This window comes from candidate division TA06 bacterium B3_TA06 (assembly GCA_005223075.1).
GTDB lineage: Bacteria > Hydrothermota > Tepidihabitantia > B3-TA06 > B3-TA06 > B3-TA06.
On sequence record NJBO01000001.1, the window covers coordinates 229,379 to 313,553 of the forward strand.

The window sequence follows — 84,175 nt, forward strand, 5'->3', positions numbered from 1 at the left end:
AAATTGAATGAATCTCCGTTAGAAACCCTTGAGAAAGTCTATATCCTCAGTAAAGCTCTCTTCGTTAAGCCTTCCGAGAGCGGGGGGATTATTATTGACCGAACCCATCTTGAACTTCAAGAAGTCGCTGAGAATTTGGGGTTGTCCTACCGTCCCATTAAGATCCCGGGACGATATGAATCCTTAGGGTGGTTTTCGACCGATAAACTTTTCTTTCTGCTAAGAAATGTAAATGCCTACATTACATTTGAACATCTTAAGAACCCCTTGACTGCCGATGGAATAGAACAACTTTTGAGGACAATCGACCGCGCCCGTCGTGCCCGCGGCCCTTGGTTCAAAGCACTCATCTCACTATACGCCGTTACCGTCGCCGTGGGGATGGTTTTCTTATCCGTCTTAAAGAAAGGTACTTGGGATATTCAAGCAACATGGATCGCCTCGGTCCCATTGTTCCTTGCCATATGCGCTGTGGCGCTGACTTTTTACTATCTTGCGCGTATTGTCAGCGGTGAAAAGGATGCCTAGATTTTCACCCCCTCCTAACCTCCCCCATCAAGGGGGAGGTAATATAAGGTTCTACCTACTTCCCAAGGTGGAAGGTGATACAAAGACTAGAGTGATGAACGCTACTCTAAATCACCCCTCCCTTGATGGGAGGGGGTAGGGGGAGGGTGATGAAGAATAAACTTACGTCGATCGCTAGAAGATTCCGAAAAAAGATGACGGATGCCGAATTTAAATTGTGGATACATCTACGCAATAAACAACTAGGGGTAAAGTTCAGAAGACAATCCACGATAGGAAACTATATTGTCGATTTTGTTTCCTTCGAGTCCAAACTAGTAATTGAGATCGACGGAGGGCAGCACGCAGGATCAAACGACGACAAATCCAGAGAGAAGTGGTTAACTTCTCAAGGATTTAAGGTTCTGAGATTCTGGAATAATGACGTTCTGGAGAATATTGAAGGGGTCTTGGATAAGATAAGAGGTATGCTGTAATGTCCCCGCCGGTTTACACGCGCAGGCTTTCTGCAACTGAGATCAAGGCAGGCTTCATAATGATCCTCAAGGGCAGTCTGAAGCTCTTTCCTCCGCCGGGTGAGAAGTTTACACTTCACGTGAAGAGAAAGGAGTTCCAGGTGCGTATCCACAAAGTTTCATGCAAATGCCGCGGGCCTGACAAACCTCACTTCCACTGGTACCTGGACGCATCGGAGTTCATCAATCTCATTCCCTCCAAGGCAAAGACGGAGGTTACCTTGTTCAAGGTGAAGGAGGGCGTATACCAACTAGAGGTGTTGAAGTGAAAGTGGCCATCGAGCTGCTGCACGAGTGTGGAACAGACTCTCCAGTCTGTTCATTAATTGCGCGCAGACTGGAGCACCTGTGCCACATTATACTTATCTTCGGGGTCCCCGCGCGGCTACGAAGCAAAAAAACTTCACTTCTCTCCTAACGGGGCAGCGTGCCTTGCTAATCCCACAGGCTGGGGCCGTCGGGTAGGGGAAGGGTGATTGTTTTCACCCCCTCCTTTATCCTCCCCCATCAAGGGGGAGGTGATAAAAAGGAAACGCGATCCATATAAAATTACCCCTCCCTTGACGGGAGGGGGTAGGGGGAGGGTGGATAACTACTTTATCAACCCGGCGGCGCGAAGTTCTCTCCCTATAGCATCTGTAGTTTCTTTATTTTCAATGGAATGCTCAAACTCTATTCGTGAGACCCCGTCGAGATCAGTATTAATCTTCGGGGGGACCTTTTTCCCCCTTGTCTGATAAAGAATACATACCCCCCTTTTGTCGGGGTCACTTGTCTTGCAAAGAAACCACCCGAAGAACCAACCGAGCTCGAAAAAGACATTTGGTCTGGCTTGAGCGTATTTTCTACCTCCTATCAAATCGTCCGGTGTCATCAAAACGAATGCGAATATAACTTGTTTAGCCTCATCTTCAAATTTCTTAATGAGGGGTTTTACACCACCTGGTCTTTCAGCTAGAACGATAGGGTCTAATCCGAACTTGTCTTTTAGCAAGTTCTTCAATCGTTTTAGATTTGGGGTGTCGTGGCCGTGGACGATGAAGACCTTGTTGCCTCTCCGTTTACGTGGCTTTTTCTCTCCTTTGTTTTCCAGGTCTTCTGCAGAATCGGATAGCTCTTTGATGATATATTCCAACTCCGCAATATAGGATACCACAATGTCTCTTGCTTTCCTAGCAGAGAAATCATCTGAAGGAGAAGGTAATTTAAGGAAGTTATCTGCGTATTCTTTAAGGTCATTCTCGATAAGAAGTTGCGAAATATCCCTCTTAAAGTCTGTTATTTTTGTGGAAGCGCCTTGCACAATAGAGTATGACTCCATAGGAGTACGAGATTCTTCCCTCCTGAGGTTTTTCTCAAGTCGGATAAGAGCTATTAAATCACCATTTAAGGTGGCAATTATATCTTCTAAGTCAATTCCCATTAATCTTTCTCCCCGAACACCTCGCCGGTGAAGCAGAAGAGTTCGGTGCCTTCATCCTTCCAGCAGGAGCGGGGCAGGCCGGCCTTCATGCAGGTATGCTCAAGAAAGGTTTCGCGGTCCCAGCCCTGCTCGACCGGAACCTGGGGCAGGAGTACCCCCTGATAAGGACCTTGCCGAACAACCAGCCCGTGTTTGCCGACCTCCACAATCTCTGGATTATCTATCTTCTGCAATGGCGAGAGCACGGTGATTTCGATCTCGATCTTTGCAAACTCCTGCGGTTCGAGCGGCATAAAACGTGGGTCCCCGAACGCCGCGGAGCGCGCCATCTCCGCTATCGTAAGATACAATGGCTTCAGCCCGCAGATGTAGCCTATGCATCCTCGCAGCATGCCCTCCTCGTGCAGGGTAACGAACGCGCCCTGCACCCTGGCCAGACGTTCTGTAAGAGGTTCCTCCGGGTTCCAGGTTCTTCCCTCGAGCTTCTCCTTTATGGCCTTTCTGGCTATATGGAGGAGCTCGGCACGCTCCTCGGTAGTAAGTTCATCTTCCAATTCCATCGTTAGACCTCATCAGAGGGAAACTTATATCGCATCACTGTTTCACCCCCTCTTTTTCTACCAGACGGTGGCACTTCGTCCCCCATCAAGGGGGAGAATATAGAGTGGAACCGCACCGTATCCGGTCTCATACGAATGCGAAGGCCGAATAGCCGACCACGTAGCCGCCGCGCTGGCCGGTCATATCATTGGAGTTGTAGGCGGCAAGCAGGTGAGTTTTTTTAATCCCCAGCCGCTTGGCAGCGTAAAGAAGCGCGGTAAGCCCGTCTCCACCGCAGGCGGCGGCAGTTCCTGAATCAAGAGCCTGCTGCAATCCTTCTGCATCGAGGTTTTTCAGAAACTCGATAGTGCGGGCATCGCTAGTCTTACATGCCTCATAAGATTCGCCGTGGTAAAGATCGGTGGAGATGAGCACCAGCACGTCTTTTTTTGTCCCGACTATCTCAGCCAACGCATCCGCTATTATCTCCGGATGGCTTCTCTGATAATGACCCAGAAGTATAGGCACTATCCTTACATCAGGCAGCACCATGGCAAGCGGCGGGATCTGAACCTCAAGCGAGTGCTCGGTCTGGTGAGCGGGTATATCGGCCTGGAACGCTTCGTCGAACTCAAGGAATCGACCGGCCAGCTGTGAGTCTACCTCAAGATTTCCAATGGGCGATTTCCAGACCCCTTCGGGGAAGACCTGGATGTGTTGCACCATCATGTGATGCTGTGGACCGATGAGCACCACGCTCTTGAGGGCCCTTTCCTTCAACTGGTTATACGCTTCGGCTGCGGCCTGGCCCGAGTAGATCCATCCTGCATGGGGGACCTGGATCGCACGGATCGTATCCTCTATCCGTGAAGACTCGCAGCGTTTAAAGAACTCCTCCCACATCCCACGTGCCTCGTCAGGGTCAGTCGGATAGAACTGGTTGCCCCACGCAGGTCTCCGGACTGTCATCGCCACCTCCGATCAGATCCCATTCGGGATGGTTGCATGAGGATCACGGAAACTTTTGAATCTGAAATCCATACCCATTCAGTTTTTTATCTGCTCCCTGCGTTTAGCAGGGCCAACCTACTCGCCTATCAGTCGGTCGAGGTGCGCTCGTGCCTCGGTATGCTCGGGATCAAGTTCAAGAACCCGGCGGAAGTGTTTCTTGGCCTCTTCCTGTTCGTTTGAACCTTCCAGGGCCAGACCGTAAAGGTAGTGCGCGTGTGGGTCTTCGTCATCGGTGGCTATTGCTTGTTTGAGGATCTTTACGGCCTCGGAGTATTTCTGATTAAGGATGTAAAACTCCGCCTTCTCAAGCAGTTCCTTAAACTGTTCTTGCTGATCGTTGTCATTCATTATTTTCCCTTACAGCTTTTTAACCCGTTCGATGTCTTGATCCCGACCCAGAATGACCAGGGTATCGCCCTCTCGAATCTCGTCCTCTCCGCCGGGAGCGATGTTTACCTTCTCTTCAATGTCAGGGAGGCCCTTTTTGTTGACGACCGGGACCTTGCTGCGGATTGCAATAACGTTCACCCCGAAGCGTTTGCGCAGGTGTAGGTCCAGGAGTTTGCGGCCGATCATCTTCTTTGGCGCGGCTATCTCCACCACGCTGTATTCTTCAGACAGCTCGATGAACTCGAAGATGTGGGGGGAGAGAAGGTTCTCTACCAGACGTATCGCTATGTCCCGTTCCGGGAAGATAACGCGGTCGGCACCTATGCGTTTCACAAGCCTGGCATGGCGCTCATCGGTGACCTTGACCACCACCTCCCTGACACCAATCCCTTTAAGGAGCATGGTTACGAGGAGGCTGTCTGCGATAGAGTCGCCGAAGCTCACGAGCGCGGTATCCACCTCATCCAGACCTGCATCACGCAGTGACTTCTCATCGGTGGCGTCCAGTTCCACGGCGTTGGCGAGCTCCGAGCCGAGTTCTTCTATCTTGTCCGGGTCACGATCGCAGGCAAAGACCTCGTAGCCGCGTCTTGCAAGCTCTAAGGCCACCGCCGAGCCGAAAGTGCCAAGACCGATAACTGCGAATATCCTGGGCATCTAACCCACCACTATGTTGGTTTGAGCAGGACGTATACGTGATGCTCTGGCGCCTTTCATGAGCGCGGAACCTATGGTCAGGGTTCCTATCCTGCCGAAGAACATGGTCAGGATCAAGACCAACTTGCCCCATACCCCGAGATCGGCAGCAAACGAAAGGTACGGGGACAGGGCTGAGCCCGTCGAGATTCCAACCGTTCCGAACGCCGAGAACGCCTCGAACGCACAACGCATCACATCATCTCCACGCTTGAATATTACGAGCAGAAGAGTAGAAGTCAAGACCACAAATCCTCCGAGTATGACGAGTGATGTCGCGCGGTGAACCTGATCGGACTTGATGGTTCTGCGCAGCATCACCACCTCTCTGCGGCGACGAAGCACCCTGCCTATCTCTGTAAACGCGAGCGCGAATGATGTGGTTTTGATCCCTCCACCCGTGCCACCGGGCGAGGCGCCAATAAACATAAATAACATCAATACCAGGAGAGTGTAAGTACGCAACCCCCTGATACTTACAAGATTGAACCCTGCGGTTCGTGGGGTGACCGCGGTAAAGAAGGCGTTAAGTAACTTTACATGAAGCGGGTAAGAACCGAGCGCCCCGTTCCACTCGGATATGAGCACGAAAAGGGTGCCGGCTATGATAAGGGTCGCGGTGGCTGTAAGAACAAGACGGGTATGGGTGGCCAACCGCAGGGTTTCGCGCCTGATGCGTCTGGCTACGTCGCTTATAACGATGAATCCGACACCGCCCGTTATGAACAGGGCGGGTATAAGCAGCCCGACCACAGGGTCTTGCGAGAACCGGCTGAGGTTGTCAGGGAAGGTCGAGAACCCGGCGTTGCAGAACGCCGAGACCGCATGGAACACACCGTGGTAAACGGAACCTGCCCAGCTCATCCCGTGCATGAAGCGGAACCATCCAACCAGGATCAGCGCACCTATACTTTCCACCATGATGGTCACCTTGAAGATGGTGAACGCGAAGCGGCTCAGGTTGCGGTAGTTGAGGAAGTTGATGGATTCCTTCATGAGCATGCGCTGCCTGAGGGATGTCTTGCGGCCGAGAAGGAAGAAGAAAGCCGATGAGAGCGTCATGTAACCCAGGCCGCCGATCTGGAGTAAAATAAGGATCACAATCTGTCCGAACAGGGTGAAGTCGTAGGGCGTTACCTTTACGATGAGTCCGGTTACACAGGTAGCCGAGGAGGCGGTGAAGAGTGCATCGATAACCGAGCAGCCGTGCGAGGCAAAGGGAAGCGAGAGCAGCCCGGTGCCCACCGCTATCATTGCTATGTAGCCCAGCGCCAAGAGCCTTCCCGGATTCACCGCCGAGCGCTGGCTCACCGTGAACCTGGGAGGAAGATCCTTACGCAAAGAGCTTTCCTGCATCATAACAGCTCTATTCTCCACCGACGCGCTGTTTTGTCAACCGTAACACACCCCGTAACACACCACTTGTAGAATACGTGATAGGAGCAAATTGCGAAGGACGAAATAGAACACATCGCATGATTTCTTCAAAGCCGCCAGCCTTCCAACTCGGAGTCTTTCGCAGGAGCCACGAACAGGGTTTGCTCGGCACCTTCTTTATTCCACCAGGTGACGGTAACTTGAGGTTCTTTTTTGGCGTCCGAGTATCTGGCAACTATCTTTGCACCCCACAAGAAAACTTCGTTTTCTTGCGGGGACCCCGCTTTAAACCTGTTCCCCTCGGCGAAGAGTAATCCTATTGGGCTGCCAACCCCACCGACTTCTAGGAAGATGCGTCCTTCGCCACCGTGCTGCAGGAGTTCTTCGTTTTCTTCCTTATCCCGTCCCACTATCAACTTGGGGCCCTCTGGATAGCGGAAGTGCCTGCCTGTCTTGAGCAAAGCAACCGTTTCATCGGTTGCCTCGCCGGGATGATCGAGAAGGTCTTTTAGTTTACTGGAGTACTGGGGTTCGGTAAGAAGACAGCCTCCGGCAGGCGTAGCGAACTCAGTTATGCCCCATCGCTCGGCAAGCTCGAACTGGGGTTTTCGGCTCCGTCCCTGGATGTCGAGAAGTTTTTCCCGGTCTATTAAACCTTGCTTCTCCACCTCGGTTTCGGGAAGCAGTTTCGCTGACAGAGGTCGAAGAAGTCTGCCCTTCAGTCCTGCAGCACGTTCTATCACGTCAAGGGACTGCCGGTTCTGGCTCATTGGACGCTCGCCCAGAACCTCTCCCGTGGCTACTGCATCAAAGCCTTCGGCATCAGCGATCTCACAGGCTTTGCGCAGGAAAAGTATCTTGCAGTCTATGCACGGGTTAAGGGCGCGGCCAAAACCGTGGGGCGGTTTCTCAAGAAGGGGGCGAAACTCCTGTAGAGATATCCTTATACGCCGCAGATTGATGCTCCACTCCTCAAGATAGTTTTCTCCTCGCAGCCTCTCCGCACTCCCGGTAAACGGGGTTATGAAGTGAAGCGCTTCGACCTCCGCGTCTGTCTCCTTGAGTACGCGCGCCGCCAGCAGGCTGTCAAGCCCGCCGGAGAATAGACAGAGGATACGGGCGCTCATAAGAGTGCTTTAAAGAAATCCACCGTGCCGACGATCCAGTCGTAGACCAGGAAGTAGAGCCTGCCGATAAGAAGCGAGACACGAGACATCACCGTGTAGCCGAACGCGGCACCGAACGAGACCATGATGAAGGTGATGCCCACGCGCGATACCCCGCCGAGGAGACCTTTGTGAGGACGTGAGAAGTAGAAGTAGATGATGGTTGAGATCACACCCACAAAGAGCAGGAGATTGGCTACAACCTGCCAGAGATCAGGGGTCCAGAGTGGAAGGAAGGTGGCCTGAACCTGGGGCAGAAGCACACCCTGGATGCTTCCGGTTATACCCAGACCTGCGCCAAGTCCTATGGTGAACGCAATAGGCCAGCGGGATAGCCATCCTACCCGAGGACCGAACCAGCGGGTAAGCATAAGGAATCCCAGGGCGGTCGGGATGATTAGTATCCACGCCTCCCAGAACGCGGTAGCGGAACCGGTCTCAAGAAAAACCTGCCAGTTGTCGGCAAAGACGTTCACCACCATCTGCTCCATGGTGAACTTGGCGGCGTAGATCACCCAATAGGCCACCGAGGCACCCACGTAGAGGTGTTCTGCAAACTTGTAGAGTGGATTATCTCGGTAGAGAAAGGAGAGGATGGCGATAGTGAGCGTGGCAGCGATCCAGATGCCGAGGATTGTGGAGAAGTTCATCTCCTCCTCCTTCTCTCCGCAATGTCCATAGCGAACTCGGCGATGCTGCCTATGACGATGAGGATGATGACAAGTATGTGTGCCGTTGACTGTGCAGGCATCCCGCGGGTTGCCAGGCCCTTCTTTTCTATGAGGGACTCGTACTCGCTTGCGCCCTTCAGTCCGCCGAGAAACCCTGCAAGCTGACCAGACTGAAGGTAGGGGTAGAGATCAGGAGCAACAACACCGGTCACTCCTCCTATGATCTGCTGGCCGAAACGGGCGCCGGCGAAAGCGATCCAGGTCTCGACCTGGATTCCATGAGCAAAACTCGCCAGGATCGCGATATCATCGTAGTTATGAACACCGACCATCATAGGGAGAGAGTCAACATTGATGTTCTGGTAATCCTGTCGGTAGAAGTCTCGTATCTCACGTCCCATTCCTACTATTATCGGCACCATACCGGGACGGTAGCCGAGGTTGACAAAGTCAATTCCATATCGTTTAAGATACTGATCAGCGGCGTGCCCCAGGGCCTCTTGGTATTCGGTGATGTGCTTATTGTACTCGGCGGCGGCGCGTTCCAGGATCCGCACATACCCTGGATTCTGCTCGCGGACGTCGCCTTTTAATCTCTTCTGATACTCGGCTGCATGCCTGTTGAACTCCTCACCAGCATACTTCACCGCCTTCCAATACTCAAAGATATGTTTCTGGAACTTGATGGCGGCACTGTCCACCTCCTCGAGGTAATGGAAGACGAGGCTGTCCAGGGTTTCCTGGTGCTGGAGAGTATACTCTTGATCGAACTCGGCTGCGGCAGTTTTTAATACCTCCCGGTATCCGGCAGTATACTTATCGAGGTCCTCACCGGCGTGTTCCACCGCCTGTTGATACTCTGCTTCATGGTTTTGATTGTACTCCGCAGCGCCGCGTTCCACGGCCTCCTGGCCCAGGGGCAGGCCGGTAGGGATGTGACCCAGGAGGATTATCCGCAGATCCTTGCGGAAGGCGTGGTTCGTTATCGCCACGATCATGGGCTGGCACTCAGGGTAGCTGGTTGCATCGTAATCCACCGAGAACATGATAACAGAGCCAGATTTCAGGGTATCGATGGCGTTGAAGGCCTTTTGAACAGGTTCTCCGATCTCAAAGGGGATAGGTATGGTAAAAAGCATAGGCACAAGCACCACTCCGATCATAAGAAGGAAGATGATCCGGCGGTCAATATTGGTTAGCCACTTTAGGAACTTCACTTCCCCTCCTATGTCGAAGAGATGTAGGTTCGTTCAATGCCCAGTATGATGCGAATGGACATAGCGATTGTACCTAGAGTCACGCCGATAAGTATGCCTCTGCGTGCCGCGGTCTGGGGCACCGACATGAGCCATTCCTGAACCTGGGGCGCGAGCCGAATCGCATCCTGCGGGAATGCAAGAACCAAAACGCCCAGGCCTACTCCGAGGGCAGCAAGAACGGCTCCGAACACCGGCTTCCTTATAATCAGCCTGTGGATGCCGGCCGCAACGAGAAGAACCGCCAGGATCAGGGTCGCGGGAACCACACCCATGCTCAAGCGCCCGATCATCACAAGGATTGCAGCGATCAAAAGAAGGGTAGCGTCGAATGTCCGGGCGCGGAAGGCACGGTAGGCGGCAGATGCGATAAAGAAGGCAAGAAGCGCAAACATCGTTCCCTGAAGCGGAACCATTATCCACTTGTAGACCCAGAAGAAGCCGCCCACTTCATTCAGCGAGGCAAGCTCAAGTGGGGTGCCGTATTTTGCCCAGGTAACGATGCCAGCGGCAAGGGTTCCGAAAAGCCCGAAAAGGGTAACAAGGCTGTAAAACCAGTCCTTCTCCCTGCGTGCTACCTTGCGGGTGTGGTGTTTGATAAGGCTATCTATCCCCAAAAGAAGGGTGAAGCCTCCAAGGATCGAGTACCATACGAGCATTCGCTGCTCAAGGCTTCCGAAGGGCTCGCGGGGGATAAAGAAGGTAACGACCACGAACACCCCTGCAAGGAAGGTTATGATAAGGGGCAGTGTACGTTTCATGCCTTCTCTCAGGATGTGGTGAGGAAGCTTACGAGCCTCTCGAACCCGCTGTTAAAGAACTCGGTCAGGGAGCGAAGGATGCCGCTTTCACCGGAGATGGAGGTCAATACAGCACCGATGGTTCCCACAACTGAGACTACCACTATCAACCCAACGGTGATGAGCTTTGCTATGTCTTCACTTTTTAAGGAGCCAAGAAGCTGCGGGTCGCGGTCAAGGTATGCCGAGGCGGCGAAGAGTTCTTCGCCTATCAACGTGTAGTCGCAGGCAGCAATAAAGAAGGGAAGCTGGGTGGCCATGTTGGTTCCGGCTATCTGGATTGCACCTACCGAGTGCGCGGTCTCGGCAAGGATAAGCGCCTCGGCGTAGAACACACCCTGCAGGAATACAGTCCCCGGCTTCTCGCGAAGCATGATGCCGTTAACACCTGCCGCGTAACCGAACTGATCCGCGGTAAGAAAGGTGATGTCACCCTCCTGGTATAGATCGGGTCGTCCGGCTTCAGAAAAGGCCTGCTTGACCGTCTCCTGGGCAGCGGTCATCACTATGGGATCGTAGTTGGGAACCAGTATCCTCGTCTCATACTCTGCCGCGCGTCTGGCGACTCGGCGCAGGATGGATAAAGCGGCAAGGGTGGCAACATCGGTGAGGTATCCTATCCCGAAGCTGAAAAGGATAGGCTTGCCCATCTCGGTTGAGCGTCCTACCGCCTCGTCTATGGCGTCCAGACCGGCTATCCGGCGGACGAACATCTCGCGGTCGCGCTTGGCGAACTCGATATAAAGAATAAGCAGCAGTCCGTATACGACAGCAAACACCAGCACCGGTATGCGATTGGTGTTGAACCACTCCGGCTTTGCCTGAACCGGGCCCGCAATCTCGGAGGAAGCGCGACTTTCCAGCTCCCCCACAACATCCACACGGTAGTAGTAGTCTTTTTTGTTGCGGAGCAGGGTATCGGCGTCAGTGTATGCGGTGGTGGGGACGAGGAACTCGACTATCTTCTCGAAGGGGCCTTTTGCCGACTGCGCCCGGTAGACCTCGTAGCGCTTTACGCGTGCCGAGTCAGGGGAGAGTTTCCATGAAAGATCAATGCTTTGCCCGGCGTCATTGGGTGTGTCTTGAGTCCGCAGGTTCTCTACGGGCCGGAGCACCACGGGTGTCGCCGCGTTCGCGTCAGACACGGGCTGGGCAAAGAGCAGCGCAGTCAAGTACACTAAAACCACATACTCCTCCTCGGGCTGGTTAAAAGGGAAAGCTTACCCCGCCCGCCTGCATTGTCAAGCGTAGAGATTTTTACTTGGATTTGAGAGGAGGTAACTGGAATTCAGCAAACTTAACGTCTAATTCAGGTATTTTGTGTTTCAGTATTGCTGGATTTCGCCGTAAAGATAAGGAAGTTTATCCTGTTTTAGCCTGAATTTAGTCCCGTGATTATGACCGGTTCGGGCATCGAAATCTACATATATGAACCCTTGCTCTATGGCACTCAAGAATTTATCGAAATTGAACTCACTCAATATCGTTATCTCTTTATACCAGAAATGTTCCCTGCCGCTGATGCGTTTCCTTTCGGCCTTGAGATAAAAACAATTCTTGAGTTTTGTGCCTGCTTTATGGAATAAGTCGGTAAACCCCCAGTAAGGTTGAGGATTTAACTCACTTAAACCTACTCTTTCTCCAACGGATTTTAACCATTCAGCATGTTTTTCAGCGACGGCTTTTGAATCGAAGGAGATTTTTACTTTGGATTCATCAGGATCTATGATGACTGTGAAGCCACGATCCGAGCGGGATGAACCACTGATTGTTTGCCGAAAACTCATCTCGGTTGAAGGATATTTTGTCCCAGCCTTTTGATGAGGCTAGCCGTATAAGGGAAATCGTAGGGGCTGACCTTTAGGTCAGCCCGGACATTGAACGGGCCGACTTAAAAATCGGCTCCTACTTCTGAGATTCAATGAGTTTGATCGAGCGATTCAACTGCAATAACAGAACTGCATGTATGCCAAGTGGTGTAAGATAAAAATGGTTACTAACTTTTGATAATAATTGAAGTTCACACGCATAATTTGAGAATATGTATGTAGCTGTATCTTTAGCTCGTTCGCGCTTCCAGGTGCTTGATTTACCGATTGATTCAATGAAGTAGTCGCGCAATTTGTGAAACGGCACAGGATAATTACTTTTGGACAGGACAAATACGGACTCGACCATACTAAATATTGTAAAGGTAACGGAAGAAAAGAACGGATTCTCCATGATGAATTTGGCTAAAAGATCTAATTGCTCTTGGCTAAATCTATCGTTGATCGTTGAATCGCCTTCTGCGAGGAAGGTACTCCCAAAATCAGTTAAGAAATACTGTTTCTGGAATTTTGTAACAAGATTTAACCGACTCGCAACCGTAAGTCTATTCCCAATTGTCTTTTTGGATTTTTTTAAGTTAGCACTGATTTGATCAAGGGATCCTCCTTTTACTAATAGCAATAAAGTTGGTTTTAATAAGCCTAAACGGACAACCCCAGAATCTGCGGATTCAATCTTTAGGAAATAGGCCATTTCTCTGAAATTATCAAAGAATTTAGAGAGTACATCTTCTGGTTTGTAAACTATCAATTCTATTCCGTTACGATCGCACAACTTGAGGTCAGAAGGTTTTGCCCCTGTAACCATAACCGTCTTTTTTATGGGAGCCTTGATTAAGCGATTGTAGCTCTGTAATTCTATTAAATCCTCATAGTAGCCATTAATCTGGTTGATTATCTCTTTATAGAAATCAACAACTTTCAGTTCTATGAGGAGTAGCTCATTCTTATGAAGATATAGTAAATCGAGGTTGCCTGATTCTAAAGTTTTTTGTCTAGCAACCAGGCTTAAATCTGAGAAATTGACAGATAAGATCTCAGCTAGAATTGTTTTATCTGCTGTCAGTATATCTTCAATTGTTTTTTCGGAAATGGAAGTAGTCACAGTCTGTTTTTCAAAGAGTAAAGAGGGGCATCATCAGAAGTCATTTCGTCGCATTCGAAACAGACGAAGTCGCCATGCGGGAACAATAATCCGTTTGCTATTCTTGTTTCAACGTCATTAAGATCAGGTACTCTGTTTACAAACCAGCCGGAGCCAAGCCTTACACTTCTACCGCAATGATTGCAAATTTGTACAACGCTACTGTCAGAATCCTGCGCGGCAACTAATGTGGTTCCACTTCCCACAAATGGGTCTAAAACGAGTTCTCCCTTATGGCTGAATAGCTCAATGACCTTTCGGGCTAAAGAGATCGGGAAAGTCGCCGGATGCACTTTTTTATCTCGAACGTCTCTTCCTTCATAGAAGAACTGCCACACACCCAGTTGGCTCTTAAGCCACTCTTTAGCAGTCATGCAGTTAATGTGAGTGGGACCACAGTTGCAAGTCCTAGTATAACCAATATCCAGTTTCTTTGTTGGGGACTTTCTCTGCGTGGTCGTTTTGGATTCAACGATACTCATCCAATAAGTATACTATACCCATTGTAAGAGTCAACCCTCTAAAACCCGGAGAGATTGGGTTTTTAGAAGTTCTAAGGGGTTGATTTTACTCCTTAATCATGTATCATCCGGCGATTGAACGAAATCGGGTCAGGCTAATCCAGGAGGAAGAATGGCCAAGGTCAAGCGGGTGCAGCCCTACGAGGAGCCGCATCCGTTCAACGTATCATACATCAAGAACCCTACGCAGGCCGACCTGCGCTGGCTGGCGTTGGAACATACCCCGGCGTGCTACGTTACGAAATACGGCAGCATAAACAAGCTGGCCCGCAACAAGGCGCGGAAAGCAGCCTATACCTACATCATCGCCCCGGAGCCTGACGCGCACCTCTATTCGAGTAAGGTGATCGCCCCGGAGCGCGCCGAACCCATCCTGATCCGGGTGTGGGAGTATGTGGAACTGCAGGGCAAGCTTATTGAGATTCAGGGCTACTACGGGCTGGGCTAGCGGCGCTTCCCTATCCACTCCTTGACGCCCCTTCTGTTAACATCACTATCGCCCATTACAAAAACATGCTACATAAATACTCTTTTTTGTCAAGAGGTAAAGCAATTATCCGTTTTTCACCCGAAACACCCAAAATTCCCCCAATTTGTCCACCTTTTGACCAGCATTTGACCAGCTTTTGACCAGCTTTTTGGCGACGAGTGCCACTCAAACCTGACGAGTTGGGGCCGAGCTAAAGGTCGGCCCGCTTACCTTAAATATAGCGGAGAGGGCGGGATTCGAACCCGCGACCCCGGTTTCCCGGAGTACACGATTTCCAGTCGTGCTCCTTCGGCCAGCTCGGACACCTCTCCTAACCCTCAAGTATATAGAGATTAAGAGGAAGGTCAACTGTTAGGTCTGTATGATCAAGACATCGTTATCAGCTGCCAAGCCTGAGCCTGCCCGTCATCTTGGCGCACAGACCATAGCTTCTTGACAACCCCTTTTCACCGACTAAACTAGTTTAGTTCTGATCCGATCTCTTAACCAGAGGAGGAATGATGGTCAAGACTGGATGCTTTGCGGTAGTGATGGGATTGCTGGTTACAGCAACTACGGTGATGGCGGATGCAAAATCTGGGGAGAAGCAACTCAAGGAAGCCCATCAATACAAGCAGCAGGCTTTAAATATAGGAGGCTACGTTCAGGCCCGTTGGGAAGGAACCCTGGCTGGGGATGAGTTCCCAAACGCCTTCAGGATTCGCCGTGCATATCTTGGTGCCTCAGGCAATGTGGGGAAATGTTTCTCCTACAAAGTGCTTCTCACAATGCCCGGACCGTCGGTTGAGCTCTACGACGCCTATGTTGATGTAAAACCTTTCAAACCTCTTATCATTAGGGTAGGCCAATTCCAGACTCCTATCGGTATGGAGAAGCTTCGCTCCTCGTCGGTTATCCTTTTCCCTGAACGCACCTTTTCGTCAGGTTGCCATGATTTTCCATTAATGGATCGTGATCTTGGTGTTATGCTTGCAGGCAAGGTCAAGTCCATAGGTGCACAGGTGGGCATCTTCAACGGCGAAGGCCGCAACGTTAAGGTGGACATCAATGAGGCCAAGGATATCACTGCCAGGCTGACGGTTAAGCCGATAGATTATATGCACATCGGTGGCGCCTACCAGATGGGCAAGCGCTCAACGTTAGACACCCTGGGTGAACCCACAAACGATTGGAAGTTCAATCGCTGGGGCGCTGAGTTTGCCTTAAACCCTTGGGATCTTTGGTTCGCTACAGAGATCATGGGAGGCAGGGACGATACCATCTCTCTCATTACATACTACGCCGAGGCGGGTTGGATGTTTTCCGTTCCTCTCGACTGGATTCACGGTGTTCAGCCTGCGGTGCGGTACGAGGCAATCGATCCCAATACTGACACAGCTGGAGACACCCGCAGCATCATCACCGCAGGAATCAACCTTCACTTCCTTCCCAAGCATCAGGCAAAACTTGCCCTGTGCTATCGGATGATTACGGAAGAAAGAACCGAGGTTGATAACGACCAGATCATAGCCCAGCTGCAGCTAAAGTTTCCTTAGCGCTCCTTTTTACCTCCGGCAAAAAGATCGCAGTATGAAAACGTAGGGGCCGACCTTCAGGTCGGCCAGTTTATTTATGTTGAGCAAATCTGGAGGGTTACACCGTCTGCTTGACAAGACATTCACCTCAACTATAGTTTAACTTGAGAGATTGCGGCTTAAGAGTTAAAAAGTTTAGGAGGCAACGATGTCATCAGGTAGCGATCTTATGCTTTACTTGACGGCTCTTACTCAGGCTATACGGGAAACCCGAATATCTCTTTCGGAACCGTTGCATGACTCTGCACTCATAGGTATAATCTCAGAAATAAGTAAAGTGGCGCTTGAATCAAAGAATCCTCTCGGTAAGGATCAAGCAACGAGTTTGATAAATTGGCTTAACAGTCCACAGGGAAGGAATGCTAGTGCTAAGCTAGTCATTGAGAAAGTACAAAACTTTTCACTCATGTGTAGCGTTTGGGATCTTACTATCGACCAATTGATAGAAAAAAAACTGCAGAAGCCTACACCTCCAGAAAATGAAGAGTCTAAGGATGAGTTAGTGAAGTACAAACACGCTGAGAAGAAAGCTTTTATAATTATGCCTTTCGAGAGTTCGTTTTCAGATGTATGGGAAGGAGCTATCCGAAGAGCATGCAAAGAAACAAAGTATGAGCCTCTTAGAGTTGACACTATCAAGCTTTCTTCCTTCATAACCGAAGACATTAAACAGAACCTAAAAGATGCAGATGTAGTAATCGCTGATGTCTCCAATAACAACCCAAACGTTATGTTTGAATTAGGTTGGGCGCTTGCCACGAGAAAGAAAGTTATTGTGCTTTGTCAAAGTGAATTCAAGGATAAGGTGCCATTTGACATCAAGGACATTCGGCGGTTGCGCTACGAATTGAGTTGGGCGGGTATAGAAAGCTTGAAGGAGGAACTAAAAGAATATATTGGGGAAACTGAAAAGAAATCCCGGAAGCGGAAAGGAAAATCCAAAATATCTAAGGAAGAACCGCCAAAGAAATCCTAGGTCTACGCAGACCCCCAACGAACACTGGGGGTCCGTTTGCGGTGCTGTCTTAGGTTGACACTTAGCTCTGGTAACATATAATCATAAATGAGAAGACTGGCTTTGGTCGGGAACTGGAAGATGCATACCACCCCGTCGCAGGCGCGTGAACTCGCCCGCGAGCTGCGCGAGCGCCTGGAGGGTGTAAAAGAGGTAGATATAGCGGTTTGCCCTCCTGCTACGTCGCTTGCGGCAGTGGCCGACGCCCTTGCGGGTTCAAACATAGCCTGGGGTGCGCAGAACGCCCACTGGGCAGAAGCCGGGGCATTCACAGGTGAGATCTCGGTCTCGGCACTGCGGGAGCTGGGATGCACATACGTTATAGTGGGTCACTCGGAGCGAAGACACATATTCGGTGAGTCGGATGAGATGGTTGCCAAAAGGCTCGTGGGGGTAACTGCAAGCGGCCTTGTTCCGATACTTTGTGTTGGCGAGACCGAAGCGGAGCGGGAACTGGGGCAAACCGAGAAGGTTCTTACGAGGCAGCTGGAGCGCGCGTTCGAGAGGATCGAGGAACCGCCGGCCATGGTCGCTTACGAACCTGTGTGGGCGATAGGGACAGGCAAGCGTGCGGAGATTGGCGATATGGAGATGGCACATCGTTTTATAAGAGAGAGATTGGCTGCAAGGTTCGGTTCAAAGGCTCAAGGTGTTCGCATACTCTACGGAGGGAGCCTGAAGCCTGCCAATGTTGCCGAACTCGCGTCAAGTGAGGAGTTTGACGGCGGACTTGTGGGCGGAGCGTCACTTTCCGCCTCATCGTTCGCCGAGCTTATAGCTCGTGCTATTGAAAGGAGGAATCACTAGCTATGCAAGCCGTATTTGTTGTGATTTTCGTTCTACACATACTGCTCAGCCTATTGCTCGTAGTGATAGTGCTTGTTCAGCAACGCACCAAAGGCGGGATGGCTGGTGTGTTTGGGGGAGGAGGAGGCGGAGGAGGAGGAGCTGAGCAGATCTTCGGCTCCTCAGGGGTTGCACCATTCATGACCCGAATAACGACTATTCTTGGAGCGGTGTTCCTTATGACAAGCCTGTTATTGGTGCTTTTCTCCGGGACTGCAGGGGGTGTTAGCAAAGCCCCTGCGGCAAGCGGTCAGCCGCAACAGACAGCACCTATCCCTCAGCTTGCAGAGCCGGCTGAGGGGCAAAAGCAAGAAGCACCCCAGGAAGTGCCCGGACGGGTTATCCTTCCCGACACGGCTGGAGGCAACTGATGTATGCAATCGTAGAGATAGCCGGTTTCGATTACAAGGTTAAACCCGGAGATCGAATTACCGTCCCTCATCTGCCCAATCAAGCAGGGGAAGAGTTGGAGTTCTCACGGGTAAAGCTTCTTCGGGACGAGAAAGAATTGAGGTTATCCCCCAAGGCGTCGGTTAAAGCAAAGGTGCTTGGCCATCACCGCGGGAAGAAGGTGATTGTTTACAAATTCAAGCGTCGCAAGGGATACCGACGCAAGATAGGCTATCGCGATAGCCTTACAGACCTCGAAGTTAGCGCTATAATCACTAAGGGGTAACCTTCTTGGTGGGTTTTGCGTCCTTCGGGATAAGAGGTTCGTATGTATGAACAGTTCACCCAGCGCGTGCGTCGGATATTCAACAACGCACGACGCGAGGCGATCCGCTTAAGACACGATCATGTAGGGCCGGAACACATCCTTCTTGCCCTGATTCAGGAAAAAGAAAGCGCTGCGGCCCAGGTTCTTGCCAACCTATCGGTCAATCTCGATGAGGTACGTGAGAATCTCGCTGCCTCACTTGAAGAGGGCCATGTAACCATACCATTCAACGAGATCCCGTTTGACGAGGACGCTCGCGCGGTGATCAACTACTCGATCGAGGAATCGCGTGCCATGAACCACAACTACGTGGGGACAGAGCACGTTCTTTTGGGCCTTTTGCGTACCGAGACAAGTATCGCCTCGCAGGTCCTTGCGGGGATGGACATTGATCTGGATACGATAAGGGAAGAGATAGCTCGCATCCTTGGAGCACCTGTTGGGAAGGGACGCAAGCGCAAGTCAAAGATACCTTTACTCGATCACTTTGCGCGCGACCTTACCGCTCTTGCCAAAGAAGGAAAGCTTGATCCGATAATCGGGAGGGAAAAGGAGATCGAGCGTGTTATCCAGATCCTCTCCCGGCGTAAGAAGAACAACCCGGCCCTCATCGGCGAGGCCGGGGTAGGCAAAACCGCTATCGTTGAAGGCCTGGCACAGAAGATCGTGGCGGGCGAGGTCCCTGTGGCGCAGCGTAAGGCAAGGATACTTGCCATTGACATGGCTTCTATAGTTGCGGGTACCAAGTACCGCGGTCAATTCGAGGAACGGCTTAAGGGTATACTCAAGGAGATAGTTGCGAGTGAGAACATTATCCTCTTTGTAGACGAGCTTCACACCATCGTAGGCGCCGGTGCGGCAGAGGGGGCGATCGACGCCTCCAATATACTTAAGCCTGCACTGGCTCGCGGCGAACTGCAATGTATAGGAGCGACCACCCTTGAGGAGTATCGCAAACACATAGAGAAACACTCCGCACTTGAGCGCAGATTTCAGCCGGTGATGGTCGAGTCTCCCACGGTTGCAGATACCTTTGAGATACTCAAGGGTCTAAAGGAGCGTTACGAGGAACATCATCGGATTCGCTACACCGACGACGCACTGCATGCCGCGGTTTATCTCTCAGATCGCTACATCTCGGACCGCCAGCTTCCGGACAAGGCCATCGACGTTATAGATGAGGCAGGCGCAAGGGTTAAGCTCTTAAATCCTGTGCTCTCGCCTGAGATAGCCGAACTTGAAGAAAAGATTGCCGAACTTTCGCGCCGAAAGGAGCGATCGGTCACCGAGCAACGCTTTGAGGAAGCGGCACAACTGCGGGATGAGATAGAGCGCCTTAAGGAGACCATGCGCGAGAAGCAGGAGGAGCTGGAATCGAAGGGAGAGTATCCACAGGTTACCACTGAGGAGGTTGCCTACGTTGTCTCCAGCTGGACCTCCATACCACTTTCTAAGCTGGAAGAGGAGGAGTCCAAACGCCTTCTTCACATGGAGGCAGAGATTGCCAAGCGGATCGTGGGGCAGAATCACGCCATAGCAGCGGTTGCTCGGGCTATCCGGCGTTCGCGTGCCGGGGTAAAGGACCCTCGCCGCCCGATCGGCTCCTTTATCTTCCTAGGACCGACCGGGGTCGGAAAGACCGAGCTTGCCCGGACACTGGCTCGCTTCCTATTCGGAGACGAAAATGCCCTGGTCAGGGTCGATATGTCAGAATACATGGAGAAGTTCAACGTATCTCGACTGATCGGAGCACCTCCCGGCTATGTGGGATACGATGAGGGCGGTCAGCTTACGGAGCGCGTTCGCCGCAGGCCATACGCTGTGGTTCTCTTCGATGAGATTGAGAAGGCCCACCCTGACGTCTTCAACGTCCTTCTGCAGATCATGGAGGACGGACAGATCACAGACTCCCTGGGCCGCAAGGTGGACTTCAAGAACACGGTCATCATCATGACCTCGAACATAGGGACCTCGGATATCACTCATTCCGGTCAGCTCGGATTCTCACGCGAGGACGCAGAGGAGGCGGACGCGTACGAGCGGATGCGCGATCGGCTTCTTGATGAGCTCAAGCGAGTCTTCAGACCGGAGTTTCTCAACCGAATAGATGAAACCGTGGTCTTCAGGTCGCTTGATCGTGATGCAATGTTTAAGATCGTCGATATCCTTACGGTGGAAGTGGAGGAACGCCTCAAGGATAAGGAGCTTACCCTTGAGCTCGACGCTGAAAGCCGCGAGCTTCTGGTAGAACAAGGCTTTGATCCCCAGTATGGGGCAAGGCCCTTAAAGCGTGCTTTGCGCCGCTTGCTTGAGGATCCGCTCTCAGAGGAGATACTGCGCAAGAAGCTGGAGGGTGGTCGCCAGATCAAGATACACCGCTCCGGCTCCAAGCTCATCTTCGAGACCGCCGGATGAACCTTTTACTGATCCTCGGTCTTGTTGCCTTACCCATAGGTGAGGTCCGGGTTTTGCCCTCAGGGGTGGATGCAAATTTGATCATCTCGCTTGCGGAACTTAACCCTGATATGCCTTACAGTGACGAGCTTGCATCAAAGGCGGTCCGCAGGCTCTATTCTACAGGCTACTTTGATTACGTAGCCGTAGACACCACCCTCCTCGAGGAAAAGGTCCAGGTCACGATACAGGTAGAACAGCCTCCAAGACTCGAGCGGATAGATATCGTAGGCAACCGGAGGTTGAAGACCAAAGCCATCCTGAAGGAACTCGAAGCCGATTCAGGCACGGTACTCACAGCACGTCAGCTCTTTGATTGGGAACGCAAGATACGCGAACAGTACAAGAAGAAGAACTATCTCTTGGCCAAGGTCTCAACGAAGCTGATTGAAGGCGAGAGGCCGGGTTATGCGGTCGCGCGAATCGAGATAGAGGAGGGCCGGGGTGTAAAGATTTCAAGCATCTCCTTTGAGGGCAACGAGAATGTTTCCGAGCAGAAGCTCAAGCGAAAGATGAAGAACCGCTCGAGATGGTTCATCATTCGGTCAGGCCGCTTCGACGAGAAGAAGTTCAAGGAAGACATTGAGCGCATAGAGGCGTACTACCACGACAGGGGGTGGATAGACTCCGAGGTTACAGAGACCGATCTGCCTATAGACTCGCTCGGTAACCTCGATATCGTTATGCACATCGATGAGGGGCGTCGTTACTACACCGGTAACTACTCTTTTGATGGACGTGAGGTCATTGCAGAGTCAACCCTTACAAAGGCGGTGGTCCTGGAGGAGGCCAAACCCTACAGCCTTACGCGGGCCCAGGTTTCTCTTGAGAGAATCCGCCGTGCTTACTGGGAGCAAGGCTACATCTACGCGGTTGTGGACCCACTCGAAAGCCTCCGTGAGGATACAGTTGATGTTTTGTATCGTATTCGTGAGGGTGAACCGGCACGGGTCAGGCGCGTGGTGATAGGGGGCAACCGCAGTGTTCGAGAGAACGTAATCCGCCGCCAGATCATACTTCTGCCCGGCTCGATCTTCAAATACTCAAAGGTGGAGCGCAGTCAGCGTAATATCTTTAACCTGGCTCTGTTCAGCGACGTTCGGTTTTATCCAGAGCCTTTGGAAGAGGGGGAACCCGATATCGATCTTGTGTTCGTAGTCGAGGAAAAACAGTCCGGTCAGATCGGAGCGGGAGTGACCTTCAACGCCTCGGAAGGCATCACGGGTTACGTGAAGATCGCTCACCCGAATGTGTTCGGCGGGGCTGAGAACGGCCGTCTGCTTTTCGAGAAGGGCACAAAGAAAACCCAGGCTTCGATCGGCCTTACCGAGCCCTGGCTCTTTGATACGCCTATCCTGCTGGGCGGGGACCTTTACTATACTACACGACAGTACGACCTCCGTGATGCCCAGGCTACCGCATACAATAAACGCTCCCTGGGCGGCTCTGTTCAAACCTCAACCCCCCTGCCACTTGACTATACGCGAGGCGGGGTAACATTAAGGGTTGAGAGGGTGTTCATTGACTCCGTTAGAAATCACCCATTCCCCTCCGATCCGATCCTTGGATTCGATCCCGCTTCCTATCCAAAGACCACAATCTCTGCAACCTTCGGCCTTGTGCGCGACTCGCGAGACTACTTCATCAATCCCTCATCAGGTTCATACTTCAGCGAGTCAATTGAGTTCGCAGGCGGGCCCCTTGGCGGGGATATTAACTTCATCAAGGAGATACTTGACGTTCATATTCACTTCCCCATAGCCTGGGAGCGCAGGATCGTCTTAACGCAGAAGATGCGTCTGGGCTACGTAACCGGCTACACCGCTGCGGACACTGTCCCTCTCTACGAGCGATTCCGGCCTGGAGGAACATCCTACGACGGTTTTGTGCGCGGATACGATGACCTTTCGCTCGGAACAGTGTCTGGGGGAGCGCTGCTTGGCGGGCGAGCGATGACCGTCTTCAATACCGAGCTTAAGGTGAAGGTAATCCCGCAGCTTGCATTGATAGCCTTCTTCGACGCAGGTAATGCATGGGAGAGGATAGACCAGGTAAACCTTTCGGAGCTTAAGAAGGGCGTGGGCGCGGGTATAAGGTTCGAGATCCCGTTTATGGGTGTTCTGGGATTCGACGCTGGATTCGGCCTTGACTACCCCAAAGGTACTACGTTCTCCCAGGCTTTCCGCCCCCACTTCCAGATAAGCCGCACATTCTGATCATGCACTTACGCGGCTCTGCACCGCTTAATCAATCCGAGAAAGACAAGGCCAACGCCCAGCTTCAGAAGTCGCGTCGACTTCTCGTATTCCACATCCCACACATCTTTCAACGAGGTGGAGCATGAAGAAGAGGGTTCTCGTAGTTGATCACGAACCAAAACTCTGTTCCATCCTTACAAGGGTGCTTTCTGAGCAGGGTTATGATGTTCAGGTCGCTGACAATGGTCGCAGGGCATTGGAGGTAATCCACCAATTCAACCCTCACCTTGTTATCGCCGATGTTGCGCTTCCACATATGGATGGGTTTGAACTCTGCCGGCGCATCCGGGCGGACGGCCGCTTCGGGTCGCTTCGATTCATCTTCCTTACCGCCAAGGACGCTCGCGAGGACGAGATAGAAGGGCTCTCGGTGGGTGCGGATGACTACATAACCAAGCCCTTAGACGTTGACAAGCTTCTTGCCCGCCTCGACGCCCGTCTGCGTTGGCTTGATAAGGTTGAGGAGAGCAAGGGATGCAATGGGATAATCTCCGGAAGCCTGGCGGGACGGAACCTTTTAGATGTCCTTCAGATACTCGAGTTGAGCCAGAAGCAAGGTGAACTGCGAGTTAACCAGGGCGATAAAGAGACCCGGATCTTTGTCTCCGAGGGCGAGATAGTCTTCGCAGAGTGCGGCATCAAGAAGGGCAAGCTCGCGGTCTATACGGCACTAACCTGGCCGGATGGCCGATTTTGCTTCACCCCGCTTGCGGAGGTTGAAGGCAAGGAGCACCTTGAGATCACGCCCCTGCTTCTTGAGTGGGCTAAGGTTTCTGACGAGATAGCACGCCGCAAGCCCGCATCTTCCGAAGGTATCGTCGATGAGTTCCTCCACTATGTAAAGGAACGTGAGAATATGTAGGGGCACGGCATGCCGTGCCCCTACCTTTTATTGACATCTGCCTTCTTTCCTTTAGAATAGCCACATGCAGGTAGAGGTTTACGACACGCTTTCGCGCCGTAAAAAGGCATTGGAACCACGCGACAATATGGTCCGCATCTATCACTGCGGGATGACCGTTCAATCACGTCCTCACGTGGGGCATCTGCGCGGCTACATCGTGATGGACGCGCTGCGGCGTTTTCTACGCTTCAAGGGCTACGATGTGAAGCTGGTCCAGAACATAACCGACATAGACGACAAGGTTATAGAGAAATCACGCGCCGAGGGCATCGACTGGCGCATGCTTGCCGAGCGCAACACCGAAGAGCTTCTTCGAGTAACCGATGCTTTGAACATAGAAAGACCCACGGTTATGCCGCGCGCCACCCAGCATATAGAAGAGATAGTGGACCTTGTCGCCAAGATCATCGAGAAAGGTCACGCCTACGAATCCGCAGGCGATGTTTACTTCGACGTGCGTTCCTACCCCAAATACGGCAAGCTTTCTGGCAAGAACATAGACGACCTTGAGTCCGGTGCGCGGATCGAGCCCAGTGAGAACAAGCGCGACCCTCTGGATTTCGCGGTCTGGAAGGCTGCAAAGCCGGGCGAGCCTTACTGGTACTCGCCCTGGGGCAAGGGACGACCTGGCTGGCACATCGAGTGCTCGGCAATGTCGGCACACTATCTGGGGTCGGAGTTCGACCTTCATGCGGGCGGCGAGGACCTGGTATTCCCTCATCACGAGAACGAGATCGCCCAGTACGAGGCGGCCACCGGCAAGGGGTTTGCAAAGGCGTGGATGCACGTCGAGATGCTCAACCTGCGCGGTGAGAAGATGAGCAAGTCCACCGGCCATCTTGTCGTGGCAAGCGACGTCATTGAGGCCTACGACCCCAACGCGTTGCGAATGTTCACCCTGCGCGTTCACTACCGCGCGCAGACCGAGTACAGCTTAGAGGGCATGGACGAAGCCCGCTCCGCGTGGGAGCGCATCACTATCTTCCTCTCCGCCGCACAGCAGGTTTTGGGTGAACCTGCGCTTGCTACCGAGTATCCCAAACTGGATGCAGTTTTGTCCGACGACTTCAACACACCCAAGGCGATGGGCCTGGTCTTTGACCTGGTGCATCAGGGCAACGAGGCGCTCGCTTCGGGTGACAAGGACAAGCTGGCAGAGGCTACCGCAAAGCTAAACCTTGCTTTGCAGATACTTGGGTTCAAACCCAGGCGTGAGGAGGGCGTGCGGGATGTCAAGACCCTTCTTGATCTGCTGGTACGTTTCCGTAGCGAGCTTCGAGCGGCAAAAGAATTTGAGTGGGCGGATAAGCTGCGCGAGATGGTGCAGGAATCCGGCCTGGTGATCGAGGATACAAAAGAAGGCACCCGGATAAGATTCAAATGAGCAAGCCTGAACTTCCTAAATCCGCGGAACAGATGGCGCGGATGATAGATGCGTCCATGCTGAGGCCCCAAGCCACACGCTCAGACGTTGAAAGCTTCCTTGAGGAGGCGATCCTCTACAACTTCGCCGCTGTGTTTCTGCATCCGGCGTGGGTCGGTGACGCGCGCCAGATCATCAAGGGCTCACCTGTAAGGCTCGGCATAGCAATAGGTTATCCGCACGGGGCACATCTTACAGAAACCAAACTGCTTGAGATCGATCAGGGTCTTGATTTGTGTGCCGATGAGTTCGACATGGTTGCCAACATCGGGCGTTTGAAGTCGGGCGAGGGCATCGCGGTTGCCAAGGAGATAGAGCGCTGCCGCCGCTCGATTGAGGGCAAGGTGTTCAAGGTAATAATCGAGACCGGCTGGCTTAGTGACGATGAGAAGCGGCTGGCTGCGCGCATCGTGGCTGACGCGGGTGCAGACTTCGTGAAGACCTCTACAGGTATCGTAGCCCCTGGCGCCACGGTTGCCGACATAAAGCTCTTATACGAGGCGGTGGACGGCTCCATCGGTGTCAAGGCTTCAGGCGGGATAAGGGCTTTTGATCAGGCGATGGAGATGATTGCAGCCGGTGCTTCCCGCATCGGCACCTCAGCAGGCCGGGCGATAGTGGAAGAAGCGAAGCAGAGGTTTTCATCAAAGTAGCACTTAACAGATGCGGGCCGACCTTAAGGTCGGCCCCTACTTTTACCTATCATTGTCGAGACTCCAATTTATTCTTGATTCGTTCAAATAGTTTCCAGAGTTTATAGATGGGATGAAATTCATTATCAAAGGGAGGTTTCATTGGTTTGATCGCTTCCATTGTCTCATTCAAAATAGTTGTAGGGGCACGGCATGCCGTGCCCCTACATATTCTTTGGGATAGGAGTTAGAGGTGAGGGATATTGGTTTGACACGGCATAAATCTCGCCTACAATTAAAGCTCAGTTTGGAAACGGATTCTCTTAAGGAGGAATTGTATGGCACATAAGAAAGGCGGCGGCGTTGCAAAAAACAACCGCGACAGCGCAGGCAGAAGACTAGGCGTTAAGATTCACGCGTCCCAGCGTGTGAAGACCGGCCAGATCATCATCCGTCAGCGCGGCACAAAGATCATGCCCGGGCGCAACGTTGGACGCGCCAAGGACGATACACTCTTCGCGCTTGCCGACGGCGTGATTCGCTTCGAGCACGTGACCAAGCAAAAGAAGCGCGTTGTAGTCGTCCCCGCGGAATAACTAAGGAGGTGAAATGAAAATCGAATGGTTGGGTCACTCATCGTTTCTTTTAGAGACCGCGGACGGCCGCAAGCTGGTTACCGATCCTTACGATTCCGGTTCCTACGACGGGGCCGTGGGCTATGAAGAGATTGATGTCGCGGCGGATGTTGTGACGGTGAGCCACGACCACCCGGATCACGACGGTGTGGCCGGGTTGATTTACGCGCCCGGCACGGTGGTGCGCGAGTCCGACTCAACCGAGGCCGCAGGATTCAACATCCGGGGTATCGAGACCTTCCATGACGAAAGCCACGGTGCAGAGCGCGGACGAAACACCATCTTCGTGATCGAGGCCGATGGGCTGCGTGTTTGTCATCTTGGTGACTTAGGTCATCCGTTGAGTGAGGAGGAGATTGAGAGCCTCGGCCAGGTAGATATCTTGATGGTCCCTGTAGGCGGTCACTTCACTATAGATGCAACTCAGGCCACCGCGATCGTGAACCGCATCAAGCCTAAGGTAGTAATCCCAATGCACTACAAGACCAAGGTGCTGGGTTTCCCGATCGCCGGGGTGGAGGGGTTCCTTCGAGGCAAGTCGAACGTGGTGCGGATGGATTCCACCTTCACCGAAGTCACGAAGGATAACCTGCCTGCCGAGACCGAGATCCGCGTTCTGCAACACGCGAAATAATATTCACCCCAACCGAATGCTACGCCTTCAGTTGGGGACCCCGATTGGCATTTCGGAGAGGCGAGGTTAGTGACCAAGGTTACTATAGATAAATCCAGACTTTCCATAAAAGAACTCAGTCTAGACACGTGGAAGGATTTTAAGAGGTTCCATGAAGGAAAGGAAGGAACCATAGAGTGGAAGGGGTGCTACTGCACCTACTGGGAGTTCATGGGTAGCAATGAGGAGTGGAACAAGCTCACCGAGACCCGCAACCCGGCGATAATAGAATTCAAAGAATCCTTGGTTCGGGAAGGTAAAACCCACGGCTTCCTGCTCTACCTTGAAAATAAACCCATCGCCTGGATGCAGTACGGACACCGCTCTTATTTCGCCAAGTTAAATCGCTACGATAGATACCAAGAAACCGCTGGAGATGACGTTACCTCCATAACCTGTTTCGGTGTTGTCAAAGAATATCGAAAACAAGGAATCGCACGAGCCCTGCTCAGAATGGCCCTGGAGGAATTTAAGAGGAAGGGGATTAAAACTGTCGAAGGTTATCCTCGTAAGATTGCGTCAGAACAGGTTGAATCGGACGACGAGGTGTGGCAAGGGCCGTTAAGTCTATTTCTTTCATGTGGGTTCGAGATTTATATCGATCACGAGCGATACCCTGTAATTCGCAAGTTGTTGTAAGTAAATCCGGAGAATATCGTTAGTCTTTCTTCTCTGCATTGATCACTTCAACCTCTATCCCCCCTTTAAGTAAGAGCTTCGTGGCTACCCCCTCTTCACCGCAGGAAGGGGAGCGGGATTTGAAGATAGCACGTTTGGCACCGACGAGCCTTGCGATCTTTAAGGTCTCTTCGGCACCGCTTAAGAACTCCGGCGTAACGTCCCTGCCCTCTTCATTGATCACAGTCGGCTTAGCCCTCCTCCATGTCAAATCGTTCTTTGGCCGCGGTGTAGAAAGTCCACCAAGCTGCTCCGGACATACAGGAACAAGACACAAGCCTTCCTTCAGGGCATTCCTTACTTCTTCCGGGATCTCGCATCTTCGTGCGTCGTAGCGGCAACGCACCCCCACAAGGCAGGCAGAAACCAGTATCAATTTCTTTGGCCCCTGGACAAGAATCAGTCTTCTTCCTTTTCTATGTAAGGCCTGGGATTGACCGGCACACCGTTTACACGGACTTCATAGTGCAGGTGTGAACCGGTGGTGCGACCGGTGCTGCCCACATAACCGATCACATCCCCACGTTCAACCCGGTCTCCGGTTTCAACCCCATATCGTGAAAGATGGGCATACGCTGTGCTGAACTGGGTGCCGTGATCTATCACGATCATCTTCCCATAGGCTCCTACGTAGCCCTTGAACGTAACCACTCCGTCGCCAGTAGCAAATACCGGTGTACCGATCACATTGCCGATGTCAATCCCTGAATGGAAACCACCCTTTCGCGGCCCGAAATGGGAGGTGACCTCCCCAGTGGCAGGCCACCCCATGGGACGTCCCTCCAGAAGGGTGGCCTTTTTCTCCAGGAAGTCACGTAAGTCCTTGAGATTGTTGCGCTTGTTGCGCAACTCCTGGGCCAAGCTCAGCGCTTCAACGTCGATCGTAGCCTTGAGAGTATCCTGGGAGATACTTAAAAGTCCCTCAAAATAGGACTCGGGATCAATCTCTACGCCGCCTCGTCCACCTTCAGTTCCTTGCTCCACCTCGGTGGAGCGCAGCTTCTGGGCGTCTTGCTTGGAAAGTTTGTAGCCGGCAAGTATCTTGAGGTCGGTGACGAAGTTCTCCAAACGTTCCAGCTCATCGGTCACCTCGGACAGACGCCTGGCATGCGCTACCCGTTCGGTTTCTATCTCATTCAGAAGGCTGTCTTTGGAGTATCCGATGGCGTCACGTTCGGTTATAAGTGCGCGGGTGCGTGCGTGCAATTCACGATTCTCCTGCTGGATCGGGCCGGCAACGCGGCGCAGCTGAATGAGTTCGTTAGCGTAGATAACCAGCCTCACAAAGCCCGCGGATAGCAAGGCAAGCACGGTGTAGAGAATTACGTTCATAACTTTCTTGGACACATGGATACGGCGCGGCGCCTTAGTACCCTCAGGTATAATAACAAAGGTATGATCGTGCTTAATCATTCTTCTTCCTCCTCTTAGGCACTATTCTTATCCCCAGCTTTTCAAGCTGGTCTTTGGCAACCTCGGCAGGCTGGCCCTCCATCAGCCCCTGGCCCGAGGTCGTTTTTGGAAAGGCTATCGTGTCTCTGATGCTATCAAGTCCGGCAAAGATTGCCACGATCCGGTCGAAACCCATGCCGATCCCGCCGTGCGGAGGAGCACCCGCATCAAGCGCGGCAAGGAAAAACTCAAACTGAGCAGGATCAATCCCGGCGATGCGCAGTAACTTCTCCTGAAGCTGGCGGTTATGGCAGCGGATCGAGCCTGAACCGAGCTCTATCCCGTTGAGTACCACGTCAAAGAGCCTGCCGCGAACCTTTAATGGTTCTTGCTCCAGATCCCTTAAATCCTGCGCCTGCGGCGAGGTAAAGATGTGATGGGAGGGAACGATCTCGCCGGTCTCCTCGTCGCGCTCAAACAACGGGAAGTCGGTGATCCACAACGCAAACATCTTGTCCTCATTCACCAAACCCATCCTACGACCACAGACATCCCTCAAACGGCTCATCGCCTGGTTCACCAGCCTGGGGTCTGTGCCGGCAAGGGCAAGCTCAAGCTCCCCTTCTTTGAACTCATGTATATTCATGAACTTAGAGAGCGGACCGGAAAGTTTGCCATCCTGTTTCCTCGCCCATACAACGCCTGGGAAGCCGAAGGGCTTGACCTCTTCATCCAGCGAATCAATATCCTTACGTGACCAGCCAGCACCACCTTCAAGTCGCAGCGCCCGCACGATCCCGCCCTTATCCACGATCTCGGCGAATATGCGAAACTCTGAACCCTTGAAACGCTCGGTTACCGTTGAAAGTTCCAGCGGATTTCGCAAATCAGGCTTGTCCGTGCCGAAGCGTTCCATAACCTCTTTATACGTCATGCACGGGAACGGGATCTCAAGGAACTGATGCTTGATCTCCTTAACCCATAGATGGAACAGCCCCTCCACCAGTTTTTGTATGTCTTCCTCGGTTACGAACGAGGCCTCGATATCCACCTGGGTGTGCTCGGGCTGGCGGTCGGCGCGCAGGTCCTCATCCCTCAAACACCTCGCCCACTGGAAGTACCGGTCAATGCCGGAAACCATGAGTATCTGCTTGTAGAGCTGGGGCGACTGAGGCAGCGCGTAGAATTTGCCTTTGAGGTTGCGCGATGGCACCAGGAAGTCGCGCGCACCTTCAGGTGTTGATTTGGCAAGGATCGGGGTCTCAACCTCCCAGTAGCCGTGCTCTGCAAGGTAGTTGCGGCCAAGCTGTGTCAGGCGGTGACGCAGGCCCATTATCTGTGACATGGATGGCCGCCGCAGGTCCAGATACCGGTACCGCAGCCGCATCTCTTCTGCGGGCAGAAGCTCCTCGCGTTCCACGCTGAATGGCAGATCCTTGGCCCGGTTGAGAACGGTCAACTGATCGGCTCCGACCTCCACAGCACCTGATGTGAGGCGTTCGTCTGCCTGGCCGGGGGGGCGGGCGCGAACGGTTCCGCGTATCTCGACAACATCCTCGGCGTGCAGGTCTCTTGCCTCCTTGATCTTTTTAGGGTCACAGACCACCTGGATAAGGCCTGAGCGGTCGCGAAGATGGAGGAATACCATGCCGCCCAGGTCGCGCAGCCGGTGCACCCATCCGCACAGACGCACGGGTTGATCCACGTGCTCAAGCGTAAGTTCGCCGCAATAAGAACGTTCCATTACAAGATTCTAACGGAAATTCACCTTCCGTCAACCCGCCATCTACAGCTCACCGCTGACAGCTCACAGCTAACGGCTGATAGCGGTCGGCTGTCAGCCGTGAGCCATTAGCCGTAAGGAAACGATCTGGTTCCCCCTCCTTGGTGGACAGCGTGCCCCTTGGGGCGCCAATTTTACTGCGCCCCATAGGGTAGGGGGATAGGGGGAGGGGGATATTATTCACAGGCTGGAGAGCCTGTGCTACATTAATGTCATTGCGAGGAGCGAAGCCCCGAAGCAATCCCATATTATATAAAAGGACAAATCATGTAGTGTGAGTCTTCAGACTCGCTTGAAGATTGGAGGCAAACTCACACACACCGTCATCGCGACCGTCCGTCCGCCTCCTTGGGAGGCGGGGAAGGGTGGCGATCTCATATACAAGACGCGCGTTGGTTTGAGACGACCTTTAATCACCCTCAATTCGGATTGGTGGGTGATCATCACTTAGACGCGTGTCCTCGTGCAGTGCCCTATATGAGATTGCTTCGTCCGGCTTCGCTTGAGGCTCAGCCGTCCTCGCAATGACTGAAGGATGTGTACTCCCCTCTCCCTCTGGGAAAGGACAGTGCCACCGTCTGGCAGGGGTCAGGGGTGAGGGATTGTTCCCTTCGGGGTCCCCGCGGGCGCACGCAGTGCGGTCGTGGGGTTTAAATTCCCCCTCCCTTTTATTCCCTCCCGCCAGGGGAGGGATAATCTTCAGGTATGCCTCCTCTCTTAAGAGGGAGGAAGATAATAAGGATTTTTGGAGTGAAACAACCGAGTTGTTGCCGTCCTCGTAATGACTTCAGGTTACGTGCCCCATCTTCCCTTTGAGAGGGGTTAGGGGTGAGGGATTGTTCCCTTCGGGGTCCCCGCGGGCGCACGCAGTGCGGTCGCGGGGTTTAAATTCCCCCTCCCTGGTGGACAGTGTGCCCCTTGGGATACTAATTTTACTGTATCCCATAGGGTAGGGGGTCGCCGTTTGACAAAACGGCGGGTGGAGGGGAAAGCACAGTAGCAACTATTACCCCTCCCTCGACGGGAGGGGGTAGGGGGAGGGTGTAGTATTGACCACCTTGCTTCCTTGCATACAATAAACCATGCCAAAAGACGCGGGCGAAAAGCTGCCCGATCCGAAAGAATCTAAACAGTGTAAGTTTATACATCGGCACAAAAGGTGCGATATGCCAGCAGTATTCCTTGAAGATTACTGCTGGGATCATCTCTCTAAGGAAGCTAAGGGTAAGTATAAGCATAAAATTGAAAATTGGGTTAAAGGAGGGGGTTCTCTCGAATATGCAAACCTGCAACATGTTGATCTGCAAGGCGCTAAGCTTTCCGGGGCTAACTTCCAGAATGCAGACCTATTCGCAGCGAATCTTTCCCATTCGATTTTTGGTCAACTATTAGCAGTTGGCAGTATTCCATCGGGACTTAGACCAGCTAACTTCAACAATGCGAGACTCGCTAAAGCTGACTTTTTTAACACAGATTTCAAACTTGTAACGCTTAAATACGCTTCATTATATGAGACAGAATTTGATGGCATCTCAAATTTAACTTGGGATAAAATCGAGAAAGTAAAAGAAGAAGACGAGAAACTATGGGAAAGAGCCAAAGACATTTATCTCCGTCTTAAGAACTATTTCCATCAAGAAGGTAAATATGACGATGAAAGCAAAGCTTACTACCGTGAAAAACTCATGGCCAAGAAACAGGCTTTTGTTGAAAAAAGGAGATGGCGAGGTATCCTTCTTGCGCTTTCACAAGCTCTTACTGGCTTTGGAGAGCACTGGTGGAAGACAATGCTGTGGGCGTTGGGGGTGATTACTCTGTTTGCGGTGATCTACGGAATAGGACACGCCACCGGGGCATTCCTGTTTGACTTCAAGCCTACGATGATGCCCTCAATCTTCCAGTACTTCTACCTCTCGGTCGTTACCTTTGCGACCTTAGGTTTCGGGGATATAACCCCTTTGAATCCAGCGGCGCAGATTCCGGTGGTGATCGAGGTGATTATGGGCTACGTGTTCCTGGGGCTGATTATCACTATTATTGCGAGAAGGTTTGGTAGATAATCCCCCCGTCCTTCGGACACCCCCCTTATCAAGGGGGGCTAAGCCCTCACCCCAACCCTCTCCCAGAGGGAGAGGGGGACTGTCGTTGCGAGGACGGCAGACCTGCCGGACGAAGCAATCTCATAACTTTTCACCCCCTCCCTACCCTCCCCCATCAAGGGGGAGGTGGAAAGGAACGGCATCGAATCTACCCCTCCCTTGACGGGAGGGGGCAGGGGGAGGGTGACGAGAAGTACTCAAACCTGACACGAAAGACAGCCTCCGGGGTCCCATACGATTCGCCGTCAGCTGTGAGCCGTGAGCTGTCATTTGTCCACCTTTTGGGTAGCTTTTGTCCAGCTTTTGACCAACTTTGCCCGGTCTGGTGTCCATCTTTTGACCAACTTTTGGCCAGCTTTTTTTCACCCCAGACGTATGCTTCACCCGACGGGGGTACAGGCGCATCCGTCCGTGGACCCAGGGAGAATGCAGGCCAGGAAATCCTCAGGATTCTTTTAACCCCTTGATTTTTCGTAACATAGCGTCGTGGTGCGAGCCAGGCCAGAAGATTTTATTGCATCGCGGACATCTCCAGAAACGCTCCTGGGTCTGATAGGTAAAAAACGGGACCTTGCCCTTAACTTCAGTCTTATCAATAACTTGCAGCACAACGTTGCATGCGATGCATCTTGAAAACGGCTCAGAATTCGTCAGGATTTTATACAACTCTTCAAGCTGCTTCAACTGCTCTTCAAGAATCTCGCTTTCGATGAATACAAGTCGTTCATTATCAAGGCCTTGCCTGCGGGTGAGGAGCATCCTTCCTTCACTCCTTGCTTGTTCCAGTAACTCTTCTGATTTGCGTCCCTTAACGTACTCCGCGTCCCAGCCCAGAACCCTGAGCCACGTGCTGAGCTTACCCAGCATGGCGTCAACGAGAAAGCGGGGTTTGGAGTTCATCGCTATGATTGTAACTCGCATAGGGAAGAGGTCAAGGTAACCGGGCCTTCACCCTCCCCCTACCCCCTACCGTCAAGGGAGGGGATTTAATGCTCCTTTTCGCCTACGCGAAAAGATCGCAGGGTATGATTTTTGTACGCTTCGTGGGGGTACTATTTCTTGGATGGTGTGTTACGGGTGTGTGTTACGGGTTACGGGTGTTACGGGTACGGGCTTGCCAGAGCAGGGTGGCGGTCAAAAAATCCTCGATCTCGCCGTCCAGAACCGCGTCGGTGTTGTGTTCCTCGTGGCCGGTGCGGTGATCCTTGATCATCTGGTAGGGAAAAAGCACGTATGAACGAATCTGATGTCCCCAGGCGATCTCGGTCTTTTGTTCCTCCAGTTTCTCGCGCTCCCTGGCCTGTTTTTCCTCCTCATGGGCGTAAACACGTGCGCACAGGATCTTCATGGCGTTTTCCTTATTCTGGTGCTGGGAACGCTCGTTCTGGCACTGCACCACGATGCCGGTGGGTATGTGGGTGATGCGAACCGCGGTTGAAAGCTTGTTGACGTTCTGCCCGCCGTGGCCTGATGCACGGAAGGTATCGATTCTGAGGTTGTCCAGATTGATTGTAACCTCAACCTCCTCCATCTCAGGCATCACGAATACGGATGTAAATGATGTGTGGCGGCGTCTTCCGGAATCAAATGGAGAAATCCTGACCAGCCGGTGGATGCCTGATTCGCCCTTGAGCATCCCGTAGGCGTACTCGCCTGAGACCTCGATGGTTACGTCCTTGATGCCCGCAACGTCGTCGGGCTGCAGGTCCAATACGTTCGCTTTGTAGCCCTTGCGCTCGAAGTAGCGCATATACATGCGCAACAGCATCTCGGCCCAGTCGCAGCTCTCCACCCCGCCTGCACCCGGGTGGATGGTCATGATCGCGGTTTTGGCGTCGTTTGGATCGGAGAGCACCAGGGAGACCTCAAGTTCGCGCAGCTCCTTTTCGGCTCGATCCAGGGTTCCTGCCAATTCTTTTTGGGCCTGTGGGTCGTCTGCGAACATCTCCATGAGTTCGTCGGCTTCGCCTACATCGTGTTCCAGACGCTCAACCGTCTCCAGGATTCGCTCGATACGCGCAAGCTCAGACATTTGCTCGCGTGCCTTGCGTTGATTGTTCCAGAAATCGGGTGCGGATGCTTGTTCCCTCAGCCCCTCACGCTTCGCTACAAGCTGGGAAGGGTCAAAGAAACTCCTTTATCTTTGTAAACTTCTCGGCAAGCTCGGCGATGCGTTCCTTCATCGTTACTTCTTGGCGGCTCTGGTTCTTTTGGCTTTCTTGGCCTCCGCCTTCTTGGCTGCCTTCTCGGCTTCGAGCTTTGCCTTCTCGCTGGCGGTCAGGATCTTGGTGGCCTTGGTCTCGCCGAAGCGACGGCGGTAGCGCTCCACCTGGCCCGCGCTGTCGATTATCTTTGTCTTACCCGTGTAGAAAGGATGGCACTGCGAACAGATATCCACCCTCATCTTCTCCTGCGTGGAGTAGGTCTTGTAGGTAAATCCGCAAGCACAGCGGATGGTTCCCTCTACATACTTTGGGTGAATCTTTTCCTTCATTCTACCAAATCTCCTTTGCTCATCTTGACCTTTGGCTCGCTATAGCACCAATTATAGTTGATTTCCTTTACTGCGTCAACCTGTTGCCCTTTTCTCTTGGCTTCTTCCACCCTCATTACCTCCCCGGGCCAACGCCAAGATTAGCTATTCGTTCATCGCGTCCAGGAACTCTTCGTTGTGCTTGGTAAGCCTCATCTTGTCGAGTATGAACTCCATCATGTCCACCGGGCTCATCTCGGCAAGGATCTTCCTTAAGAGCCACACGCGGTTTAGCTCGTGGTCGGTTAAGAGAAGTTCCTCTTTCCGCGTCCCGGATTTCTGCAGATCAATCGCCGGGAAAACACGACGGTCTGCCAGCCTGCGGTCAAGCACCATCTCGTTGTTGCCTGTGCCCTTGAACTCCTCGAAGATCACCTCGTCCATGCGCGAGCCTGTATCGATCAGGGCGGTTGCAAGGATAGTAAGCGAGCCGCCTTCCTCGATGTTGCGAGCAGAACCGAAGAATTTTTTAGGCTTACGCAAAGCGTTTGAATCCAATCCGCCGGAAAGGGTCTTACCGGAGTGAGGAATGACCATGTTGTGGGCGCGCGCAAGGCGGGTGATGGAATCAAGAAGAATCACCACATCCCGCTTGTGCTCCACCAGCCTCTTCGCCTTCTGCAGAACGATCTCGGCCACCTGGACATGACGTTCCGGTGCCTCGTCAAAGGTGGAACTTATCACCTCGGCCTTGACCGAGCGCTCCATGTCGGTTACCTCCTCAGGGCGCTCGTCTATCAGTAGAATGATGAGTCCTATCTCCGGATGGTTGCGTGTGATGCTGTTGGCTACCTTCTGAAGTATTACCGTTTTGCCGGCACGTGGTGGTGAAACTATCACCCCGCGCTGTCCTTTACCTATAGGGGTGAAGAGGTCTATAACTCGGGTGGTGAAGTCGCTGTCGTCCGGGTTCTCCAGGTGGATGCGTTCGGTGGGATAAAGCGGCGTGAGACTATCAAATGGAACACGGCTGCGGAGCTCCTCAGGTGGATCGCCGTTGACCTTTTCTACCTTAACTACAGCGAAGAACTTTTCGTTATTCCGCGGCGGCCTGGCGCGGGCTGTAACCGTGTCGCCCGACCGCAGCCCGATGCGCTTGACCTGTGCGGGTGAGATGTAGATGTCGTCCTGACTGGGCAGATAGCTGTAGTTGGGCGAGCGCAGGAAACCGAATCCTTCGTTAAGTATCTCAAGCACGCCGGAACATTCTACCAGCCCGTTCTCCTGTTCCTTGCTTTCGGCTTTGAGAATGGCTTTGACGAGGTCGTCCCTCTCCATCTCAAGGGTCTCTATCTTGAACTTCTTCGCGATCTTTTGAAGATCGACTATCTTTTTTTTGCGCAACTCTTCGAGTTCCATGAGCCTCCCTGTCTGGGGGGTTAGTTAAGAAGTTTTCTCCTTGGACAGCATAATTATAAGTTAATTATTCACCATGTCAAGCCCTTGGGTGGACGGTCAATTATGCACCAACCAGGTCTTTATCTTCGTCCTTACAGTTGTAAAGTTTGGTTCCGCATCCCTTGCAGTTCTCATCGTACCAGGTGAACCGGGTGCCGCACGTCTGACATGACCAGCGGGTGGTCTGTTCTGCGAGCCAGGCCTCGAGACCTTTCTCTTTGATATCCTTGAGGTTCTTGAACACAACCGAGTGGTGGGGTAAGTCGTCGCTGCGGAAATCTGATATCGTCTTGCAGGGGTAGGAGTCGCACTCGAAGCAGAACTCGACCCCTTTCTCCCGCGCACACAGCCTCATTCCGCAGTCAGCACAGAATACGGCGGTGACATCGGTCTTGCAGCCCATGCAGCGCAAGTCTTCGGGCTTGCATTTCTCCATCTCGGCGGCCTTTTTGATCCACTCCTCGTCGGCGCGCTCGTTAGCTACCAGTACAGCACAGGCACCGCAGTTTAACCCGCAGTAGGTGTCGTATCTTGCTTTCATCCATCCTCCTTGTCGGTTATGGTCCATTCTGAATTTTGGAAGCTATGTTAATCTTGTCTTGGTGCTTGTCAAGTCAGGATCGCCAGAGGGCAAAAAGTAGCCTCGCTGGGCGAATCTGATGCCCGAAGGGGACACTCTGAGGTTCGCACTATATGCTTGACATATGTCGCTCTGTTTCTACAATCCATTAGTTTAAATAAAATCAGGAGGAGGCCTGTGTTCAGATCCAAGATCGGTTTCGTTTTCTCCGGCGGGGCCGCGCGTATCGCCCAGGAGTGTGCCCTTACCAAGGCCCTCATGGAGGGGTTGACACCCTCCGGGCGAAAGATTCGCCCCGACGTGGTGGCTGGGACAAGCTCAGGTGCTTTGAACGCCGTGGCGGTTAATGCTATCCTGAAGACAAAGGACGGCAAAGCGGGCAAAGGTATGAGCTGGGAGGACTACAAGAAGATTCTATTCGATCTGGATGACGGCAAGATCTTCGACATAACGCCCCGCGGGCTTGCAAGGATCGTCCCCCGCAACATCCCTGAAGGGTTTATTCTTGACACCGCCCCTCTGCGCAGGCTGCTTGAGGAAGTGCTTCAAGAAAAGATGGGGTTTCGGAGCCTTGGGGACCTCTATCTGCCTACCTACATCTCGGTGGTGGGGCGCGATACTGGCAAGACACTAAGGCTCTACAGCCGCGACCCTGACCCTCGAATAAGAAAACTTCCGCTTCTGGACGTTCTTATGGCCAGCACCGCCATTCCGGTGGCTTTTAAGCCTCGAGAGATCAAAGGACTCAAAGGAAGTTTCTTCGACGGAGGGGTAGGGCGCGACGGCATCCCGGTGGAGGCGATGGCCGCCGAGCACTGCAGAGAACTTTACATAATCTCAAGGATGCGCGGCGATGAGACCATGACCGGCGTGACCGTATTCAAGAAAAGAAGACCCAGGGTGCCAAAGATCCTTTTGAATGTCCTCCTTGCAATGGAGTACCTCATAGATGCCCTCTTCGAGAGCGAGCTTGACCGCGCCCCGCAGATAGCACGGCGCGCGTTCCTGTATCTGCCGAAGCTTTTCAAACAATATCCGCTGCTTGATTTTTCCACCCAGCGCGAACAGTACGAGGAAACCCTGGAATGGGCCAAGAAGCACGACCCGGTTGAGATAAAGAAGCCTAGAAAACGCTTCCTTGGGTTGTTCTAAATCCAGGTCTTTGATCTGCATCTCAGTCTTAGGGGATAAGCTCAGAAGCCTTTTTTATGCGTCGGTTACACTTGACAAAACCTTGATTCTGCTTAGAGTAGATTGCATAATGATCTAGATAGATATCAAAGGAGAGGCTATGGCTACAAAACGAATCGCTTTTTGCATCACAGGAGGAGGAGCGCGCATCTCTCAGCAGGCGGCGATGTGCGATTTTTTGATAACCGAAAAAGGAAAGGTTCCGGAGGTCCTTTCCGGAACCTCGGCAGGAGGGCTTCTTACCGTTGCGGTTGATTCCATACTGGCCGAACGCTGGGGTTGGGACGGACTCAAGAACATACTCTGGAACGTGAAGAACGACGAGATATACAGGAATATCCCCGTATTAAAGAAGGCTGTTCTTATCCTGTGTAAGCGTTTCGCTGCATGGTACGAGACCTCACCAGAACGCGAACTCTTCAGGAAGATGCTGAAAGAGATCAAAATCAATAAACTCAAGGAGCTTAAGAGAATCTGCTACATCTGCGGTGTGCGAAATCAAGACGGGCATGATACACGCTGGTATAATCGAGATAAGAATCATGGTGAGCTTAAGATCGAGGATGTGCTCATGGGGACCTCGGCCATACCATTCAAGTTCCCGCCCCAGGAGGTACCTTACAACTCGGGACCATACTATGTTGACGGCGGGGCCGGGCGTGACTTCTCGCCGCTTGAGGTGCTTTTTGAACATCCATTGGACGAGATATACATCATGACCCCTGGCCGAAGCAAGAACCCACCCAAGATCAACTCACAGTGGATCGTGGACAACGTCTACGCGGCGGTGGATCACATGTTGAACGATCTCTTTGACCTGCAGGTTGACTACTACCCCAGGCTTGACCCCCAGACCGACTACTACGTGATTCAACCGGTCTTCGAGTATCCCTTCGACCCCATTGACTTCGAGAAGGGTTTCGAGCAGTACAAAGCAACCTGGAGATGGCTGGAGAAGAACTTTGATAAGATCAAGCCCCAGCCCTCGGACTGGCCGCCCAAGAGACATAAAGCCAAACCTGGGATAGAGACGATCTTGAAGCTCATGGCGCGCCGCGAAAGCAAAAGGAGGTGAATGAAGCGAAGAGGTTCGTATTGCGCAAAGCCTGATAATACAGATCAACTTAGCATGTAGTGCGAACCTTCAGGTTCGCTAGCGAGACTGAAGTCTCGCACTACGTGTTAGATTTTCCCTTCGGGGTGAGAATCAGGAACGGTAGTTTGCCCGGATGGTGAAGCCAAAGACCCCCTGAAGCGGTGTGAGCAGTGGAAAGGAGTAGGTGGCCTGAGCGCGAAGCAGGAAGTGCCTTGATAGGAAGAAAAGTCCTGCCATCTCGGCGTCAAGATTGAATCTAATAGGATAGCGATCCTTCTCCTCCTCAATGTAGTAGCTGAAGCGGCGAAGTGATGGCCCCAGGCCCACAGCGCCCTGAAGGGTTCCTTCCTGGTTAAGGACAAACAGCCTATACTCGACCAGAAGCGCAAGATGCTGGTCGCGGAAAAGGGTCTGACGGCTCTCGCTGCGCCAGAACGTTTCGCCATAGACCATTATCACATCAAACCCCTCACGCCCAGCGTAGTAACCGGCTTCCGACTCAACCCGCCATCCGCTCTGGATCACCGAAAGGTTCTGAAGTCGGGCAGAGGGTTCACCTCCAAGGTAATGACTGCTTCCACCGCCAACGCCGACCGCCCAGCTGGCGGCAAAAAGTGGCTGGGTGAGGAGAAAAAGAAAAATGGCCCTGGTGTTCACACCTTAACGTCCGAAGAGCGCGTTCGTCCAGCTAGGCTTGGCCGGGGCTTGGCCTCGACCCAGCATCTCCTGCCACGCCTCATCGGTCAGTCTATCTGCCATCGGCTGCTTGAACTCGTAGTAGGTGTATGTTCCACCCTGTGCCACGTATAGTTTGCCTCCTATCTCCACCAACACGTATAACCGCGCCGGATCGCCTGAAGCTTCCTGGAGCACCTGGCTTGTGTTTACGTCGGTGTGCACGTCGGCAACAAGCGCCATGCGTTCGTCCGCCTCGCCTGTGACAACCTCACCCAACCTGCGAGGCATGTAGGAAAGGCGTCCCGCAACGTTCCACAGCCACTCGTGTTCATCCGCAGTCAAAGCTTCACCATAGGCCTGCTTGCGGGCCAGGGTATCCAGCCTATTAAGCGTCTCTGCAAAAGAAAGGTAGGTATCCCTGATTGGATTATCATGATCTTCGTTTGCAGAGAACTCGGCGATTGTCCGTGCGCAGGAGGCCATCTGAGCGTAAAGCTTGGAAGCTTGCTCAACCACCGCAAGGTGCAAGGGCGGCGGCGGGGTCTCTTCGTCGCCGGGCGGAGCCGCCATGCCAAGAGCGGTGTAGCTCTGCTTGGCATAGAGGATCGCATCGTGGCGAAGCTCGGCCCACGACGCAAGCGCGGTCGTAAGCTTCTTGCGATCCCAGGCCTCTTCATCGGCCTTCGCAGGGGCATCCGACTGTTTGTAGGCTGCAAAAAGCTCGAACCAGCGGTAGTAAACCGAGGAGCGCCGCTCTGCTGCCGAAAGCGACGCATACCAGCGGACCATCTTCTCGAACTGCTCATCGTAGCCCGTGTATTCCGTATCGCCCTCGTCTTTGAGAATCTTCAAAGCCTCTGTCCAGCGGAGCACCGCCATCACGTCAAGGCCTCTGGGGAAAACGCGCATCGGGCCCAGCTGGGTCATCCCCCAGGTGAAGGGCCTGGGGTCTCTGCTGCCCTGGTAGGTCGTCACCCTGTCTGCGACAAGCTCGGTGAAGATGTAGGAGTCCGGCACGAACCGCTGGGGCATGAACCGCACCGATAAAGGCACCTCGATGGGTTCCTGGCCGGGATAGAATGCGGCCATCTCCGAGAGTATCTTAGGCTTGATGTTCTTGTGGAGGTAAGCTGCGAATTCCCGCATTCTTATCTCGTCTTCGATTATATCGGCAACTACCTCTTTGCCGAAGAACTCCCGCGCCTCTTCCAGCAAAAGCCCGGGTGTTATATCCTCTGCCGCACCGAAGAAGAACGCGGTCGGCTCGTAGATCTCCTCCCAGAGCTGGGTTAGATTGACATCGCCCTCAAGATGCATGGAGAGGAGGAGTGCCGTTTGCAAAGGAAGCACGGGGTCGCTTCCCTCCTTGGGAACGTGCAACGGCAGCCTCCCGTACCACATCATGGCCTTGAAGTAGCGGCGGAAATCATCGGATCGGGTGTAATGCCCGCGCGGGACGTACTGCGAGTAATCCTCCTTAACCCCGGGAAGGAAGGCGATCTCCTGAATGCCCTTGTGCGCCTCGATTCTGGCAAGCTCCTTTGCGACGAACTTTTCGATATCCTTGGGGAGCTCAACCTCCTGACCAAGCAGCCGGGCTCCGACCGCGAAGTAGATATACTCCGCCTGAACCGCTTCCTTTAGACCACCCGAAGCCCTCTTCCAATCCTTATGAGCCTTCTGGAGCATGCCGGCGGTGAGCTGCTCAAGTTTGGGAAGAAGTTCTTCGATCTCCATTATGCGCACGGTGTAGTCTACCATAAGGTGAAGGGTATGGAAGCAAAGGTCGGCTGAGATGAACATCGGGGTTTGTGGCGACTCGGTGTAGTCGGAGTAGACGTCGTAGATGGTCTTGTAGCCCGTAGGCTGCAGGACGAAACCGATGCTGTCGATCTTCGTAAATTCGGCCTCTGCCAGCCGATAGCTAAGTTCGGGCTGGGCCTCTTTCGGGTTGAAGCCCTTGAGTCTCCCCGCGTAAGTCATGTTGACTCCGAGGGTTAGGGTTAATGCAAAGATTGCCACGCTACGCATACTTCCTCCTTTTCTATTCACACTATACTTGGGGATACAGGTGAGTCAAGCGGGTATTTCATCACCCCACACGATTGCTGCACACTCGTGCGGGGACCCCGAAGCGGCCAGAGGCCGCTTTCTTGCGATCTTTACCCTGTCGGGTCGCAAGCGTCGTCCTCCGACGAAAGGAGCATTGTCACTTTTTCTTGGGCTTAGTGGATTTAGGTTTAGCCTTCCGCTTCGCCTTTGGCTTTTCTAATCCCTCCGGCGGCGGGCCGACGATTTCTATAAACCTCTTGCGGTAAGGCGGCTTTTGCAACGGTGCAAGGTCGGGGTCTTGCCAAGCGTGAGCTGGATCAAAATCCTCTGTTTTTTCTTTCCACTCCTTTAAACTCTCTAAAGCTCCATCATATTCACCCAACCTGGCCTGGGCACAAGCAAGATTGTAGTAACCTATTTTACCTTTAGAGAACTCAACCGCCTTTTCTGCGCTTTCCTTGGCCTTCTTAAACTTCTCCATCGCTTCCTCACTCTCACCAGCTTCAAGCAGCTTAGCACCCCAATTACCCAAAGCACTGGCTCGATTGCCGTAGGCTTTAGCATCGTCAGGCTTCAGCCTTATCACCTCATCGTAGACCTTCAACGCCTCATCGTAGCGGCCAAGGTTACTTAAAGCTACCCCTTTGTTGCCGTAGGCTTTAGCATAGTCAGGCCTCAGCCTTATCGCCTCCTCGTAGGCTTTCAACTCTTCCTCATAGCGGCCAAGCTCGCCTAAACAATAGCCCTTCTGGAACCACGCATAGGCATTTTCTGGTTCCTTTTCTATTGCTTTCTCAAAGTGCTTTAAAGCTTCCTCATAGTTCTTTTTCCCAAGTTCCAGCTCACCAAGGAGAATCTCCGGGGTTATCTTATCTTCCAATGTACCAACCTTGGACTCAACTTCATCAAGTCTCTTCATTGTTTCTTCTATTTTTGCAAGATACTCTTCCGCTCTAGAGGCGCACTCTTCGGTTTTCTTCGTGAATTCTTCCGTCTTCCCCCTTTCCTCTGCCGCCTTAAATCTTTCCTCTCTGGCTTTGTGTAACTCGCCTCTTGACTTATCAATTTCGTCTCTGGCCTTCTCCAACATATCCCTTACTTTCCCCACCCTCGCAAAACCCAATGCAGCCGCCAAAACGCCTAAGATTCCAACAACACCAGCCACTACGCTAATGATAATGGTTGTATTCCTTGCCCCTGCTTCATAGGCACGAGTGAGTCTTTCGCCCAAATCAATGGGAGTGTTAAATTGAACTAGGGAGTCGAAACGCTCTTGGGTTCTTTCAAGTTGTGCCTGGGTTTCTTTAAGCTCCACCCTCAACGAGTCAATCTCGGCGCGCAGGGATTCCTCCACCTGCCCCACCAGCGGGATCGCGAAAAGGGTAACAAGAAGCGCCCAGTTCCTCATAGTAAAAAACAATACATATTAACGACACTTTGTCAAGCCCACCCGTAACACGCCCTCCGTCATTGCGAGGAGCGATCCCAGGGACAGGCTGGAGAGCCTGTCCTACACGAGTTCGTAGGGGCCGACCTTGAGGTCGGCCCGCACTTACTCCCTCACCCTTACCCTCTCCCGAAGGGAGAGGGTATAGACCATAGGCGCTGACACGGAAGACATATGAGATCGCCGCGCTCCCTGCGGTCGCTCGCGATGACAAACAGGTAGGCGGCCTTCCATTCCTGCGATCTTTTCTCCGAAGGAGAAAAGGAGCATAAAAAATCCCCTCCCCTGGTGGGAGGGGATAAAGGGGAAGGGGTTAATGTGGCACAGGCTCTCCAGCCTGTGCATATTATGTAAACGGACAGGAGCACCCGACCGGGGCACGTGAGTCCGTTCCACATCATTCATCGCTGCGTTCGAGCAGGGTATATTGACCCCACGCGTCTAATCAATACAATTCAGGGTGGAACGCAGTGCGGTAATAGCGCTGGGCGGGAACGCGCTGGTAAAAAAGGACGCAAGGTTCGCGTCGTTCGAGGATCAGCGCGAGGTGGTGGAGGAGACCGCCCGCCAGATTGCACAGCTCATGGCCGAGGGCTGGCGCGTGGCCATAACCCACGGCAACGGCCCGCAGGTGGGTGATCTGCTGTTGATCTCTCACATGGCGCACGAGACGCAGCGCGAGATTCCCCAGATACCGCTGGACGCGGCCAACGCCTCGACCCAGGGCTCGCTCGGATACCTCATCGCCCAGGCGGTGCGCAACGCACTTGCAACCAACAACACGAAAAACGAGATAGCCGCAGTGGTGACCCAGGTGGTGGTGGATAGAGCCGACCCTGCGTTCCGCAACCCGACCAAGTTCGTAGGGCCTGCATACAAAATCGAGGAGGCCAACGAGCTGTCCATCCGCCTGGGGTGGCGGATGAAGGAGGACCGAGGCCGCGGGTGGCGCAGGGTGGTTGCCTCGCCAAAGCCTCGCGAGATTGTGGAACTACCTGTTATCAAACAACTTATGGAAGCTGGGGTGTCGGTGGTCACCGTCGGCGGAGGCGGGATACCGGTAGTTAAAGAAGGAGATAAGCTTAAAGGAGTGGCCGCAGTTATTGACAAGGATCACGCATCCTCGCTTCTTGTAACCGGCCTTGAGGCGGAGCTTCTCGCGATTATTGCCCCGGTGGAGCACGTCTACACCGACTTCGGCAAACCGACCCAGCGCCCGCTCGATCGCCTGAGCGTAGGGGAGGCAAAAAGGCTCATGGCAGCCGGGCAATTCCCACAAGGCAGCATGGGACCGAAGATCGAGGCCGCGATAAGCTTCCTTGAGGCGGGCGGCAGTAACGTGCTTATAACCGATCCGCCCAACCTGATCAGAGGGATAGTAGGAGAGACCGGAACAAGGATAAAGCCATGAGGTTTATCTTGATGCTGGCGATCTCAGGCAAGCTTCTGATCCCTATGGATTTATCCCAGACCAATCACCTGAAAGCCTACGGTATAGCCTATCATGCGCTGGCGCGCGGGGAGAAGGTCGAGTGGCTCCTGAATTACCGGGGCGGTTCGTTCCTTGTGGAGAGTTCGAAGGAAAGTGCAAAGGAGTGTCTTCTTGCAGGGGTCAGGCTCGTGGAGGTAGACATCGGTGCAGAGGCGGCGATCCGGGCTACCATCGAGGAAAGCAACATGAACGCGGTTCTTTTAGAGAAGGCACCCAAGGTCGCGGTTTACGCCCCCCCTACCGCCGATCCGTGGGATGACGCGGTCAGGCTGGCTTTGGAGTACGCGGAGATTCCATACGATGTGCTGTGGGACCCCCAGGTGCTGGCAGGAAAGCTTGCGGATTACGACTGGGTGCACCTGCACCACGAGGACTTTACCGGTCAGTACGGTAAGTTCTACTATAACTACCACAACGCCGATTGGTACAAGGAACAGGTGAGGCTCAACGAGGCGACCGCAAAGAAGTTGAGGTTTGAGGGGGTTCCCGAACTGAAGCTGGCGGTGGCAAAGGCGATCAAGCGCTACGTTCTCGAAGGGGGGTTCCTGTTTGCCATGTGCTCGGCAACCGACACCTATGACATCGCCCTGGCGGCTGAAGCTACGGATGTGGTGCACCAGATCTTTGACGGCACCCCGATGGACAAGAACTGCCAGAAAAAGCTCAACTACTCGAAGACCTTTGCGTTTGAAAACTTCCAGTTGGTGACCGATCCCTACCGGTACGAGCACTCCGATATCGACGTAAGCGAGGGTGCGGTGGTCCGAGGCCAGGAAGCGGTGTTCGCGCTGTTTGACTTCTCTGCCAAGTTCGATCCGGTACCTTGCATGCTTGTGCAAGACCACACCGCACTTTGCAAGGAGTTTTTGGGCCAGAACACCGGCTTCAACCGCACTCTCATTAAACGAGACGTGCTGGTACTGGGCGAAGTTAAGGGAACGGAGGAGGTAAAGTACATCCACGGCAACCGCGGTGAGGGGACGTTTACCTTCCTTGGCGGGCACGACCCCGAGGATTATGCACACCGGATAGGCGATCCACCTACCGAGCTTGAGATTTACCGGCACTCGCCAGGATACAGGTTGATTCTAAACAACGTGCTCTTCCCGGCGGCGGAGCGCAAGCCCTTAAAGACATGAAATCCGATCCTCGCTGCATCCCGTGTTTAGTGCGCCAGCTTGAGCGCAGCGCAAAAGCCCTCCACCTGCCCGCCGACGAGTTCGATGCCTTGATTGCCAGAGCGAGGAAGGAAGTGGCGAATATCCCCCTCAGCCTGCCGCCCAACATATACTCCACTCGGCTCTTGGAGATGATCTATCGCGATGGAGCCGATCCTTACAAAGAGGAAAAGGCCCGGCACAACCGGGAAGTGGCGGACATTCTGCCGCTTGTGAGGAGAATGGTAAAGCGATCGGATAATCCTAAACGGACGGCTTTGCTCGCCGCATCCCTAGGCAATATCATCGATCTGGGTACAATAGAGCACATAGATACAGGTGAGATAAAGGAGTTCTTGGAGAATGCGACCTTTGAACGCGATGACAGCCCTGAACTCCTGAGAAAGGTGGAGGAGGCCCAGAGTATGGTCTACGTTGTGGATAACGCAGGCGAGGTGCTTCTTGACAGCCTGTGTGCCGAGATTCTGGGTGTGCCGCAGACGATATTCGTAGCCAAGGAATCTCCCATCCTCAACGACGTAACCACAAGAGAAATGATAGAGTTAGGATTTTCCACAGAGAAGGTAACAAGCACCGGCACAAACGATCTGGGCATAAACTGGGAGACGCTTAATCCCGAAGTAAGGCAACTTATGCGCGACGCTGACGTGGTGATTGCCAAGGGACACGCGAACTTCGAGAGTTTTATAGACGGGCCGCAGGAGGCGTTCTTGCTTCTCAAGATAAAATGCGAAGTCGTAGCCGAGAAGATCGGCGAGGATTGCGGCTCGCTCGTGTGTATGCACTATTTACCCCAAAAGAATGCTTCGCCTTCTTTCGGGGACCCCGAATAGGTAATTTGAGGGCTCCTGTATTACAGTTTCGCTTGCCGCCAAAGATAAGAGCCACGCGGGGACCCCGGATAATTTCTCCATCACAAGCGAAGGAACGCGGTATCGGGGTCCCCACAAAGGCGCGGAGCGGCTTTGTGGGGTAAATAGCTTGTAGTGCGAACCTTTAGGTTCGCTTATATTTGCGGGCCGACCTGATACCCAAAAGGGCACGCTGAGGTCGGCCCCTACTGTTAATGAATATTCCCTCACCTCTGCCTCCTGCCAGACGGTGGCACTTCGTCTCCCAAGGGGCGAGGAGTGTAGTCCCTCTCCACTTGGGGAGAGGGATTAAGGGTGAGGGTAAATAATCCCACTCCCTTAACGGGACAGTGTGCCCCTTGAGTGCCTGGTGCACTCATAGGGTAGGGGGTAGGGGGAGGGTGATCTGGAGTGCAACAACCGCGTTGTTGCCTTTAAGTTGGCTTAAAAGATAAAGCCCTCATCTCGGGGTCCCCGTGAAGCTGCGCAGCAGATTCATGGGGTGATAATCTTGACTTCTCCGCTATTCCCATTATCCTTGCCGCCTAAGCTCATGAGAATCATCCTCTTTGACATTGACGGCACCCTGCTCAAGGCCGGTGGGATCGTTAGGGAGGCGATGGGCGATGCTTTAGAAGAGATTTTTAGCACACGCGGGGGGATAGCCGAGGTATCGTTCATAGGCGCAACCGACCTGGGGGTTGTGCATGATCTGATGGGGCAGGAAGGCTTCACCGAAGAAGAAATCAACCGGCGTTTCCCAAAACTGATTGAGACATACGGTCGGATAGTCAGGGAGAAACTTTCAACCTGGGAGAAGTTCATCCTCTGCCCCGGAGTCCCCCAGATACTGGAAAAGCTTCAAGGGCAAGGGGCACTACTGGGTCTTGTCACCGGCAACTGTCAGGTGGGTGCCGCGGTAAAGCTCGATAGAGGCTCGCTTACCGGATATTTCAGCTTCGGCGCGTTCGGGGACGAGACCACCGACCGTGCCCGGATGTGTGAGTTTGCCCATAAACGAGGTGAGAGGGAAGCAGGGGAGCAAATCCCAAAGGAGAGGGTAATCCTGGTTGGTGACTCGCCAAACGACATAACCGCCGCTAAAGCGTACGGCATCCGTATGTTGGCCGTCTCAAGCGGATGGATTGGCGCTGAGGAACTGTCCAGACACAATCCGGACTGGCTTTACCCTGATCTATCTGCCACAGAGGAGATTCTAGGGCTGCTCCTGTCCTAAATAGTAGGGGCGAGGCATGCCTCGCCCCTACTAAACTCAATAAAAGATAGAAAATCTGCGTCAATCTGCGTAATCTGTGGTTTAAAACCTTCTCACCTTAAACAACATGGCAAGCGAGAGGTAGTAGAGGAGCGGGGTACGATCCAGAGGCATCTTTTTGAATTGGCCCGGGATAAGTGTATGGAAGAGTGCCTTTTCTATAAAGAAGTGAGGTAACAGCAAGGAGGTAATCTGAGGAGGGCTAAAGCGGTGAAGGTGGAGGTTCTGAAATCTCAGCCATCCGGCGAACGTGGTGTCGCCCCGGATGCGCTCGCAGGGTACGACGATGACAGCCGTTCCTTCGCATCTCAGAACGCGACTCATCTCCCCTATCGCTCTCACAGGATCTGGAAGATGCTCAAGGAGGTGGACGCACAGCACCTTATCAAAGAAACCATCCGCGAAAGGCAAATTGCCTGCATCGGCTTCGATCAAGTTAACTGGAGATCCTCTCTGCTTACCCACCTCGATCGCCTCATGATCGGCGTCCACCCCCCAGAGTTCAACCCCTTTTCCAGCGTAGCCTTCGATTCGGTAACCTGAAGAGCAACCTACCTCCAATAGCTTTTCACCGGGTTGGGGATCAAGCAGCTTATCAATCATCCTCGCCTCGGCCACACCCCAGGGCAGAAACTCCACCCCTCTGCGGCGCAGACGATGAACGGAAGCCATAGGTAATTTTACACCTCACCTTTCACTTAGCAACTTGACAGGCAACGGTTAGATGTTATTATTCGATGTCAGCCAATCACCAAGGAGGAAGTATGTTCAAAAAACGTCTTCTGCTGATAATAGCAGGAGTAGCATTTCTTCTCCTGCAAAACGTCGCTATGGGAATCCCCCTGCCGGAGAAGAGAGAGCTAATCTACGATGACGGCGATGCTGAGTGTGGAGTCGCTCCAGCGTATATGGGTAACATATTCGCGGTTAGGTTTACCCCTCCAGAGGGGAAATGGAAAATCAAAACCGCTGTCTATTACCTCTATATAGCCGGGTCTCCCTTTGAAGTAAGAATCTTTGATGATCATTCGGGTTATCCCGGTGACGATCTCCTTGAGTACCTCGAGATTGCCCCCGAACACAATAAATGGTATTATGTTGATCTTGAACCGTACGACATCTGGGTACGGGGAGATTTCTATACAGGTTTCGAGTCCCTGGATACTACCATCGCTACCACATTTTTAGGTGCCGACTGGCCAAATAACGGAAGAAGCTGGGAGTATACCAGGAGCAATGGATGGTGGACTAATTTTGAAGACTCGTATACCTACTTCATACGAGCAATAATCACCAACGACGCCGGCATCGAGGAAGAATTAATTCCTAAGCCGAGTTTTGGTTTTATATGTAATCCAAACCCCTTCTCTGCATCAACCGCGATCAGCTACGCGCTGCCGCAAGCCTCTCGAGTAACCGTCAGCATCTGGGATGCCAGTGGGCGATGCGTGCGTATCCTGATCGATGCCAATCAGGCTGGCGGCAACCACTCGGTCGAATGGGATGGCGCGGATAATGCAGGCTGTTTACTGCCGGCTGGGGTCTATTTCTCAAGGATTGAAACCGACCACTCCACACTCACACAAAAGGTGGTGCTTGTCCGGTAACCCGTAACCCGTAACACACCCGTAACACACCTTACCTCCTTAGGATACAGGAACAGCTTGACAGCAGGCCTTTTTGAACTAGTATCTAATCCGAACGAACAAAGGAGCAAGCTTGAAATATCTCACAGCCTCAGTGTTAATTCTGGCCATAATACCTGCTGTATTGATCGCGGGTACTGACCACTCGACTGTCAACCTTGAGGACCCTGAGCTGTACGCACAGGGGTATATCACCGTCCGCTTTGCCGATGGCGTGGATCTCGACGGGATACAATCCGCACTGGCTGTCACGGGAGCGGTAGAGGTTCGCAGGATCGAACAACTCAACGCCATCCAGCTCACCATCCCGGATGAAGCGGACATTCGAGATGCACTCAGCTACTACGAGTCGCGCCCCGACGTTCTCTACGCCCAACCGGTAGCTATCCGCCGGGTCCTCTGGACCCCAAATGATCCACTTTTCCCACGGCAGTGGCACTTTGATCGAGATCACATCAACATGCCAGCCGCGTGGGACGTGGAGCGGGGTTCTTCCAGTGTGATAGTCGCTATCGTGGATACCGGAATCGCCTACGAGGACTATCCTATCCCTGAATATGAAGCAGGTGAGGTTACCTCCAGCGACGACTACTACCACATGGCCCCGGATTTCACCGCTTCACAGTTTGTTGCTGGATATGACATCGTCCACGATGACGAGCATCCAAACGATCAGTGGGGGCACGGTACTCACGTAGCCAGCACAGTGGCGCAGGCCACCAACAACGGGATCGGCACCGCCGGTATGGCGCCGGACTGCAAGCTTATGCCGGTCCAAGTAATGAATTACACCGGCTCAGGATACGACTTCTGGATTGCGGATGGAATCACGTGGGCCGCAGATCACGGAGCCGACGTGATCAACCTCAGCCTCGGCGGAGCTCCGGGCCAGTCCTCAGAAATCGAACACGACGCCATCATCTACGCCCAGAACAAAGGGGTGGTCATTGTCGCCTCCGCAGGCAACAGCTCTGCCGGCATACTCAGCTATCCTGCCCGCTTCGAGGAGTGCATAGCGGTCGCCGCCACAAACTACAACGACAAACGCGCCTACTATTCACAATACGGAACAGGCCTCGACATCTCAGCACCCGGAGGTGCCACCTATGAGGATAAGAACAGCGATGGCTACCCTGACGGTGTGCTTCAGTGCACCTACTTGGAGTTCGCAGACCCATATCATGGCAAGCTAGCCGAGGTGGATGAGTTTGCTTATCATTTCTGGCAGGGCACCTCGATGGCTGCACCACACGTGTCCGGGCTGGCAGCACTTTTGATCAGCCACGGGATTACCGGGGTAGATAACGTAAAGGATGCCATCTACACCACAGCCCGTGATCTCGGCACATCCGGCTACGACAAGGTTTACGGCTGGGGAATGATTGATCCCGTAGCGGCACTGGACTACATCCCTGTCGCCATTCATGAAGAATCGGCACCGGAAATCGTCTCGGTCTCCTCTCCTGGTCTCTTCTCGAACTCAACACAAATTAACTACACTCTTCCCGCGGATGGTCAAGTAACCCTTACCGTCTGGGACGCCACCGGCAGGCGGGTCAGAACCCTGGTTGATTCCCATCAGGCTTCTGGTACCCACTCGATCCAATGGGATGGTACAGACGATAACGGACATCCCTTATCCCAAGGCGCCTACTTCTACCGCATCAAAACCTCTCAATCATCACTCACCCAAAAGGTCATCTTCATCCGATAGTTGTAGGGGCACGGCATGCCGTGCCCCTACATTTAAACCGTAACCTTGACATCTGCGGTCTCTTTCGGTAAGATAGCAAAGATTTTTGAAACCATGGAGATACTGTGGCAAAGATGAAAGCGGTCGTTAAGGTTAAGCCTGAGAAAGGCGGTGCCGAGCTTGCCGACGTTGATGTGCCCACTCTTAAGCCGGATGAGGTGCTAATAAGGGTCCAGGCCACCTCGATCTGCGGCACCGACGTTCATATCTACGAATGGAACCCCTGGGCGCAGCGCAGGATAGGCGAAAAACGTCTACCCCAGATCCTTGGGCACGAGGTTGCAGGCGAGGTAGTCGAGGTCGGAGCGTCGGTGCGTAGTATAAAGAAAGGCGATTATATCTCCTCGGAGACCCACATCTACGATCCGGGTGATCTTACCTCACTCTTGGGCCAGCGTCATATAGGCGAACACATGCAGATACTTGGCGTTGACCGCGACGGGGTGTTCGCCGAGTACGTGATGGTCCCTGAAAGGGTCTGCTGGGTAAACGACCGCTCGATACCGCCGGAGTTTGCAAGCGTGCAGGAACCGTTAGGCAACGGGGTATACGCTGTGTTGGGTGAGGATGCAGACGTTGCAGGCAAGAGCATGGTTATCGTGGGCGACGGCCCAACGGCACTTTTTGCAACCGGTGTCGCCAGAGCGTGCGGCGTGGCGAAGATCATCCTTGTAGGTTATTCTGATTTCAATATGGATATAGCAAAAAAGATGGGTGCGGACTATATCCTTGATATAAAGAAATCGACCATGGAGGAGCGTCATCAATTCATATTGGAGCAGACCGATGGCTACGGGGTGGATATCTCCCTTGAGATGGTGGGTGGTGAGGTTCCCATCACCGAGGCGTTCACCCATCTGCGTAAGGGGGGACGCCTGACTGCATTCGGCATAACAACCGAGGCAGCGGTGCCCGTAGATTACAACAACTGGATTGTGTTCAAGGGCGCTCAGATCCACGGCATCAACGGCCGCAAGGTATTCGACACATGGTACAGGATGCGTGGACTGCTCGCAGGCAAAAGGCTTGACATCTCTCCAGTGATCACTCACGTGATGGCGCTCGAGGCGTACGAGAAGGGTTTCGAGATGCTTCTAGCAGAGCCCAGGTTGGCGGCAAAGATCGTGCTTTTCCCGGATCATGGTGAGCTGAAGGCGGCCAGGGAACGTCTGGCTGAGAAAAAGGACATGCCAGCGGCAGACTGATGGAATGATCTGATATTGTTAAGTAAATCGACAGAACAGGAGGAGTAATGAAAGTCAGCACCGCATTAGACTTAATTGACAATGGAAATATAGCGTTACCTGAGTTTCAACGCGGGTACGTATGGAACCGCGACCAGGTTCGTGGGTTGATGTGGTCGCTCTACAGGAAGCATCCCATCGGCAGCCTGCTGATATGGGTAACAAAAAAAGAAAAGACAAAGATTCGCGGTGACGGCAAAGCAACTGCTGATACAATTCAACTACTACTGGATGGCCAACAACGCGTGACAACACTATACGGAATTATCAGAGGTGAACCACCTAAATTCTTCGACGGGAATGCCACGGTCTTCACTGGCTTGTACTTTAATCTCGAAAGTGAAGTCTTCGAATTTTTTGCACCTCTCAAGATGAAAGACAACCCCCTGTGGATTAACGTAACTGAGTTGCTGCAACCAAATGGTTTAGGCCCAGCACTGCAAAAGGTTCTAAAAGATCAGGAGCTAGTAGATAAACAGGCTGCCTACATCGAGAGGTTAAATGCAATTAATGACATCCAGGGACGAGAACTCCATGTAGAGCATGTCACCGGGGATGACAAATCCGTTGACGTAGTAGTAGATATATTCAATCAAGTGAACAGCGGAGGAACGAAGCTCTCCAAAGGTGATCTTGCCCTTGCGAGAATTTGCGCTAATTGGCCCGAGGCACGTCAGGAAATGAAGAAACGACTCAAGAAGTGGCAAGACTACGGTTTCGATTTCAAACTGGAATTATTCCTTCGTTCAATCAATACAATCACTACCGGTGAAGCATTGTTCAGTGCCTTGAAAAACGTTACGGTTGATGAGTTTCAGGAGGGACTAAAAAAGGCAGAGAAGTATACCGATTACTGTCTAAATCTTATCTCGTCCCGTCTGGGGTTAGATCACGATCGGGTATTAGGCAGTCGCTATTCTCTTCCTCTACTCGTACATTATCTGCACCAGCGGGGAGGTAGATTATCCGATCACAAGGAAAGGGATCGGCTACTGCACTGGTATGTGCACACCTTCCTATGGGGTCGTTATTCCGGATCAACTGAATCGGTGCTCAACCAGGACCTCAGAGCGATACAGGATATTGACCAAGGGATAGATAATTTGGTTACTAACCTTCGTAATACACGGGGTGATCTAGAGATTAAACCAGATGACTTTCGAGGTTGGAGTAGGGGCACACGCTTTTATCCATTGCTTTACATGCTGACTCGTTTGTGGCACACGAAGGATTTCGAGTCTGGGCTTGAGCTGACCCAGCACATGTTGGGGGTTCAAAGCAACTTGGAATTGCACCACATATTCCCAAAGTCGCAACTCTACGATGCGGGATATAAAAGACCTGAGGTGAACGCTCTGGCAAATTTCACGTTCCTCACCAAAGATACAAATATACTAATCTCCGATGAGCTGCCAGATGTATATCTGGAACGCTATGCAGAGAAGGAACCAGGGCTGGTTGAGTCTCATTGGATACCGATGAATCGCTCATTGTGGAAGATGGATAGATATCTTGATTTCTTGGAGGCAAGACGTGAGTTGCTTGCAAAAGCGGCAAATGATTTCCTGGATAATCTTGCAGGAGGGAAAATGCCCGAGGCTGAAATCAAAGAACTCACGAAAATTGAAGTTCCCGTAGCCGAGACAGACGAAGAAGCACTACTCCGTGAAGTTAACGAGTGGGTCAAGAGCAAAGGCTTGCCTGGTGGTGAATTCGACATCGAACTAATTGATGAAGCGACTGGCGAGTTGAATGCCGTTATCGATCTTGGGTGGTCAGATGGACTTCAGGAAGGATTGAGTGAGCCGGTGGCTTTGCTCATCGATGAAGATAAAAAAACTCTGAAAGCGGTTAGTCAAGCTGGATACAAGCCATTTGATAACGTAGATGAATTCAAACGATACGTGACACGCGATATTCTTGCAGAAGTCGAGGCCGTTTGATGTCTTCTATCCCCGAACTGTCACCTTTCTACACCCCCATCAAGGGGGAGGAGTGTAAGGATTGAATTTGAAGCGATTAAGTGATTTGGACCCTTTTAAGGAGGATCATGAGCAACATCGGCAACTACGAGGAACGCTACAAAGCCTTCGACTGGGCCGAGGCACAAGAACACCTGGGATACAAGGAAGGCGATTTCTTAAACATAGGCTACTACTGTTCAGACCGCATCTGTGATCAGGGTAAGGCGGACAAATTAGCCCTTATCTGGGAAGGCTCCGACGGCACCGTAAAGAAATATACGTTTAATGACATCCGGGTACTCTCCAACACCTACGCCAAGTTCCTGAAGGATTCAGGTATCGAGAAAGGCGACCGGGTATGTATATTTATGGACCGGATCCCGGATCTCTACATCTCACTACTGGGAATCCTCAAGATCGGTGCCATAGCCCAACCCCTGTTCTCCGCCTTCGGCCCTGAATCTCTTATAACCCGTCTTGCCAACGCCGAGACCAAGGCAGTCCTCACGACCCGCAAACACGTATCCAAGGTTCGTAAGATAAAGGCCGATCTGCCTGCACTTAAACATGTAATCATCGTTGACGGCGAGCCAAAGAAGAAAGTCCCCGGTGAGATAGTCTTCGAACTGGAGAAGGCGGAACCGGTTGAAGAGTTTGAAAGCTTTGCAGCCGATCTGGAAACCCCATCCCTCTTACACTACACCTCGGGCACCACAGGTCAGCCAAAGGGAGCGTTGCACGTGCACTCTGCAATCTTCGCCCAGGCTATTACCACGCGCTGGGTGCTTGATTTAAATGACTCGGACATCTACTGGTGCACCGCCGATCCGGGCTGGGTCACCGGAACCTCATACGGCATCATCGGCCCCTGGTCTTTAGGTATAACCCAGGTGGTGCTTGATGCAGGCTTTATTCCTGACCGCTGGTACAAGTTTATTGCCGACCACAAGGTGACCGTGTGGTACTCCGCCCCCACCGCGATCCGCATGCTCATGAAGCAAGGGGAAGAGATCGTTAAGAAATACGACCTCTCTTCGTTGAGGTATCTGGCGAGTGTGGGTGAACCCCTAAACGCGGAGGCGGTGCACTGGTCTCGGCAAGCCTACGGCCTGCCCTTCAACGATAACTTCTGGCAGACCGAAACCGGCTCGATCGTCATCTCAAATTACCCTGGGATGGAGATAAAACCCGGGTCCATGGGCAGGCCATTCCCCGGCATCACAGCGACCGTGCTGGATTTAAAGACCCACGAACCGATCACCGAACCGGGCAAGGTCGGGCTTATCGCCTTAAGACCGGGCTGGCCATCCATGTTCCGCCAATACTGGAGGAATCCCGAGACCTACAGATCCAAGTTCGACAAGGGCTGGTACATCTGCGGCGACCGGGCGTCAATAGATAAGGATGGCTACTTCTGGTTCGTTGGTAGAGACGATGATGTCATCAATACAGGTGGACATCTGGTTGGACCTTTCGAGATCGAGTCGGCGCTCTTAGAGCATCCTGCGGTAGCAGAGTCCGCGGCGGTAGGCAAGCCGGATGAGGTCAACATGGAGGTTGTCAAGGCGTTCGTGGCCTTAAAGCCCGGATTCGAACCATCAGACGACCTCGAGCTCAATATCATGAACTTCATCCGCAAGAGGCTCTCGCCCCTGGCCATGCCGCAGGAAATCGAGTTCGTTTCCTCGCTGCCAAAGACCCGCTCCGGCAAGATAATGCGCCGGGTCCTGCGCGCCCAGGAGTGGGGCGAGGAGGTCGGCGACCTCTCGACGCTGGAGAACGACTAAGCCACCTGAAATCATTAACTTACAATAAATGAAGGGGCCGGTTTTGAAACCGGCCCTTACACTTTTTCAAGCCGGGGAGCGCACTTTTCGCGGCACGATTTTTGCTAAAACTTGGCACCAACTCGTCAGGTTTGAATGGCATTCGGCGCATTTTTTGGGGTATTTTTGAGGGTTTTTCGGGGTGAATCCCCTCCCCCTTTATCCCCCTACCCTATGGGGTGCAGTAAAGTTAGCACCCCAAGGGGCACACTGTCCACCGTGGAGGGGGAAACCTCAATCGTCGCAAGTTCCCCTTCCCTAGTGGAAGGGGTCGGCAACTCGCAGAGTTGGCGGGGGAAGGGGGATCGGACAATGAGCTTAGGCCCCTTGTCTAGCTGATTTCATTTTCTTCCTCCTTGTATCCCCTCCCCCTTGATGGGGGAGGATAAAGGTGGGGGTGACTCACCATCCCCTCTAGTCCCCTACCATCGAGGGAGGGGAAGTAACTTTCAGCTTCCTTGCATCTTATAGATATTCCCATAAACTTATACAAATCAATCTACCATCAAGGAGGAGAAAATGTTCAGGGCAAAACAATTACTTGGCACCCTTTTACTCGGCACGCTGCTGATCGCGGCACCTGCGGCAGCTGATACGGATACTGAGGACCTCGGAAAATCGCTAGGTCTTGAGTTTGCGCCCGGTATGATGGGTAGCCTGTCGTTCATGCAGGCAGGCGTCACACTGCCGACCATAGGCAAATCCTTTCAGCTTGGTCTCAAGGGCAGGATATGCAGCTCACTCACCTGGGCCACGTTCATCAATCAGGAGACCGGCGAGCAAGCATCGTTTCACCCGGTGACGGCAGCGGGCGTCATCTCCTTCGGCGGATCAGGACCCATCATACACGGTGCTGTTCGTCCATATGGAGCCACCGATATCCTGCTGGGCTATACCTTCACCCCCTACGACAACCTGATCTACGGCACCGGCAACCTGGTTGGGCCCAACCTTACCTTTGGGGTGTTCGGTTATTTCGGGCTGGAGCTGTTTACATCGGATAGACTTGCCGTATTCCTGGACGCGGGCGGCGGGTTCAAGATGCTGAAGCCCGAAGACAGTGAGAACATCTACGCCATCGCCGCAAGCTGGCTGGGTTCAGGCTTTGGTTTGAAAATGGGGATACGGTTTTACCCTTAAGCTAGCCCGAAGTTTTATGTGAGCGGGCCGACTTGAAAGTCGGCCCCTACGAACTTGACTTGTTAATCCAAACGGTTATAGTTTAAGTATGAGACAGGTTGTTATCTATCGAGGTGAAGACGAATACTGGGTGGCCGAGTGCCCCAGTTTGCCCGGCTGCGTTTCTCAAGGGAAAACCAAGGAAAAGGCGGTAGCCAACGTCAAGGAAGCAATCGAGGGATACATCGAGGCACTCAAAGAAGACGGCCTTCCTGTCCCGGAAGAACGCTTCGAGACAATCGTTGTCGCGGTGTGATCAAGCTTCCCCAAATCTCCGGTCAAGAATGTGTCAAGGCTTTAGGGAAGGTCGGATTCATTGTCAAACGGCAGCATGGGAGTCACATAATCCTGCGGCGTGAGGAACCTTTTGCCCAGGTGGTGGTTCCCGATCACAAAGAGTTGGATAAAGGCACGCTGCGTGCGATTATTCGATACGCTGGCTTGAGCGTTGAGGATTTTCTGAAGCTTCTTTAGCTACCTTACCAGCACCACCTTCACTTGATCCCCTCCCCCTTTATCCCCCTCCACCAGGGAGGGGGAGTTAATGGATCAAGATCACCTTTTGAGTGGTCGCTGACGCGTCACCCTCAATCCTGATGAAATAGACGCCGGCCCCGTAACCCTCACCCCAGGAGACGGTGCCGCCCGTCTGGGGTACATGCAACTCGTCAACCTGACGGCCTGACGGGTCGTAGACCCGAAGCGTCAAAGATGGCGATGCCTCGTTGAACATCAGCACAATTTCACGACCTACCGGAACCAGCACCTGCCAGTCTTGTGTTACGGGCGGTGTTACGGGTTCCTCAACCGCCAGCAGCCCCAGGGAATCGGTTTTGATGAGGTTAAGTGAATACTATTTTCTCTATCTCTTTTTGATTAGGTACTTTTCCCTTTTCAGTGAATTTACATAAAAGACGTGATAGCAGTTTTCGAACCTCTTTTATATGTTCCACAAGTTTCTTTTTCGAGATTTCTTCACCATGCACAACCGTCGATCTAATGTCATATAATTGCTTTACCCTATCATATAGATTTTGACGTATCTCACCACTTGGTTCAAGTACTGAAGCAATGTAAGAGGATAGTCTGAATCTAAGCTCATGATCAATACTGAAAAGAGCTTCAATTCCTGACCAAAGAGTTGCAACCATCATTCTTTCGCTTCCTTCAAGATGACATCTTGCAAGAGAATCTACGGCTAAATGGAAATTATTCAAATCTAGGTATAGATGAAAAAACCTTAAAAAATTGGATCCAATCCAATTGAGGTCTGCTCTAGTGAGTTCTACAGGTCCACTTATTCTGCGTGCTCCTGGAACATCTTCAAGTAATTCTACTTTACAACTGTTGTCCTTGATTGAACCTATTTCCCCCCAAGAGTGATCTGCTAAAGCTGGGACAAGGATTTCTGCCAGCGTACGAACACGTACGAGATATACAATTACTTGACCTAGACGGAAAGTTCCAACACTTAAACCCGGGAGTTCCACAACCGCTAGTTCGTGACTTATTGCTTTAGAGTAACGAGCAACTGCATGGAATTTGTCAGTCTCCAACTTATCAAGTGCTTGAGCAAGTTCATCTGTTCCAGGGGGGTTCACAACTCGTTTCAGAACCCCTAGCTCACCTAATCTAATCTCTGGCACTGTGGTCTTCAAACCGAGTATGGCAAAGTATCGGTAACTTTTGGCGGAATTTTCGATTTAAACCTCCAAGTTACATTATAATATTACCTTGAGACTGCTTGTCAAGCTCTCACCTAGCTTTCCACCCATAGGCGAGGAACTCTTACCTACTTGCATCCTTCCGATAATCAAATATACTACTGGGCTATTTGTGAGGGGGAAGGTTGTTTGAAATTAAAAACAAAAGCAAGGAGCAGCAATGCTTGATGAAAAGCAGTTGAAAGACACGGTTCTTGCCTACGTCAAGGACGAGTACGTCGAAGACGAGGAAGAAGCCGATGAACTTACCCCGGACACACCGCTCATCTCAGGTGGGATAGTTGACTCCTTCTCGATGGTCTCACTCAAGGTGTTTTTAGAGAAGCGCTACCAGATCCAGATCCCGGACGCAGACGCCACACCACAGTCGTTCGACACCGTGAACAAGATCGTGGAGCTGGTTAAACGTTTCAAGGGGGAGTAGATGGCATACAGCGATAAGGTTCGCGAGCACTACAAAAAAACCATAGCCGAGATCCGCAATGGGGGTCTTTTCAAGGAGGAGCGGTTCATCCACTCCCCGCAAGCAGCGGACATCAAGGTGGAGTACCCGGAAGGTGCAGAGCTTACCAGCCTCATCAACATGTGCGCCAACAACTACCTGGGACTTTCCTCGCATCCTGAGGTGATAAAGGCCGCACACGACGGGCTTGATTCCCGGGGCTACGGGATGAGCTCGGTGCGCTTTATCTGCGGCACCCAGGACATACACCGCGAGCTGCAGGACAAGCTGACAAAGTTCCTGGGCACCGAGGACACGGTGCTGTTCCCATCGTGCATGGACGCCAACGCCGGCGTGTTCGAGGCTATACTGGGCGAGGAGGATGTGATCATCGCCGATCGCCTGGTGCACGCCTCGCTGATTGACGGCATCCGGCTCTGCAAGGCGCAATACGATTCGTTCAAGCACATGAACATGGATCATCTTGCGCAGAAGCTCGAGATGCATCAGGACAAGCGCATCCGGTTGGTGGTGACCGACGGCGTCTTCTCAATGGACGGCGACTTTGCACCGCTCGATAAGATGGTCGAACTTTGTGAACGCTACGATTCCATGATCCTGCTGGATGATTCCCACGCCACCGGATTCATCGGCAAGACCGGAAAAGGCACGCACGAGCACTTCGGTGTTGTTGGTAAAATCGATGTCATTACCACGACCCTGGGCAAGGCTTTGGGCGGGGCGTCAGGCGGATGCGTCTCAGGCCGTGCAGAGATCGTTGAGATGTGCAAACAGCGCGCGCGTCCCTATCTATTCTCGAACACCATGCCTCCGGTGATCGTTGCCGCGGCCTCGAGGGTGATGGATATAATCTCACAGACCACCGAGCGCCGCGACAAGCTGGAGCAGAACACAAAATACTTCCGGGAGAAGATGACCGAGGCCGGGTTTGACATCCGTCCTGGCGAGACGCCCATCGTGCCGGTTATGCTCTACAACGCCCAGCTCTCTCAGGACATAGCCCACGACCTCTACGCCGAAGGGATCTACGTGATAGGTTTCTTCTATCCGGTGGTGCCGCAGGGCCAGGCGCGTATCCGCTGCCAGCTCTCCGCCGCTCACGAGCGCGAGCACCTGGACAAGGCGATTGCCGCATTCAAGAAGATCGGCGCCAAGCACGGCATCCTGGGCCTTAAGAAGAAGGAGATCATCGAGAAGTTCGGGGTATAGTGCTCCTTTCGTCGCCAGAGGCGACGAAAGATCGCAGGATTAAGAGAGGCCAGCCGGAGGCTTGACCTCTCTTTACTCGATTTTGCCGAGGATTCCTTCCGCAGTTTTAAGTCCCTTGCCTTCAGAAATTTCAGAGGCACTGATCCAGTAAAGAGTGGTATATCCTATCTCTATAGCTTCTTCAACTGTTAGACGCCACTCATATTTCTGTCCTCTTTTGGTGTACTCCGAAAGAGGTATGACAATGTTTATCGCAGGGAAAGCTTTACGCCATTTCCCTTTAACCCACTTAATTGTGATTTCTATCTGTTTATCTTTTAAAGGCTTATTCTTAATGGGAACTAAACACTCCTTGCCACTCATTGTAATTCTTTCCGCATCCACCTCAATATTCTTCAAATCATCTTTCAATCTATCCCTCAAAATTTTACCTAATCCATTATACTTTAAGCCAATGCGAACCAAAAAATCCCTAAGCGCCTCCTCTCCTTTTATCATCCACTCGATTCCTATTGCACTTTCTTCTTTTCTTACCATGTTATACTTCTTATTAATGAGACGAACGTTGCCGCCCACCTGCAAGGAAATCTTTACTTCATCGGCAACCATTTCCATATCCACCCTTTCTTCAGATTTTAGATTGCTCATCGAACTATCCCTTCGACTTCCTCTTCTATGCACTTAACAGCCTCCCTGCGAATCATTTCTGCGTTGTATCTGTTCGACTCTTTTTCTCTCACCATCTCTAAGTAAAATTTCTTTATTTTATCCTTCAATGATGCTGAAGGAATAGGTATTAGAAAATTTTTTAAAAGCGTTTGAGGGATGGTAACCGTCCCGACCCCTCTTTTCATTCTATTGATCTGAGATACCCCGTATTTGGATTGGAGATAGAATGCGAGATAATATGCTAACTCTTCTTCATTCGTCCTAATTATGTATATGTAATCGTCTGCTACGCCGCATTCGGAAGGATGGGTAATAACTGCAGCCCTTCCTATGCACCCTACACCTACCCGTACAAAAAGCAAATCTCCCACTCTAACATGGGCCTTATGCTTATACATTTTACTGAAGTGGCCCACATACCTCCCATCTCTACTAAGGTCAACTCCTAGTTGGGTAATTGTTTTCGCCGAGATAAAGGGAATCCCCTCGCGAGAAAAGGCCCTGTTTTGAGCATATTCTGTCTTGCCACCAAACATCTCAGAGACGAGATCTTTCAATCTTTTTACGCTCTGGTTGGCTTCCCCGAAAGGCAGATCAGTGATATAAAACTCAGGATATAAAGCATCTACATGAGGATTGACCCAAAAGGCTATAGGCTTCGTCGAGTCCGTACCTTTGCGGTATGAATTAAGAATCACCGGCAGTTCCTTTAAACTCTCGGCGACGCCCATAAAGACCCTTTCTGGTCCCTTGCCTTTTTTAGCAAACAAGATGCAGGTCTTAGAGGTTGTATTTTGGCTACTATTGAAAATGCCCCTAGGCAAAGACACAACCCCTATGAGTGAGGTTTCTTTCAAAAGAAACTCTCGAACATACCTGAGTGGAAGATTGGAAAAAATGCCGAAAGGCAACACAATCCCTATAACGCCCTCTGGGGAAGCAAGGCGAATAAATTTTTCCAAGAAGAGAATTTCGACAGCCTGACTCCGCTTGCTCCTTCCCAACTTGTAACCTTGCAGTATGCGACAATTTTTTACTCTTCCATATTTTGAACTAAATGGAGGATTTCCTACGACTACGTCGAAATTTCCCCCTGACTTATTAAGCAAACCATCTTCGTTCAGGACGTCAGCATTAGTTTTTAGCTCTTCGGCTATTAACTTGACTACTTCGCAATCAATATCAATGCCTACTACTTCTTTAAACTCTCTTGCAATGAGTCCTTTAAGGAAAACACCGTCTCCACATGCGGGGTCAATCGCTTTGTCCTTTTTATTATTGGTCACTGAAATAAAATCCAAAACAAAGTCCACTACTTCTCTTGGAGTGAAAAACTGCCCCAAGACCTTTTCTTTCTTAGAAAAATGACTATTCTCTTGTTTACTTTCCGTACGTTGGGAAAGGCTTTTAACCTTCAAGGGCGACAGAAAAGACATCCTCATTACCTCTAAGACATTATAGAGGGAGTTAGCATCTTGTCAACATCTTTCATCCCTCCTTCAGTTTTTCCTGCCAGGCAATGAGCTTCTGCAATGCCTCGATGGGTGAAAGGGAGTCGAGGTCAAGCTCGGCAAGCTCGGCGGCGATCTCGTCCTGAACCGCACCGGTGAAGAGCCGAAGCTGAACCTTCTTCTCGGTCAAAATCTCGTCTATCGAGACCGTCTCCCCTCCGTAGATGCGTTCCAGGAGAAACCGTGCGCGCTCCACCACAGCCTTTGGCAGACCGGCCAGCCTGGCCACCTCGATCCCGTAGCTCTGATCCGAGGGTTCGTAGCGCAGCTTGCGCAGGAAGAGGACGCCGTCTTTGGTGCGTTTTACCGAGAAGCTTGCGTTGCGCAGCCCCGCAAAGTGCGAGGCGAGCTCGGTCAGCTCGTGGTAGTGGGTGGCGAAGAGGGTCTTGGGCCGAAGCTCGGGCGAGCTGTGAAGGTACTCGATTACGGCCCAGGCGATGGCCATCCCGTCGTAGGTGGATGTGCCCCGGCCTATCTCGTCAAGGATCACCAGGCTTTTGGGCGTTGCCGAGCGCAGGATGTTTGCAGTCTCGGCCATCTCGGCAAGGAAGGTGGAGACCCCGCGGGATAAATCGTCTGAGGCTCCGATGCGGGTGAATATCTTGTCCACCAGACCGATGGAGGCCTTGCGGGCAGGCACGAACGAACCCATCTGGGCCATGATCACCGCCAAAGCCACCTGCCTGAGATAGGTGGACTTGCCTGACATGTTGGGCCCGGTGACCAGAAGAACCATGTTGTCTTTCGCATCCAGCCGCACATCGTTCGGAATGAACCGCTCTGCAAGAAGCTTCTCCACCACCGGATGGCGCGAGGAGGTGATACGAACCTCATCGTCTTCGGTGATTTGAGGTTTAACATACTGATTCTCACGTGCCGCCTGAGCCAGGGAGCGCAACACGTCCACCTCGGCCATCACGTCGGCCAACGCCTTGAACGAACGCGAGCGCTCGGCAAGCCTGGCACGGAAGGAGATAAACATCTCGTACTCTATTATCTTAGAACGCTCCTCTGCGGTCAAAATCTTCTGCTCAAGCTCCTTTAGTTCGGGTGTGAAGAAGCGTTCGGCTGAAACCAGTGTCTGCTTGCGGATGTAGTGGGACGGAGCTTTGGAGGCCAGACTACGGGGTATCTCGATGTAGTAGCCGAACACGCTGTTGTAGCCGACCTTGAGTTTATTGATACCTGTGGCGGATCGTTCCTTTAGCTGAAGGGCAGCGATATGCTTTCGGGCGTCATGGGTAAGGCTGCGAAGCTCGTCTAATTCTTCATTGATACCCTTGTTTATGATTCCCCCTTCCAACAGAACCACAGACGGATCACCGATTATGGTTTGCTCAATCTCGGTTGCCAGCTTGCTAAAATCCTCTATCCTTTCAGCAAGTCCTTTCAGTAGATTGGATTGGGCCTTCTTTAGCTCCCCCTTAATCTCTGCACCTAACCTCAAGATAGCTCCCAACCTTCTCACCTCCCTTGGGTTTGCGCGCTGGGTCGCGATCTTTGAAACCAGCCGCTCCGGGTCCCCTGTTTCTTTGAGAAGTTCTCCTAGATTGTCGGATAGCTCCTTGTTTGTAAAAAGTTCTTCTACGGCATCCAGCCGGGCGTTGATCTCCTGTCTGTCTCGCAGTGGAAAGATGAGCCAGCGCCGCAGGAGCCGGGTGCCCGGAGGGGTAAGGGTGCGGTTAAGGACCGAGAAAAGAGAACCTTCGGCGGAACGGTCCCGCTGGCGCTGGAGCAGTTCCAGGTTGCGCTGGGTGAACTCGTCTACAACGAGATAGTGGCCGCTGTCAAATACTCGTAAGCCCTCGATGTGCGGCAGAACGCTCTTCTTCTGCTCGATGAGATATGAGAGCACCGCACCCGCGGCCCGCAGCGCCAAAGCACGCCCCTCCAATCCCAAACCTTCCAGGGTGGCCACCTTGAAGTGATCAAGGAGTCTCCCCTTGGCAAGCTCCTCATCGAATAAATAGCCAGCTACCGGCTGAATGCTTGTCTCAAATGAGCAAGGTCGCCATCCCTCCTCTTCGGCCAGGAGCAGTTCACGGGGCGAGACCTTGGCAAGGTGCTCTTCTGCCTCTGAGATCCGAGCCTGGCCGCATACGAACTCGCCGGTGGATACGTCGGCATAGGCGATTCCGGCTTTGCCCTCGACTTTGACCACCGCCGCCAGGTAGTTGCCCGCTGACGCATCAAGCATCTCCTCGCTGGCGATGGTTCCAGGGGTGATGACCTCGGTAACGTCGCGTTTAAGGAGTTTCTTTTTGGGATCGGGAAGCTCTACCTGTTCGCAGATGGCCACCTTTAGCCCGGCCTTGACCAGCTTGGTAAGGTAGGCTTCGTAGCTTTTGACCGGAACACCTGCGAGAGGTATGCTACCTGAACTGCCGTATTGTCTGGAGGTAAGCGCTATTCCCAACACCCTCGCTGCGACCTTGGCGTCATCATACAGCATCTCGTAGAAATCGCCCATCCTGAAGAAAAGTAGCGCGTCAGGATAGCGCCGCTTGATCTCGTGATACTGTTTGAGAAGTGGGGTTAAGTCGGCCAATTTAAGCTATCGTTTGACGACCATCGCGGCCTTACCTTGGGCCCGCAGGCTCTCCGCGTATGTCGAGGCCTCTTGCTGGGTAGCGAATGGGCCAAGCCAGAGCCTGTAGTAGATCCTTCCGGCGATTGTCACCTGCCTTATCTCACCTGCACGTCCCTTATCGCGATACTCTGAAAGCAGCCTCTCGGCCCGCGAACGATCGATAAAGGAGCCAACCTGAACCGCGTAACCACCTTGGGTAGCGCTCGTGGTAGTCGTATCTCCAATATCCTCCAGTTCCTTTGCGGCAAGCAAGGACCAGATGCTCCCTGCTCCTCTGGACTGGGCCTCGTGAAAGTGAACTGCAGCCGTAGATTTATCACCCAGAATCATGTAACATACACCCAGCCAGTAGTTAGTCTCGGCCAGCAGAGGGGTCGCAGGATAAAGTGAAAGAAGCTGCTTGAGCTTTGTAGTGGCCTGCTGGTAAAGTCCGAAGGCGTAATCGATCGAGGCGGCTTCAAACAGGGCGCTGTCCGCATATGGACTCGCGCCATGCCTGGCAACGACCCTCAGGTAAAGCTCTCGCGCGGTACCAGGGTCAGATTCAAGTCGCGCAAGCCAGAGTGTGGCCTGTGCAACGCCTGCGTCGTTGGGACGCTCCCTAACGAACGAGGCAAAATGCCTGCGGGCGCCCTCGTACTCCCCGGCACGAGCAGCCGCCAAGCCGTCGTTAAGGCTTGCCCCTAAAAGAAACAGCAACCCAATCATGGCTCGCAGACCGGAGAGCCGCAGCTTGTGCATAACCAGGCGGTCGCCTCAAGCCGCTCGCCGCAGGAGGCGCAGATCGAAGGCATGAACACAAGCTGCTCTGAAAGTTTATCAAAGGATTCCCTCGCAGCCTCCCAGTTCCCCTGATCAAGAAGAAGCCTTGTGCGCTCAAGCAGGAACCCCATGTCGCCTGGACAACTTGCCAGAACCTCATTGATCAACTCAATGGCCGCATCCGGCGCACCCTCCTTCGCCTTGAGCCGGGCAAGCCTGAGGCGAACTTCGTACTTGTCCGGATAGCGCTTCAGCAAATCCTCATACAGAGGCACGACCTTCTCGTAGATACCCAGATCGAAGTAGACCTGCTCGGTAAGACCCAGCACCTTATCCGCATACTCCGGATAAAGCTTGAGAAACTTATCTATCAGTGAACGGGCTTTGGTCTTATCATTTTTACCCGCAAGATGTTGGATCTGAACGATAAATACGTATGGGTGATTCTTGGCTAGCTTCTGCGCCTGCTTGAGGGTATCCGCTGCCTTTTCATCCTCGCCTTTTTCCCATTGCAAACGCGCCAGCTCCGCGTTCCATGTGGCCGTTTCTTTCTTGGCGGAGAAAAGTTTCTTATGCTGTTTCAGGGTCTCTGCCGCCTCATCCGTGCGCTTACGCGTAAGAAGCATAGCAAGCAACCGACGAAGATAGTCAAGCTTCTTTGGAGAAAGCTTAATAAGTTCCTTTAGCAGGCCGATGGACTTTTCCACGCGATCCATCGCAAGGTAGTCTTCAACCAGCTCGTCGTAGATTACAAGCTCCTCTGAACGTTTCAGTGCGGGACGCACCGTAAGTGACTGGTGGATGTGCGCCGCCTTTTCAGCATCGCCCCTTTGACGCATAAGCCTGCCGAGACGTATGTAGGCGTCCACGTTGTCCGTGTCCTTCATTACCGTATCGCGCAGACGTTTTATCGCCTCGGTCTCGCGACCGTCAATGAGTGCACGAAGCGCCTCCTGGTAATTGTCACCCGCGGGCTCGCTGCGACGTATCCTGAGAGCCACTACCAGGATAACAATCCCCAGAATGATGACTGCGACAAGGATTATCCAGAATACGGTCATCTTTCCTCCTCGGCATCCTCGGCCTCCTTGGCCAGGATCTCGGGAGCAAGTGGAAGATTCCGTAAAGCGTTGATCTCTTTACGCATGGCTTCGATCTCCCTCCGTAATCGCCTGGTCCTCGCACGCAGTCTGATCTCCTCTGCAAGGGCGAAGAGGATAACCGAGAAGACCCCGATGCCGAAACAGATAAGTCCAAAAAGCGAGACCGCCACGTGGTGTTCGCCGAAGAAATGGACGGTTGCTATGGGTGGCTCTCCTTCTCCGATCCCGGAGTTAAACAACGCAAACGCCCCAGCAAGTAGGAACACCGCGCCCACGATGATCCAAACTATAACCTTCATACCGCCTCCTTTGCGACCGGTTCGGCGATTATGCTCCAGCCTACGAGGCCAACCAGCCTTGCCCGAAGCTTCTGACCCAACCGGGCGGTGTGGTTCAAGATTACAGGTCTATAATTCTTCAATTCTGCAAGCATCGCCCCTTGCCCCTTGGGGGCAGGTGCAGTAACAAAAACCTCCTCCTCGGTTCCTACAAGGCCCTCCGCACGCCTTCGCGTCACCTCGTTTTGACGATCTATAAGCTCGGCAAGACGTCTCTTGCGTTCCGGGACGGGAACCTTTCCCCCCATTCCTGCAGCTCCGGTCCCAGGACGTTCGGAGTAGGCAAACATGTAGGCGAAGTCAAATCCGATGCGCTTAACCGCATCAAGGGTAAGCTGGAAATCCCCCTCTGTTTCCCCAGGAAATCCAACCATGAGATCGGTGGTAAGGTATACATCAGGAAACGCCGAACGCACCCAGGCGATCTTTTGCTCGTATTCGGCAAGACTGTAACCTCTGCGCATTTGCTTAAGCACACCCTCCGACGCGGACTGAAGCGGCAGATGGAAAAAATGCAGAAGCTGGGGTATGCGAGCCATGCGCTGGATCATCCCATAGGAAAGATCGCGCGGGTGCGATGTCAAAAAACCAAGACGATCGAGCCCTTCCAACCGAGCCGCGCGTTCCAGCAGATCGATAAGTTTCATATCTCCGTGACGATAGGCCAGAACGTTCTGACCGAGAAGGAAAATCTCGCGTATTCCCTGACTTATCAGATAGCGAATCTGTTTTTCCAAATCATGGTAGGGGATGCTTCGTTCAGGCCCGCGTGCGTAAGGCACCACGCAGTAGGTGCAGAAGTTGTTGCATCCCCTCATCACCGAAAGGGATGCAGAGACCGAGCTGTTTAACGCGGGCAGAAGATCACTGTAGGTCTCGAAGGATTCGGGGGCCGGGTTTAAGTTATCGTGACCCAGAAGCAAACCAGGTATCTTGCGGTAGGAGTCCGGGCCCAGAACCAAATCGGCTACGCTTTCTGCTACCAGCTCCTTGCCCCTCAGTTTGCCCATGCATCCGGCCACAATCACCTTCTTGCCCCGCCCGCGCATCGTTCGGGCAAAACCCCGTGCCCTATCCTCCGCGTGCTGGCGAACCGAACAGGTAAGAAGCACAACAGCGTCGGCTTCTGAGGTTTCTGAGACCTCGCGGATACCTGCATCGGCAAGCAACCGGGACACGAGGTGTGAATCCGCCGCGTTCATCTGACAGCCGTAAACCTTCACATAGCACTTCATCTTAAAGATTCTAACGAACCTTGCGCCATAGTCAAGCCCCCACCCGTAACACTCCTATACTTACATACATTCTGGAACATACTCGACGCGGCGATACACCTAAGCACATCTACGCATCTTATAGATGAAACTCCGAGACCACAAACATGAAATACCCCCGAAATCCGGATTAAGAGGACAGGAATGCGCACCGGGGTTTATATCTATCTCAGATTACACCCCAACTACCCCACCTTGTAAGCCTACGAAAACAAAAGGCTCAATCAACGATTACTGGAATACCCCACAGGACGCTGGACCACTCATCTGAGGCGTAAACAAAGCTCCACAGACCGATCCCTATGATATAAAAGCGGGACTTGCCTTTACTAGTGAAGGAAACACTTGCTCCAGGTTCATGAATTATCCAGTTGCCTTTATCGTCTGCAAGGTAGATAAGCAGGGTGTCATCACCGGAAACGAAAACCTCCTCCACGCTCACGCTCTCGCCTGAGGAGATGTGTATAAGGTCTTCTGGTTCAAAAAGTCCCCTCATACCATAGGCACCTTCTTCGGCAGAAGATATAACGGTAAGGCCGCCGCCGGGATAGGCGAGGACGAGGCTGTCGAAAGAAGGAGCGGTGGCAACCTCTGGTGTTGATCCCATGATCCCCCCTGAGTACTTGAGGAGCCTCCAAGTGGCATCGCCTCCCAGAGAGTCGAAGAATACATCACCACGCGAAGAGTAACGAAGCATCTTATAGATGTTGGTATCCGCGGCCAGAGCACTGTCGCTGCCGCGCTCGAATAAAGAATCCACCTTTAGCTCAACACTACCCTTTAAGGTATCAACAACATACGCGGTGATAGTGGTATCTATTCCAAGATCAAACGTATAAGCATACACCGAGTTGGTTATCGAGAAAGAGAACCCTGAAACCAGATAACGCACAGATGAGGTGTCGTGGCGAATAACCTCCAGGGTCTCTTCAGTGACAGCCACCCCTATCTTGCCCTCAGGCAGATGGTTCTTGGAGGATAGGAATCCCTGCTGTGGTTCTAAAAGATCCACTACATCGAGGCTGTCCTGGTAACTCCAGCGCCATACCTCGGGCTCATCATCCTTCTTACAGGCAACAGGTAGCCATACCAGACACAAAAGGAGAATCACAAGTGAGAGGTATCTCTTCATAAGCAACTATTAAGTTATAGCGGGGGAGAGCCTGAGACTCTCCCCCTGAGTCTGTTAATGTCTAAGCTCAACTAGTGAACGACAACTACTCGACCGCTCGCGGTATGTGCAGGCGTGACGAAGTAGTAGAAGTAGACACCGGCAGCCACCGCTGACGCGTCCCAGGTAAGCATGCGAGTATCATCGAGCCTGCCATCGAATAGGGTCTCAACCAGTTTGCCGGCAACATCGTAGATCTTTAGTGAGGCATGAGTGCCAGGTGCGCTTACGCTGAAGACCACGGAGCCCGAGATCGGATGCTGACCCACAACCTCGACAACAGGGACGTTGTTAGGATTAGGATCCTCCTTCACGTGACTAATAATAGTATCTGGGCCGTCGCCTACATACACCTTCATAGCGGGATCGTTGCTGCCCAGATACATCACCGGGTTTTTGAGAGCCACACCATAAGCAGGCCCTGACTGGACAACAGACCCGGAGAAGAGGTCGTGGATGTAGGTTACGTGGAGGATGCTATCTGAACCTATCCAGGGGTATGCACTGTGATACTCCTCACTCTCACAATCACCAGGTCTAGCACCAGGGCTGGGTGTGTTGGTAAGGTTGGTGATGAACGCAAACACATTACCACGTTCTCGGAGGTCTTGTTCGGTCCAATCAGCGACCGGCCCCCAGGTGGCTCCGCCGTCGGTTGAGATAGCCGCATAGATATCGGCGTTGATGGTTAGGCCCCCGCTTAGGTCAAGTGAATCCCACTGACCTGTCCAGGTGAAGACCATGTCGTCGCCCGAGCCTATAGCGGCAAGCTGCGGGTTCCAGCAACCGAGTCCAGGGTAGAAATAGTCGGCGAACTGGGCGATACCCCAGAAGTGTCCTTCCCAGAGAAAATGAATGGTATCTCCATCCGGGTCACGAGGGACTAACATAGAGCAGGGACTAGATGCAATCGTAACCTCCTTGTGTGCTTCGCTCCAGTGAGCCATTCTCATGTACACGCGAACGTTGGAACCGATCCAAACAGCCGTGTCGCCTTCTATCCAATGGGAGCGCCACCCTTCTCCGAAGCCGATGTGAAGATTGCCGGCCCCATCGTAAGCACAATCAATACTCCTGGTGATAGCCGCAAGAAGAACGGTGTCCCGGCTGTCCGGCGCCTCATCCTCATAGAGGCCATCAGTAACCTTGACAGGAGCGCTCCAGCTTGCACCGTTATTTGTAGACTCGACGTAATACACATGTCCGATGGCAGCCCTGTGCAAGTCGGTTCTACCCTTGAAGGGAAGACCGGACACCCATGCTATTGCCACCTTGCCGTCCGCCGATACCGCCATGGCAGCGTCGCTGGCGGAGTTCTGGGTGATAACCTGCCAGGGGGAGAAGGTCTGCCCGCCGTCCGTAGAACGAGAGTAGTAGAGATAGTGAACATTGTCAGGGGGGTGGTAAGGATCAGCCGGAGAGATGTGAGCAGTCACGTGGATGATACCGTCGTTGGAAACAACGATGTGCGGCCAGATAGGCTGCTCAGGAACGGTGATGAGATCAACATCAACCGGTGAGCTGAATGCACCTAACCCGGGGTCAGCATCCACTACAACGGCTGATTGATGCGTAACTCCATCCGGACTGTGATGGAAAGCGATCACGGCCTCGCCGTCGGGAAGCACACCCATAGTGGTGTAGCCTGCACGGGGCTCACCGGATGCCTTCACGCCGTCCGGCCAGTAGTCAGGGAAACTACCGGTCTCCACTTTCCACACATTGTAGTAGATGTCACGCTCGACAAAGGTCTCGTCTTCTGAGTGCATCCAGCAGATCTGAGCGTTTCCATCGGCGTCAACGGCGATACGGTTGCCCATCGCACCGTTCTGCTGATAGTCGTAGGTGGTAACACCGCCCTGGTCGCCTTCGACAAAAGGCATAGCTGTGCTGGACAAGACAGGAGTTATCGGACCGTCCCTGAGGGGCACGAGCGGGCAAGCTTGAAGTTCCACCCCTTCCGGCACCGGGATAGGACCGAGCACCGCAAAGGCGGCTACAGCAAACACCCCTGTTAACACTATGAGCTTTTTAAGCATTTATGTCCTCCTTGGCTATATAGGCTGATTTACCTCGTGGTTTTTGCAACCACTTCTTTTACTGAACCGGGATGCGTTGCGCGAAAACCTGCTATAGGAGGTCTCTTCCCGCAATGCAATCTCTTCAATCTTAACCTCCACACACTCTTCTTGAGAGTGCAGTCTTCACATTCAACTTAACCATCCGCCTGGCTCTCTGCAACGTATCCCTTATTATCGTTACCACTGGCCCTAATGCCGTCTCAGCCTCCAGTTTATCCCTTCAATCTGATTACCACGCCTGAGCTTCACTCATTCAGTCTGAAGTTGAAGGGTATGTTAACCCATACTCGCACCGGCTTGCCACGTTGTTCGGCCGGAGAGAACGTCCAGCTGCGAGCTGCATTCATAGCGGCCTGATTAAGGATATTGAAGCCGGAACTCTTAACGAGCCTGGTATCAATCACCTTGCCGTCGATGTCAACGAGAGCTTCAACTATAGCCTGTCCTTCCATCTCAGCTACTCGTGCCTTCTCAGGGTAGGCGGGCTTGGGCGAGTATAGGGGCTGTGGTTTCTTCTCGACCTTCCAGAAGGCCACCACTGGGATCTCGACCGATTCCTCGGGCCTGGTGTAGATCTCTGCAAACTCGGTTTCTGCCATCGTCGCGGCCTCTACCTCTTCCTCAGACTCCGCCTCAATAGGCATGGCCGGCTTTTCTTCGGGAGGAGGCTCGATGAGATTCTCAACCTCCAGCTTGATATCCTCGGCGATGATCGCGCGCTTCTGGCTGGTCTGGTAGGGCTTAACGTTCATACTTCTCGGGGCAAGCGCAAACAATGCGATGTTTATAAGCAAAGCTCCTATAATACCCAACCGCATGTAGATCGGGTAGGATTGCTTCATATCCGCTACTGGCTTCTTGGCCATCTTTACTCCTACAACTCCTCGAACTGTGTTGCGAAGGTCAGCTTGAGCGCTTTGACCTCCTTCATCTTCTCGATAAGTTCGCTAATCTGTCCGTAGCGAGCATTCTCGTCCACGCGCAGCAACACAACGAGGTCCGGCTTCTCGGCAAGTATCTGGAGCAGCTTGTTGCCGAAGGCCTTTACAGGGGTTTCGGCAGGCATGAGCTTATCCTGAATCGAGATACGTCCTTCTCTGTCGATCCAAACGTTGAGCGTATTGCGGCGCAAACGGATCCTCTGGGTGGCCTCGGCCTTGGGCAGTATAAGCTTGAGTCCTTGCTCGGTGCTGAACACGGTCGTCACCATGAAGAAGAGGATTAGAAGAAACGCGATATCAGACATCGAAGCGGTGGGGATCACGGCTCCACCCCGCGATCGCCTGGCCAGCTTCATTCACCGCCTCCTTCAAAGAAAGGAATAAGACTGATACGTTTGGCATCCGCCATCTTAACCTCGTCCAGCACGTCTATCATCACCGAGTAAGGGGCCAGCGGCGAGATCTTGATCGCAACAGAGACCGAGTCGTGGGTACGCTCAAGCGCCGCCTCAACCGCGCCTCTTATATCGGCAATCCTGTACTCGTGCAGGGCGCCGTCCTCCTCTTCCACAAGGACCTTGCCACCAGGTGATACGAGAATCTGCATGATGTTGCGACTTGCGATCTTTACCTCTTCGCCCTTCTCTGGCAGAAGCATAGTGAGTCCCTTCTCCCTGGCAAAGATCGTAACCGTCATAAAGAAGATGATCAAAAGGAAGGCGATGTCAGCCATCGATGCCGTAGGAATGTCTGCGTGGGTTTTCTTGCTCTTGCCAAGAGATATCATCCTAGACCCCTTCTTAACCCTTCAGGATCCCCTTCTCAAGCAGATAATCCACAAGCGAACTGGCCGCCTGCTCCATATCACGAGAGTAACGGTCTATCATCGAGGTAAAAAGGGTGTGAAAAAGCACCATGGGTGCGGCAATAAGCAAACCGGTAGCGGTGGTGATAAGCGCCTCGGAGATACCAGTTGCCACGATGGTGGGTTCAACCTCACCCGCCGTCGCGACAGCCGCGAACGCCTTGATCATACCCGTAACGGTGCCGAGAAACCCCAGGATCGGACCCAAAGTAGATGCCATGGCGATCCACAACATCCCACGATCCAGGAAGCCAAGCTCTACAGCACCCGCAGCTGCAATAGCTTCCTCGACAAATTCACGTCCCAGCTTGACCTTGGCCAATCCGGCGCCAAGTATCTTGGCAACCGGCTGGGGTGTAGAATCGCACAGCTCGCGTCCTGCCTCTACACCGCCTGAATCCACAGCAGCGGTAAGTTGGTCAATAAACTTCATGGGGTTCAGACGTGCCTTGATGAGAAGGGTAATGAACCGTTCTATGATGAAGGTGAGCCCGATTAGAAATACTGCAAGCAGACCCCACATCATCGGACCGCCCTTTTGGAAGAGTTCGATCATTGAGCCTCCTTTGAACTGAGTATAGTCATGAGGCCAACGTTGTCAAGACTTCAAAGTGCCTTTTGCCGCGGTATCCTCAGCGTCTGGGGAGGCGTGAGAAAACACCCTACACAAGCCCCAGCATCTGTAAAAGAAACCGGGAGGGCCTTGTGGGTTGGCGAAACCGGCGGGCGGGCATAGAGACATAAAGCTCATCCAGACAACGCGTTATAGCCACGTAGCACAGACGCCTCTCCTCTTCTAAAGCATCTGGATCAGCAAGGCTGCGGGTAAGGGGCAGGAGACCCTCCAGCAAACCCGTAAGGAACACCACCTTGAACTCAAGCCCCTTGGCGGAGTGAATGGATAAGAGCTTGACCGCGTCCCTTGACCACTGGGCAAGCTCCAGATCCTCAAGGAGTGCAACGTGATCGAGGAACAGCCCCAGCTCCCCTTTGCCGAACCTGGATGAGGCTTCCTTTAACTCCTCAAGCGCCTCGCTTGCCGCTTGCGAAGAAAAACACCTTTTGGTTACCTTTGCGTTTCTAATGAACTCAAGCAGATCGGTTGGAGTTACCTCATCTGCCCGCTTTGACCACTCGGCAAGACCTTCAAAAAACTGCTCGATCGAACGGCGCGACCGGCTCTTGGCCTGAGGGGAGAGTTTCAAGATACCCTCCTCTACTATTAGAGGGTTGGTCTCGGGTTTGAGGGAAAGAAGCCACTGCCAGGATGGGATGGAAGGACTAAAGGAGCGCTCGCGCATAAAGGCAAGGATTGCGAGCAGGTTACAGACCTCCTCGCGCTCGTAGAAAGGCTCTGAGCCTATAACGCTGTAGGGGATGGGCTCCGAGGAAAGTGCCTCCTCGAACGCCCGCGAGTAGGAGTTGATGCGGTAAAGCACCCCGAAGTCGGAGGGCAGGTAACCCTTCTCTTGCATGAGGCCTTTGATACGCTCGACAACGAAGCGCGCCTCATCTGCTACTCCCCTAGACTTGTAGAGCTCGAAGTGCCCCGCGTTCTTTGCAAGGGAAAGATGCGGAACCCCTGATGAATCCTGTGAGTGCGCCATCAGGTTTCCTGCTACTTTGATGAATTCTGTACCCATCCTGAAGGAAGCGTTAAGTTTGTGTCGCTCGATTGGGGCAAAAACCCTTTTTGCCGCTTCTATCAACCGGGGATCGGCACCCCGCCAGGCGTAGATGGACTGGGTGGCGTCGCCTGTAAGAAAGAGTCCGGTATCCGGCCCGCATACGAGGCGCAGGAGCTTGAACTGCAAAGGATGCAGATCCTGCAGCTCGTCTGCTAGTATATGGAGGAACTTAGAGCGCCACTGGTCTCGAATCTGGGAATCTTGCTCAAGCAGCTGGACGGTTTTAATCAATAGATCGTCGAAATCCACCGCCTCCTTTTGCTTTTTGGCCTCCTCGTAGTCCTGCCAGAAATCACGAATCTGCTTATCTGACGGTGTCCGGGCAGGGTAGTCCTTAAGGGTCTTGCCTGCGAGTCTGAGGTTGGCAAGACTATCGGCAAGTGCTCTTGCCCGGTTCCTTCCCCATTTCTTGCTAATAATATGTAGAATTTCACTGGGATTTGCCACCTTGAACTCAGGCGAAAGATCAAGCCGCCATCCCTCGATGCGCAGGAGGCGCCAGCCGAACGAGTGGACGGTCTCGATCCAGACATCTGGCAGGCCACTGCCCAAGAGCCTCTCCAGCCGCCTACGCATCTCCTCAGCAGCCCTGCGGGAGAAGGCAAGAAAAAGAAGCTTGTCCGGAGAGATGCTTTGTTTTGTGAGATAATAGGCCCGGTGAACCAGCAATGTTGTCTTTCCCGTGCCTGCCGCACCTACCACCAGTAACCGATTCTCGGCTGATTCAACGATATCGCGCTGCTCAGCGGTGAGTGTTATTCCCTCAACCAGGGATTGTTTTGCGGATACGCCGGAAGGGACGGCTCTATGTCCACGAGCTTCCAAAGCCTTGAGGACCTCGGCTGCGGTCTGCGGCCTTGCCTGGGCGTCCTTTGCCAAAAGAGAGAGGATTGTGCCGGTGATCGTTTTGGGGATCTGGGGCCGCAGGCGTACCGGATCGGTGGGGGCTTCATTCATAAGCTTCGCCCGGATCTCCTCGTAGTGCTCACCCTGAAATGGGAGGACACCAGTAAGCATCTCATACAGGATGACCCCCACGCTCCACAGATCTGAGGAAGGCAGGAATCTACCTGACCATGCTTCAGGGGACATGTAGAAAGGGGTACCTGCCACCGACGCGGCAAGCGACCCTTTCTTAAGAAACCGGGCCAGACCGAAGTCCGCGACCTTGACCTCTGCGTCCTCTGTAAGAAGTATGTTCTCCGGCTTGAGGTCGCGGTGGATAACGCCCTTTGCATGTGCATAGTCCAGTGCGGAAAGCACCTGCCTTGTGATACGCAACGCGTCGGCGATATCAAGACGACCCTGGTCCAACTTATCCCGCAGACTCGAACCCTGAACAAACTCCGTCACCAGCACGAACTGACCCTCGATGCGGTCTACCGAGTAGAAGCGAACGACGTTCGGATGAGAAAGACCTGCAAGCAGTCGTGCCTCATCCTTGAGCATCTGGATATCTGAAGGGCGCATGCGCGAGACCTTGAGCGCGAAATCCATTCCAAGGATGGTGTCATGCGCAAGATAGACGTCCCCGAACTGACCTCCCCCGAGCCAGCGAAGGATGCGATACTTGCCAAGGGTCTGTCTGATCAATTTACTGCAGGGAAGAAGGAGGCCTGAAGGATGTTATCCTTATCGACCAGGGCACGGCCCACCAATCTTCGGTCCTCAAAGCGCCAGTCCTGGCCAAGGGACACGCCGGGGTAAGTGGACGGTTCAAGGCTCGAGATTCGACCAAGAAACCTTTCCAGTTCCCTTCGGGCGGGTGGTGACCCTACCGAACGGCGTTCAAGCGCATCCAGCGCGTAGCCGCGAAGGAGCCGAGGGGTGAGCCTTTTGAAGAGATCAGAGTCAGCGGCATACTCAAAACCAAGGATCTCCTTACCTGCGGCAACGATCATACCCTGTGCGTTGGAGAGTTCGCGGGGATCAACCATGTAGCGATCGGTCTCACAGGCAAGGGTGGTTGCAAGATCGTGGAGCGAGGAGGTGGCGGAAGAGACCTCAAGGGAAGTGAGCTTGCGTGTGACCTCGTCCCAGATAAGTCGCTGGGGTGCGCGGAAGCTTTTGCCTGACCGCAGGGATTCGTTTACCCCCCGGCAGATGATGGAGCGCAGCCTGGGATGGGTGCTACTGAAGGAACCCTCGAAGGAACTGGAGCCGCCCCAGCGGCCCTCCTCTATACACGCCACCGGTACAGGGACAGAGGTTCGAGCGTCGATAAGTGCAGCGGTGGTAGTCACCCTTGTCTGCTGGGCGCCGAAGATCTCCTCGCCGTCGAGCAGGAACAGGGGTTCCGAACCCTGGTTGTCAAGGATAACCTCCTCGACGGTGGGAACCTCCAACTCGCTTACGCTGACCGTACCCGCATCCATGGCTTCGGAGAAAGTGGCAAGATTGATCTTGATGCCGCCGCCATTGGATAATGGGTAGACGGTCAGGTTCCGAACGAACAAAGGATCGTCTATCTTTAGCTTTGCCAAGCTCTCAGAAAGAGTCACGGGCATTCTTGCCTCCCTAAGGATTTAAAAGATTCTTCGATCACGGCTCCCATCTCGTACGCGTCAAAGCCGTCCTCGTAGTAATGCGAGCGCTTACGAAATATCTTAAAACCGGCTTTCTGGTATAAACGAATCGCCGCCAGATTGGTGGTGCGAACCTCAAGATAGGCCCACTCGCATCCGGCGTCAAGCCCACGCTCAAGGATCGCGCGAAGAAGCATCCTTCCTTTTCCCTGCCTGCGGGCCTCAGGCGCGACCGCCAGATTCACTATGTGAAGGATGGGTATCTCATCGCTCTCGACCCTGGCAGATGCATAACCTTGAATAACGTCGTCAACGTCAAGCACAAGACAGACGGCGTTTTCCAACCCGCATAACTCCTTAATCATCCCCTTCGACCACGGCGCTTTGAAGGACACATTCTCAATCTCACAGACTCGTTCAAGGTCAAGCGCCTGCATGGCTCTAAGGTTTAGGCTTCTTTGCATCGGGCATTCGCAGGTAGAAGGGTTCAAGATCAGATGGGTCGCAGGCATCTTCCCGCCGCTGCCAGGCAAGCAGGGCAAGGGCCGAAGGGGTGGGAGCGATCTGAGGATTTTCAGGCATGCGAAGACGTTTGCCAAGGGACGCTCTTAAAGACTCTTCGTATTTCAGGCTGGCAGGACCGAAAACCGTAACAGGCTCTGTGTGCACAGGGCTTCCCGCAAGAGAAGCTATGAACGCTGGATCAACGATCACCGGCTCACTGACTCTCTTCGATCCCCTGTAGAGTGCTGTAAAGACCTCGTTCTTGTAGGCGTCGAGCACGGGCAAACGAAACTCGGTTTCGTTTTCGACGGGCAGGCTCGCGTTGAGCACGTCGAGCGTCATAACGGAAACGATCTTTAAGGAATGAGCGAAGGCTATTCCTTTGGCCACAAGCAAGCCTATACGCAGGGCGGTAAAGGAACCCGGGCCGATCGAGACCCCGAGCACAGACAGGTCAGCAAAATCCTTAGCTGTCTGATCCATGACTCCCTGGATCAACCCGGAGAGCACCTCGTTGTGCCTGGACCGGCTCTCAACACTCCGCTCGGCAAGGATCTTGCAGCCCCGGGCCAACGCCACCCCTGTCCAGATAGAGGATGTCTCGATTGCCAACACCAGATCGTTCACTCGAGCCTCTTCTGGATAGGGCCGGTGATGGTTATCCGACGATGGAGAGGATTGTCGGGAACGAACACCATCTCGACTCGACTCAGCGTACCTGGCAGCCAGCCAGCGTGTTCTGACCACTCCACAAGCATCACGCCATCTTCGTTATAGATCTCCTCAAGGTGCAGGCCGTCCACACCTGCCTGATTGAGGCGGTAAAGATCAACGTGCTTGATCTCGAAATCAGCCTGATAGCTACGCACCAGAACAAAGGATGGGCTCTGCACCCTTTGATCTACACCCAGTCCCTTGATGATTCCCTGGATCATGGTGGTCTTTCCTGAGCCGAGCTCCCCCTTTAAGGCAAGCACGTCTCCGGCCTGGATACTCTGGGCTATGCGTTTGCCGAGCTTATAGGTCTCTGCAGGGCTCCTGGTCTCAAGCTTGATCAATCTCATCCATCCTGTGTGGTTGATTTTCGCCCTCCCCTCTATTCAAACGGTAGAGATGAAGACATCCCTTAAGGGTAAGGTCGCGGTCCACGATCTCTATGGCGTTTGCAAACGGGGCAAAGCGATCGGCCAGGCCGCCGGTAGCTATAAAGGTAAAGTCTATCTTTGTTTCTCTTCTGACCGCGGCCCGCACCGCCTCAATTAGCCCTACCGTCAGAAGATAAGAACCGGACTGCAGGCACTCCTCGGTTGAGCGTCCAACGTAGCGGTCAGGCTTTTCAGGCTTGATCTCAAAAAGCTGCGGGGCTTTGGATATGAGATTATGCAGACTGGCTTCAAGACCGGGCGCAATGATACCACCAAGATACTCCCCCTTGCTTGTGACGAAATCTATGGTGGTTGCCGTACCAAAATCCACTATGGCCACGTCCTTGCCGTACTCGAAGTAAGCCCCCACCGCGTTGGCGATACGGTCAGCACCAAGATTGGAAAGGTTGCGGTAAAGGATGGTTATACCGGTATTAACATAGGGTGTAACCACCAGAGGATTCCCCAGGTTGAACCGGCTGCGAAACATCTCAACGAATCGCTCGGTAAGTTCAGGCACCACCGAGCAGATCACCGCGCCCCTGGGCTCCTGGATCCCCAGGGTTTTGAACTCTATAAATATCTCATCCGGTGTGTGCTCAGGATGAGTGGCCAGACGCACAGCCGAGGTTAAGCCAGCGCCCTCGGCTGTAGCTACCTTGGTGAAGGAGTTGCCTATATCAACAAGGACTATCATCTCGCCTCAAGAAGGTGCTGTGCCGGAACGGTGAAGAGCTCACCCTCAGAGCCCTGAACCAACGCCTCGCCTGAGGGTCCAAGATCAAGAAGACGGCCGGTGTATGTTCTGTTATCCCGGATAACCTTGACCGGCTGATCGGCCTCCAGGAGAACCCGGCGAATGGAGGGTTGAAAGAATCGAAATCCATGCTCGGCAAGCTCATCCATCGCCTTAAGTATAAGAGAGACTGTATCTATAAGCAAGGCTTCCAGATCGAACTCCGCACCTGCAAGCATACGCAGCGAGATCGCAGAGGAGGCTAGGCTTCCTTCAAACCCCTGCTGGTTAACGTTTACCCCCACCCCGATCCCCAGACGATCGTCCCATCCCTCAACCACAATACCGGCAAGCTTTTTCTCTTCCGCGTAGAGATCGTTGGGCCACTTTAACTGAAGACTTAACACCTTGGATGAGACTTCCTTCCACAACGCGTATGCGCATACCAAGGGCACCGCCCAGTCCTCCTTTTGTCTCTGGACTACCAGGGTAAAGTAGAGCCCTCCCCTATCCGATTGCCAGCGTCGTCCCAACCTGCCCTTGCCAGCGCTCTGCTCTAAAGCACAAACAAGATAAGGCGGCGACGCCTGGGATGCACGAGCCGCGTCCTGGGTAGAGGTAACCTCCTCGCGGAACTCTACATGGGAAAGACCCAAGGCCTTGCTAATCCTTGCTGCGTCCATGATCATCGAAAAAGGCCAAAGGCATATATATGGAGACGTAGGTGTGGTTGTGCGGATACTCAAACGTTCCTCTGGGGAAGTTGTCCATCTCGATCCCTTCCTTGATTGTAAACATAAAACCGGACCGGAACCGCATCTCAAGATTCAAAAGCAGCCTGGACTGGGTGAGGCTGCCGCTGTAAGGCTCGGTGATCAGGTTGTGGTTGTTGTAGATGTAGCGCCACGAGCGCTGATACCCTGCCTCGAAAACAACAAATGTCCATGGATTCCAGCTCATCAGTGCCGTAAGGACGTGGTAGTCGCGGCGGTAAGATACCGAATCCATATCACGGTTCATCCTCCAGATCTGATGGGTGCATGAAAGCTCAAGCCGCTCGGTAGGGGAGAATGATACGAAGGGCTTCAGGTAGCGGTCTATTAGCGTGTCGGCCGTCAGGACCCCCTGAGCATGCCAGCGGGTCTCGGTGCGGTCGAGATGCCAGGCAAACCGCGTGCCTACCCACAGGTCATTAAGAGGCTGTAGCTCAATCCTTCCCCACGCCGAGCTCTGATCCCGATCTCGTTCCCACTCGTATAAGGCGCTGTCAGGCCAGCAAAGCCTCTGTTGAGAACGGGTGCCCAGCTCGGCATGCAGACGCAGACGCATCCACCCAAGCTCGCCTCTCGCGTCAACCTCGAACCTGTAAGGGATCTGTATGAAGGAGTCATTCTTAGGGCCAGCAGGGGTATACATAAGACTTACGTTATGATCGAAACCCTGAGCTATCGCGTAAACGGCCACCCAGTCGGTAAAATCCCTGCGCCAGGCAAGACCTATACCCGCCTCGTCCTCCTTCTTGAAATACGAAGGAACCGCCACCAGGTGCAGATAGAAATCGCGCGCTACACGCATCGCAGGCTCAAACCGGTGCTGGGTTATGGAAGTCTCGTAGTCACGAAGCATGAAAAAACGATAACGCAAACTGAAAGGACCGGCTAAAGTGGCCTCCGCCCTGGCTTCGTAGATCTGGTACCAATGTCTCATGTCGTGGCACCCCTGAGAGGTCCGCAATCCAAAGGGTGTGGTCTCGTATGCCTTCTCCCAGTAGCGCGAGAACGCCGCTATGTTCATGTCCATCCCGTAGTAGGTGGATTCGTCCTCAGGCTGGACGAACGCCAGAATCCCAAGCAGGATAACGCTCATAAGAGGACTTTAGCCGCAGGGATTAAAATGTCAAGTCCAGTGAACCGACCGCCTCTCCCAGTCATCAGCATATCTATCTCACTGGAAGGCGATCTGCTGTCTTGACCGCGAAAGAGAGTTTATCGTCGGGTTGTCTGATGAATCCTTCAGAGGCTATGGTCGGGTTTACTCTGTCGGCGACTATG

81 protein-coding genes, 1 tRNA gene and 2 pseudogenes (1 of these 84 only partly in view) are annotated in these 84,175 nt (G+C 52.9%); 34 read left to right on the plus strand and 50 right to left on the minus strand.

The window, feature by feature from the left end:
• From CEE36_01105 to CEE36_01115, 3 genes are all read left to right on the plus strand, one after another.
• A protein-coding gene (locus tag CEE36_01105) for a hypothetical protein (protein TKJ44370.1) crosses the window boundary here: on the plus strand, positions 1 to 528 show its 3' portion. 249 nt of this gene lie to the left of the window's left edge; only the last 528 of its 777 coding nucleotides appear in the window; its start codon lies beyond the left edge, outside the window; the stop codon is at positions 526 to 528.
• Between the two features lie 149 nt (positions 529 to 677).
• The gene (locus tag CEE36_01110) at positions 678 to 1,004 is read left to right on the plus strand and encodes a hypothetical protein (protein ID TKJ44371.1); all 327 of its coding nucleotides are present in this window, start codon (positions 678 to 680) and stop codon (positions 1,002 to 1,004) included.
• Positions 1,004 to 1,312, plus strand: a complete 309-nt coding sequence (locus CEE36_01115; protein ID TKJ44372.1) for a hypothetical protein — start codon at positions 1,004 to 1,006, stop codon at positions 1,310 to 1,312. The genes CEE36_01110 and CEE36_01115 overlap by 1 nt, the downstream gene beginning before the upstream one ends.
• A gap of 323 nt (positions 1,313 to 1,635) precedes the next feature.
• Here CEE36_01115 and CEE36_01120 read toward each other — a convergent pair whose 3' ends face one another.
• The 14 genes and pseudogenes from CEE36_01120 to CEE36_01185 all read right to left on the minus strand — a co-directional run bounded on the left by CEE36_01120 (position 1,636) and on the right by CEE36_01185 (position 13,828).
• A complete protein-coding gene (locus CEE36_01120; GenBank protein TKJ44373.1) occupies positions 1,636 to 2,466 on the minus strand; it encodes a hypothetical protein in 831 nt (276 codons plus the stop codon).
• Complete coding sequence (locus tag CEE36_01125; protein TKJ44374.1) at positions 2,466 to 3,026, minus strand: AMMECR1 domain-containing protein; 561 nt, start codon at positions 3,024 to 3,026, stop codon at positions 2,466 to 2,468. Before CEE36_01125 ends, CEE36_01120 begins: the two co-directional genes overlap by 1 nt.
• A 127-nt stretch (positions 3,027 to 3,153) precedes the next feature.
• Positions 3,154 to 3,975: an AmmeMemoRadiSam system protein B gene (gene amrB, locus CEE36_01130; protein TKJ44375.1), complete on the minus strand. Its 822-nt coding sequence runs from the start codon at positions 3,973 to 3,975 to the stop codon at positions 3,154 to 3,156.
• 117 nt (positions 3,976 to 4,092) lie between these two features.
• Entirely contained in the window at positions 4,093 to 4,365 is a 273-nt protein-coding gene (locus CEE36_01135) for a hypothetical protein (GenBank protein TKJ44376.1), read from the minus strand.
• A 9-nt stretch (positions 4,366 to 4,374) separates the two neighbouring features.
• Positions 4,375 to 5,064, minus strand: a complete 690-nt coding sequence (locus tag CEE36_01140) for a potassium uptake system protein (GenBank protein ID TKJ44377.1) — start codon at positions 5,062 to 5,064, stop codon at positions 4,375 to 4,377.
• A complete protein-coding gene (locus tag CEE36_01145) occupies positions 5,065 to 6,462 on the minus strand; it encodes a hypothetical protein (GenBank protein ID TKJ44378.1) in 1,398 nt (465 codons plus the stop codon). It abuts the gene before it with no gap.
• Positions 6,463 to 6,587: 125 nt separating this feature from the next.
• Entirely contained in the window at positions 6,588 to 7,607 is a 1,020-nt protein-coding gene (locus tag CEE36_01150; GenBank protein TKJ44379.1) for a tRNA 4-thiouridine(8) synthase ThiI, read from the minus strand.
• Positions 7,604 to 8,296, minus strand: coding sequence for a hypothetical protein (locus CEE36_01155; GenBank protein ID TKJ44380.1), 693 nt, complete (start codon positions 8,294 to 8,296; stop codon positions 7,604 to 7,606). Before CEE36_01155 ends, CEE36_01150 begins: the two co-directional genes overlap by 4 nt.
• Positions 8,293 to 9,534 carry a hypothetical protein gene (locus tag CEE36_01160; GenBank protein ID TKJ44381.1) on the minus strand — a complete coding sequence of 414 codons (1,242 nt, stop codon included), beginning with the start codon at positions 9,532 to 9,534 and terminating at the stop codon, positions 8,293 to 8,295. Before CEE36_01160 ends, CEE36_01155 begins: the two co-directional genes overlap by 4 nt.
• Before the next feature lie 8 nt (positions 9,535 to 9,542).
• A complete protein-coding gene (locus CEE36_01165) occupies positions 9,543 to 10,334 on the minus strand; it encodes a hypothetical protein (GenBank protein ID TKJ44382.1) in 792 nt (263 codons plus the stop codon).
• A gap of 8 nt (positions 10,335 to 10,342) precedes the next feature.
• Positions 10,343 to 11,560, minus strand: coding sequence for a hypothetical protein (locus CEE36_01170; protein ID TKJ44383.1), 1,218 nt, complete (start codon positions 11,558 to 11,560; stop codon positions 10,343 to 10,345).
• Positions 11,561 to 11,698: 138 nt separating this feature from the next.
• A complete protein-coding gene (locus CEE36_01175; GenBank protein TKJ44384.1) occupies positions 11,699 to 12,160 on the minus strand; it encodes a hypothetical protein in 462 nt (153 codons plus the stop codon).
• 118 nt (positions 12,161 to 12,278) lie between these two features.
• Positions 12,279 to 13,307 carry a hypothetical protein gene (locus CEE36_01180; protein TKJ44385.1) on the minus strand — a complete coding sequence of 343 codons (1,029 nt, stop codon included), beginning with the start codon at positions 13,305 to 13,307 and terminating at the stop codon, positions 12,279 to 12,281.
• A gap of 209 nt (positions 13,308 to 13,516) precedes the next feature.
• A pseudogene (locus tag CEE36_01185) lies at positions 13,517 to 13,828 on the minus strand (DNA methyltransferase).
• Between the two features lie 151 nt (positions 13,829 to 13,979).
• Here CEE36_01185 and CEE36_01190 point away from each other — a divergent pair.
• Positions 13,980 to 14,315, plus strand: coding sequence for a hypothetical protein (locus CEE36_01190; GenBank protein TKJ44386.1), 336 nt, complete (start codon positions 13,980 to 13,982; stop codon positions 14,313 to 14,315).
• A 260-nt stretch (positions 14,316 to 14,575) separates the two neighbouring features.
• On the opposite strand, the gene CEE36_01195 is transcribed toward CEE36_01190, so the two are convergent.
• Positions 14,576 to 14,668: transfer RNA gene (locus CEE36_01195), tRNA-Ser, on the minus strand.
• A gap of 186 nt (positions 14,669 to 14,854) precedes the next feature.
• On the opposite strand from CEE36_01195, the gene CEE36_01200 reads away from it, so the two are divergent.
• From CEE36_01200 to CEE36_01260, 13 genes are all read left to right on the plus strand, one after another.
• Positions 14,855 to 15,892, plus strand: coding sequence for a hypothetical protein (locus tag CEE36_01200; protein ID TKJ44387.1), 1,038 nt, complete (start codon positions 14,855 to 14,857; stop codon positions 15,890 to 15,892).
• Between the two features lie 187 nt (positions 15,893 to 16,079).
• Positions 16,080 to 16,907: a hypothetical protein gene (locus CEE36_01205; GenBank protein TKJ44388.1), complete on the plus strand. Its 828-nt coding sequence runs from the start codon at positions 16,080 to 16,082 to the stop codon at positions 16,905 to 16,907.
• A gap of 87 nt (positions 16,908 to 16,994) precedes the next feature.
• On the plus strand, positions 16,995 to 17,753 hold the full coding sequence (locus CEE36_01210; GenBank protein ID TKJ44389.1) for a triose-phosphate isomerase: 759 nt from the start codon (positions 16,995 to 16,997) through the stop codon (positions 17,751 to 17,753).
• Between the two features lie 2 nt (positions 17,754 to 17,755).
• Positions 17,756 to 18,163, plus strand: a complete 408-nt coding sequence (gene secG / locus CEE36_01215) for a preprotein translocase subunit SecG (GenBank protein TKJ44390.1) — start codon at positions 17,756 to 17,758, stop codon at positions 18,161 to 18,163.
• The gene (gene rplU, locus CEE36_01220) at positions 18,163 to 18,468 is read left to right on the plus strand and encodes a 50S ribosomal protein L21 (protein TKJ44391.1); all 306 of its coding nucleotides are present in this window, start codon (positions 18,163 to 18,165) and stop codon (positions 18,466 to 18,468) included. The genes secG and rplU overlap by 1 nt, the downstream gene beginning before the upstream one ends.
• Before the next feature lie 42 nt (positions 18,469 to 18,510).
• Positions 18,511 to 20,925 (plus strand): ATP-dependent Clp protease ATP-binding subunit ClpC, encoded by a 2,415-nt coding sequence (locus CEE36_01225; GenBank protein TKJ44392.1) that lies wholly within the window; start codon positions 18,511 to 18,513, stop codon positions 20,923 to 20,925.
• Positions 20,922 to 23,180: an outer membrane protein assembly factor BamA gene (gene bamA, locus CEE36_01230; GenBank protein ID TKJ44393.1), complete on the plus strand. Its 2,259-nt coding sequence runs from the start codon at positions 20,922 to 20,924 to the stop codon at positions 23,178 to 23,180. The genes CEE36_01225 and bamA overlap by 4 nt, the downstream gene beginning before the upstream one ends.
• A gap of 124 nt (positions 23,181 to 23,304) precedes the next feature.
• A complete protein-coding gene (locus CEE36_01235; GenBank protein ID TKJ44394.1) occupies positions 23,305 to 24,084 on the plus strand; it encodes a hypothetical protein in 780 nt (259 codons plus the stop codon).
• Between the two features lie 64 nt (positions 24,085 to 24,148).
• Positions 24,149 to 25,510, plus strand: coding sequence for a cysteine--tRNA ligase (locus CEE36_01240; GenBank protein ID TKJ44395.1), 1,362 nt, complete (start codon positions 24,149 to 24,151; stop codon positions 25,508 to 25,510).
• Positions 25,507 to 26,202, plus strand: a complete 696-nt coding sequence (gene deoC, locus CEE36_01245) for a deoxyribose-phosphate aldolase (protein ID TKJ44396.1) — start codon at positions 25,507 to 25,509, stop codon at positions 26,200 to 26,202. Before CEE36_01240 ends, deoC begins: the two co-directional genes overlap by 4 nt.
• Positions 26,203 to 26,519: 317 nt before the next feature.
• Positions 26,520 to 26,777 carry a 50S ribosomal protein L27 gene (locus CEE36_01250; GenBank protein TKJ44397.1) on the plus strand — a complete coding sequence of 86 codons (258 nt, stop codon included), beginning with the start codon at positions 26,520 to 26,522 and terminating at the stop codon, positions 26,775 to 26,777.
• Between the two features lie 13 nt (positions 26,778 to 26,790).
• Entirely contained in the window at positions 26,791 to 27,450 is a 660-nt protein-coding gene (locus tag CEE36_01255; GenBank protein ID TKJ44398.1) for an MBL fold metallo-hydrolase, read from the plus strand.
• 69 nt (positions 27,451 to 27,519) lie between these two features.
• On the plus strand, positions 27,520 to 28,128 hold the full coding sequence (locus CEE36_01260; GenBank protein ID TKJ44399.1) for a hypothetical protein: 609 nt from the start codon (positions 27,520 to 27,522) through the stop codon (positions 28,126 to 28,128).
• 19 nt (positions 28,129 to 28,147) lie between these two features.
• Here the strand turns inward: CEE36_01260 and CEE36_01265 are convergent, their stop codons facing one another.
• The 3 genes from CEE36_01265 to CEE36_01275 are packed head-to-tail and all read right to left on the minus strand — an operon-like array spanning position 28,148 to position 31,303.
• Positions 28,148 to 28,543, minus strand: coding sequence for a hypothetical protein (locus CEE36_01265; GenBank protein ID TKJ44400.1), 396 nt, complete (start codon positions 28,541 to 28,543; stop codon positions 28,148 to 28,150).
• Positions 28,544 to 28,566: 23 nt separating this feature from the next.
• Positions 28,567 to 29,580, minus strand: coding sequence for a hypothetical protein (locus CEE36_01270; GenBank protein TKJ44401.1), 1,014 nt, complete (start codon positions 29,578 to 29,580; stop codon positions 28,567 to 28,569).
• Positions 29,573 to 31,303, minus strand: coding sequence for an aspartate--tRNA ligase (locus CEE36_01275; protein ID TKJ44402.1), 1,731 nt, complete (start codon positions 31,301 to 31,303; stop codon positions 29,573 to 29,575). Before CEE36_01275 ends, CEE36_01270 begins: the two co-directional genes overlap by 8 nt.
• 1,121 nt (positions 31,304 to 32,424) lie before the next feature.
• Here CEE36_01275 and CEE36_01280 point away from each other — a divergent pair.
• Positions 32,425 to 33,402, plus strand: a complete 978-nt coding sequence (locus CEE36_01280) for a hypothetical protein (protein TKJ44403.1) — start codon at positions 32,425 to 32,427, stop codon at positions 33,400 to 33,402.
• 483 nt (positions 33,403 to 33,885) lie between these two features.
• Here the strand turns inward: CEE36_01280 and CEE36_01285 are convergent, their stop codons facing one another.
• The 5 genes and pseudogenes from CEE36_01285 to CEE36_01305 all read right to left on the minus strand — a co-directional run bounded on the left by CEE36_01285 (position 33,886) and on the right by CEE36_01305 (position 37,940).
• Positions 33,886 to 34,362 carry a hypothetical protein gene (locus tag CEE36_01285; GenBank protein ID TKJ44404.1) on the minus strand — a complete coding sequence of 159 codons (477 nt, stop codon included), beginning with the start codon at positions 34,360 to 34,362 and terminating at the stop codon, positions 33,886 to 33,888.
• A 163-nt stretch (positions 34,363 to 34,525) separates the two neighbouring features.
• A pseudogene (locus CEE36_01290) lies at positions 34,526 to 35,624 on the minus strand (peptide chain release factor 2).
• Between the two features lie 2 nt (positions 35,625 to 35,626).
• Positions 35,627 to 35,935: a 50S ribosomal protein L31 gene (locus CEE36_01295; protein ID TKJ44405.1), complete on the minus strand. Its 309-nt coding sequence runs from the start codon at positions 35,933 to 35,935 to the stop codon at positions 35,627 to 35,629.
• A 144-nt stretch (positions 35,936 to 36,079) separates the two neighbouring features.
• On the minus strand, positions 36,080 to 37,333 hold the full coding sequence (locus CEE36_01300) for a transcription termination factor Rho (protein ID TKJ44406.1): 1,254 nt from the start codon (positions 37,331 to 37,333) through the stop codon (positions 36,080 to 36,082).
• 100 nt (positions 37,334 to 37,433) lie between these two features.
• Positions 37,434 to 37,940: a hypothetical protein gene (locus CEE36_01305; GenBank protein ID TKJ44407.1), complete on the minus strand. Its 507-nt coding sequence runs from the start codon at positions 37,938 to 37,940 to the stop codon at positions 37,434 to 37,436.
• A 51-nt stretch (positions 37,941 to 37,991) separates the two neighbouring features.
• On the opposite strand from CEE36_01305, the gene CEE36_01310 reads away from it, so the two are divergent.
• Positions 37,992 to 39,104: a hypothetical protein gene (locus CEE36_01310; protein ID TKJ44408.1), complete on the plus strand. Its 1,113-nt coding sequence runs from the start codon at positions 37,992 to 37,994 to the stop codon at positions 39,102 to 39,104.
• 139 nt (positions 39,105 to 39,243) lie between these two features.
• Positions 39,244 to 40,218 carry a hypothetical protein gene (locus CEE36_01315; protein TKJ44409.1) on the plus strand — a complete coding sequence of 325 codons (975 nt, stop codon included), beginning with the start codon at positions 39,244 to 39,246 and terminating at the stop codon, positions 40,216 to 40,218.
• Between the two features lie 132 nt (positions 40,219 to 40,350).
• Here CEE36_01315 and CEE36_01320 read toward each other — a convergent pair whose 3' ends face one another.
• The 3 genes from CEE36_01320 to CEE36_01330 all read right to left on the minus strand — a co-directional run bounded on the left by CEE36_01320 (position 40,351) and on the right by CEE36_01330 (position 44,377).
• Positions 40,351 to 40,896 (minus strand): hypothetical protein, encoded by a 546-nt coding sequence (locus CEE36_01320; GenBank protein ID TKJ44410.1) that lies wholly within the window; start codon positions 40,894 to 40,896, stop codon positions 40,351 to 40,353.
• A 3-nt stretch (positions 40,897 to 40,899) separates the two neighbouring features.
• Positions 40,900 to 42,948, minus strand: a complete 2,049-nt coding sequence (locus CEE36_01325) for a hypothetical protein (GenBank protein ID TKJ44411.1) — start codon at positions 42,946 to 42,948, stop codon at positions 40,900 to 40,902.
• Positions 42,949 to 43,126: 178 nt separating this feature from the next.
• Entirely contained in the window at positions 43,127 to 44,377 is a 1,251-nt protein-coding gene (locus CEE36_01330; GenBank protein ID TKJ44412.1) for a hypothetical protein, read from the minus strand.
• A 499-nt stretch (positions 44,378 to 44,876) separates the two neighbouring features.
• Here CEE36_01330 and arcC point away from each other — a divergent pair, with 499 nt between their 5' ends.
• The 4 genes from arcC (at position 44,877) to CEE36_01350 (ending at position 49,174) form a co-directional block, all read left to right on the plus strand.
• Positions 44,877 to 45,827, plus strand: coding sequence for a carbamate kinase (gene arcC / locus CEE36_01335; GenBank protein TKJ44413.1), 951 nt, complete (start codon positions 44,877 to 44,879; stop codon positions 45,825 to 45,827).
• On the plus strand, positions 45,824 to 47,047 hold the full coding sequence (locus CEE36_01340) for an asparagine synthetase B (protein TKJ44414.1): 1,224 nt from the start codon (positions 45,824 to 45,826) through the stop codon (positions 47,045 to 47,047). Before arcC ends, CEE36_01340 begins: the two co-directional genes overlap by 4 nt.
• Entirely contained in the window at positions 47,044 to 47,919 is an 876-nt protein-coding gene (locus CEE36_01345; GenBank protein TKJ44415.1) for a hypothetical protein, read from the plus strand. The genes CEE36_01340 and CEE36_01345 overlap by 4 nt, the downstream gene beginning before the upstream one ends.
• A 571-nt stretch (positions 47,920 to 48,490) precedes the next feature.
• Positions 48,491 to 49,174, plus strand: coding sequence for a hypothetical protein (locus CEE36_01350; protein TKJ44416.1), 684 nt, complete (start codon positions 48,491 to 48,493; stop codon positions 49,172 to 49,174).
• A gap of 81 nt (positions 49,175 to 49,255) precedes the next feature.
• On the opposite strand, the gene CEE36_01355 is transcribed toward CEE36_01350, so the two are convergent.
• Positions 49,256 to 49,816 (minus strand): hypothetical protein, encoded by a 561-nt coding sequence (locus CEE36_01355; protein ID TKJ44458.1) that lies wholly within the window; start codon positions 49,814 to 49,816, stop codon positions 49,256 to 49,258.
• 134 nt (positions 49,817 to 49,950) lie between these two features.
• Between CEE36_01355 and CEE36_01360 the strand changes: the two genes are divergently transcribed.
• From CEE36_01360 to CEE36_01395, 8 genes are all read left to right on the plus strand, one after another.
• A complete protein-coding gene (locus CEE36_01360) occupies positions 49,951 to 50,820 on the plus strand; it encodes a hypothetical protein (GenBank protein ID TKJ44417.1) in 870 nt (289 codons plus the stop codon).
• Positions 50,821 to 50,932: 112 nt separating this feature from the next.
• On the plus strand, positions 50,933 to 52,573 hold the full coding sequence (locus tag CEE36_01365) for a hypothetical protein (protein TKJ44418.1): 1,641 nt from the start codon (positions 50,933 to 50,935) through the stop codon (positions 52,571 to 52,573).
• Positions 52,574 to 52,677: 104 nt separating this feature from the next.
• The gene (gene tdh, locus CEE36_01370) at positions 52,678 to 53,817 is read left to right on the plus strand and encodes an L-threonine 3-dehydrogenase (protein ID TKJ44419.1); all 1,140 of its coding nucleotides are present in this window, start codon (positions 52,678 to 52,680) and stop codon (positions 53,815 to 53,817) included.
• A 47-nt stretch (positions 53,818 to 53,864) separates the two neighbouring features.
• Entirely contained in the window at positions 53,865 to 55,799 is a 1,935-nt protein-coding gene (locus CEE36_01375) for a hypothetical protein (protein TKJ44420.1), read from the plus strand.
• Between the two features lie 107 nt (positions 55,800 to 55,906).
• The gene (locus CEE36_01380; GenBank protein TKJ44421.1) at positions 55,907 to 57,607 is read left to right on the plus strand and encodes an acetate--CoA ligase; all 1,701 of its coding nucleotides are present in this window, start codon (positions 55,907 to 55,909) and stop codon (positions 57,605 to 57,607) included.
• Between the two features lie 558 nt (positions 57,608 to 58,165).
• Positions 58,166 to 58,786: a hypothetical protein gene (locus CEE36_01385; protein ID TKJ44422.1), complete on the plus strand. Its 621-nt coding sequence runs from the start codon at positions 58,166 to 58,168 to the stop codon at positions 58,784 to 58,786.
• 88 nt (positions 58,787 to 58,874) lie between these two features.
• The gene (locus tag CEE36_01390) at positions 58,875 to 59,081 is read left to right on the plus strand and encodes a hypothetical protein (GenBank protein TKJ44423.1); all 207 of its coding nucleotides are present in this window, start codon (positions 58,875 to 58,877) and stop codon (positions 59,079 to 59,081) included.
• Positions 59,078 to 59,299, plus strand: a complete 222-nt coding sequence (locus tag CEE36_01395; GenBank protein TKJ44424.1) for a hypothetical protein — start codon at positions 59,078 to 59,080, stop codon at positions 59,297 to 59,299. The genes CEE36_01390 and CEE36_01395 overlap by 4 nt, the downstream gene beginning before the upstream one ends.
• 67 nt (positions 59,300 to 59,366) lie before the next feature.
• Here the strand turns inward: CEE36_01395 and CEE36_01400 are convergent, their stop codons facing one another.
• Together CEE36_01400 and CEE36_01405 are read right to left on the minus strand one after the other, a co-directional pair.
• Positions 59,367 to 59,591: a hypothetical protein gene (locus tag CEE36_01400; GenBank protein ID TKJ44425.1), complete on the minus strand. Its 225-nt coding sequence runs from the start codon at positions 59,589 to 59,591 to the stop codon at positions 59,367 to 59,369.
• Positions 59,592 to 59,667: 76 nt separating this feature from the next.
• On the minus strand, positions 59,668 to 60,471 hold the full coding sequence (locus CEE36_01405) for a hypothetical protein (protein TKJ44426.1): 804 nt from the start codon (positions 60,469 to 60,471) through the stop codon (positions 59,668 to 59,670).
• 238 nt (positions 60,472 to 60,709) lie between these two features.
• On the opposite strand from CEE36_01405, the gene CEE36_01410 reads away from it, so the two are divergent.
• Together CEE36_01410 and kbl are read left to right on the plus strand one after the other, a co-directional pair.
• Complete coding sequence (locus CEE36_01410) at positions 60,710 to 60,973, plus strand: hypothetical protein (GenBank protein ID TKJ44427.1); 264 nt, start codon at positions 60,710 to 60,712, stop codon at positions 60,971 to 60,973.
• Positions 60,974 to 62,221: a glycine C-acetyltransferase gene (gene kbl, locus CEE36_01415; protein ID TKJ44428.1), complete on the plus strand. Its 1,248-nt coding sequence runs from the start codon at positions 60,974 to 60,976 to the stop codon at positions 62,219 to 62,221.
• A gap of 72 nt (positions 62,222 to 62,293) precedes the next feature.
• Here kbl and CEE36_01420 read toward each other — a convergent pair whose 3' ends face one another.
• The 21 genes from CEE36_01420 to CEE36_01520 form a co-directional block, all read right to left on the minus strand.
• Complete coding sequence (locus CEE36_01420) at positions 62,294 to 62,869, minus strand: hypothetical protein (GenBank protein TKJ44429.1); 576 nt, start codon at positions 62,867 to 62,869, stop codon at positions 62,294 to 62,296.
• Positions 62,866 to 64,332 (minus strand): hypothetical protein, encoded by a 1,467-nt coding sequence (locus CEE36_01425; protein ID TKJ44430.1) that lies wholly within the window; start codon positions 64,330 to 64,332, stop codon positions 62,866 to 62,868. The genes CEE36_01420 and CEE36_01425 overlap by 4 nt, the downstream gene beginning before the upstream one ends.
• Before the next feature lie 46 nt (positions 64,333 to 64,378).
• Positions 64,379 to 66,949 carry a DNA mismatch repair protein MutS gene (locus tag CEE36_01430; GenBank protein ID TKJ44431.1) on the minus strand — a complete coding sequence of 857 codons (2,571 nt, stop codon included), beginning with the start codon at positions 66,947 to 66,949 and terminating at the stop codon, positions 64,379 to 64,381.
• A gap of 6 nt (positions 66,950 to 66,955) precedes the next feature.
• Positions 66,956 to 67,732: a hypothetical protein gene (locus tag CEE36_01435; GenBank protein TKJ44432.1), complete on the minus strand. Its 777-nt coding sequence runs from the start codon at positions 67,730 to 67,732 to the stop codon at positions 66,956 to 66,958.
• The gene (locus CEE36_01440; GenBank protein ID TKJ44433.1) at positions 67,696 to 68,814 is read right to left on the minus strand and encodes a hypothetical protein; all 1,119 of its coding nucleotides are present in this window, start codon (positions 68,812 to 68,814) and stop codon (positions 67,696 to 67,698) included. The genes CEE36_01435 and CEE36_01440 overlap by 37 nt, the downstream gene beginning before the upstream one ends.
• A complete protein-coding gene (locus CEE36_01445) occupies positions 68,811 to 69,155 on the minus strand; it encodes a hypothetical protein (protein TKJ44434.1) in 345 nt (114 codons plus the stop codon). The genes CEE36_01440 and CEE36_01445 overlap by 4 nt, the downstream gene beginning before the upstream one ends.
• On the minus strand, positions 69,152 to 70,429 hold the full coding sequence (locus CEE36_01450) for a hypothetical protein (protein ID TKJ44435.1): 1,278 nt from the start codon (positions 70,427 to 70,429) through the stop codon (positions 69,152 to 69,154). Before CEE36_01450 ends, CEE36_01445 begins: the two co-directional genes overlap by 4 nt.
• 259 nt (positions 70,430 to 70,688) lie before the next feature.
• Entirely contained in the window at positions 70,689 to 71,606 is a 918-nt protein-coding gene (locus tag CEE36_01455; protein TKJ44436.1) for a hypothetical protein, read from the minus strand.
• 65 nt (positions 71,607 to 71,671) lie between these two features.
• Positions 71,672 to 73,678, minus strand: coding sequence for a hypothetical protein (locus CEE36_01460; protein ID TKJ44437.1), 2,007 nt, complete (start codon positions 73,676 to 73,678; stop codon positions 71,672 to 71,674).
• 287 nt (positions 73,679 to 73,965) lie between these two features.
• Entirely contained in the window at positions 73,966 to 74,586 is a 621-nt protein-coding gene (locus tag CEE36_01465) for a hypothetical protein (GenBank protein ID TKJ44438.1), read from the minus strand.
• An 8-nt stretch (positions 74,587 to 74,594) separates the two neighbouring features.
• On the minus strand, positions 74,595 to 75,017 hold the full coding sequence (locus CEE36_01470) for a hypothetical protein (protein TKJ44439.1): 423 nt from the start codon (positions 75,015 to 75,017) through the stop codon (positions 74,595 to 74,597).
• A complete protein-coding gene (locus tag CEE36_01475; protein ID TKJ44440.1) occupies positions 75,014 to 75,448 on the minus strand; it encodes a hypothetical protein in 435 nt (144 codons plus the stop codon). Before CEE36_01475 ends, CEE36_01470 begins: the two co-directional genes overlap by 4 nt.
• Before the next feature lie 13 nt (positions 75,449 to 75,461).
• Positions 75,462 to 76,082, minus strand: coding sequence for a flagellar motor protein MotA (locus CEE36_01480; protein TKJ44441.1), 621 nt, complete (start codon positions 76,080 to 76,082; stop codon positions 75,462 to 75,464).
• A 106-nt stretch (positions 76,083 to 76,188) separates the two neighbouring features.
• Positions 76,189 to 78,807 carry a hypothetical protein gene (locus CEE36_01485; GenBank protein TKJ44442.1) on the minus strand — a complete coding sequence of 873 codons (2,619 nt, stop codon included), beginning with the start codon at positions 78,805 to 78,807 and terminating at the stop codon, positions 76,189 to 76,191.
• Positions 78,804 to 79,721, minus strand: coding sequence for a hypothetical protein (locus tag CEE36_01490; protein ID TKJ44443.1), 918 nt, complete (start codon positions 79,719 to 79,721; stop codon positions 78,804 to 78,806). The genes CEE36_01485 and CEE36_01490 overlap by 4 nt, the downstream gene beginning before the upstream one ends.
• Complete coding sequence (gene rimI, locus CEE36_01495; GenBank protein ID TKJ44444.1) at positions 79,712 to 80,251, minus strand: ribosomal-protein-alanine N-acetyltransferase; 540 nt, start codon at positions 80,249 to 80,251, stop codon at positions 79,712 to 79,714. The genes CEE36_01490 and rimI overlap by 10 nt, the downstream gene beginning before the upstream one ends.
• Positions 80,181 to 80,990 (minus strand): tRNA (adenosine(37)-N6)-threonylcarbamoyltransferase complex dimerization subunit type 1 TsaB, encoded by an 810-nt coding sequence (gene tsaB, locus CEE36_01500; GenBank protein TKJ44445.1) that lies wholly within the window; start codon positions 80,988 to 80,990, stop codon positions 80,181 to 80,183. Before tsaB ends, rimI begins: the two co-directional genes overlap by 71 nt.
• Entirely contained in the window at positions 80,867 to 81,307 is a 441-nt protein-coding gene (locus CEE36_01505; GenBank protein ID TKJ44446.1) for a tRNA (adenosine(37)-N6)-threonylcarbamoyltransferase complex ATPase subunit type 1 TsaE, read from the minus strand. The genes tsaB and CEE36_01505 overlap by 124 nt, the downstream gene beginning before the upstream one ends.
• Positions 81,288 to 82,085, minus strand: a complete 798-nt coding sequence (locus CEE36_01510; GenBank protein ID TKJ44447.1) for a pantothenate kinase — start codon at positions 82,083 to 82,085, stop codon at positions 81,288 to 81,290. Before CEE36_01510 ends, CEE36_01505 begins: the two co-directional genes overlap by 20 nt.
• On the minus strand, positions 82,082 to 82,813 hold the full coding sequence (locus CEE36_01515) for a biotin--[acetyl-CoA-carboxylase] ligase (GenBank protein TKJ44448.1): 732 nt from the start codon (positions 82,811 to 82,813) through the stop codon (positions 82,082 to 82,084). The genes CEE36_01510 and CEE36_01515 overlap by 4 nt, the downstream gene beginning before the upstream one ends.
• Positions 82,788 to 83,990: a hypothetical protein gene (locus CEE36_01520; protein TKJ44449.1), complete on the minus strand. Its 1,203-nt coding sequence runs from the start codon at positions 83,988 to 83,990 to the stop codon at positions 82,788 to 82,790. The genes CEE36_01515 and CEE36_01520 overlap by 26 nt, the downstream gene beginning before the upstream one ends.
• Between the last annotated feature and the right edge of the window lie 185 nt (positions 83,991 to 84,175).

What these genes read in the sequence shown, in the direction of transcription:
- CEE36_01145 (TKJ44378.1), bottom strand. Translation starts at nt 6,462, where the DNA reads ATGATGCAGGAAAGCTCTTTGCGTAAGGATCTTCCTCCCAGGTTCACG.
- CEE36_01350 (TKJ44416.1), top strand. Translation starts at nt 48,491, where the DNA reads ATGAGAATCATCCTCTTTGACATTGACGGCACCCTGCTCAAGGCCGGT.
- CEE36_01325 (TKJ44411.1), bottom strand. Translation starts at nt 42,948, where the DNA reads ATGCGTAGCGTGGCAATCTTTGCATTAACCCTAACCCTCGGAGTCAAC.
- CEE36_01150 (TKJ44379.1), bottom strand. Translation starts at nt 7,607, where the DNA reads ATGAGCGCCCGTATCCTCTGTCTATTCTCCGGCGGGCTTGACAGCCTG.
- CEE36_01295 (TKJ44405.1), bottom strand. Translation starts at nt 35,935, where the DNA reads ATGAAGGAAAAGATTCACCCAAAGTATGTAGAGGGAACCATCCGCTGT.
- CEE36_01440 (TKJ44433.1), bottom strand. Translation starts at nt 68,814, where the DNA reads ATGACCGTATTCTGGATAATCCTTGTCGCAGTCATCATTCTGGGGATT.
- CEE36_01425 (TKJ44430.1), bottom strand. Translation starts at nt 64,332, where the DNA reads ATGAGGATGTCTTTTCTGTCGCCCTTGAAGGTTAAAAGCCTTTCCCAA.
- CEE36_01200 (TKJ44387.1), top strand. Translation starts at nt 14,855, where the DNA reads ATGATGGTCAAGACTGGATGCTTTGCGGTAGTGATGGGATTGCTGGTT.
- CEE36_01120 (TKJ44373.1), bottom strand. Translation starts at nt 2,466, where the DNA reads ATGGGAATTGACTTAGAAGATATAATTGCCACCTTAAATGGTGATTTA.
- CEE36_01450 (TKJ44435.1), bottom strand. Translation starts at nt 70,429, where the DNA reads ATGAAGTGCTATGTGAAGGTTTACGGCTGTCAGATGAACGCGGCGGAT.
- CEE36_01505 (TKJ44446.1), bottom strand. Translation starts at nt 81,307, where the DNA reads ATGAGATTGATCAAGCTTGAGACCAGGAGCCCTGCAGAGACCTATAAG.
- CEE36_01385 (TKJ44422.1), top strand. Translation starts at nt 58,166, where the DNA reads ATGTTCAGGGCAAAACAATTACTTGGCACCCTTTTACTCGGCACGCTG.
- rplU (TKJ44391.1), top strand. Translation starts at nt 18,163, where the DNA reads ATGTATGCAATCGTAGAGATAGCCGGTTTCGATTACAAGGTTAAACCC.
- CEE36_01280 (TKJ44403.1), top strand. Translation starts at nt 32,425, where the DNA reads ATGCCAAAAGACGCGGGCGAAAAGCTGCCCGATCCGAAAGAATCTAAA.
- CEE36_01240 (TKJ44395.1), top strand. Translation starts at nt 24,149, where the DNA reads ATGCAGGTAGAGGTTTACGACACGCTTTCGCGCCGTAAAAAGGCATTG.
- CEE36_01520 (TKJ44449.1), bottom strand. Translation starts at nt 83,990, where the DNA reads ATGAGCGTTATCCTGCTTGGGATTCTGGCGTTCGTCCAGCCTGAGGAC.
- CEE36_01285 (TKJ44404.1), bottom strand. Translation starts at nt 34,362, where the DNA reads ATGCGAGTTACAATCATAGCGATGAACTCCAAACCCCGCTTTCTCGTT.
- CEE36_01125 (TKJ44374.1), bottom strand. Translation starts at nt 3,026, where the DNA reads ATGGAATTGGAAGATGAACTTACTACCGAGGAGCGTGCCGAGCTCCTC.
- CEE36_01360 (TKJ44417.1), top strand. Translation starts at nt 49,951, where the DNA reads ATGTCAGCCAATCACCAAGGAGGAAGTATGTTCAAAAAACGTCTTCTG.
- CEE36_01250 (TKJ44397.1), top strand. Translation starts at nt 26,520, where the DNA reads ATGGCACATAAGAAAGGCGGCGGCGTTGCAAAAAACAACCGCGACAGC.
- CEE36_01375 (TKJ44420.1), top strand. Translation starts at nt 53,865, where the DNA reads ATGAAAGTCAGCACCGCATTAGACTTAATTGACAATGGAAATATAGCG.
- CEE36_01205 (TKJ44388.1), top strand. Translation starts at nt 16,080, where the DNA reads ATGTCATCAGGTAGCGATCTTATGCTTTACTTGACGGCTCTTACTCAG.
- CEE36_01175 (TKJ44384.1), bottom strand. Translation starts at nt 12,160, where the DNA reads ATGAGTTTTCGGCAAACAATCAGTGGTTCATCCCGCTCGGATCGTGGC.
- CEE36_01315 (TKJ44409.1), top strand. Translation starts at nt 39,244, where the DNA reads ATGGCTACAAAACGAATCGCTTTTTGCATCACAGGAGGAGGAGCGCGC.
- CEE36_01300 (TKJ44406.1), bottom strand. Translation starts at nt 37,333, where the DNA reads ATGGAACTCGAAGAGTTGCGCAAAAAAAAGATAGTCGATCTTCAAAAG.
- deoC (TKJ44396.1), top strand. Translation starts at nt 25,507, where the DNA reads ATGAGCAAGCCTGAACTTCCTAAATCCGCGGAACAGATGGCGCGGATG.
- CEE36_01490 (TKJ44443.1), bottom strand. Translation starts at nt 79,721, where the DNA reads ATGCCCGTGACTCTTTCTGAGAGCTTGGCAAAGCTAAAGATAGACGAT.
- CEE36_01330 (TKJ44412.1), bottom strand. Translation starts at nt 44,377, where the DNA reads ATGAGGAACTGGGCGCTTCTTGTTACCCTTTTCGCGATCCCGCTGGTG.
- CEE36_01345 (TKJ44415.1), top strand. Translation starts at nt 47,044, where the DNA reads ATGAAATCCGATCCTCGCTGCATCCCGTGTTTAGTGCGCCAGCTTGAG.
- CEE36_01445 (TKJ44434.1), bottom strand. Translation starts at nt 69,155, where the DNA reads ATGAAGGTTATAGTTTGGATCATCGTGGGCGCGGTGTTCCTACTTGCT.
- CEE36_01475 (TKJ44440.1), bottom strand. Translation starts at nt 75,448, where the DNA reads ATGATATCTCTTGGCAAGAGCAAGAAAACCCACGCAGACATTCCTACG.
- CEE36_01210 (TKJ44389.1), top strand. Translation starts at nt 16,995, where the DNA reads ATGAGAAGACTGGCTTTGGTCGGGAACTGGAAGATGCATACCACCCCG.
- CEE36_01255 (TKJ44398.1), top strand. Translation starts at nt 26,791, where the DNA reads ATGAAAATCGAATGGTTGGGTCACTCATCGTTTCTTTTAGAGACCGCG.
- CEE36_01510 (TKJ44447.1), bottom strand. Translation starts at nt 82,085, where the DNA reads ATGATAGTCCTTGTTGATATAGGCAACTCCTTCACCAAGGTAGCTACA.
- kbl (TKJ44428.1), top strand. Translation starts at nt 60,974, where the DNA reads ATGGCATACAGCGATAAGGTTCGCGAGCACTACAAAAAAACCATAGCC.
- CEE36_01110 (TKJ44371.1), top strand. Translation starts at nt 678, where the DNA reads ATGAAGAATAAACTTACGTCGATCGCTAGAAGATTCCGAAAAAAGATG.
- CEE36_01480 (TKJ44441.1), bottom strand. Translation starts at nt 76,082, where the DNA reads ATGATCGAACTCTTCCAAAAGGGCGGTCCGATGATGTGGGGTCTGCTT.
- CEE36_01135 (TKJ44376.1), bottom strand. Translation starts at nt 4,365, where the DNA reads ATGAATGACAACGATCAGCAAGAACAGTTTAAGGAACTGCTTGAGAAG.
- CEE36_01465 (TKJ44438.1), bottom strand. Translation starts at nt 74,586, where the DNA reads ATGGCCAAGAAGCCAGTAGCGGATATGAAGCAATCCTACCCGATCTAC.
- CEE36_01420 (TKJ44429.1), bottom strand. Translation starts at nt 62,869, where the DNA reads ATGAGCAATCTAAAATCTGAAGAAAGGGTGGATATGGAAATGGTTGCC.
- secG (TKJ44390.1), top strand. Translation starts at nt 17,756, where the DNA reads ATGCAAGCCGTATTTGTTGTGATTTTCGTTCTACACATACTGCTCAGC.
- CEE36_01435 (TKJ44432.1), bottom strand. Translation starts at nt 67,732, where the DNA reads ATGCACAAGCTGCGGCTCTCCGGTCTGCGAGCCATGATTGGGTTGCTG.
- CEE36_01165 (TKJ44382.1), bottom strand. Translation starts at nt 10,334, where the DNA reads ATGAAACGTACACTGCCCCTTATCATAACCTTCCTTGCAGGGGTGTTC.
- rimI (TKJ44444.1), bottom strand. Translation starts at nt 80,251, where the DNA reads ATGCCTGCGACCCATCTGATCTTGAACCCTTCTACCTGCGAATGCCCG.
- CEE36_01155 (TKJ44380.1), bottom strand. Translation starts at nt 8,296, where the DNA reads ATGAACTTCTCCACAATCCTCGGCATCTGGATCGCTGCCACGCTCACT.
- amrB (TKJ44375.1), bottom strand. Translation starts at nt 3,975, where the DNA reads ATGACAGTCCGGAGACCTGCGTGGGGCAACCAGTTCTATCCGACTGAC.
- CEE36_01235 (TKJ44394.1), top strand. Translation starts at nt 23,305, where the DNA reads ATGAAGAAGAGGGTTCTCGTAGTTGATCACGAACCAAAACTCTGTTCC.
- CEE36_01380 (TKJ44421.1), top strand. Translation starts at nt 55,907, where the DNA reads ATGAGCAACATCGGCAACTACGAGGAACGCTACAAAGCCTTCGACTGG.
- CEE36_01460 (TKJ44437.1), bottom strand. Translation starts at nt 73,678, where the DNA reads ATGCTTAAAAAGCTCATAGTGTTAACAGGGGTGTTTGCTGTAGCCGCC.
- CEE36_01515 (TKJ44448.1), bottom strand. Translation starts at nt 82,813, where the DNA reads ATGATCATGGACGCAGCAAGGATTAGCAAGGCCTTGGGTCTTTCCCAT.
- CEE36_01390 (TKJ44423.1), top strand. Translation starts at nt 58,875, where the DNA reads ATGAGACAGGTTGTTATCTATCGAGGTGAAGACGAATACTGGGTGGCC.
- bamA (TKJ44393.1), top strand. Translation starts at nt 20,922, where the DNA reads ATGAACCTTTTACTGATCCTCGGTCTTGTTGCCTTACCCATAGGTGAG.
- CEE36_01225 (TKJ44392.1), top strand. Translation starts at nt 18,511, where the DNA reads ATGTATGAACAGTTCACCCAGCGCGTGCGTCGGATATTCAACAACGCA.
- CEE36_01115 (TKJ44372.1), top strand. Translation starts at nt 1,004, where the DNA reads ATGTCCCCGCCGGTTTACACGCGCAGGCTTTCTGCAACTGAGATCAAG.
- CEE36_01410 (TKJ44427.1), top strand. Translation starts at nt 60,710, where the DNA reads ATGCTTGATGAAAAGCAGTTGAAAGACACGGTTCTTGCCTACGTCAAG.
- CEE36_01470 (TKJ44439.1), bottom strand. Translation starts at nt 75,017, where the DNA reads ATGAAGCTGGCCAGGCGATCGCGGGGTGGAGCCGTGATCCCCACCGCT.
- CEE36_01140 (TKJ44377.1), bottom strand. Translation starts at nt 5,064, where the DNA reads ATGCCCAGGATATTCGCAGTTATCGGTCTTGGCACTTTCGGCTCGGCG.
- CEE36_01190 (TKJ44386.1), top strand. Translation starts at nt 13,980, where the DNA reads ATGGCCAAGGTCAAGCGGGTGCAGCCCTACGAGGAGCCGCATCCGTTC.
- CEE36_01355 (TKJ44458.1), bottom strand. Translation starts at nt 49,816, where the DNA reads ATGATTGATAAGCTGCTTGATCCCCAACCCGGTGAAAAGCTATTGGAG.
- CEE36_01270 (TKJ44401.1), bottom strand. Translation starts at nt 29,580, where the DNA reads ATGATTAAGCACGATCATACCTTTGTTATTATACCTGAGGGTACTAAG.
- CEE36_01305 (TKJ44407.1), bottom strand. Translation starts at nt 37,940, where the DNA reads ATGGACCATAACCGACAAGGAGGATGGATGAAAGCAAGATACGACACC.
- CEE36_01340 (TKJ44414.1), top strand. Translation starts at nt 45,824, where the DNA reads ATGAGGTTTATCTTGATGCTGGCGATCTCAGGCAAGCTTCTGATCCCT.
- CEE36_01275 (TKJ44402.1), bottom strand. Translation starts at nt 31,303, where the DNA reads ATGGAACGTTCTTATTGCGGCGAACTTACGCTTGAGCACGTGGATCAA.